A 113,662-nucleotide genomic window follows, 5' to 3' on the forward strand; every position below is an offset into this window, starting at 1 on the left:
CTCTCGCTCAACGCCGTCGCCACCAAGCTGGACATCAGCAAGAGCGGCGTCTTCGTGCGCGCCGGCTCGCTCGAAAACCTGCAGTTGCTGGTGCTCGAAAGCTACGAGAAGACCTTCGCCGACACAGTGTTCGGCCCGGCCATGAAGCACCCCAAGGGCCTGCCGCGGCTCAACGCGCTGGTGAGCGGGTGGATCCACGCCGGGGCCGAGATGAAGGCCCTGATCATTTCGCACTACTCGGCCACGGCGTATGAAGACATCAGCAGCATGCGCGACAGCGCGCTCAAGTCCGCGCTGCTCGACGGGCTGCAGCGCTGGCGCGACATCCTCGCCTACTGCGTGCAGCAGGCCGTGCACGAAGGCCACCTGCGCAGCGACACCGAGCCGCGCCAGCTGGTGTTCGAGCTGTTCGGCATGATGTCGGCCTACCTCTACGACACGCACCGCCGCCAGGTGCCCGAGACGCTGTCGCGCATCAACAAGGCGTACTCGCGATTGATGTCCACGTACGTGGCATTTCCGGACAAGATCAAGGTGTGAAACCACCCCCGTTCGCCCTGAGCAGGCGCTGAGCCTGTCGTCAGGTCGGGCGAACGGGTGTTCTTGTGAATGGCGGAAGCCTCAGGCCCCGTGCCACGGCGCCAGCAGCCTCACCTTCTTCATCGCCAGCGACGCCGCCGCGTTGCGCGTCTCGACGCCGAGCTTCTGGAAGACGTGTTCGAGGTGCTTCTTCACCGTGGCGGGGCTGCTGCCGAGGATGTCACCGATGTCGCGGTTGGTCTTGCCCTTGACCACCCAGTACAGGACCTCGGCCTCGCGCATCGTGAGCTTGAAGGTCTGCATCACGGCTTCGACCACGGCGGCATCAGACACCTCGCGCATCACGATCAGCCAGTCGTCGTCGCTGGTGCGCTCTTGCAGCGAAAAGACCAGTTGCCGCGCCTCGCGGGTGATGGTCAGCGAATGCGTTTCATCGCCGCCCGCGACCCGCGCCGACTGCTCGCGCAGCCACGCCATCAGTTCCTCGGGCACCTCGCCGGTGGGCCGGCCGAAGTAGCTGTTCATCAGCTGCCGCGCGAGCGGCGTGTGCCACACGGCCTTGCCGGGTGATTGGTCGGCCACGCCACCGGGCGGCACGTGCACGGCCATGGTCGCGTGGCCGAAGGCGTCGAGCGCGTTGCGCGCCTGGCGGGCCTGGCGGGCGCTCTGCATGTGCACCGCCATGCGGGCCAGCACCTCTTGCGGGCGGATGGGCTTGGTGACGTAGTCCACCCCACCCGCGTCGAAGGCCGCGACCACGTGCTCGGTCTCGGTGAGGCCGGTCATGAAGATGATGGGGATGTGCGCCGTCTCGACCTGGGCCTTCAGGCGGCGCGCGACCTCGAAGCCGTCCATGCCGGGCATCACGGCGTCGAGCAGCACGATGTCGGGCAGGGCCTGCACGGCGCGTTGCAGGGCGCTGTCGCCATCGGTGGCCACCAGCACCATGTAGCCGCCCTCGTCGAGCGCGTCGTGCAGCACCGAGAGGTTGTCGGGCACGTCATCGACGATCAGCACCACGTCGCAGTTCATGCGATCAGGCAGTTTGTCGGGGTTCATCGAGGGCTTTCTTGATCACGCGCGTCATCGCGTCGAGCTGGAATTGCCGGGCCAGCCCGCGCAGGTGTTGCACGAAGGGCGCGCAGGCGTTGTCTTCGGCCTCGATCTCGTCGAGCTTCTTCACGATGCCGCGAAAGTAGCCCAGGCTCACCAGCTCTTGCAAGGCCTTGAGCGCGGCCTCGGGCGGCAGCACCCAGGCGGTCGGGGCGGCGGGTTCGGTGGGCGCCGCGGGGGCGGCCTCGACCCAGTCGAGCTTCAGGCGCGAGCCCAGCCAGTCGAGCAGCTCGTTGACGCGCACCGGCTTGAGCACGAAGTCGTCGCTCTGGATGCCGACGTCGTTCTCCAGGTCCTTGTCGAAGGCGTTGCCCGAGACGATGGCGATCGGTGCCCGGCTCAAGCCCTGCGAACGAATCGCGCGGATGGTCGCCCAGCCGTCGATGCCGGGCATGGCCAGGTCCATCAGGATGGCGTCGGGCGCGAAGCCCGGCACCAGCGCCAGCGCCTCGTGGCCCGAGGCCGCCTGGCGCAGCTCGAAGCCCAGCGGCTGCAGCACGCTCACGAGCAGCGCGCGATCGACCTCTTCGTTGTCGACGATGAGGATGCGGCGGCGCTCGCCGCGGTAGCCGGTGCGGCTGATGCGCGGCACTTCGAGCGCGGCCTGCGCGGGCGCGACCTCGGGCAGAAAGAGGCGGATGCGGAACACCGTGCCCCCGCCCGCCTGGCCGGGCGACACCTGCGACGCGGGCTCGCTCTTGACCGTCATCTCGCCGCCCATCAGGTCGGTGAGCATCTTGCTGATCGTGAGGCCCAGGCCGGTGCCGGCGCTGGCGGCCGCGCTCGGCTCGCTGCCCCGCGCGAAGGGCTCGAAGATGTGCTCGATCTCGTCGCGCGCGATGCCGGGGCCGGTGTCTTCGATCTCGAACACGGCCATCTGCCGCGCATAGCTCACGCGGAAGGTCACCCGCCCGGTGTGCGTGAACTTCACCGCGTTGCCCAGCACGTTGATGAGGATCTGCCGCAGGCGCTTTTCGTCGGCGCGCACGGCCACGGGCAGCGTCTCGCCCATCTCGCGCTGAAACTCGATGCCCTTGCCGGCGGCCTGCAGCTCGAACATGCGCGCGATCTGCTGCACGCAATCGACAAAGCGCATGGGCTTGGATTCGAGCCGCAGCTTGCCGCCCTCGATGCGCGCGATGTCGAGCGTGCCTTCGATCAGCGACAGCAGGTGGTCGCCGCCACGGCGGATGACGCTGACCGCCTGCTTGCGGTGGTCGGGGATGGCCGGGTCTTCGTCCAGCAGCTGCGCATAGCCGAGGATGCTGTTGAGCGGCGTGCGCAGCTCGTGGCTCACGGTGGTGATGTAGCGGCTCTTGGCCTGGTTGGCGAGGTCGGCCTGCCGCTTGGCCTGCTGCAGTTGTTCGTCGGTGCGGCGGTGCGACTCGATTTCGCGGCGCAGCACCTGCGTCTGCTCATGCAGGGCCTGCGTCTGGCGGTTCGACTCTTCCTGCGCGACCTGCCGGCTCTTGTGCGTCAGCACCAGCCACCAGGCCACGATGCCGCTCACCAGCAGCAAGGCCGCGAAGCCCTTGAGGAAGGCCAGCTTCAAGGCCGGCGCGAGCGAGGGGGCGACGTCGCCGAGGTTGCGCAGCTCCTGGTGGTACAGCAGCCCGAACAGGCCCGCCAGCACTGGCACCACCACGGCCATCAGCAGCAGGTAATGGCCGAGACCGGTGTCGATGAAGGGCCACGCCCGGCGCGGCAGCACGGCACGCAGCACGCGGCCCCATTGCGCCGACAAACGCGCCTCGGGCTTGCACAGGTCGTGGCAGCGGGCGTCGAGCGAGCAGCACAGCGAACAGATGCTGCCCAGGTAGGCCGGGCAATGCGCGAGGTCGTCGCCTTCGTAGTCGCGGTCGCAGATGACGCAGCGCTTGTCGAGGCCGGTGAAGAGCCCGGTGCTGCCCGTCACGGCGCGGCGCGCCCAGGGCCGGTGGCCCGCGCCGGGCGGCGGGGCCTGCGGGTGATCGGCCCGCGCGATGTAGTACCGCCCCTTGGTCAACCACGCCATCAGCGGCGAGATGACGAAGGCCGTGACCAGCGCGATGACCGCCGAGAAGGCCTGCGCCAGCGGGCCCAGGAAGCCCAGGTGCGCGACCACCGAAAGCGCCGTGGCCACGACCATCGCGACCACGCCGACCGGGTTCACGTCGAACAGGTGCGCGCGCTTGAACTCGATGCCCGGCGGCGACAGGCCCAGCGGCTTGTTGACCACCAAGTCGGCGACGACGGCCATCATCCACGCGATGGCGATATTCGAGTACAGCCCCAGCACGCCGCCGAGCGCCTGGAAGACGTTCAGCTCCATCAGCATCAGCGCGATCAGCGTGTTGAACACCACCCACACCACGCGGCCCGGGTGGCTGTGCGTGAGGCGCGCGAAGAAGTTGCTCCAGGCCAGCGAGCCGGCGTAGGCGTTGGTGACGTTGATCTTCAGCTGCGAGATGACGACGAACAGCGCCGTCGCGGCGATCGCCCAGCCGATGTTCGGAAAGACGTACTCGTAGGCCGCGAGGTACATCTGGTTCGGGTCCACCGCGCGCTCGATGGGCACCGAGTGGCTGATGGCCAGGTAGGCGAGCAAGGCGCCGCCCAGCATCTTGATCACCCCCAGCAGCACCCAGCCCGGGCCACCGACCAGCACGCCGGCCCACCAGCGCGTGCGCGTGGTGGCCGACCGCTCGGGCATGAAACGCAGGTAGTCGGCCTGCTCGCCCATCTGCGTGATGAGCGCGATGCCCACCGTCAGCGCGGCGCCGAAGAGGTAGACGTTGAACTGCCCGCCCTGCCCTGCGCCGGCCCCGCCGTAGTTCACCAGTTCGCCCAGCACGCCCGGGTTGTGATGAAACACGTAGATGTAGGGCACGATCAGCAGCACCAGCCACAGCGGCTGCGTCCACACCTGCAGGCGGCTGATGGCCGTGACGCCGTGCGTGACGAGCGGAATGACCACCAGCGCGCAGACCAGGTAGCCCCACGCGGGCGGGATGTCGAACGCGAGTTCGAGCGCGTAGGCCATGATGGCCGCCTCGAGCGCGAAGAAGATGAAAGTGAAGCTCGCATAGATCAGCGAGGTGATGGTCGAGCCGATGTAGCCGAAGCCCGCGCCGCGCGTGAGCAGGTCCATGTCGAGGCCGTGTTTCGCGGCGTAGACGCTGATCGGCAGCCCGGCCAGGAAGATCACCAGCCCGGTGGCGACGATGGCCCAGAAGGCGTTGATGAAGCCGTAGTCCACCAGCAGCGTGGCGCCCACGGCTTCGAGCACCAGAAACGACGCGGCCCCGAAGGCGGTGTTGGCCACGCGCATTTCGGACCACTTGCGAAAGCTGCGCGGCGTGAAGCGCAGCGCGTAATCTTCCATCGTCTCGCTGGCGACCCAGCTGTTGTAGTCGCGGCGCACCTTGACGACGCGCTGCACCGCATCGTCGCCGCCCTCGGCCGCCGGGGGCGGGAGCACGGCCGGGCCGACGGGGACTTGGGTGGAACGGTTCATGCTCGGGATTATCACGAGGGGTGGTTCACGGGGGGCACGTTGCACGCTGCGTGCCGGTGTTGGTGATCTCCCGCATGCCGCGGTGCCTTGCGGCGCCGCACCCCGACCTTAAGATGCCCCCCTTCAGAGACTCGCCCCGCCACCATGGAACTGACCCCGCGCGAGAAGGACAAGCTGCTGATCTTCACCGCCTCGCTGCTGGCCGAACGCCGCAAGGCACGCGGCTTGAAGCTCAATTACCCCGAGGCCGTGGCGCTCATCAGCGCCGCCATCATGGAAGGCGCCCGCGACGGCAAGACCGTCGCGCAGCTGATGGGCGAGGGCAAGACCATCCTCAGCCGCGCCGATGTGATGGACGGCGTGGCCGAGTTGATTCCCGAGATCCAGATCGAAGCCACCTTCCCCGACGGCACCAAGCTGGTGACGGTTCACCAGCCGATCGTCTGATCGCCCCCTTCAGCCTTTCGGAGCCCTGCTCATGACGACCCGCTTGCTGCGCGCCTTCGCGCTCACCGCCTTGCCCGGCGCCGCCGCCGCCCACGAGGGGCACGGCCTCTTCGGCCCCCATTGGCACGCCACCGATGCGTGGGGCTTCGTGGCCGTGGCCCTGCTGGTCGCGGTGATCTGGTTCTCGCGCAGGAAGTGACCATGGTCCCCGGCGAACTCATCACCGACGGGCCCGACATCGAGATCAACGTCGGCTACCGCACGCTCACGCTCGTCATCGAAAACAGCGGCGACCGGCCCGTGCAGGTCGGCTCGCACTACCACTTCGCCGAGACCAACCCCGCGCTGCGGTTCGACCGCGCCGCCGCGCGCGGCATGCGGCTCAACATCGCCAGCGGCACCGCGGTGCGCTTCGAGCCAGGGCAGCAGCGCACGGTTGAGCTGGTCGATTTCACCGGCGACCGCAAGGTGTATGGGTTTCGGGGCGAGGTGCAGGGGGCTCTGTGACCTGCGACGTTTTCTTTACCGCCAAGACGCCAAGGTCGCAAAGGTCGCCAAGTGGATGAGGACGGGATCGCCAGGCACGTGGTCGATGCAGCGATTGCCATTCATCGTGCGCTCGGACCTGGACTGCTGGAGTCTGCGTATGTGTCAGCGCTCGAAATCGAACTGGCCGAACGCGACTTGGCATTCGTTCGTGAGCACCCGATCCCGGCGACTTATCACGGCCGCCCACTGGGGGTCGGATATCGCGCCGATCTTGTCATCGAGGGACTCGTGCTGATCGAGGCCAAGTCCGTCCAAAGCATTGAGCCCATACATGTGGCGCAGGTGCTGTCGTATCTCAAGCTCGGCGGCTGGCGGCTCGGATTGCTTCTGAACTTCAACCTGCCCGTGATGAAGAGCGGCATTCGTCGCATCGCGAATGAACTCTGAGCCCTTGGCGTTCTTTGCGCCCTTGGCGTCTTGGCGGTAAGTCCAGTTCGCGCATCACCGTCTCTCGAAAAAAGCGAAGGCACAAAACCATGGCAACCATCAACCGACGCGCCTATGCCGAGATGTTCGGCCCCACCACCGGCGACCGCGTGCGCCTGGCCGACACGGGCCTGATCGTCGAGGTCGAGAAGGACTTCACCCTGCGCGCCGGCACCTACGGCGAAGAGGTCAAGTTCGGCGGCGGCAAGACCATCCGCGACGGCATGGGCCAGAGCCAGCGGCTGGCGAAGGACGTGGCCGACACGGTCATCACCAACGCGCTGATCATCGACCACTGGGGCATCGTCAAGGCCGACGTGGGCCTGAAGAACGGCCGCATCGCGGGCATCGGCAAGGCCGGCAACCCCGACGTGCAGCCGGGGGTGGACATCGTCATCGGCCCGGGCACCGAGATCATCGCGGGCGAAGGCAGCATCCTCACGGCCGGCGGCATCGACACGCACATCCACTACATCTGCCCGCAGCAGATCGAAGAAGCGCTGATGAGCGGCGTGACCACCATGCTCGGCGGCGGCACCGGCCCGGCCACCGGCACCTTCGCCACCACCTGCACGCCGGGGCCCTGGCACATCCACCAGATGCTGAAGGCGGCCGATGCCTTCCCGATGAACCTGGGCTTCCAGGGCAAGGGCAACGCGAGCCTGCCGGGCCCGCTCGAAGAGCAGATCGAAGCCGGCGCCTACGGCCTGAAACTGCACGAAGACTGGGGCACGACGCCGGCGGCCATCGACAACTGCTTGACCGTCGCCGACAAGCACGACATCCAGGTCACGATCCACACCGACACGCTGAACGAATCGGGCTTCGTCGAGAGCACCATCGACGCGTTCAAGGGCCGCACCATCGCGACCTTCCACACCGAAGGCGCAGGCGGCGGGCACGCGCCCGACATCATCAAGGCGGCCGGCCTGCCCAATGTGCTGCCGTCATCGACCAACCCGACGATGCCGTTCACGGTGAACACCATCGACGAGCACCTCGACATGCTGATGGTGTGCCACCACCTTGATGCCAGCATCGCCGAAGACCTGGCCTTCGCCGAGAGCCGCATTCGGCGCGAAACGATTGCCGCCGAAGACATCTTTCACGACGTCGGCGTGTTCTCGATGATGTCGAGCGACAGCCAGGCCATGGGCCGCGTGGGCGAAGTCATCATCCGCACCTGGCAGACGGCCCACAAGATGAAGGCGCAGCGCGGCACGCTGCCCGAAGACAACGCGCGCCACGACAACTTCCGTGTCAAGCGCTACATCGCCAAGTACACGATCAACCCGGCCATCACGCAGGGCATCGCGCACGAGGTGGGCTCGGTCGAAGTCGGCAAGCTGGCCGACCTGGTGCTGTGGAAGCCGGCCTTCTTCGGCGTGAAGCCTTCGCTCATCCTGAAGGGCGGCTTCATCGCCGCGGCCGCGATGGGCGACCCGAACGCGTCGATCCCGACGCCGCAGCCGGTGCACTACCGGCCGATGTTCGGCTCGTTCGCGGGGGCGATGCATGCGACCTCGCTGACCTTCGTGTCGAAGGCCGCGCTCGACGCCGGCGTGCCCGAGAAGCTGGGCCTGCAAAAGCGCGCGGTGGCCGTCGCCAACACACGCAAGATCGGCAAGGCGGACATGGTTCACAACAGCGGCACGCCCCACATCGAGGTCGACCCGCAGACCTATGAGGTGCGCGCCGACGGGGTGCTGCTGACCTGCGAGCCGGCCACCGAATTGCCCATGGCGCAGCGCTATTTCCTGTTCTGACCGAGGGCGTCTCGCACCGTTCGCGTCTCGATCCGCCACTGGCGGGCGCAGGCCCGGCGCCCCGATCACGCACGGGTCGCCCCACAAAGACTGAGGGCCCACAGCCTTGCAGCTGTGGGCCCTCATGCGTTGGGCAGCTTCACCACCGCGATGCGGTGGCGAGGGTCACCTCAGACGATCAGCGGAAGCTCCAGACCGGGGGCGCGACGTACGGCGAGTACGTGCTGCGCGTCACCTGCCCCGGAGGCGTGTTGCCACCCATGATGCTGGAGCCGGCTGCGAACTGGTTGTTGTAGACCACGTTGTCGTCCATCCAGATGGCGGCGTTCATCACCGTGCCGTAGTAGGCCGAACCCGAGTAGTTGTTCAGGTGCGGGAAGGCGGCGACGTTGTTGCCTTCCACATCCGGCGCGCGGTAGTAGCGCCAGCCATGGATCACCAGGTAGCCCGACTGACGCAGCGGCCCTTCGACACCCGGGTACTGGCCCATTGCGCCACCACCTTCGGACTGCACACCGCGCACGATCATCCGGCCACCGGCAAGACCACCGTTCGAGTACGAGGCGTGCATGCGCCACGTGTGCTTGATCGGGCCGGTCTGACCCGCACCGAGTTCGGTGCGCAGACGCGTGTCGAGCACGGCGATCAAGTCGCCACCGTTGATGCGCACCGGGTTCTCGTGGCGCACCAGCTTCGGCACGACGATGTTCGAGTTCGCCAGGATCAGGTTCGTGCTGCCGGGCTCGACGAAGAAGCCGCTGTTGGCCGAACGGGTGTAGACGCGCTCAACGAGCAGGCGGTGCGCCGAGATGCTGACGCCGTCACCGTAGTAGGTGCTCGACAGGCCTTGCGTGTACAGGCCGACGAAGCTGCCGCCGTAGATGTGGACGTCTTGCACGAAGTTCTGCTCGGCGCCGTTGGCGCCGCGGCGGTAGCCACCCACCATGTACACGTTGTTGAACGTGCCACCGATGGTGCGGACGCGACGCGCGTCACCGACGATTTGCAGCGAATGCGAGTCGGAGCCCGGGTTGATCGTCGTGCCGGTGAACACCGCTTCGATGTCTTGGCCACTGATGCTGGCGATGCCGGTGTAAGGCGTCGCGCTCGGCGCCAGGACGATGCGGCGGCAGGAGCCGGCGGCCTGGGTGTTGAACTGCGCAATGCTCGTCACGGTGACGGTGTTGTTCAGGCAGCTGGCGGTCGGCGGCGTCGGCAGCGTCAGGCCGCTCGGCGCGTTCGGGTTGGTGCCGGCAACGAATTGCGAGCCATAGCCCGTGTGGGCGCGGATGGCGGCCACTTGAGCGGCCACGTTGTAGCTGGTGGCGGGCACCAGGCCCGTGGACGGAGCGGGAGCGGGAGCGGGAGCGGGAGCGGGAGCGGGAGCCGGTGCCGGTGCCGGTGCCGGTGCCGGTGCCGGTGCCGGTGCCGGTGCCGGTGCCGGTGCCGGTGCAGGTGCAGGGGCAGGGGCAGGGGCAGGGGCAGGGGCAGGGGCAGGGGCAGGGGCCGGAGCCGGAGCCGGAGCCGGAGCCGGAGCCGGGGCAGGGGCAGGGGCAGGGGCAGGGGCAGGGGCAGGGGCAGGGGCAGGGGCAGGGGCCGGAGCCGGAGCCGGAGCCGGAGCCGGAGCCGGGGCAGGGGCAGGCGCAGTCGCCAGGCCGCAGAACGCGCTGCCGGTCGCGCGCCAGACGCCATTCACGCATTGGTAGTTGGCGGCACCGACGGTGGAGCCGAAGCCGTCACGCACCGTGAGGTAAACGCCCGAGGCGGTGGGCTGGGTGCTGCCGGCGCAGGTGTAGCCGCTGGCGACCCAGCTCACGCCTTGCGCGGTGCACGAGGCGCCGGTCGTGGTGCCCTGGGTGGTGGCCACCGAGGCGTCGTTGCTCGCCTTGGCGAGCGCTTCCAACTGGGCCACCGTCGGGGTGGACTCGGTTTCGATCTGGTCGGAGGAATCACCGCCGCCGCAGGCAGCAAGAGTCAGGCAGGCAGCTTGGGCCACGGCCAACATCGCGAATTTCATGTCTAGTACTCCAGATACCGTCTCGTGCGAGACGAAGCGTTTCTTCAAGGTACGCAGGGCAAGCCGGCGAGGAACACAGCACGAAGAGGACTGAAGGCGCCGACGAAGTCAGCGGGGCGCGAGAGCGCGGGCCTGTCGTGTTGCGGGTCGGTTTGCCAGAGGGGTCTGGGCGTCTAGAACCGAAGGCATGTGAATGCAGCCCGAAGGCTAAGGGCCGGCGAAGGGGTGGCCGTAACCGAGCCGCAACGATGTAACAGCCGGACGGGCAATTGCCGCATGGCCTGCGATTCGTGAACCAAGTCACAAATCACAGGCCGATCGACCGATCAAACCGTGCATTTTTCCTAGGTGAAACCCTGAACGACCGCCTTGCTCAACGACCCTGCAGGAGCGCACTCGCAACCCCCTGAACGAGGGGTTAGGGGGTTGACAAACGGCAGTCAGCGCCGGGTAAGTTGAGCGAAATCACACGCGGCTTACAAAGCGAAACAGCCGCCGCGGCCGCAGAACGGGTGCATCGGTAGCCCCGCACCAACGATTGGGCAAAAGAAAAGGCCCCCGAAGGGGCCCGATCAGGCAAGTGAGATGGCCGCGTATCGCGCCCTGCACGGGCTCATCGGCTCACCCGTCGTCAACGGAAGTTCCAGGTCGGCGGGGTGACGTAGGGTGCGTACACGCTGCGCGTCACCGGCCCCGGCGGCACGTTGCCAAACAGGGTCATGAAATTGGTGCCGGCCGCGAGGTCGTTGTTGTAGACGATGTTGTCGTCCATCCAGACGCCAGCGTTCATCACGCCACCTAAGAAGGCCGAACCGGCGATGTCATTGCGGTAGGGGAAGGACGCGATGCTGTTGCCCTGCACTTCGGGGCCGCGGTAGTAGCGCCAGCCCTGCACCACGAGGTAGGTGGACTGGTAGTTGCCGCCCTCGACGCCAGGGTACTGGCCCATCGCGCCGCCGCCTTCGGACTGCACGCCGCGCACGATCATGCGTCCGCCCGGAATGCCCGAGCCCGAATACGACGCGTGGATGCGCCACGTGTGCTTGATGGAGCCGGTCTGGCCCGGGCCGAGTTCGGTGCGCAAGCGCGAATCGAGGATGGCCACCAGGTCGGCGCCGTTGATGCGCACCGGGTTCTCGTGGCGCGCCAGCTTGGGCACGACGATGTTCGAGTTGGCCAGGATGACGTTCGAGCTGCCGCCGATGACGAAGAACGCGCCGTTGGCCGTGCGCACCGCGGTGCGTTCGATCAGCAGGCGATGCCCGGCGATGCTGCCGCCGTCGCCGTAGTAGGTGGTCATCAAACCCTGGGTGTACAGGCCGGTGAAGCTCGCGCCGTAGACGTGCACGTCGTAGACGTAGTTCTGCACCGAGCCGCTCGGCGACCAGCGGTTGCCACCGATGAAGTACAGGTTGTTGAAAGTGCCGCCGATGGTCTTGACGCGGCGCGCGTCACCCACGATCCACAGCGAGGGCGAGTCGTCGCTGGGGGTGATCGTGGTGCCGGTGAACACGGCCTCGATGTCCTGCCCGACGATGTTGATGTAGCCGCGATAAGGCGTGGCGCTCGGCGCCAGGATGATGCGCTTGCACGACCCCGCCGCCTCGGTGTTGAACTGCGCAATGCTGGTGACCGTGACCTGGTTGGCCATGCAGCTCGCGTTCGGCGGCGTGGGCAGGGCCAGACCCGAGGGCGCATCGGGGTTGGTGCCCGCCACGAACTGCGAGCCATAGCTCGCATGCTGGCGAATCGCTGCGATCTGCGCCGAAACGCTGTAGCTTGTGGGCGGAGCGGGTGCAGGCGCCGGTGCAGGCGCAGGTGCAGGTGCAGGTGCAGGTGCAGGTGCAGGTGCAGGTGCAGGTGCAGGTGCAGGTGCGGGTGCGGGTGCGGGTGCGGGTGCGGGTGCGGGTGCGGGTGCGGGTGCGGGTGCCGGTGCCGGTGCCGGTGCCGGTGCCGGTGCCGGTGCCGGTGCCGGAGCAGGTGCCGGCGCGGGTGCGGGTGCGGGTGCGGGTGCGGGTGCGGGTGCGGGAGCCGGAGCCGGAGCCGGTGCAGGCGCCGGTGTCGACTTCGGCGCCTCTTGTCCGTCGCTCGGTTGAGCTTCTTCGCCTGCACCGCAAGCCGCGAGCAAGACCGTCGCGGCACTCAGGCCGATCCATGCAGAGAACGAGCGCGAGCGCGTGAGCGGCGCAGTCTTCGAAGCAACGCGGGTGGGCAGTTTCATGGTCTTGTTGTTCGTATCAGGGGGTCGGCGTCTGACAGCGGCTGGTTGGAAGCCAAGCTCACTCGGGTCCCGAGACCCTCCCTCACGCCACACCCTTTGTTGAGTTGCGGCGACTCTGCCATGCCACTTCGCGCTGGCAGCGGCAGGAGTGCAACCGAACGTTGCATGTGTCGCTGCACGTGCATCTCGCAGCAGCGACGCCTTGGCCACAGGCCATGGCAGCGGCCGTTCGGGCCTTCGCCGATTTCGACGCGCGGACGGCGTCCACACAGGGCGCCGAGCCCCGCGAATGTCCAAACCGTGAAAACCGCACACCGCCAGCCCGCCCCCAGGCGGCTGCGACTGCCTCGTGCCCTACCGCCGCCCGCCTTGCCTTCGGGCACCGGCCGTTGCGCCTGTTCACAGGCTCATGCACCGCCGGTGCGGACGAGGGGTGTTCCACAATGCGCGCCAGGGCGCGCCGCTTGCTTGTCACCCCGCGCGAAGGACATCCACATGCTGACCATCAACAAACTCATTCCCCAAGGCCGTGGCCTCGCGTCGGTGCTGGTTCGCCGGGCCGCCACCGTGACACTCGACTGGGACACGCGGCAGAAAAGCCGCTTCGATGCCACCGACTCGCAGGGACGCGCTCTGGGTGTTTTTTTGCCGCGAGGCACCGCGGTGCGCGGCGGTGACGTGCTCGTTGCTGAAGACGGTTCACTCATTGCCGTGCAGGCGGCGCCCCAGCCGGTGCTCGTCGTCACGCCCTGTGCACAGCACGGGTCGCCGTTCGACCTGGTGCGCGCGGCCTACCACCTGGGCAACCGCCACGTGCAGCTCGAACTGCAAGCCGACCGCCTGAAGCTCGAACCCGACCACGTGCTCGCCGACATGCTGCGCCAGATGCACCTGACGGTGACCGACGCCAGCGAGGCCTTCGAACCCGAAGGCGGCGCCTATGCGGCCGGGGGTGGGCATGGTCATGGCCATGACCATGGGCATGACAGCCATCCCCACGCCCATGCCCCGACCCAGCCGGTCAGCGGCAAGCCGATCGGCATTCCGGTCGCGGCGGCCCCGACTGCGCATGTGCATGGCCCAGGTTGCCAGCACGGCCACGACCACTCGCACGATCATGGCCATGGACAGAAGCACGGGCATGGCCATACCCATCAGCACGGTCCCGGCTGCGGACACGACCACTGATCGGCACGGAGCGAACGACCCCGTGCCGCTGCCCCCGCGACGTCCCCGCGCCCGGCGCCCAGCGCGCGGCGGCACCCGTGCTGCGCCGCCGCCCTTGTCGGCGCACGCCTGCCTTCAACTGATGTGGCTCGCGTCACCGGCGCTGCCGGTGGGCGGCTTCAGCTATTCAGAAGCCCTCGAAGCCGCGGTCGAGACCGGGCAGGTCCGCGATGCCGACACCGCGCGCCAATGGCTGCTCGACCAGTTGCAACTCAGCCTCGCGCGCAGCGAGTTGGCGGTCACCGCCAAGGCCTTCACGGCCTGGCATCGCCACGACCTCGTGCGCGTCGCCGAATTGAACGACTGGGTGCTGCACACGCGCGAAAGCCAGGAGCTTCGCCAGCAAACCGAGCAGATGGGCCGCTCGCTGGGCGAGTGGCTGAAGAACCGCACGCCCGACGACGCGCGCCTCGCGGCCTTGCGGGCCCTGCCCCCGGCACCGACCTGGCCGGTGGCCTTCGCACTGGCCGCGGTGCAAACCGGTGCCCCACTGCGCGAATCGTTGTGCAGCTTTGCCTTCGGCTGGGCCGAGAACATGGTGCAAGCCGCGCTGAAGGCCGTGCCCCTCGGGCAGAACGCCGGCCAGCGGGTGCTGGCCGCGCTGACAGACGCCATCCCGGCGGCTGTGGATCACGCGATGAGCTTGGCGGACGGCGAGCGTCAGGCCTTCACGCCCATGCTCGCCATCCTGTCGTCACAGCACGAGGTGCAGTACTCGCGGCTGTTTCGCTCGTGAGTTGAGCGCGCGGTCGCGGTGCGGGTGGCAGCGGCCAGCAGCGCGCCACCACCCACGACCGGTTCTTCAGGCGCGACGGCGACGGCGCGCGACGGCGCCGACCACGCCCAGCCCGGCGAGCATCAACGCATAGGTTTCCGGCTCGGGCACCGGGGCCGCGATCGCGGCGGTGTGCACCCGCACGCGCAAGTCCCCGGCCAGCAGGGCCGACTGATCGAGTGCCATCGAGTAGTTCACGCACCACGTGGGCTCGTAGCAGCGGGCAAAGAGAGTCGGATCGTCCTGGATCAGGAACGAGAAGCCGAGGTCGAGCCGAAAGTCGTCCGTCAGGTCCAGGCCACCCAGAGAAGCGTTGAAGGTTTCGGGGGCCAGCACGTCGGCGTCTTGCGCCGACGCCGTCGTGTTGCCGACCCGCAGGCTTGCGTTCAGCGCATTGCCGGCGTCGCCATCTCTGATGAGGGTTGTGCCTGCGGGCAGCGGCGACGAGGTGACGCGGCTCGCCACCGTGCCGGTGAAGCTGATGCCCGTGATGCTGTAGCCGTCTTGCACCTGGAACCCGAACGACTGGGTGAAGTTGTAGAAGGGGTAGTTCTGTGTGGCGTAGTAGGTCTGGCTCGCGAAAGACTGGCTGACCATGTCATAGCCGGTGAACGCGAACTCAGCAACGCCATTGACATCGGACACGAGCGACAACCCGGGCACATACGAGCCGGGGGTCACGCTGAAGCCTGTGGCCTGCACTTGAGCCGTGGCAGAAAACGCAGCACCGGCCAGGCAAATGCCGGCCACCAAGGAACGAATCATGTGAACTCCCTCTGTTGTTGATCCGCCATCAAAGGCGCGGCGGGAGGTGAATGACATCACCTTTTTGCGCCCCTGAGAATGGCCAAACCACCACACGACACCCCTGCTTTGAGGGGGCCGGGCAGTTCATCGCGCAGCGGTGTCACCGCACTGTCGCGCGCACCGAGCGTTCAGCCGCTCAACGTCGCCTTTCATAATCGCGCCTCATGAACACACCTCGCCGCACCAAGAAACTCCCTCCCCTGCGCGTTGGCGTCGGGGGCCCTGTCGGCTCGGGCAAGACGACGCTCGTCGAGATGCTGTGCAAGGCCATGCGCGAGACCTACGACCTCGTGGTGGTCACCAACGACATCTACACCAAGGAAGACCAGCGCCTGCTGACGGTGGCCGGTGCGCTCGAAGCCGAACGCATCATGGGTGTCGAGACCGGCGGCTGCCCGCACACGGCGATCCGTGAAGACGCGTCGATCAACCTCGAAGCGGTGGACCGCATGCTGGAGAAGTTTCCCGATGCCGACGTGGTGTTCATCGAGTCGGGCGGCGACAACCTCGCGGCCACCTTCAGCCCCGAGCTGAGCGACCTGACGATCTACGTGATCGACGTGGCGGCGGGCGAGAAGATCCCGCGCAAGGGTGGGCCCGGCATCACCAAGAGCGACCTCTTCGTCATCAACAAGACCGACCTCGCGCCCTACGTCGGCGCCGACCTCGCGGTGATGGAGGCGGACACGAAACGCATGCGCCCCAACCGGCCTTTCGTCATGACCAACCTGAAGACGAAGCAGGGGCTGGCCGAGGTGGTGGCCTTCATCGAGACCAAGGGCATGCTCAAGGCCGCAACGGCCTGAGCCCACGGCGCACAGCCCGGCACCGGTTCATGGGGCGGTGCGAGCCCGCCCCCCCTAACTCGCGCGGCGGGTCAACGCATGCCGCTGGCTGTCGTTGACACTTCGCAGGGCCGATCTCCGGCCACAACGAAGCGAGGCTGTATGCGGGTGCTGTATGGGTTGTTTCTGGCCGTGGCGGCCACGTCTTGCGGGGGCTCGCCCTCGCCCGTGGCCTCACCGCCGCCCCCCGCGCCCGCCCCGGCCCCTGTGCTGGGCCAGGGGCCCACGCTCGGGGCCGACCGCCTGGTGTTCGACTCCAACCGCGCGGGCGGCACGCACGAGATTTACGTGATGGGCACCGATGGCAGCAGCCCCACGCGGCTCACCACCGACGCGAGCTACCAGAACTGGTGGCCGCGTGTCTCGCCCGACCGACGCAAGATCCTGTTCTACCGGTCCCCGGCCGCCCACCCTGAGAGCTACGCCCACGCCAGCCTGTGGGCGATGAACACCGATGGCACGGCGCTGACCCGGCTGCGGGCGCAAGGCGAAGACGGCTGGACCATGCAAGGCCACGCCGAGTGGTCACCCGACGGCACGAAGATCGCCATGTTCGGCAGTGCGACGGTGGGCTCGGCGACATCGCTTGAAATCTTCGTCACCGACGCGGGCGGCAAGAACCCGGTGCAGTACACGAACCGGGGCGGCGTGAACACCGACGTGTCGTGGTCACCGAATGGCGCGCAGCTGCTCTTCAACGGCTGCGCCGTGGCCAGCGTGTGCCAGCCCGCGAACTACGAGATCTTCGTGATGAACGCGTCGCCGCTGGCTGCGGCCGCGCAGATCACCCACGACAACCTGGCCGACTACGACGCCTATTTCTCACCCGATGGCACGCGCATCGCGTGGCTGGTGAACGTGGACCCGGCAGCCAACGTGATCCCGAACACGACCACGGCGCTCGGCCGCTGGGCGATCCGCATCGCGACCATCGGCCAGCCGTCCAGCTACCTCATCGACGACGGCCACATCAACAGCAAGCCGGCGTGGAGCCTGGACAGCCAGACGATCTACTTCCACCGCATGGTGCCGAGCGAAGGCATCCGCTTCCGGGTGTTTCGCATCAGCCCGAACGGCACAGGCCTGACCGAGCTGACGCCGGGTGCGGCCTCGGGCAACAGCGAGCACCCGTCGAACTGAGTGGCGCGCGGGGCCGTCCGAAGCGCCCCGCCCTCACCAGATGTAGCGTCCGCCCGGCCCCACGATCGACAGGTCGACGAACTTCGAGCCATGGTGGTTGTTGGGGCCGTAGTTGAGCTTGTAGCCGCCGAGGTCGAGCGTGCCCAGGCGCTGCATGGTCGCCACCAGCGAGGCCGGCGTCACCGCAGGGCCGGCCCGGCGCAGCGCTTCGAGCAGCACGCGCAGGTTGAGGTAGCCGAAGAAGTGGTCGTAATCGACTTCGAGCTTCGCGCGGGCCATGGCCGCGTGGTAGTCGCGGGTAACGGCCGAACTGGCACGCAGCGCGTTGGGCAGGATGCGCGTGAACGCGATGCCCCGGGCGTCGTCACCCAGCGCGTCGATCGAGTTCTTGCTGTTGGCGATGGTCGGGCAGTAGAGCGGCACGCCGATGTACGCGCGCACCGCCTTGACCACCGGCACGAAGGTCGCGCCGAAGACCATCGAGATCACCGCGTCGGGCTTGGCCTCGCCCAAGGTGCGGCAGGCTGCGGTGGCGTTGCTGGCGTTCAGTTCGATGTTCTGCGTGCCGACGACGGTGGAGCCGTGTTCTTTGGCCAGCTCTTCGATCATCGCCGTCATCTCTTTGCCGAACGGGGTGTTGGGCACGACCACGCCGATCTGCTTGCGGCCCACCGACGACAGCGCCTGGAACATCTTGCCCACCTCGTCGCGGTAGCTCGCCATGGTGGTGAAGAAGTACGGGTGCGGCTTGGCACGCAGCGAGGGCGCGCCGGTGTACACGCCGATCAGCGGCACCTTCTTCTCGAGCAGGATGGGCAGCGCCGCCGCCACGTTGGGCGTGCTCGACAGGCCGTACAGCGCGACGATCTTTTCCTTGTCGATCAGGGTGTTGACGTTCTCGGCGCAGCGCTTGGCGTCGAAGGCATCGTCGAGTGTCACCAGGCGCACGTTGCGCCCTTTGACGCCGCCCTTGCGGTTGAACTCGTCGATGGCGATCTGCTGGCCCTTGAGCACGCGCACCAGCGAGGCGGCCACGGGCCCGGTGAGGTGAGCGCTCTGCCCGATGACGATGTCATCGGGTGCGGCGAAAGAACGGGGCAGAGCCAGCGCGGTGGCGCTGGCCGCCATCGCGCGAAGCGAATTGCGGCGGGTGGGGCTGTACGACATGGTTCGACCGTTCGGCCTTCGAGCGAGGCCGCCTCCGTGGGTTGAGCTTTGAGCACCCCTGGTGCTGACAGGGGAAAGCCAGTATGTAACCCACGGTTGCAATGCGCCCTGGGACTACTACTGAGCCCAAGGCCATCGCCGCTGCACGGCGGTGCGTTTGCGACGAAACAAAAGTGAAGCGCTTCGTCGTCATTCGATCTGACAGAACAAGCCGCCGCCCGACCGCGCAGCCGGCAGCCACTGCGCACAAATGCGGCTCAGCCGACGGTCTGCGCACGCGCGGCGGCAGTCTTCTTCGCGGGGCCGCTGGTCCAACGGTGCGCCAGGCGGATGCCGGGCTTCTCGACAAACATGAAGAGCAGGTGCGACAGGCCCAGCACCAGGGGCAGGCTCAGCGCGCTGGCCACCGCGAAACGCTGCCAGCCGCTCATGGCCACGAAACCAGGTTGTGCGATGAGCCAGCCCACCACGGGCAGCAGCACCAGGATGTGCGCGAGGTAGATGCTGAACGAGATCTCACCCAGCCAGCGCAGCGGGCGCCACGCCAGCACGCGCGCCGCCAGTCCCTCGTCATGCGCCATCAGGTACAGGATGCCGAACACCCCCAGCGCCGCCTGCACCCCGCTCACCACCAAGCACAGCACCAAACCCAAGAGCGCCGTGACCGACTCGGTGCGCGTGGCCTCGGTGCGCCGCCCGAAAAATTGAAAGGCGAGCGCGCCGATCAAGAAGAAGTTGAGCTTGTACGGCAGGAAGGCCGGCTGCCCGAAGCTGCCGAACCACCCCGGCGCGCCGTAGTAGCCGAAGAGCTTGGGGCTCACGAAAGCCAGCAGCGCCGACAGAAAACACAAGGCCAGCGGCGCCCGCCGCAGCAGCACGGCCAGCAGCGGAAAGAGCAGGTAAAACTGGAATTCAAGCGACAGGCTCCAGTCGGGCAGCGGGTTCGACGTGGCCTGCGAGGGCAGCAAGCCGAACAGCAGCGAGTAGTGCCACAGCGCCCCCTCGACCGAAGGCGGCGGGTAGCTGGGCAGCTTGTAGTGCGGCTCATCGGCCCAGGCGGGCGGGAAGGTCTGCGCCACCAGCTGCTTGATGTCTTCGAGCTGCGCCAAGGTCAGCAGGGTCACCGTGAGCACCACCGCATACAGCGGCCAGATGCGCATCACACGTCGGATCCAGAAGTAGCGCCGCGCCAACGCAGGCGGGTGGTCGGCATGCAAGCGCTCGAACGTGGCCGCGATGAAGTAGCCCGACAGCAGCATGAAGAGATCGACCGCCACGGCGGGGTTGTCGATCAGCGGCAGGCGCGCACCCACCAGCACCGCCAGGTGGCCGAACACCACCCACAGCGCCAGTACCGCACGCACGCCATCGAGCGATTCGATGCGCATCAGGCCCCCCGCGCCAAGTCGGGTTCGTCAGCCGCCGGCAGCGTGGACGGGCCCTCGTGCCCACCCTCGCCCTGCCCCTCGATGCGCGCCGCCTTCGCCCACACCGCCATGTAGCGATCGAACTGCCGCTCGATGTCGAACTCGCGGCTCTTCTCGACGCAGGCGCGTGCGAAGCGCTCGCTGTCCCAGTCGCCGGCGATGCGGGTCAGCAGCCCGGCCAGTTGCTCGGCCTGGCCCGCTTCGAACACGAAGCCGGTGCGGCCTTCGTCCACGATCTCGGGCATGCCGCCCATGCGTGACACGATGGCCGGCACGCCGTGCGTGTAGGCCTCGTAGATGACGCGGCCGAGGGGTTCTTCCCACAGCGAGGGCACGACCAGCAGGTCGATGCGCGCGAACAGCTCGGCCGGCTTCACGAAGCCGATGAACTCGATGTTGGGCGAGGCGTAGCGCGTGCGCAGCGCGGCCAGGTAGTCGGCCGCGCCGGTGCCGCCGACCAGCACCCGCACGCGGCCCGGGGGCAGGCGGTTGGCGGCGTCGAGCAGGGTCTCGATGCCCTTGGTCGCCTCGACGCGGCCCAGGTAGCCCAGCGTCAGGCGGCCCTCGGCGTGCGCCGGGCGCGCGGGCACGTCGTGCAGGTCGAGGTTGCAGGCCCCATGCACGATGGCCTTGTGCGGCACCTCCTCGAACAAGCCGCAGCCTTCGAGCTTGTCGAGCGTGCGCCGGCTCAGCGAGATGACGGCCGCCGGCGTGTTCGACAGCACCCGGCGCGGCGTGCCGATCACGCGGCACTTGCCACACTGCTGCGTGCAGTTGCGCCCGCCGCGAAACATGGCCGAGTTGACGCAGCCGAGGTAGTAGTCGTGCAGCATCTGCACCACCGGCAGCTGGCGGCGCCGTGCCGCGCGCCAGGCCGCGACCGAAAAGCCCATCAGGTTGCCGGTCTGCACGAGGTCGGGTCGCTCGCGGTCGAGGATGCGCCCCACCCGCCGGCCCATCACCGGGTTGTAGCTGTCGATTAGGTGCCACAGCATGCGGCGCCACGCGGCCGGTGGCGTCTTGTGGCCGAAGGCCCAGTGGATGTTGGCGAGCGGCACGTAGTGCGTCTTCACGCCGTTCAGCTCGCCCTCGCGCGCGACGCCGTCGGGCGCGAGGCTCAGCACCACCGCCTCGTGGCCGCGCTGGACCAGGGCTTCGGCCAGCGTGCGCACAGTGCGCTCGGCCCCGCCGACTTCGTTGGGCGCGTAGAGCGACGACAGAAAGGCAATCTTCATGCAGCAGCTTTCTTCGAGCGCCCAGGCAGCCCGGCCGCGAGGCCTTGCAACACGTCGGGCACCAGGAACCAGGCGAGCGCGCCGTACACCGCCACGCCCACGGGAATCAGCACCGCCAGTTGCGAGATCGCATCGAGCGGCCCGGCCAGCGACTGCCGCAAGGCCCACAGCACGGCGCCCATCGCCAGCGCCGCGAGCAGTTGCCGCCAGACCGCGCGCACGAGGTCAATGAAGCGCAGGTCGATCTGCTTGAGCGCGATCACGAACAGCGGCACGAAGAGCAGCGCGTTGCTGATCGAATAACACGCGGCCACGCCGACGTAGCCCCATTGCAATCCGATCACCATGCCAGCCACCGTGACCACCAGCGAGACGAGCCCGACGCGGAACATCACATCGGTGCGGCCGGTGGTCATGTAGATCACGCCCACCGTCGTCATCACCGACTGCATCACGCCGACCGGCGACAGCCACGCCAGCGCCTCGGCCACCGGCAGCCACTTGGCGCCGAGCGCCACCACCACGAAGGGCTCGCGCAGCGCCCACAGGCCGGCCATCAGCGGCGCGGTGACCAGCACGATGGCGGCGGTGGACCGCAGGTACAGCTCCGCCACCTGCGCCGGCTGCGATTGCTGGTTGCGCGACAGCACCGGGAAGGTCGCCCGTGCCACGACCGACGCCAGGTTGTAGATCGGGAACAGCATGATCTTGTAGGCCATGCTGTACCAGCCGAGTTCGAGCGCGCCGAGAAAGCGGCCGATCAGCATCGCGTCGGCATTGCGCGCGAAGTAGTTGAGCAGCTGCGAGCCGAAGAGGTTGCCGCTGAAGCCCCACAGGCTCTTGAACTCGCTGCGGCTGAAGCTCAAGCGTGGGCGAAACGGCGAGGCGATCCACAGCTGCAAGGTCGTCAGCAAGGCGGTGACCACCACATTGAGCACCAGCGCGTACACGCCCAGGCCCTTCCAGGCTGCCGCCACCGCGATCGCAAGCGCAACCAGTGCCGAGCCGATCTCGATGCGCGCGATGGTCTTGAAGGCCACGCGGCGTTCGAGCAAGGCCTGGTGCACGGTGCCGCTGCTGGCCACCGGAAAGCTCACCGCCAGCGCGAGCAGCACCTCGGCCAGGCGCGGCTCGCGGAAGGCCGCCGCCGCCGGCACGGCGAACGCGACGACGACCACCGCCAGCACACAGCCGATGCCGAAGTTGAACCAGAACACCGTGTTCAGCAGCGCGGGCGTCAACTCGGCGCGCTGGATGACCGCCGCCGCCGTGCCCATGTCGCGCAGCATGAAGGCGAAGGCCGTGACCACGGTGGCCATGGCCAGCAGGCCGAAGTCGGCCGGCGGCAGCAGGCGCGACAGGATGCCCAGCGCCAGCAGTTGCAGGCCGACCTTGCCGGCCTGCGACACGCCCGCCCACATCACCCCGCGAGCGGCCGAGGGGGCGGTGGGTGTCGGTGGGGCAATGGCGCTCACGCCGCGACCGCCAGTTCGTCGTACAGCGCTTCGAGGCGCTGCGTGCAGCGGCGAATGTCGAAGCGCTCGCGCGCGAAGCGCACGGCCTCGTGCGACATGCGGTCGGCCAGGCCTTCTTCGCTCAGCACGCGTTCGAGCGCATGCGTGAGCGCCGGCACGTCGCGCTCGGCGAAGGCGAAGCCGGTCACGCCATCGACGATGCCTTCGGTCGCGCCGCCTCGCGCCGAGGTCACGACCGGCACGCCGCAGGCCTGCGCTTCCATCACGACGATGGGCAGGCCTTCGGCGTCGCCGTTGCTCGCGGTCACGCTGGGCAGGCAGAACACGCGCGACTGGTCGAGCTCGCGGCGCACGGCATCGCTGCTCAGGCTGCCGCGAAACTGCACGGGCGCGCCCAGTTCGGCAGCGCGCTGCTTCATCGGCGCCAACAAGGGGCCGTCACCGACCATCACGAGCTCGGCGTCGGGCAGGCGCGCGCGCAAGGCGGCGTAGGCCTCGACCAGGTACTCGCAGCCCTTCTTCTCGACCATGCGGCCGACGTAGAGGATGCGTGGCGGCCGGCTCGACACCGCGTCGCCCACGGGCTTGAAGCGGTCGAGGTCGATGCCGATGTAGCGCACCGAGATGCGCTCGGCCGGCAGGCCGTAGTCGATGGCGCGCTGGCGCACCGCGTCGCTCACGGCGATGAAGTGCACCTTGGGGTCGCGCCCCAGGGCCACCAGGCGGTCGGGGTACTGGCGCGAGGCGGGGCCGGCGCCGGGCTGCTTCCACCACGCGGGGTGGATGTGGATGTCGCTGCCGTGCAGCGTCACCGCCACCGGCAGGCCCAGCTTGCGCAGCGCGGGCCACAGGCCCACCGCCTCGGTGCCGAAGTGCACGTGCACGAGCGAGGCGCGCTGCTCGCGCAGGCGCTGCACCACGCCCGGGGGCGACAGGTTCAGCTCGCGCAGCAACTTCCAGCCGGTGTCGCGCCAGCGCGCGGGGGCGCCCTCTTGCAGCAGCCGCACGTTCAGGCCGTCGAGCGAGAGGCCGTTGACGCGCCGCCGGCCCACCAGCACGGGTTGCCAGCGCGAGCAGGCCAGCACTTGCTCCTTGATGAAGGTCTCGGAGTACGGCAGCAGGTCGGACTTGTAGACGAGCACGTGTTTCGTCATGGCGGGATGCGGGTTGGGCGACATCAAGGGGCGAGAAGGGGAGAGCCGGCGCGCACCGGGGCCGCGGGGCCGCGCAACGCGGCCACGGCCGCGAGCAGCGCCTGGCCGCGGTCTTCCCAGCGGTAGCCGGCCAGGGCCGCGGCGAGCGCGTCGCGCTGCATTCCATCGAGGCGGGGCACGTCGCCGATGGCCGCGACGATGTCGTCCACCAGCGACTCGATGGTTTCGCTGCACAGCATGGCGTCGCGCACGCTGCGCGGCAGGCCGGCGGCGGCGTGCGCGAGCGTGGCCACCGGCACGCGGCCGAAGATGTAGTCGAGGAACTTCAGCTTGAAGCCGCCGCCGATCTCTTCAGGCACGGCCGCCAGGCGCGCGTTGGCGAAGTGCGGCGCAATGTCATCGACGAAGCCGTGCAGCACGGTCGCGCGGCTCGTGGCGCGCAACTCGTCGGCCAGTGCATTCGGCATCGAGCCGATCACATGCAGCGTGATGCCGGCCTGCGCGAACTTCGCGTCGGCCGCCGCGACGAAGCGGCGCAGGTTCTCTTGCTTGGCCACCCATTGGTACGAGCCGACCATGACCACGCGCCGCGGCACGGCCTCGGTGACCTGCATTCGCTCGCCGACCTGCCCGCCGTAGCCGGGCGTCAGCACGACGCGGCGCGTCGCGGGCGCATCGAGTGCGAAGCGCGCGCTGTCTTCGTCGGTGATGGCGGTGACGAGATCGACGCGGCGCGCGATGCCGCGTTCGAAGGCAGAGGTCTTGAGCCCGTTCTGCCACAGCGCCACGCGCTTGAGGAAGGGCCCGCGAAACTCGCGCACCAGCGAGGCATAGACCGAGGCTTCGTGGTCATGCGCGATGTGCACGAGCACGGGCCGCTCGGCGGCGGGCAGGCGCTCGAAGTACGGCAGGGCCCAGCCGATGCCGTACTGGTCGATGACGACGAAGTCCCAGCGTTGGCGCGACATTTCGCCGACAAGCTGCCGGTAGGCCGCCGTGGCATGCGTGGCGGCCACCTGCGGCATGGTGCTGCACAGCGCGCGCACGGCGCCATGGCGTGCACCACTCACCGTGACCCATTGGATCGGCCAGTCGGCCGGCGGAGTGGCGCCGGCAGGCGGCGCGAAGCCGGTGACGGTGAGCTCGGCGCCGGCGTCGGCCACCGACTTCAGCAGGCGCGCGCTGTAGATGCGGTCGCCGGTGTCCAGCGGAAAGGGCAGTTCGCGGGCGATCCACAGGCCACGCGGGCGGCGCGTCGATGCAGCAGGGTTCAAGGTCATGTTTGGCTCATGCGCAGGCCGACACGCGACCGGCGGGACAGAAAGGCTTCGAGGCGACCCTTGTTGGACAGGGCCGGTCGTTCGATGAAGCGCCAGCTCAGCGCGGCGGTGACGACCGTCAGCAGGAAGGTCAGCAGCGCACCGGGCACGCCGAGCATGCCGTTGACCAGCAAGGCGTTCAGCCACGGCATGTGGAAGAGGTAGAGGCCGTACGACAGGTCGTGGCCGCGCAGCGTGCGCTGCGCAAGGCCCGGGTACGAGTAGGCGAACGACAGGCAGGCAGCGCTGGTGGCCACCGCGTTGACGAGGCCGATGTCGTTGCCCGGCAGGTGCAGCAGCGGCGGCACGTCCACCGCCAGCGACAACAGGCCGACGCCGAGCGCCAGGCCGCCGAAGAGCGCGAAGCGGTGCTCGACCACCGGGCGCAGGCGCGTGAAGCCGAGCTGCGCGAGCGCGCCGAGCAGAAACATCCACAGCCACGACAGCATCGACAGCGGCGACACGCTGAAGACCTTGTGCAGCGTCGCGCTGCGGTCCATCTGGTGCACCACCGCGCAGAGCACGAACGACAGCGCGGCCACCGCCCACAGCAATCCACGAAGGCGGCGCAGCCGCAGGCCGATGACGAAGAGCAGCGGCGTGGCTACATAGAAGCCCAGCTCGACCGGGATGGTCCACAGCACCGGGTTGGCCACGCCGTAGCCATAGCCGCGCAAAAAGCCCGGGTTCCATGATTGCAGGAAGCTCGATTGCATCAGCAGCCAGGCGCCCAGCGTGCCCAGGTTGTCGAGCAGCGGCCCGCGGTAGAAGAGCAGCAGCATCACGAGGCTGAAGGCCACGGCCAGCCACAGGGCCGGAAAGATGCGCAACACGCGGCTCGCCACGAAGGCCGGCAGCGAGGGCTTGCGCTGCCACGAGCCGCTGATCAGAAAGCCGCTGATGAAAAAGAAGATTGGCACACCCGGGAACAGCGACAAGGCGGTGATCGCGGCCTCGCGCGCGGGCAGCCCCGGCATCACGGTGAAGAGATGCACGACGACGACCTGCAGGGCAGCGAAGAGCCGCACCAGGTCGAAGTTGTTCTGGTGCGCCACCGTCATGCCGCCACCTCTTGCGTCTCGGCGGCCACCCGAGGCACCCGCGCGTCGCGCAGGTGTGCGGCCAGGCGAATCGCCATCGCGACGAGGGTCAGCGTGGGGTTGGCGTGGCTGCAGGTCGGGAAGACCGACGCGCTCGCGACGAAGACGTTGGGCAACTCGTGCAGCGCGCAGTCGCGGTCCACCACGCCCTGGCGCGCATCGGCCGACATGCGCGTGGTGCCGATGTGGTGCCCGCCGACCGGGATGGACGCGGCCACCTGCTCACGCAGCCGCGCCTCATCGACCTCGACGCGGCCGGCGCCGCAGCCTTCGACCTCGGCCTTGAGCAGGCGGTAGGCGCGGCAGATGCTGTCCACGTCGCTGTCGGCGAAGCGCCAGTCGATGTGCACGCGCGGCACGCCGAACGCGTCGCGCGTGGGGCCGAGCGTGATGCGGCTGTCGGGCAGCGGCGTCTGTTCGGCGTTGAACTCGATCGGGTAGCTGCCGTCGGCATTGGCGACCAGCACATAGGGCAGCTTGCGTTCGGCCAGCACGCGGCGGCGCAGCCAGTCGATGCCGAAGCCGGCCAGCGCGGGCAGCCCGAGCGCAACGTTGCGCACGTGGCCGGCCATCACCGTGCGCGGGTTGACCTCGGCCCCGTGCTGCAGGATGCGCCGGTACTCGGGGATCAGCGCCTGCTTGGCGAGGTACACCGCCGACAGCACCGCGCTGCCGTGCGCGGGCTCGGCGACGTTGGGGTAGTGCAGGCGGAAGGCGATGTTGAGCAGCCGCTCGCGCCGCTGCACGGCCGGGTCGATGAGCAGCTTGCGGCGCGCGTACACGCCATCGCGCGTGCGCTCGAAGTCGAAGGCGGTACCGGGCTGCGTGGGGCGCAGCACGCCGATGACGTTTTCGACGTGGCAGGTGTACCAGCGGCCGACGTGGTCGCTGCGGTTGCCCAGGCCCGGGCCGCTCGGGTCAGACGCCAGCAGCAGGCGCGGGGTCTCGATGCCGCCCAAAGCCAGCACGAAGCGCTCGGCCTCGACGCGCAGCGTGGGGCCGTCGTCGCAGAGCCGCAGTTCGAGCGCGATGACGCGGTCGGCCTGCGGGTCTTTGATGAGCCGCAGCACCTGGGCCTCGCCCAGCACGCGCACGTTGCGCGAAGCGGCCAGCCGCGCGCGGTAGCGCTTGCCGAAATCGGTGGGCAGGCTGTAGCGCTCGATCGCGTCGGCGTGCAGCACCTGGCTGCGCAGGCCGGGCACGGTCTCGCCGGGGCGGGTGAAGGCCTTGGCGGCATCGAATGCCGGCTCGCCCGCGTCGCAGTAGCGCATGGCCGTGTCGTAGTGGCGCGCCACCTCGTCATAGGCGATGGGCCAGCCACTGTTCGCCACGTAGTGGCGCGCTTCGAAGTCGATCGGCTCGAACGGAATGCAGCGCCCCCCCCAGATGGCGGTCGAGCCGCCAAAGCCGCGCCGGCGAAAGTGGCCGGGCGTCGGGTGCACGCCGGCACTGCTGCCTTCGTAGGCGTCTTGCGAGGGCGCCGGGCGGCCGTTGACGGGGCCGGCATCGAGCAAGAGCACCGGCAATTCGCTGCCGTCGAGCTCGCACGCGAGCGTGATGCCGGCCGCACCGCCACCGACGATGCACACGGCCGCGCGCAAGGGCTGGCGTGCGTCGAGCGCGCGGCGGTCGATGAGGCTCATGCCAGCGCCTTTCGCCAGGCTGCGACGTTCTCGCGCAAGTGCTGCGGGTTGGTGGTGCCGAGGATCAGGCCCCCGAGCGCCGGCAAGCCGAGGCTGCGGCGCAGGCGCTGCGCCAGCACCTCTTCGTGCCGTGCCTGCGGGTCGGGGCCGGGCGCAAAGCCGCGCAGCACGGCTTGCTTGCCGCGAGCGGCCAGCAGGTCGAGCAGACGGCGGCTGTCGGGCTCGCCGTCGAAGGCGAATTGAACGATCTCGACCGACGGCACCTCGGCCGCCGCCCAGGCGACGTCGAGTTCGTCGCACGACACGCCCAGCGCGCGGAAGCGGCCCTTGTCGCGCAGGCGCGCCAGACGCTCGAACAGCGCCTCGTCGTGCAGCACGGCCACGTCGGGGCTGTGCAGGTAGAAGATGTCCACCTGATCGACCTGCAGGCGCTTGAGGCTGTCTTCGAGCGAGCGTTCGATGTAGTCGGGCTCGAAGCAGCGCGGCACGCCCTGGGCGCGCTGGCTGGCGACTTGCGCGCGCAGGGCGCCACGCCGCGCGGCGAGCAGGCGGATCGGCCCCTTGAAGTGCGACAGCAGCCGCTGCTTGCCGCTCAGGCGCTGGCCGGCCTTGGTCGAGATGCAGACTTCGCGGCGGCGGCCACCCAGCGCTTGGCCGAGAAAGCGTTCGCTGTCGCCCTGGCCGTAGATGCTGGCGGTGTCGAAATGGCGGATGCCCAGGTCGTAGGCCTCTTCGATGAGCGCCACGCATTCGCGGCGCGACAGCGGCGTGAGCGCCGAGCCGAGGCGCGCACAGCCGAGCGCGAGCGCCGAGGTGGTGATGCCCGTGGTGCCGAGGGTCAGGTGCATGCTGCGTTCGTTCATGAGCTGGCGGCCGCTTTCCAGGGGTTCTCGACATCGGGGGCGATGTCGGTTCGCACCACGCGTGCCGGGTTGCCGATGACCAGGCTGTGCGGCGGCACGTCGTCGGTGATGAAGGCGCCGGCCAGCACGCGGCTGCCGCGGCCGATGCGCACGCCACCGACGATGACGGCGTGCGGGCCGATCCACACCTCGTCTTCGATCACGGGGTAACCGGTGCTGCGCGACCCGTCGGCGGCGATGCGGTCGGCCTGGCCCAGCGTCACGCCATGGAAGAGCGTGACGTTCTGGCCGATGACGGCGCCCGAGTTCACGACCAGGCCCCAGCCGTGGTCGATGCGTGCGCCCTCGCCGATCTGCGTGCGCCAGGGCAGGTCCATGCCCGCCAGGTGGCGCGCCGCGCGGTGCGCCAGCACCCACAGCGGCAAGGACCAGCGCATGAGCGCGCTGCGCGCCGCCGCCTGGGCCAGGCGCAGTGTGAAGAGCGGCCGGTAGCAGCGCCGGCCCAGGGCCGACAACAGCACCAGCCACCCGGTGGAATGGCCTGCGATGCGTGTCATGTCTGATTCAAGTTCCCGCCAAAGGCGCGATGTCATCAACTCCCTCCGAACGCTTGCTTGTAGGCCGCAGCCGCGAGCGGCTTGCTGCCGTCGGACAGGCGCCCGTTGTAGTCAGAGGCCGGGTAGTCCCAGTACAGGTGGTAGAGCACCGGGTTGGCCTTGATCCAGTTCGCCATGTTGGTGATGAAGAGCGGGTCGTCGCCGCCCCCGAAGCCGTCGGGCCGGGTGCCCGTGGCCCATTCGGGGTAGGTCATCAGCTTGCCGCGGTCGGCCGCGAAGCGCGCATGCCAGCGCAGGCCGTAGGTGGCGGTGAGCAGCATGTTCCAGACCTGGGTGGGGGTGATGGTCTGGGGATACCAGTTGGCGTTGTAGACATCGGCGCCGATCAGGTCGACGTAGTCGTTGCCGGGGTAGGCCGGTTCGGGCGACTTGGCGCCGACGTAGACCGCCGGGCACCAGTCGAAGCTGAACTGCTGGCCGGGCGAGGCCCGCATCGCATCGACGATGCGCCTCCAGTAGGTGACCCAGGTCTGCGGCGCGTTGAGCGACGACCAGTGGAACCAGCTCGCGTTGAACTCGGGCGCAATGCGGATCGACGCGGTGGCGAAGCCGGTTTCGACCAGCCGGTCGGCAATGGTGCGGAAGTAGCCGTCATAGGCGCCGGTCGCACCGATCGCAAGGGTCGATTTGCCGTCGCGCGGCAGCATGGGCACGGTGAGCGTCAAGCGCACCGGCACGGGCTGCCAGCAGCCGGTGACCCAGCGCGCGGTGCTGACCATCGAGTCCCACGAGACGTGCGACAAGCCGTCGAGCACACGGTCCATGCGGCGGCCGAGCCAGGCTTCGTAGCCGGGAATGCGCCCGCGGCCATCGCACCCCGCGCCCTGGTAGACGCCGACTTGCGGTGGGGGGGCCGGCGGGGGCACCGCCCGAACCACGGTGGGTGTGGGGGTGGTCGAGGCGGTCTGCGACCAGACCGGGGTGGCCGCCAGCGCGGCCGCCGACCCGAGCAGGCATCGGCGCGTCAGCTTCGAATCTTCTGAAGTCGAGAGAGGGTTCATGGAAAGCTCCGGTGGTGTGGGCATCACGTCACCTGAACGAACCGTCTCGACGGGCCCGGGGCCGCCCCAACAGCACGGGCGCATGCCGGGTCAGCACCCAGGCCACCGGAAAGATGGCCGCCAGGCTCCACACCGTGAAGGGCAAGCACCATGCCCCGCCGTAGCCCGACGCCACGGCTTGCGGCCACACCGCCTTGAGCACGCCGCTGCCCACCATGAAGGCCAGCGCATGCAAGGGAAAGATCACCAGGCTGTTGTCGGACAACCAGCGCGCCAACGCGCTCGGCGGGCACAGCCTGGACACCCCCATCACCAGCATCACGCCCGCCGCCGCCGTGGGCAGGTAGAGCCAGCGCTGCTCGGCAAAGCGCAGCTCGGCAAGGTCGACACGCCACTGCGTCATGGCCAGCTGCCACCACACGACGGCCAGCAGCACGAGCCCCGCCAGCAGCGGCCACACCGCCGGCCCCCGCACCGCGTCGAAGGCCTGGGGCGCGTGGCGGCGCAGCGCGTGGCCGGCGGCATAGAACACGAGCATCAGGGCCGCGATGTCGAGGCCCCAGGGCAGGCGCAGCGTCCAGTCGAGGTGCAGCAGGGCCACCGACATCGGCAACGCCGCCAGCGTGACCGCCGTGGCCCCCAGGTTCTTGAGCAACAGCGCGTGCAGCATCGCGCAGCACAGCAAGGCCGGAAAGAACCACAGCGGCGGATTGACGAACAGGTCGGTCGAAAGGCCGGTGACCAGGCCGGTCAACGCGTCAAGCGTGCCGACATCGGCAAACTTGCCCGCCCGCGCGCCGAGCCCCCGCGTGGCCCACCAGAACGCGAGCGACACCGCGAAGAAAAACACATACGGCACCAGCAGGCTGCGTGCGTGGCGCTGCAGGCTGCGGCCGAGCGGCCACTGGGCGCGTTCGGACGTCAGCAGGCAACCCGAGAGAAAGAAGAACAACGGCATGTGAAAGCTGTAGATCAGCGTGCGCAGCCAGTACGGCGTGCCCGGCGCGTGCCCCAGCACCACCAGCACGATGCCGATGGCCTTGGCCGTGTCGATGGCGTGCAGCCGCTCACCGGCCTGCAGCGGGCGCTCGGTGGCCAGGGGCAGCACGGCACTCATCGGAAGCGCCCTTTCGGCGCGAGCGCTGCGTTCGACGCGTCAGGCGAGTTCCACACCAGCAGCGCGAGTGCGAGCCCGTGCGCGAAGGGAATGTGGATGCCGCTCAGCATGAAGATGAAGCCCACCGCGAGGCGGATGATTCCGGGCGCGGACGATTGCTTCACGCAATAGAAAAGAAAGCCGAAGTACGCGACCGCACCGACGATGCCGAACTCGAACACGATCTTGAACAGCGTGGTGCCGGCCGCCGCGTAGGTGGCGCGGTCGGCGAAGGCCTGGAAGGAGCCCGCCCCGAAGCCGAACAGCGCACGCAGCGGGTCGGGCCACAGGAACTGCTCGAACATGTAGAAGCCGCCCACATACCGCGCGAAGCCGCTCGAACCCTTCGAGGTGAACTCGCCCGAGCGCTTGAGAAAGATGTCGAGGAAGGCCAGGTCGCCGACGAGGCTGACGACCGTGAGCCCGACGCCCGCGAGCACGGCCGCACCGAGGATCAGCGTCCACTTGCCGCTGCGGACCAGCACGAAGGGCAGACACAGCGCCAGCACCATCAGGCCGGTGCCCGAGTACGACAGGACCAGCGACACGGTGAGCACCAGCAGGTGCACCGGCCGATTGAACTTGACCAGCTCGACGAGGATGCCCAGCGCCACGAGCTGACTGAAGAACGAGGGCTCGAGCATGAACACGCCGTTGGTGCGGTAGATCTCGGAGCCGTATTCGAGCCAGCCCTGCATGTTGAAGCGTGCGACCAACAACGCGGGCGGCATGAAGTTCTCGATCGGAAAGGCCAGCGCCGGCCCGATGAGGAACTGCAAGCCGTACTGCGCGATGCCCAGCCCGGCGATGACGGTGGCGATGTGCTGGAACTGCCGCAGCGCCGTGTCGTACTGCTGCCCGCCCTGCGGGATGTACAGCACGTAGGGCAGGTGCAGCACCGTCAACAGCAACAGCGAGGCCACCGAGAAAGGTTCGCCGCGCAGCAGTTGAATGCCCCACAGCACGGCCATCATCAGCACGAAGAACAGGAAGCGCCGCACCGCCACGTGCAGCCGGCCCGTGATGAGGCCGCCGAGGCTGACCGCGAAGATCAGCGGGATGGCCAGCGTGAGCCCCATCGCGCCGAAGGGCGGCACCGAGAGCTTCGAGAGGTAGGTGACGCTGATGGCCGGCACGCGGCCGATCCAGTCGGTGCGCGGGCGCTCGTCGACCGCGGCCTCGGCATGACCGTCCTCGGGCGTCTCGGTGGCGACCGGCCGCCCGGGCGCGTCGAACTCGTCGAAGGGCGCTGCGCCGCCGCGGTGCGGCAGCGAGCCGGTGGGGGCGAGTGAACTCACAGCGCGCTTCCTGCGGGCGCCTCCCACAGCGCCCGCGCGGCGTCGGGCTTCCAGCGGCGTTCGCGCACGAACAGGAGGCCACTGAAGAAGCCCAGCGCCCACGACAGATGCATCACCCCGGCGGCGGGCCCGGCCAGCAGCCCGCACAGCGAACCGTGCCTCGCCGCCAGCGCGGCCGACACCGCGGCCAGGGCGGCCATGTAGGCCGCCGGCCACAACAGCAGCCAGGGCGCGAACGGGGCCAGCACAAGAGCCGCGAGCGACAGCGTCAGGTGCAGCGGCACCGCGAGCTGGCGTGCGCGCAGCGAATGGGGGTGGCGCTTGACGGTGCGCGCACGGCCGCGGCCGTAGCTGAAGTACTGGCGCCACAGGCCGCGAAGCGTGCCCCGTGGCTGGTAGTCGAGGCGGATGTCGGCGTCGAGGTAGACCTTGGCGCCGAGCTGGCGCTGGCGGCAGTCGAACTCGGCGTCTTCGTTGTGGGTGAAGCTTTCGTCGTACCCGCCGGCGCGCCGGAAGCAGTCCATGCGAAACGCGGCGTGGTGGCCGTGATCGACGAATCCGCTGCGCCGGCCCCCGCGGTGCGCCGAGCCGCCCGAGCCGACCGGCGTGTCGGACACCCAGGCCACGGCGCGCTGCAGGCAGGTGGTGCCGGTCGAGTCCATCGGCACCACGACCGAATCAGCGCCGGTGCGGTCCATCGTTTCGACCAGGCGGCGTACGAAGCCGGGTGGGTAATGGGCATGGGCGTCGCAGCGCACCAGCACGTCGGCACTTTGGCCGAACACCCGCGCGGCCAGGTTGACCGCACGGCTCTGGATGCGCCGCGGGTTGTGCAGCAGGTGCACGTTGCTCTGCTGCGCGCCGACGAGGCGCACCACGTCAGGCGTGCCGTCGGTGCTGCCGCCGTCGGCCACGACGATGGTCATTTCAAGCGCCGTGGGCGGGTCGCTCGACAGCGCCGCGAGCACGCTCTCGATGGTCTTCGCTTCGTTGAGCGCGGGGATGACCACGAGCACGCTGCGGGCGCGCTGCGGGCTGCGAGGGGCCGCGAGCATGGCGGGCTCAATACTCATTGATCATCACGCCGGCCAGCGTGGCGGGGCTCTTGTTCACGGCGCTGACGAGTTGCTGCAAGGGCTTCATGCGCGTGCGCCCACGCCGCGCCACCACGAGGGCCGCACCGCATTTGGCGGCGAGCACGCGCGCGTCGGCACCGTAGTCGGCGGCAGGGGTGTCCACCACCACGTGGTCGAACTTGCCCAGCAGCTCTTTCATCAGCAGGCTGCATGCGGCGCGCTGCACGAGTTCGAGCGGGTTCGGCGGCACCGTGCCAACCGGCAGCACGTAGAGGCTGGGCAGGTCGGGGATGTGGTGGATGGCGTTGGCCTCGGACCGCCCGGAAAGGATGCTCGACAGGCCGCTGTGGTTGGGCACACCGAAGATCTCGTGCTGGCGCGGGGTGCGCATGTCGCCATCGACCAGCAGCGTTCGGCCGCCCAGCTGGCTGAAGGTGACGGCGATGTTGGCGGCGAAGAAGGTCTTGCCTTCGCCGCTGCTCGGGCTCATCACCGCCAATGCGCGGCGCGGTTCATCGGCACCCAGCACGCCCATCATCAACTGGCTGCGAATGTCTCGAAACGCCTCGGCCTGGTCGCTGAAGGGGTCGGTGGCGGCCACGAGTTCGGCGTTGAAGCGGTCGCCGTCGCTGGGTGCATAGGGGTAGTGGAATTGCTGCGACAAGGCCCACAGCACGTCTTGGCTGGACGCGAGCTTGAGCGCGACGGCCGACTCCCCGAAGCGCAGCCCGTGCTCGCGCTGGTGCTGCACGATCTGTTCGACCTGCGCGTCCGACAGCTTGCGCACCTGGCGCAGGAAGTCACCGATCGAGCGGTCGAGCAACGGGGCTTCGTCGTCGAACTCGCTCGGCGGCTCGGTGTAGGACGAGTGAGCGGCAGAAGGGGTCTTGAACATCAGGGTCATGGCGTGAGCGTCACTCCGTGCAGCGGTTCATCGAGGCCTGGGTGGGCAGCGGGGGGCGCGCGAGGGCACGCGCGTCACTTGGCCAGGCGCGGGAAGACGCCGAACGAGCGTCCGCCCAGGCCCGGCAGCAGGCGGCGCGAATTGACCGCACGGGCCCGTGCTGGCAGCACGCCCAGCAGCGGCTGCTTGAGCAACTGCAGCACGTCTTCTTCGGTGCGTAGGCGCTGGTCGAGCACTTCGCGCAACACCACGGTGCCGACGGCGAGCAGGCTGCCCAGCAGCAGCGCCACGGCCACGTTGAGCGCCACACGCGGCGACGAGGCGCGCGTGGGCGCAGCCGCCTTGCGCAGCACCGACACGTTGGTCTGCGTGGTCTGGCTCTCCATGCTGGTCTGGCTGACGCGCGCAGCCACGGCGTCGTAGGCGCGCTGCGCGTTCTCGACATCGCGCAGCAACACCTGCACCTCGTCGCGCTGGCCCTTCAAGCGCAGCAGCTTGCCGCGCTGCTCGTCCAACTCGGCACGCACCTGGGCCAGGCGCGCCTGGTTGACGGTGTTGTTGACCTGCATGCTGCCGGCCACGCGGCGCGTTTCGCTTTCGACGCGTGAACGCAGTTGCTGGATGCTCGCGCGCAGTTCGAGCACCTGCGGGTGTTCGGACCCGAAACGTGCGCTGAGTTCGTTGTCGCGCGCCTCGGCCTTGGCCAGCTCGGCCTTCAACGAGGCGATGAAGGGGTTGGTCAGCACCTCTTGCATCTGGTTGGGGTTGGCACCGGCCTGGCTGTGGCGGTTGGCCGATTCGTTGGCCAGCGCCTGCAGCGCGACGTACTGGCTCGACAGCTCGTTCAGGCGCGCGCTCTCGACGTCGAGCCGCTCGTCGGTGGCGATGATTCCCTTCTGCTGCTGGTAGGCCGAGAGCTTGGCCTGGGCCTGCTCCAGCGCGTCGCGCGCGGCCTTGCTGCGCTCGTCAAAGAAGTTGGTGTACTGCTTGGCCGGTTCGACGCGCAGGTCGAGCGTGGTGGCGATGTAGGCCGCGACGAAGGCGTTGGCCAGCGAGGCCGCGAGCTGCGGGTCGCGCGAGGTGTAGGTGACCGAGATGACGTTCGACTCGCGCGCGGGGCGCACGTCGAGGTCCTTCAACACCGAGTCGGCCAGCCAGGCCTGGAAGTCGCCCTCGCCGCCACCACTGGTCTGCCAGCGTTCGCGCAGTTCGGGGCTCTTGTCCATGCCGAGCGACTGCACGACGCGCAGCGCGACGCGTTCGCTCTGGAACACATCGGCCTGCGTGGCCATGTAGCTCGACACGCTCATGCCGGGCAACACCACACCGGCAATGGGGTCGGGCGACTTCACGTCGAGCACGACGGCCGCGCTGGCCGAGTACTTCTTGGGCAGCAACGCGCTCACCGCGCCCACCGCGACCACGACGCTGAGCAACACCAGCAAGGCGGAACGCCACCTGGCCCGAAGCAAAAGGAGGATGTGCGAGATCGACATGAAGGACTCCCTTTGCAGGATTCACGCCCAAGCATTCGAATCGCTTGATGGGTGGTCTTGGCATGCCCCTCGCCACACACCCGGAAGGGCCAAAAACCCAGGCGCCACGCGACTTCGCGAGCGATGAACCTCGCGTTAGTCCCAACACACGGATGTGTCTGAATGTGCTAACGGCAAAGCGGAAAAACTTACCGCTGCACCGCAAAAACTACCGCACGTTCCCGCCTTCGAGGGCCTTGAAGCGAGTCACCCACCGCGGGTCCATTGCACGGCTTTTTTGAAGCCGGACAAGGCGCTGCACCGCAACATGCGACGACAACGCACTGCTTGAATGCTGTCGTCGCGGGCTGGCTTGGAACTTGCCAACAAGGACTCCGGGTTACCACTCATTCGGAAGGACCAGGATGGCCATCACCGCTGCACGATCGACAACCTTTTCGGAGGTTCAGGCGCAATGGCAAGCCGAGGGTCGCAGCGCTTTCAGCGAGCACCTCTATCTGCGCTTCAACCAGTTCGCCGCCTTGCTGTTGCTGGTGATGTTGAGCCCCGTGATGATCGCCCTGGCCGTGCTCGTGTGGCGCCGCGACGGCGCGCCCATCTTCTTCGGGCACTACCGCGTCAGCTACCGGGGCAAGCTGTTTCGCTGCCTCAAATACCGCAGCATGTACCGCAACTCCGAGCAGATGCTGGCGGACCTGCTCGCCAGCGACCCGGTGGCACGTGCCGAGTGGGAACGCGATCAGAAGCTCACCCACGACCCCCGCATCACGCCGATCGGCCACTTCCTGCGCAAGACCAGCCTGGACGAACTGCCGCAGCTCTTCAATGTGCTGCGCGGCGAGATGAGCCTGGTGGGGCCGCGGCCCATCACGGTCGCCGAACTCACGCGCTATGGCCGCGTGCGCTGGCACTACCTGAGCGTGCGCCCCGGCATGACCGGGCTGTGGCAGGTCAGCGGCCGCAACAACACGACCTACGAAGAGCGTGTCGCGCTCGATGAGCGCTACATCGACGAACGCTCGTTCTGGATGGACCTGTCCATCCTGTTGAAGACGGTGAAGGTGGTGCTCACGCGCGATGGTGCGCGCTGACGGCAGCCGCAATGACGCCACACCCGCCGCTTCACGCCTCGCCCGATTCGCCCCCACTGCCCGATTCCGCCATGCCTGACGTCCACCCTGCAACCCAGGGCGAGCGGACCATCGTCCATCTCGCCAGCCGTGTCACCGACGCGGTGTTCGAGTTTCTCGGGCCGGCAACGCAAGTGCTCGCCGAGCAGGGGCACGCCCAGACGGTGATCCTGCTCGACGACCCGGTGCATCGCCACGTGCTGCCGCGGTTTCATGCGTCGGTGCGGCTCGCGCCCACGCCCTGCGAAGGCGGGGCCGTGCGCAACTTCCGCAACCTGCTGCATGCTTTGCAACGCGAATTGACGGTCACGCCACGGGCGGACGTTCATTTGCACGGCATCTTTCCGTCGATGCTCGGCGCGTATGCCACGCGCCTGCACCAACCGGCGCCGAAGATCTACTTTTCGCCGCACGGCTCGAACGCGTTCGGCCCGCTGAAGAGCGCCGCCGGCCTGGCGCTGCTCGCGCTGCGCCCCGGCGAGTCACGCCGCCAGCACGCGATCTCGCACGTCGGCCCCGAAGCGCGCGCGATGGCGGCAATCCGCCAGTCGGTCGACCTGATCGAAAGCCCGGTGGACGCAAGTTTCATCCGCACCCAGCACAGCGAGGCGCGGCGCCCGCTGCTGGTGGCCGGCAGCCACCGCTGCGACCCGGTGGGCGCAGCGCGCCTGGCCCAACTGGCGGTGCTGCTGGGTGAAGACGAAATGGGCATCAGCTTCAACTGGATCGGCGCACTCGACACCGAAGGCCGCGCCCGGCTGAAAGCGGCCGACGTGGCCGTCTACGACTTGCCCGCGCCCGAACGCGCCACGAAGCTGAGCCCGGGGTGGATCTACCTCGCGCCCGGTGAGGACTACGGCTTCCCGCACTACCTGGCCGAAGCGCTCGCGGTCGGCCTGCCCTGCGTGGCCTGGGACACGCCCTGCCACCGCCACGTCATCCACCACGGCGAGACGGGCTTTCTGTGCAAGTCGGAAGAAGAAATGCTGATGCGCATCGGCCAGCTGATCGAAGCGCCCGAGCTGCGTCGCAACATCGGCCAGGCCGCCAAGGACGACGCCAGCTGCCGCTTCGACCCCGCGCGCTTCGGCCAGCAGATCCTCAAGGCCTACCAGCTGCCCGCGGCTGCGGCGTGAGCCACCGCGGGTCGCATGCGCCCGCGGCTCAGCGCAAGGTGCCGCGCAGGCTGGCCGCGATGCTCGCGCCAGCCGCCGCGCCGAAGCGCTTGGCCAGGCGCTCGGCCACGTTCTCTTTGGGCGTGTAGTCGATCACCTCTTCGGCCTGCACCACCTCGCGCGCCACGTAGTCGAGGTTGCCGAGCTTGTCCACCAGGCCCATCTTCACGGCCTGCTCGCCGTTCCAGAACAGGCCCGAGAAGGTCTCGGGGGTTTCTTTCAGGCGCGCGCCCCGGCCCTCTTTCACCACGCGGATGAACTGCTGGTGGATCTGGTCGAGCATGCCCTGCACGAAGGCGCGGTGTTCGTCGGACAGCGGCGAGAACGGGTCGCCGATGCCCTTGTTGGCGCCGGCGGTCATCAGACGGCGCTCGATGCCGAGCTTTTCCATCGCGCCAGTGGCGCCGAAGCCGTCCATCAGCACGCCGATCGAGCCGACGATCGAGGCCTTGTCGGTGTAGATCTCGTCGGCCGCCACGGCGATGTAGTACGCGCCCGAGGCACACACCTCTTCGACCACCGCGTAGACCTTCTTGTTGTGCAGCTTCTTCAGGCGACGGATCTCGTCATAGACGATGCCCGATTGCACCGGGCTGCCGCCGGGCGAGTTGAAGCGCAGCACCACGGCCTTCGAGCCCTTGTCTTCGAAGGCCGACTTCAGCGCCGCCACCAGCACCTCGGCGCTCGCCTCCGAGTCGGGGCCGATCTCGCCACGCACCTCGACCAGCGCCGTGTGCGGGCCCGAAGGCGCGGTGCTCACGTGCTGCGCATTCAGGATGGCCGCCATGAACAGCAGGAACGCCAGCAGCCACACCACGCGAAAGAAGATCTTCCAGCGTCGCTCGGTGCGGCGGTCGCGCAGGTACTCGCGGGCGAAGCGCTCGATCACGGCTTCGGACACACCGCCCATCGGGGCCGTGGCCTGCACCGGCGGTGCATAGGCAGAAGCGGAAACGTTCTCGTCTTGCGGATTCATTCGGGGGACTTTCAAGGGCGCTCGCCCCGGGGGCGGGGGCCAGGCCAGGGCCTGTCAGACAGCCGGTGGCGGAAGGGTCGGCGGGGCCGGTTGGATGTCGCGGGAAGGATACCAATACACCCCATCGGCGCGCTCTTCGACGCGCAAAGCCGTGAGCCGGCCACGGCCACACGGCCCACCGGCACAGCGCCCGGTCTGCGGCTCGTACGAGGCCCCGTGCACCGCGCACAGGATGAACTCACGGTCGCCGTCGAGAAACTCGCCGGGCTGCCAGTCGAGTTCGGTCGGCACGTGGGCGCAGCGGTTCAGGTAGGCCACCACCTGGCCATCGAAGCGCAAGGCGAAGGCCCGCATCCGCTCGCGGAAGTAGTTCACGTCGAACAGCACCGCCTGGCCGCGTTCGACCAGCTCGTCGCCACCGCAGATGCGGCGCGGCGTTTCGTCCACCGGCTCAGGCATGGGTGTTGAGCCAGCGGTGCAACTCGGCGGTCGAATGCGCCACGAACTTCGTCGGGAAAGCCTCGAAGGCCGAGGGCTCGTGCGCCCCGTAGCTCACACCGATGCTGGCCGTGCCCGCGTTCACCGCGAGCTGCAGGTCGTGCGTGGTGTCGCCGATCATCAGCGTGCGCCCGGGTTCGACGCCGAACTCGCGCATCAGCTCGAGCAGCATCTGCGGGTGCGGCTTCGAGGCCGTTTCGTCGGCGGTGCGGGTGGCATCGAACATGCCGCGCAGTTCGACCGTCTCCAGCGCCTCGTCGAGCCCCTTGCGCGATTTGCCGGTGGCCACGCCCAGCCAGTGGTTGCGCGTCTTCAGCGCTTGCAGCATCTCGAGCGTGCCCTTGAACAGCACGATCTCGTGCTGCTTGGCGAAGTAGTGGTGGCGGTAGCGCAGGCCCAGCTCGGGGTAGCGCTCGCGCGCGAGGCCCGGCGCGGCGTGCTGCAGCGCTTCGGCCAGGCCCATGCCGATCACGTAGCTCGCGTCCTTGTCGCTGGGCACGGCCACGCCGAGGTCGGCGCAGGCGGCCTGGATGCAGCGCGTGATCAGCGCGGTCGAGTCGAACAGGGTGCCGTCCCAATCGAAGACGATCAGGTCGAATTGGCGGGGGCGCGTCATGGGGTCTGGGGGGCGTTGGAAGCAGACTTCGACGCCGCGAGGGCATCGACCAAGGCTTGGCATTCTGCCGGCAAGGGGGCAAAGAGTTCGATCTCTTCCTCGGTGGCAGGGTGCGCGAATTTCAGCCGCCGCGCGTGCAAGAACATGCGGTCGAAACGCTGGCCGCGCACGGCCTCGCCCTTGGCGACCGACTTGTTGAGCGCGAAGTCACCGTACTTCTCGTCGCCGACGATGGGGTGGCCCTCGTGCGCCAGGTGCACGCGGATCTGGTGGGTGCGGCCGGTCTTGATGGTCACATCGAGCAGGCTGAAGGCGCCGAAGGTCTGTTCGACCTTCACAAGCGTGATCGAGCGGCGGCCATCTTCGTCCTCTGCATCGACGGCGCGCACACGGCGTTCCCCTTCCCCGGTCAGAAACTTGTGCAGAGCCACGTCGATGACCTTCTTCTTGGCCGGCCACGCGCCGATCACCAGTGCCGCGTAGGTCTTGCCCGTCTCGCGCCCGCGGAACTGGTCTTGCAGCGCGACCAGCGCCGAGCGCTTCTTGGCGATCAGCAGCAGGCCCGAGGTCTCTTTGTCGAGCCGGTGCACGAGTTCGAGAAACTTCGCCGTCGGCCGCGCCTGGCGCAATTGCTCGATCACCCCCGAGCTGACGCCGCTGCCGCCGTGCACCGCCACGCCGGCCGGCTTGTTGATGGCGAGCAGGTGCTCGTCTTCGTAGACCACCGGAAACTCGCGCGCCGGTGCCGCCGGGGCCTCACTCTTGTCGGCCATGCGCACCGGTGGCACGCGCACCACGTCGCCCAGCGCGAGGCGCGTGTCGGCCGACGCCCGGCCCTTGTTCACCCGCACCTCGCCCGAGCGGATGACCCGGTACACGTGCGTCTTGGGCACGCCCTTGAGTTGCTTGAGCAGGAAGTTGTCGAGCCGCTGGCCTTCGGAGCCTTCGTCCACCACCACCTGCGTGACGGCCGGTGCGCTGGGCGCGGGGGCCGACGGTGGCACGCGCTGGGGCGCAGTTGCGGCGACCGGCCGGGCCGGCGACGCGTGAAGCGGCTTGGCGCTTCGTTTTGAGGGCGCTTTTCCGCTTGTAACTGGCCGATGTTTGGCCTCTATAATGCGCCGCACCACGTTTCCGTCGTAAGTGATTGATTTTTCTGAGTTTACGTCGCACCCGCGACGAGGCGTGGCGGTCAGGCCGAAGGGCTTGTCCACAGGTGATGCAACGCACCCGGTGTGAAGCGGGCGCCGTCCCCAAGTGACGGCGCGGCGAGCCTCCCGGTGCGGCAGAGAAACAAGAACGAACCCCAGACAAAGGTTTCCAAGCGGCAGACAGCTGGGAGCACATCGGCCCTGATGGCGATGGTTCCCGCTCCAGATGTCTTCCGCCCGCGTCCAGTGATCCCACAGCGGATGTTGACCCCGGCCCCCCTCCCCGTCCTCGCCTGTCGCGCGCCCTGGCCTTCTGCCGGGCCGCGCGCTCAGTCGCGTGCGGCCGAGGCCTTGCCCGGACGACGCGCCTCACGGCCCGCCAAAGCCACTGCCACGCATGCGCCAACGCTGCCACCGGCCGGCCGATCGATCGATTGATCGTCACCGCGTTCCTTCCGCAGTCCAGGGCGATTCCTTCCGGTTCATCCGCGTTTCTCGTGCATCGATGAGCCGCCCCTGAGACTTCAGTGGCGGCATGTTGACGCGGTTGCCACCCACACGGTGGTGCCGCAAGGAGCGCACATGAAACGCATGCTGATCAATGCGACGCAGCAAGAAGAGCGTCGCCTGGCCATCGTCGATGGTCAGAAGCTGATGGACTTCGAAACCGAAATCGAAGGCCGCGAACAACGCAAGGGCAACATCTACAAGGCCGTTGTCACGCGCGTCGAGCCCTCGCTCGAAGCCTGCTTCGTCGATTACGGCGAAGACCGCCACGGCTTCCTGCCGTTCAAAGAGGTCTCGCGCAACTACTTCCGCGAAGGCGTGGACGTGCGCAACGCCCGCATCCAGGACGCGCTCAAAGAAGGCGACGAACTGCTGGTGCAGGTCGAGAAAGAAGAACGCGGCAACAAGGGCGCGGCGCTGACGACCTTCGTCTCGCTGGCCGGCCGCTACCTGGTGCTGATGCCCAACAACCCGCGCGGCGGTGGCGTCTCGCGCCGCATCGAGGGCGAAGACCGCGAGGAGCTGAAGGAAGCCCTCGACCAGCTCGAATACGACCGCAAGGGCATGAGCCTGATCGCCCGCACCGCCGGCATCGGGCGCAGCGCCAAAGAACTGCAGTGGGACCTCGACTACATGCTCAAGCTCTGGACCGCCATCGACGGTGCAGCCCAGGGCGGCAAGGGCGCCTTCCTGATCTACCAGGAGTCGTCGCTCGTCATCCGCGCGATCCGCGACTACTTCACCCCGGACATCGGCGAGATCCTGATCGACACCGACGACATCTACGAACAGGCCCAGCAGTTCATGGACCACGTGATGCCCGAGGCCAAGGGCCGGGTCAAGCGTTACCGTGACGATGCGCCGCTGTTCAGCCGCTTCCAGATCGAGCACCAGATCGAGACCGCGTTCTCGCGCACGGTGAACCTGCCCTCGGGCGGCGCCATCGTGATCGACCACACCGAAGCGCTGGTGTCGGTGGACGTGAACTCGGCCCGCGCCACGCGCGGCAGCGACATCGAAGAGACCGCCACCCGCACCAACCTCGAAGCGGCCGACGAGATCGCCCGCCAGATGCGCCTGCGCGACCTGGGCGGCCTGATCGTCGTGGACTTCATCGACATGGAAGAGTCGAAGAACCGCCGCGAGGTCGAGACCCGCCTGCGCGATGCGCTGCGCCAAGACCGCGCCCGCGTGCAGTTCTCGTCGATCAGCAAGTTCGGCCTGCTCGAATTGAGCCGCCAGCGCCTGCGCCCGGCGCTGAGCGAAGGCAGCCACATCACCTGCCCGCGCTGCAACGGCACCGGCCACATCCGCGACACCGAATCGTCGGCGCTGCAGATCCTGCGCATGGTCCAAGAAGAAGCCATGAAGGACAACACCGTCGCCGTGCACGTGCAAGTGCCGGTGGAGGTGACCTCCTTCCTGCTGAACGAGAAGCGCACCGAGATCACCAAGATCGAACTGAAGCAGCGCGTGACCGTGCTGCTGGTGCCCAACCGCAACCTCGAAACGCCGAACTACAAGCTCGAACGCCTGCGCCACGACGACCCGCGCCTCGAAAACCTGCAAGCCAGCTACACGATGGTCGAGGAGCCGGAAGACGAAGTCGGCATCACCCGCCGCGAGAAGGCCAAGGCCAAGCAAGAGCCGGTGATCAAGGGCATCCTGCCCGAAACCCCGGCCCCGCAGCCCGAGCCCAAGCCCGAGCCCGTGGTGGCCGTGCCGGCCCCGGCGCCCGTGGCAGCCGCCCCGGCACCGGTCGTGGCAGGCGGTGGCTTCTTCGGCTGGATCAAGAAGCTCTTCGGCGGCGAACCCGAAGCCGCACCGGCCCAGCCGGCCCCTGCACCGGCCGCAGCCGAGCCGGGTGAACGCCGCGAAGGCCGTGGCGAACGCGGTGACCGAGGCCGCGGTGGGCGTGGCGGTCGCGGTGGACGCGAGGGCCGTGAAGGACGCGAAGGGCGTGAAGCCCGCGGCGAGCGCGGCGGTGAACGTGGCGAGCGTGGCAACCGCGAAGGCGGTGGCCGCGATGGCAACCGGGACGACAAGCGAGAAGGCGGTCGCAACGGCCGTCGCAACGAACGCGCCGAACGCCCCGAAGAATCGACCGACACAGCCACCGCACGCAGCGGTGACGAATCGCAGCGCCAGGCGCCCCGCGAAGCGCGCGGTGAAGGCCGCGGAGAGGGCCGCGGTGAAGCACGCGGTGAAGCACGCGGCGAGGGCCGTGAAGGCCGCGGCGAAGGCAATCGCCGGGGCCCGCGCCCTGAGCGCGAACCGCGCCGCAACCCCGCCGCTGAAGCCCCGACGGACGAGGCCGCCCCGATCAGCGCTTTCGCCGACACGCAGCCGTCGCCCGACGCCGCACCGGGCGACGAGGCCGGCGAGCGCCAGAACCGCCGCCGCCGCCGTGGCCGTGGCGGCCGTGACCGCGACGAAACCCGCCAGGACGGCGTGAACGGCGAAGCCAATGGCACTGCGCAAGACGAACTGGGCCTCGACGCGCCGGTCGCCGAACGTGAAGCCCACGAGGCCCCGGCCCACGCCGAAGGTGGTGAGCGCGAAGCCAGCACCGGTGAACGCGAGGCCGGTGAAGCAGGCGAACGCGAAGGCGGTCGCCGCCGTGGCGGCCGTGGCCGCAACCGCCAGCGCCGCGAAGAGGGTGCGAGCGGTGAGGCCCTGGCCGACGGCACGCAGGCCAGCGACGCCGATGCGCTGATCGACGCCCCGGCACACGCCACCGTCGAGCCGATGCCGGTGTTCGAGCCGCGAGATGTCGCCCCCGTGGCGCCGATCGCGCGTCCGGTCGCCGCGCCGGTGGTGGTCGCCGAAGCGCCGGTCGAGGCCCAGCCGGTGGTGGCTGCGCCGGTGGCCCCGGTGGTGGTCGCTGTCGCTTCGGCCCCCGCGCCGGCACCGGTCCAGCCCTATGTCCTGCCCGCGCAAGAGCTGTCGGCCGTGGCGGCGAGCCTGGGCCTGGAGTGGGTGCAGTCGGACACCGACAAGATCCGCGCCGCGCAAGAGGCGATCGCCAGCGAGCCCAAGCCCGTGCACGTGCCGCGTGAGCCGCAAGCGGTGGTGGCCATCGACGAAGGCCCGCTGGTGCTGGTCGAGACCCGCAAGGACCTCTCGCAGATCAAGCTGCCGTTCGAAGTGCCGGGCGCCGGCGGATCGCAGCAACAGCCGCAGGCCTGACCGGGCCCTCTCGGCCCCGAACGAAAACGGCGCACCGAGGTGCGCCGTTTTTCATGGCCGCAACGCCGTCGCGGCCGGATCTCGGCCCCGCCCGTTCAGGGCAGCATTTCGAGCGCGTGCTGGTAGGCCGGGTCGTGCATCAGCGCATCCCAGGTCAAGGGCGCGCTTTGAGGCAGCAGCTTGACGCGCCGCGCCTCGCTGTCGGCATCGAGCTGCCAGCCGCCTTGCGCCTGCGCCTGGGCCAGGCCGTCGAGCAGTTCATCGACAGCGGCGCCGCCATCGAGCGACTGGTTGCACAGCAGCACCAGGTCGCAGCCGGCGTTGAGCGCGGCCACGCCCGCATCCGCATACGAGACCACGGCGCCGTCAAGGCGGCGGGCGCCTTCCATGCTGAGGTCGTCGCTGAAGATCGCGCCGTTGAAACCGAGCTGGATGCGCAGGATGTCTTTGAGCCAGCGCGCCGAGAAGCCGGCCGGCCGCGCATCGACCTTCGGGTACATCACGTGCGCGGGCATCACGCTTTGCAGGCTGGTGCTGAGCCATTCGTAGGGCTTGGCGTCGTCGCTGAGGATGGCTTTCAGCGAGCGTTTGTCCACCGGCACGTCCACGTGGCTGTCCGCCTTGACGAAGCCGTGGCCGGGGAAGTGCTTGCCGCAGTTGGCCATGCCGGCCTGCAGCAGGCCGTGCATCAGGCTCTTGGCGAGCAGGGTGGCGACGCGGGCGTCGCGGTGGAAGGCGCGGTCGCCGATGACGGCCGAGCCGCCGTGGTCGAGGTCGAGCACGGGCGTGAAGCTCAGGTCGATGCCGCAGGCACGCAGCTCGGCCGCAAGCACGTAGCCGGCGGCGGTGGCAGCGTCGGTGGCGGCCATGGCGTCTTTCATCCACAGCTCGCCCAGCGCGCGCATCGGCGGCAGGTGGGTGAAGCCGTCGGTGCGGAAGCGCTGCACCCGGCCGCCTTCGTGGTCCACACACACCAGCACGTCGGGGCGGATGGCCTTGATCTCGGCGACCAGCTCGGTGACCTGCTGGCGGCTGACCCAGTTGCGGCCGAAGAAGATGAGCCCGCCGGTCAGCGGGTGTTGCAGGCGGCGGCGGTCGTCGGCGTCGAGCGTGGTGCCGGCGATGTCGAGCACGACCGGGGCGTGGTGGGTCATGGGGTCAGTCCTTGGTTTCGACGACGACGAAGCTGGATGCCATGTCCTCTTCGTCGGTGACAGAGACATGGGCGCGCAGTTGGCGGGCGTCGAACCACGCCGCCAGCGCGCCATGCAGGTGGATTTCGGGCTTGCCGTTGGCGGCATTGAGGATCTCGCAGGCGCGCCAGGTCATGGGCATGTGCAGGCCGAGGCCGATGGCTTTCGAGAACGCCTCTTTGGCCGAGAAGCGGGTGGCGAGGTAGCTCCAGCCGCGCGCCTCGACGCGTTCGCGCCGGGCGTGGAAGACCTTCAGCTCGTTCGGGCCCAGCACCTTTTCGGCGAAGCGGTCGCCGCGCCGCGCGAGCACCTCGCGGATGCGGCGGATGTCGCAGAGGTCGGTGCCCACGCCGTAGATCATGACGACCCCTCGGCTGCGGCGTACCGCTGCCGATGCCCCGAGGGGATGCGGGCCCGCTGGGATTGAACACCGTTGGATGTCATGCGCTCGCTTGATGAATGCAGCGCAGGTAGTCGCGCACGGTCTCGGTCATGCCGAGTTCGAGCGCATCGGCGATGAGCGCGTGGCCGATGGACACCTCTTGAACACCGGGCACGGCGCGCAGGAACGCGCCGAGGTTGTCGCGGTTGAGGTCGTGCCCGGCGTTCACGCCCAGGCCTTCGCGCAGCGCGGCTTCGGCGGTGGCGGTGTAGCCGGCCAGCACGCGTGCCTCGTCGGGCGTGCCGTGGGCACGGGCGTAGTGCTCGGTGTACAGCTCGACGCGGTCAGCGCCCAGCTCGCGCACGGCGCGCATCTGCGACGGGTCCGGGTCCATGAAGAGGCTGACGCGCACGCCCAGGACCTTGCACTCCGCGACCAGCGGGGCGAGCACGGCCGCGTCTTGCGGAAAGCGCCAGCCGTGGTCCGAGGTCGATTGCTCGACGCTGTCGGGCACGAAGGTGGCCTGGTGCGGGCGCACTTCGCGCACGATGGCCATCAGGTTGTGCAGCGGGTTGCCTTCGATGTTGTATTCGGCCTGCGGCCATTGCTGCATCAGCGTGGCCAGCTCGTGCACATCGCTCAGGCGGATGTGGCGCGCGTCGGGGCGGGGGTGCACGGTGATGCCGTGCGCCCCGGCTTCGAGGGCCAGCGTCGCGGCGCGCGTGACGCTCGGGATGCCGATCGGCCGCGTGTTGCGCAACAGGGCCACCTTGTTGACGTTGACCGACAAGGCGGTGTGGCCACGGTGGTTGTCGAGACCGCTGGAGAGCAGTGGATTCATGGCGGGGTGTTCAGAGCGACTGCAGGTCGAGCATCACCTGGCGCGTGCGCAGCACAGGGGTGCCGAGATGATAGTGAAGCAGGCCCCGCAGCACGCCGCGCAGATCAGGCAGGCCGCGCGCGCAGGCATGCTGAAGCGCGATGGCGCTGCCGTGCTGCAGGGCGGCCTGCAGGCCGATCAGCACGTCGCCACTCAGCGTGCCCTCGCCCACGCGGGGCTGCGTGACTCCGGCCTCGGCCAGCAGGTCGTAGCGGCCGGTCGGTTCGACCGCCTCTTGCGTCAGCGTGACGAGGCTCAGGTCGGGCAGCACACCCAGTTCGCTCAGCAGGCTCAGCTCGAAGGCGCGCAGCGCGGCCTGGCTGCCGATCTCGCCATCGGCGCCGAGCATGGGCAGGGTCTGCGCATAGATGTCGAAGAGCGAGGGGTGCGGGTCTTGCCGGGCCAGCAGCTTCAGCAGCAGCTCGTTGAGGTAGAAGCCGCTGAAGAGCGCCGCACCGGTCAGCATGGCCGCGCCGCCGGCCCATTCGGCTCCGCGCAGGTTCATCACCTCGCCGGGGCTGTCGCCCGTGCCCTTGTCGGTCTTGGGCGGTCGGCCCAGGGACACCTGGATGCGCTGGAAGGGCAACAGCACCGAGCGCAGCTGAGAGTAGGGCCGCTTGGCCCCCTTGGCGACCACGGCCACGCGGCCGAGGTCGCGGGTGAACAGGTCGAGGACCAGGCTGGTCTCGCTCCAGTCGTAGCGGTGCAGCACATAGGCCGCGAGCGTGGTGGGCAGGCGCGGCGCGCGGGTCGTCGCCATGGACCGGGGTCGATGCGCGGCTGCGGCTTATTCGTAGCCGTAGGTGCGCAGGTGCTCTTCGGTGTCGGCCCATCCCGAACGCACCTTGACCCACAGCTCGAGGAAGACTTTCGCGTCCATCAGGCGTTCGAGATCCTGGCGGGCTTCGGAGCCGATGCGCTTCAGGCGCTCGCCCTCGTGGCCGATGATCATGCCCTTGTGCGCGTCGCGGTCCACCACGATGCAGGCGGCGATGCGGCGCAGGTTGCCTTCTTCTTCGAACTTCTCGATCACGACGGTCGATGTGTAGGGCAACTCGTCGCCCGTCAGGCGAAAGAGCTTCTCGCGGATCAACTCGCTGGCGAGGAAGCGCTCGCTGCGGTCGGTCAGCGCGTCTTCTTCATAGAACCACGGCTGCTCGGGCAGGTAGGGTTTGACGATGCCCAGCAGGCGCTGCACATCGGCTTCTTTCTTCGCGCTCAGCGGCACGAACTCGGCAAAGGCATGGCGCTCTTGCATGCCCTTGAGCCAGGGCAGCATCTCGGCGCGGCGCTGCACGGCGTCGAGCTTGTTGGCGACCAGGATCACCGGCTTGTCGCTGGGCATGAGCGCCAGCACCTTGGCATCGTCCAAGCCGAAGCGGCCGGCCTCGACGACGAACAGCACCACGTCCACATCGCCCAGCACGCCCTGCACGGTGCGGTTGAGGGTGCGGTTGAGCGGGGCGCTGTGCTTGGTCTGAAAGCCGGGCGTATCGACGAAGACGAACTGTGAATCCTCGACCGTGCGAATGCCGGTGATGCGGTGGCGTGTGGTCTGCGCCTTGGCCGAGGTGATGCTGACCTTCTGTCCCACCAAGGCGTTGAGCAGCGTGGATTTACCCACGTTCGGCCGCCCGACGATGGCGATCAGCCCGCAGCGCGGGCCGATCCCCTCCCCGTCATGCGAGGAAAGGTCGGAGCCGATGGGCTCACCCGGCTCGGCGCCGTCGGTGGCAGAAACGTCAGTCATGAAAAGAGGTGTGAAGAGAAAGGGTCAAGACCGCAGCGCACTGCCCGGCTTGTCGCTGGCCTTCAGGCCGGCCAGCATGCGTCGCGCGGCTTCTTGCTCGGCGACGCGGCGCGAGCGACCTTCGCCGGTTTCGGCAAGGCCCAGGGCCGGCACCGCGCATTCGACCTCGAAGGTCTGCGCATGTGCCTGCCCGCGCGTGGCCAGGATGCGGTAGGCCGGCACCGGGAGGCGACGCGCTTGCAACCACTCCTGCAACTCGGTTTTGGCGTCCTTGGCCCAGCTGTCCATGTCGGTGGTGGCGATCACTTCACCGAACAGGCGCCGCACCAGCGCGCTGGCGGGCTCGAAACCACCATCCAAGAAGGTAGCACCGATCACCGCTTCGAGCGCGTCCGCCAGAATCGACGGGCGCTGCGCCCCGCCGCCGCGGGCCTCGCCTTCGCTCAGGCGTAGCACCTCGGGCAAACCGACCAGAACCGCCACGCGGTGCAGGCTGTCTTCACGCACGAGGTGGGCCCGCACGCGGGTCAGGTCGCCTTCGTCGGACCCGGCGAAGCGCTCGAACAGCAGTCCGCTGATGGCCAGGCTCAAGACCGCATCGCCGAGGAATTCAAGCCGCTCGTTGTGGTCAGCCCCGAAGCTGCGGTGCGTGACCGCACGACTCAGCAACTCGGGCTGGTTGAAGCGGTACCCCAGGCGCTGCTGGAGTGTTGCGAGTCGGGCGTCCAAGCGTGTTGCGGTTCGGCTACTTGTCCGAACTGCCCTCGTACTTGATCAGCAGGTAGACCGGTGCCATCAGTTCGATCTCTTTGTCGTAGGCGAAGCGGATCACGACCTTGTCGTTGACTTTGGTGATCTCGAGATCGTTGCCCTTCAAGCTGGTGATCGAGTATTCGATCGACTTGCGACGTTCGAACGATGCCCTAATCTCGGGCACGGTGGTGACGCCCTCTGCGGCAATGTCCTTCACGGCCTTTTTGATGGTCAAGTATTCATTGACCGTCGGAACGACGCGCAAGAACACGAGCGCCAGAAAACCGATGACGATGGCCCAGAACAGCAGGCCGAACAGCGTGATGCCGCGCTGGTTGCGCAGGCGTCGAAGCTCCACGGTCATGAGGTCATGCTCCTTGTCGTGCTACCTTAGTTGAACGCGCCGATGCGGCTCAGGTTCCCGAGGTTCATCCACACGAAGAACGCCTTGCCGACGATGTTTTCATCGGGCACGAAGCCCCAGTAACGCGAATCTTGTGAGTGGTCCCGGTTGTCGCCCAGCATGAAGTAATGGCCGGGCGGCACCTTGCAGGTGACGCCTTCCGCACTGTAGCGGCAGTTTTCCTGGAAAGGAAACTGATGCAGCGGCCGCACCTCGGTCGCCTGCTGCCGGTTGACCAGAATGTGGTGGTCCACGCTGCCGAGCTTCTCGGTGAAGTGATCGAAGTAGCGTGCGCTCTCGTCGTCATAGAACTGGGCTTGCGGCTGGGTGGCCGTCGGCTCCCCATTCACATAGAGCTGCTGGTTGCGGTACGAGATCTCGTCACCAGGCACACCGACCACACGCTTGATGTAATCGATGCTCGGGTTGGCGGGGTAGCGAAACACCATCACGTCACCACGCTGCGGGTCGTTGACCTCGATGATCTTCTTGTTGATCACCGGCAGGCGCACGCCGTAGTGGTACTTGTTCACGAGAATCAAGTCGTTGACCAGCAGCGTCGGCACCATCGAGCCCGACGGGATCTTGAAGGGCTCGAACAGAAACGAGCGCAGCAAAAAGACCACCAAGATCACCGGAAAAAGCCCCGCCGTCCAGTCCAGCCACCACGGCTGCATCAGCAGGCGGCCACGCGCTTCGGCGATGTCGCCATCGACCTTGACGATGCCCTGCTTGGCCAGTTGCTCGCGGCGCTCGGAGTCTTGTCGCTCCAGCTCCGCGACGGACGATTGCCGTTTCGGCGCGAAGTAGAAGCGCTCGGCCAACCAGTAAGCGAAGGTGACGACGCTCAGGATGAATAGCAGCAGCGAGAAATTGCCTGTCCACTTGCCGAGGTACCAACCCCCAAGATACACCGCGAGGCACGCGTAGAGCAAACCGGTCAGAGAACCCATCAGTCGTCCACTTGCAGGATGGCCAGGAACGCTTCCTGCGGCACCTCGACGGAGCCGATCTGTTTCATGCGTTTCTTGCCGGCCTTTTGTTTTTCGAGGAGCTTGCGCTTGCGGGTGATGTCACCGCCATAGCACTTCGCGATCACGTTCTTGCGAAGGGCTTTGATTGTCTCACGCGCGATGATGTTGGCCCCGATGGCCGCCTGCACCGCCACGTCGTACTGCTGGCGCGAAATCAGCTCGCGCATCTTGGCCACGACGGCACGGCTGCGGTACTGGCTCTGGGCCCGGTGGACGATGATCGACAGCGCGTCGACCTTGTCGCCGTTGAGCAGGATGTCGACCTTCACGACGTCGGAGCCGCGGTATTCCTTGAACTCGTAGTCCATCGAGGCATAGCCCCGCGACACGCTCTTCAGCTTGTCGAAGAAGTCGAGCACGATCTCGGCCAGCGGCATCTCGTAGGTGAGCATCACCTGGCGACCGTGGTAGGCCATGTTGATCTGGGTGCCGCGCTTCAGGTTGGCCAGCGTCATCACCGGGCCGACATAGTCCTGCGGCATGTAGAGGTGCACCGTGACGATGGGCTCACGGATCTCGCGGATGCGGCCCAGGTCGGGCATCTTCGACGGGTTCTCGACCTGCAGCACCTCGCCGTTGTTAAGTTCGACTTCGTAGACCACGCTCGGCGCGGTGGTGATGAGGTCCTGGTCGAACTCGCGTTCGAGCCGCTCCTGCACGATCTCCATGTGCAAGAGGCCCAAGAAGCCACAACGGAAACCAAAACCCAACGCCTGGCTCACCTCGGGCTCGTAACGCAGCGACGAGTCGTTGAGCTTCAGCTTTTCGAGCGCGTCGCGCAGTTGGTCGTACTCGCTGGCTTCGGTCGGGTACAGACCCGCGAACACCTGGGGCTGGATTTCCTTGAAACCCGGCAGCGCCTCGTCGGCGGGGCCGAGGTTGTTCGGCAGCTTCTTCTCCAACGTGATGGTGTCGCCCACCTTCGCCGCCTGCAGTTCCTTGATGCCGGCGATGACGAAACCCACCTCACCCGCGCGCAGAGCGTCGCGTGACAGCGACTTGGGCGTGAACACACCCAGTTGCTCGGCCCCGTAGACCGCGCCGGTGGCCATCATCTTGATGCGCTCACCCTTCTTGAGTTCGCCATCGACCACACGCACCAGCATCACCACGCCGACGTAGTTGTCGAACCACGAGTCGATGATCATCGCGCGCAGCGGCGCGTCGGGCTTGCCCTGCGGCGGAGGCATGCGGGCGATCACCGCTTCGAGGATGTCGTCGATGCCTTCGCCGGTCTTCGCGCTGCACGGAATGGCGTCCGCCGCGTCGATGCCGATCACGTCTTCGATCTCTTCTTTCGCGCGCGCCGGGTCTGCCTGCGGCAGATCCATCTTGTTGAGCACAGGGATCACGTGCACACCGAGGTCGAGCGCGGTGTAGCAGTTCGCCACCGTCTGCGCCTCTACGCCCTGGCTTGCGTCCACAACCAGCAGCGCGCCTTCGCAGGCCGACAGCGAGCGGCTGACTTCATAAGAGAAGTCCACGTGCCCCGGCGTGTCGATCAGGTTGAGCTGGTAGACCTGCCCGTTGCGGGCGGTGTAGGTCAGCGCAGCGGTCTGCGCCTTGATGGTGATGCCGCGCTCACGCTCGATGTCCATCGAGTCGAGCACCTGGGCCTCCATCTCGCGGTCGCTCAGGCCGCCGCAACGTTGAATCAGTCGATCGGCGAGCGTCGATTTGCCGTGGTCGATGTGGGCAATGATGGAGAAGTTGCGGATGTGATCCATGGGGTCTTGCATCTGAGCGCTTCGATATGAGCCGCATCGAAGACGATGCATCGAAGGTCACTTCGCTTGCGCGGGTGAGACGGACTCAAGCCGTGCGATGAACAAAAAAAAGGCACGTCGAAAGATTGACGCGCCTTCCAACAAAAACGTATGGCAACTGCTTGTTGGGCCTTCATTGTAGCCAAAAGCACCCTGCTGAAAACCGCGCCGTTGCTTGATTTCTTGCCGTTGCGACTCGCCAACAGCAAAAACCATCCACAAGTTATCAACAAAGCACTGTGGGCAGCCTGGGGATACTTTGGCCGCTTGGCGACTGCCTTTGCAGACCGCCGGAAAGCTGCGTCAAAGAGCGCCGATTCTATGCGAGCGGCTGACGGAATCTCGGTAACACGGCAAAAATGTGTGCGCTCGCAAACTTAACTCGGACCGGTGCACCTCCCTGTGTCAGGGCTGAAGATTTCACATTGCAGAAAGTCCGACCGCCCCACTCAGCCGTCACGGCGGGACGGCCACCACCCGCGCATCACTTCACTTGATGACAGGGATGCGGACAAACTGCGCCCAATTGCCACGCAGGACGGTCACCGACAACGGCTTCGTGCGATCGGCCTTCGCCAAGATGGCTTCGAACTGCTTCACATCGGGCACCTCGGTCGTGCCCACCGCGAGGATCACATCACCGACGCGCATGCCGACTGCCTCGGCCCCGGCTGCGACCGCCGTCACCCGTACGCCGCCCAGACCGCGCAAGGCCTGGCGGTCGCTGTCGCGCAGGTTCGCCACAGTCAGACCCCAGGTCTTGGCCACGTTCGATCCGCGCGGCTCACCGTTCTCGGGCGTCGCGCCGCGTTCGTTCGCAGCGGTGTTCACCGGCAGTTCGCCAAGCGTGGCCTTGAACTCCATCATCTTGCCGCGCCGGTTGACCTGAAGCGCCACCGGCGAACCGGGCTTGATCGCCCCGAGCGTGCGGCGCAGTTCTGCCGCGCTGTCGATGCCGCGGCCGTTCACCGAGATGATCACGTCACCGGGGCGGATGCCCGCCTTGTCGCCCGGAGCGTCGGGGACCACCTCGCGCACGAACGCGCCCTTGAACTTGCTCTTGTTGAGGCCGTACTCCTCGGCCAGTTCGCGCGGCGGCACATCGACCGGCAGGATGCCGAGGTATCCGCGCACCACGCGCCCACCCGACTTCAGCTGATCGGCGATGCGCATCGCTTCGTCGATGGGGATGGCGAACGACACGCCGATGAAGCTGCCGACCGGGCTGAGGATCTGCGAGTTGATGCCGACCGCTTCGCCGCGGATGTTGATCAGCGGACCGCCGGAGTTGCCCGGGTTCACCGCCACGTCGGTCTGGATGAACGGCACGTCGGAGCCCGTCTCACGCGCCTTGCCGCTGACGATGCCAGCAGTGACGCTGTTCTCCAGTCCGAACGGCGAGCCGATCGCCACCACCCACTCGCCGACGCGCAGCTTGCTGGCGTCTCCGATTTTCAGCACCGGCAGGCTGCTGGCTTCGATCTTCACCAGGGCCACATCGGTGCGCTCGTCGGCACCAAGAATCTTGGCCTTGAATTCGCGTTTGTCGGTGAGCGTGACGTAGACCTCGCTCGCGCCCTCGATCACGTGCGCATTCGTCAGCACATGACCGTCGGCACTGATGATGAAACCCGAGCCCTCGCCCCGGCGCACTTCTTCACCGGGCTGCGCCGGGTTTTGCCGGCGGAACAAAGGATTGCGCGGCTGTTCCAGCACGCGCTCGGTGGTGCGGATGTTGACCACCGCCGGCCCCACGCGCTCGACCAGGTCGGCGAAGTCGGGCAGTTCGCGCAGCTGGGCGCGGGCAGTTTGCGGCAGCGCGACCAGCAGCAAGGACAGCACCGCAGCCCCAATCGCAACGGCGGCACGGCGACCGATGACACCCCACGGCAACATGGCGCGCGAAGCAGGCAAGCTGGACAACATAGAAACCTCGGTTGGGAATCAATCAGAAAACCGCGATCTTGCCGCGCCAGGGCTTTGGGCCCTTTGGCCGCACGGCAGCGAGACGCTACTTCTTGCGCTCAAGCCCTTGAGAGAACTGCCGCAAGGTCGGCGCCGGCACGTCACCCATCACGGTGATCCACCAGTCGCCGTGCCGACGCATGAGGGTCTGCGTGGCGCCGATGGCAGCCGCCATGGGGCGCGAATGCCGTTCGGCGTTGTAGGGCTCGATGAAGATCGACACATAAGTCAGCCCGTCGGAATAGACGGTCTGCAGCATCTGCGCTTCGGGGGATGCGGCCGACGCTTGCTGCGACAACGGCCCGTCGAACGGCCGCTTGGTGCAGCTCACGAGCTTGAAGCCAGGCACGCCGACTTTCAAGCTCCAACCCTCGGCTTCGAGCCGGGTCGGCACCAGAGCGGGCTTGAGCACACGGTAACCATCGAGCTTCTTCAGCGGCTGCACCACCAGATCGAACTGCGGCTTGACGCCGATGCTCACCTCCGAGAACGCCGACGATTCCAGCACCTCATGCCGCTCGTTGAGCACCTCGGTGCGCAGCAACAAGCCGCTGGCCTGATCGACCCACAGCCGATGGCCGTAGCGATGCGCATCCTTGGGCTTGAGCACGAGCACCTGGGACTCGCGCCCCGCCACCCGCTCGACGCCGTTGAGCAGCTTCATGTCGTAGAAGTCAGGGATGCGATCCGCCCCGCGCTGCAGCACGCCCGGGAACGAACTCACGCCCTCGCGCTGCTCGACCATTGCCACCTTGTTCTGCGGCCACACGGTGTGCACCACGTCGTTCTGGCGAAACACGTGGCGCATCTGGCCTTCGAGCGAGTCGATGCGCTCGTACTGGTCGTTGCCGTCACAGAAATGGGCGATGCGCGAGCTGGCCACCGTGCCGCCCGCGCTGACGACCACCGTGCCCTGGTAGTTGCGCTTGTTGGCGGCGTCGTGGATGCGGGTCAGCCACGCGCGCGCTTCGCGGGCCTCGACGAACGGGTCGCCATTGGCCGCCGATGCCCCCTGGGCACCCGCGGGAAGCGGCGCGAACGCGATCACCGCGCAAGCCAGTGCGACGAACGGAAAACGGATTCGCATGGGCGCGGGGCCGCGAAACTCAGCGGCCCGTGCCATCGGCGGCGGCACTGCGCAGGAAGCCCGACGGCACGCCCGGCGCCGAACTGCCGCCGAACTTCTTGTGGGCGGCCAGGTACTGGTCCAGCCGCGCGTCTCGAATGAGCCGCCCGTTCAGCACCACAGCCTGCGGTTCTTCGCCCGAAGCCGACGCCGCCGCCGTAGCACTCACAACCTGCAGACCCGGCGCCACGGCCGGTTGACCCTGGGCCAGCGTCGGATCGCCCGCGAGCGGCGGGCCAAACTGGGTGACGGCCACGACACCGACCACCGCCACGAAGCCGGCAGCCACAGCCATCGACCCAGCCCAGAGGCGGCGACGCGCCGGCGCAGCAGCGTCCAGCGGCGCGTCGGATTGCTCGGGCGCGAGCACCACCGGCTCTTGCGCCAGGCGGTCACGCAACGCCGCAAGGAACTGGGCGTCGCGACCCGGTCGGCTCGCCAGTTCATCGGAGCGCAGCACATCACCGATCAACTGGTACGCATGCCAGGTCGATCGGGACGAGGCCTCGTCACGCCACTGCGCGCACGCGCGCTGCACTTCGGACGCTTCGAGTTCGCCATCGACCAGCGCCGAAAGGCGCTCACCGGCGGGCAGGCTGCTGTCAGTCCACTGCGACATGACCATCTCCAAGACACAAACACTGAATGCGAGAACAGCGCATCACCAACGCTCCCCTTCGCGGGTATCCAGCAAGGGTCGCAAACGCTGGGCAATCGCCTCGCGTGCACGAAAGATTCTGGAGCGAACCGTGCCGATCGGGCAGTTCATGACCTCCGCGATCTCGTCGTAGCTCAAGCCTTCGATCTCGCGCAGGGTGATCGCCTGCCGCAAGTCCTCGGACAAATCCTCGATCGCGGAGTTCACGGCGGCGGCGATTTCCTTGCTCGCCAGCACAGCGTCGGGCGTTTCGCCGTCTGTTAGTTCGTTCTCTACCCGGGAAGTTTCGTCGTCGTCATCGCGGCTGGCGCGTGCGGATTCCGTCACGATCGGATCGCGTTTCAAGTCGACCAGTGCCTTCTTGGCCGTGTTGACGGCGATGCGGTAGAGCCAGGTGTAGAAGGCGCTGTCCCCACGGAACTGGGGGATGGCCCGGTAAGCGCGGATGAAAGTTTCCTGGGCGATGTCTTGCACCAGGTCCACGTCGCGCACCATGCGGCCGATCAAGCGCTCGATGCGCCGCTGGTACTTGACCACCAGCATCTCGAACGCCTTGACGTCCCCCCGCTTGACGCGTTCGATCAGCGGGGCATCGGCGTCGGTCGAGGTCATTCAGGCGTGGAGGTCTCTGCTCGGCGGCAAGGTGGAAGGGGGCGAAGGCCGCGGAAATATACCGTACAGCGCAACGCATGCCAGTGTGTCTCATGCCCTGAACGCTGGATGGGCAACCAGCGGCTGCGCCAGTGTTTCGAGACCGGCCCGGCCTCGGCGTCGATCAGTTGCAGCAGCAACCAGGCCCCGATGTCCCAGGCGACCACGACCCGACCCGGGTGCGGCTCGAAGCCCCGCGAACTCGCCGGGCCCCAATGCCAGCACTGGCTGTCCCAGCGCAGGCTGGTGGGGCGCATCGCCCGTCGCATCCACAACAGCAGGACGACCACCAACACCCCGGCGGACAACGCCGCCGCCGTGGCCCAGGCCGGACGCCAAACCACGGCCGCCGGCAACCACAGCGCGACGCCCGCGAGCGTCACCGCCACCAGCAACGCGCCAGCGGCGCGCCACTGGCCAAACGACTCGACGGTGATCTGGAACGGCGGGGCCGCGCGCATGCCGGCCCTCGCCGGGGCCGATCAGGCCCGCTTGAAGACCAAGGTGCCGTTGGTACCGCCGAAGCCGAAGTTGTTCTTCACGGCGTATTCGATCTTCATCTCGCGCGCCTGGTTGGCGCAGTAGTCCAGGTCGCACTCCGGATCCTGGTTGAAGATGTTGATCGTCGGTGGCGAAATCTGGTGGTGCACCGCCAGCGTGGTGAACACCGACTCGATGCCGCCCGCGCCACCCAGCAGGTGGCCGGTCATCGACTTGGTCGAGTTCACGACCAGCTTCTTGGCGTGGTCGCCAAAGGCCAGCTTGATCGCGTTGGATTCGTTGACGTCGCCCAGCGGCGTCGAGGTGCCGTGCGCGTTGAGGTACTGCACCTGATCGGCGTTGATGCCGGCATTGCGCAGCGCCGCCTTCATCGACCGCTTCGGGCCATCGACGTTGGGGGCGGTCATGTGGAAAGCGTCGGCGCCCATGCCGAAGCCCGACAGTTCGGCGTAGATCTTGGCGCCGCGGCGCTTGGCGTGTTCGTACTCTTCAAGCACCAGCACGCCAGCGCCTTCGCCCAGCACGAAGCCGTCGCGGTCCTTGTCCCAGGGACGCGAGGCCGTGGCGGGGTCGTCGTTGCGCGTCGAGAGCGCCCGTGCGGCCGCGAAGCCGCCGATGCCCAGCGGTGACACCGTGGACTCGGCACCGCCGGCGATCATCACGTCGGCGTCGCCGTACTCGATGAGACGCCCGGCTTCGCCGATGCAATGCAGCCCGGTCGTGCACGCGGTGACGATCGAGAGGTTCGGGCCTTGGAAGCCGTACTTGATCGACACGTGGCCCGAGATCATGTTGATGATCGAGGCCGGCACGAAGAAGGGCGACACGCGGCGTGGGCCGCGCGCCATCAGTTCGGCGTGTGTTTCTTCGATCAGCGGCAAACCGCCGATGCCCGACCCCACCAGGCAGCCGATGCGCTCGGCCTGTTCTTCGCTGAGCGCATCGCCGGTGGGCAGACCCGAGTCTTTCACCGCCTGCATGGACGCCGCCAATCCGTAATGGATGAAGGTGTCCATGTGGCGGGCTTCTTTGGCGGGGATGTAATCCTCGATGTTGAAGCCCTTCACCTCGCCAGCGAACTGGCAAGCGAGGTTCGACGCATCGAACTTCGTGACGGTGGCAATGCCGGAGCGACCGGCCAGAAGGTTGGTCCAGCCTTCGCCCACCGTGTTACCGACGGGGCTGATCAGGCCGAGCCCGGTGACGACAACGCGGCGACGGGTCATGCGCAAACGGGAAAAGAAGTGAGGGGGCGAGGCAAGAAGGCGCTCAGGCCTTCTGGTGCTTCACGGCGTAGTCGATCGCCAGTTGCACGGTCGTGATCTTCTCGGCTTCTTCGTCGGGGATCTCGATGCCGAACTCGTCTTCGAGGGCCATCACCAGTTCGACGGTGTCGAGCGAATCAGCGCCCAGATCAGCCACGAAAGCCTTTTCATTGGTCACGTCGGCTTCGGGAACGCCGAGTTGTTCTGCAATGATCTTCTTGACGCGTGCTTCGATGTCGCTCATGAACTCCTCCTGGAGAGTTTGCTGAAAAGTAAGCCCGGGATTCTACGGCCTGCGAGGTGTCGTCTCGACGACCCCAAAGGCCACCCCATCGGGCAGGGAACCGGCGATGTGCCGGAAGAAAAACTCAGGGAAAACGCTGAATGCCAACCCTCAGCACATGAACATGCCGCCGTTGACGTGCAGTTCGGTGCCGGTGATGTAGCCCGCGTGGGGTGAAGCAAGAAACGCGACCGCGTGGGCGATGTCGGCCGCCTGGCCCAGCCGGCCGAGCGGGATCTGCTGCATCAGCGAGGCCGTTTGCTGCTCAGACAGCGCCTTGGTCATGTCGGTCTCGATGAAGCCCGGCGCGACGCAATTCACCGTGATGCCGCGGCTGCCCAGTTCGCGGGCCAGCGCACGCGTCATGCCCGCCACGCCGGCCTTGGCCGCCGCGTAGTTGGCCTGGCCGGGGTTGCCGCTCGCGCCGACCACCGAGGTGATGTTGACGATGCGGCCGTAACGCTGCTTCATCATCGGGCGCATCACGGCGCGGCTGGTGCGGAAGACGGCCTTGAGGTTGGTGTCGATCACCGCGTCCCATTCGTCGTCTTTCATCCGCATCGACAGGTTGTCGCGCGTGATGCCGGCGTTGTTGACCAGCACCTGCAAACCGCCGTGGGCCTTGAGGATGGCGTCGATGGCGGCGTCCACGCCGGCGGCGTCGTTGACATCGAGCGCGATGCCGCGGCCGCCGTAGGCGCCGAGCGCGTCACCGATCGAGGCCGCCCCCGACTCGGTGGTGGCGGTGCCGATGACCGTCATGCCCTGCTGCGCCAGCGTCAGCGCGATGGCGCGGCCGATGCCGCGCGAGGCGCCGGTCACGAGGGCGACCTGGCCTTTGGTTTGGATCTCGCTCATGCCAACAGTCCTTTCGTTTCGGCCAGCGACGCCGGATCGAACACGTTCAGCGCGACGGCTTCGGCGTCGATGCGCTTGACCATGCCGGCCAGCACCTTGCCCGGGCCGCATTCGACGATGTGGGTGATGCCCCGTGCGCGAATCGCCTGCACCGTCTCGACCCAGCGGACCGGTCCGAAAGCTTGGCGGTACAGGGCGTCGCGAATGGCCGCCGGGTCAGTTTGCGTGGCCACATCGATGTTGTTGATGACAGGAATGACCGGCGTTTGAATCGCCACACCGGCAAGACGCTCTTTCAGCCGCTCGGCGGCCGGCTTCATGAGGCTCGAATGGAAGGGCGCCGACACCGGCAGCGGCAGCGCACGCTTGGCGCCGTTGGCCTTCAGCAGTTCGCAGGCGCGCTCGACGCCGAGCTTGGTGCCGGCGATCACGGTCTGCTTGGCATCGTTGAAGTTCACGGCTTCGACCGGCTCGCCGCAGGCGACCGCGGCTTCGGCACACCCAGCCTTCACCGCGTCAGCGTCGAGCCCGAGGATGGCCGCCATCGCGCCCACGCCCACCGGCACAGCCTCTTGCATGGCCTGCGCGCGAAAGCGCACCAAGGGCAGCGCCTCGGCCAGCGTCAGCGAGCCCGCCGCGACCAGGGCGGTGTACTCGCCGAGCGAATGACCCGCCACGACCGCCGGCTGGGCGCCGGTTTCGGCCAGCCAGGCGCGCAGGCAGGCGACCGCTGCCGTCAGCATCACGGGCTGGGTGTTGGTGGTGAGGTCCAGCGCTTCCTTGGGGCCGGTGGCGATGAGCTGGGCCACGTCTTCACCCAATGCCTGCGAGGCTTCGACCAGCGTGTCGCGCACAGCGGCATGGTCGCCCCAGGCGTTGAGCATGCCCACGGCCTGCGAGCCCTGGCCCGGAAAGACAAATGCGAACGGGGTCATGGTTTGTCTCGGTCTTTGTTCGGATGTTTTTTCGAAGGGGCCGCGTCGCCTCGGTCACGGGCCTCGGCGCTGCACCCCGCGACTGCGCGGCGTCAGAAGTCCAGCAGCACCGCGCCCCAGGTGAAACCACCGCCCACGCCTTCGAGCATGACGGTGTCGCCGCGCCGGACTTTCCCGCTGCGCACCGACGCGTCAAGCGCCAGCGGAATGGACGCGGCCGAGGTGTTGCCGTGTTCGTCCACGGTGACGATGAGCTTGTCGAGCGGCAGCTTCAACTTCTTGGCCGTGCTGTGCATGATGCGAATGTTGGCCTGGTGCGGAATGAGCCAGTCGATGTCGGCCTCGCTGCGGCCGGCTTTTTCAAGCACCGAGCGCGCCACGCCTTCGAGCACCCCGACCGCCAGCTTGAACACGGCTTGGCCGTCCATGCGCAGGAACGGGTCGCCGAGGATGCTGCCATTGGCAATGCTGCCGGCTGTGCACAAGATGTCGGCATGCCGACCATCGGCGTGCAACTCGGTGGCCAGGATGCCGGGCTTGTCGCTCGCTTCGAGCACCACGGCGCCGGCGCCGTCTCCGAACAGCACGCAGGTCGTGCGGTCCTGGAAGTCGAGCAAGCGCGAGAACACCTCGGCGCCGATGACCAGCGCCTTGCGGGCCGAGCCCGAGCGGATCATCGAATCGGCCACCGTCAGCGCGTAGACGAAACCCGAGCACACGGCCTGCACGTCCATCGCAGCGCTGCCATACACGCCCAGCTTGCGCTGCACGATGCAGGCGGTCGACGGGAACACCATGTCGGGCGTCGAGGTCGCGACGATGATGAGGTCGATCTGATCGGCGCCGACCTGCGCAGCGGTCAGGGCTTCACGCGCGGCCTCGACGGCGAGGTCACTGCACGCCACGCCCGCATCAGCGAAGCGCCGCGCACGGATGCCGGTGCGCTCGACGATCCACTCATCAGACGTTTCGACACCTTGCGCGGCCAGTTGCGCGGCAAGGTCGGCATTGCTCAGGCGCTTCGGCGGCAGGTAGCTGCCCGTGCCGGTGATGCGCGAATAGCGGGGGTTGGGTGTGGAAGTCATGCAGCGAGGGCGTCGCCAGGCGGCGCGGTTTCAGACCCCTCGGGGTCGTCGTCGTTGCCGGGCAGTGCCTGCAACGAGTCGCGGATTCGGTCGTGGATGCGATCGAGCAAACGATTGCGGGCGGCATCATAAGCGCGATTGAGCGCGTGCTCGAACGCGAAGGCATCGGCCGAGCCATGCGCCTTGAACACCAGGCCACGCAGGCCCAGCAACGCCGCACCGCTGTAGCGGCGGTGGTCCACCCGCTTGGCGAAGTGCTTCAGCACGGGCATCGCGATCAATGCCGACAGCTTCGAGTACGCGTTGCGCTTGAACTCTTGCTTGATGAAGGTGATGAGCATGGTGGCCAGACCTTCCGAGGTCTTGAGCGCCACGTTGCCGACGAAGCCATCGCACACGACGATGTCGGTCGTGCCCTTGAAGATGTCGTTGCCTTCGACGTTGCCGTAGAAGTTCAGGTGGCCGGCGGCGCCCGCTGCGCGCAACAGTTCACCGGCTTGCTTGATGGTCTCGTTGCCCTTGATGACCTCTTCGCCGATGTTCAAGAGGCCGACCGTGGGCTCTTCAACGCCCTTCACGGCCGAAACGAAGGCGCTGCCGAGCACCGCGAACTGCAGCAGGTGTTCGGGCGAACAGCCGACGTTCGCACCCAGGTCGAGCACGGTGGTGAAACCGCCCTTCTGGTGCGGCATGTCGGCGGCCAAGGCGGGGCGCTCGATACCGGCGATGGTCTTGAGCACGTAGCGCGCCACGGCCATCAAGGCGCCGGTATTGCCGGCCGACACGCAGACGTGGGCCGCGTGGTCGGCGCCCTTCAACTGGTTCAGCGCAACCCGCATCGACGAGTCTTTTTTTCGGCGCATCGCCACTTCGACGGTGTCGTCCATCTCGACCACCTCGGTGGCCTCGACGACGCGGCAACGGGCGATGCCCCGCGCGGGAATCAGCGCATCGGCACGGCCGACCAGCACGACTTCGGCCTGAGGATGCGATTCGAGGAAGGCGCGCACCGCCGGCACGATGACCGCGGGACCGTGGTCGCCACCCATGGCATCGACGGCGACACGGATCACGCCCGAGGCAGGCTCAAGAACGCTCATGAAAACCGAGTGGAGATCAAACGAGGCTGCGCAAGCTGTGAACCACGGGGCACACCAGAAAAACGAACACCCGGCACTGGGAGCAACCCAAGCCGGGTGATGTCAGGATTTCAAGTGCCATGCCGTGGACGCGAAGCATCGCGCACAAGGCCCGGTTCGGCCGGAAGGCCGATCAGGCGTCGGCCTTGGTCTTGAGAACCTTGCGCCCACGGTAGAAACCGTTCGGGCTGATGTGGTGACGCAGATGCGTTTCGCCGGTGGTGGGTTCGATCGCGGTGCCCGGGGTGTTCAGGGCGTTGTGCGAGCGATGCATGCCACGCTTGGAGGGCGACTTCTTGTTTTGCTGGACGGCCATGAGGAATCTCCTAAGGTCCTGAACCTCTGAAACAACGTGCTCAGGAGCCAGGGGCGTGCCCGCAGGACGCAGGGGCACTCGGACGGAAAGCCGGCGATTCTAGCACGGCGACAGGCCCCGTCGGCACACAGCCGATGCCAATTGGGGATTTCAGTTCGGCAGATTCCCGCGCTTGAGCGCTGCCAGCGCCGCGAACGGATGCGGAGCCGCCTCTTCGACGGGCAGATCCTCTGGCACCGGCAAGGGCTCGGGGCAGACCTCATGGCGGGGCACCAGGGGCAGTTCGAGCAGCAATTCGTCTTCGATCAGTTCGGGCACGTCGAGTGCGCGGGTCAGCGCGAGCACGTCGTCTTCGCTTTCGGCGTCGAGCGCCTCGGCGGCGTCTTCGCCCGCCACAAAGAGGAAGGACCGCTCAACCTCGATCGGCGCCTCCACCGGTTTCAAGCAACGCTGGCACTGCAGGCGCACGGTAGTTTGGGCGCGCAGGTGCAGCCAGGTCTGCGTTTCGCCGCCACGCAGCGCGCGCAGTTCACCCGCGATGCGCCACTGGACGAGGTCGGCCTCGCCGGCGGGGGATTCGGACGCAAACGACTCGGCCAGCCGCTCCAGGCGGGCCATGGGCCAGGTGCCTTCCAACGGTTCCCCGGCCTTGGCGAAGGCCGCCACGTCGAGGTGATGGGGGTCAAAGCTTTTCATGCGCGCAAGTTTACGAGCCGGCCTCGCGGGGCCCGATGGGACAATTCCCGCATGCCCTCTCAACCGCCCCTCATCCTCGGTTCCACTTCGCGCTACCGCCGCGAATTGCTGGAGCGTCTGCGACTGCCCTTCACCGTGCAGTCGCCCCATGTGGACGAAACCCCGCACCCCGGCGAACGCCCCGCCGACCTGGCCTTACGCCTCGCGCTTGCCAAAGCCCAGGCCGTCGCCGCGCAACACCCGAACGCCGTCGTGATCGGCTCGGACCAGGTCGCTGACCTCGACGGCACACCCATCGGCAAACCAGGCACGCACGAGAACGCGGTGCGCCAGTTGCAGTCGATGCGCGGCCGGGCGGTGGTTTTTCAGACGGCCGTCGCCGTGGTGCGCCAGGACACCGGCTTCGCCCAGGTACAACTCGCGCCCGTGACGGTGCGCTTTCGCCAGCTCGGCGACGCCGAGATCGAGCACTACCTGCGCACCGAACAGCCCTACGACTGCGCCGGCAGCGCGAAGTCAGAAACCCTGGGCATCGCGCTCTTGAGCGCCATCGAGTCGGACGACCCCACGGCGCTCGTCGGCCTGCCGCTCATCCGCACCTGCGAGATGCTGCGAGAAGCCGGCCTGGACCCGCTCGCGTCATGACCACGCCCGGGCGCTTGTGGCTGGTGCCGAACACGCTGGACTTCGGCACCGCATCCACCGACGGGGATGTGCAGGCGGTGCTGCCGATGGGCGCCATCCGCACGGCCGCGCGCCTGACGCACTGGGTGGTCGAAAACGCGAAGACGACGCGCGCTTTTCTGAAACGCGTGGACGCGGTGGTGCCGCTGGCCCAACCTCTGCAAAGCCTGTCCATCGTCGAACTGCCCCGTGCACCCAAGGGCGCCAAAACGGCGCCGGTCGCCGACCTGAAGCCGCTGCTGCAAGCCGCACTCGATGGGCACGACATCGGGCTGCTGTCCGAAGCCGGGCTGCCGGCCGTGGCCGACCCGGGCGCCGCACTGGTGCAGGCCGCGCATGCGCTCGGTGTGGAGGTGATGCCGCTGTCCGGCCCCAGCTCGCTGGTGCTGGCGCTGGCTGCCAGCGGGCTCAACGGCCAGAGTTTTGCCTTCGTGGGCTACCTGCCCGTCGAGGCCCACGAGCGCAGCAAGCGCCTGAAAGAACTCGAGGCGCATTCACAGCGGTTCGGTCAGACGCAGTTGATGATCGAAACGCCCTACCGCAACGAGGCGCTGTGGGGCGCCCTGCTCGGGCAGTTGCGGCCCGACACCTGGCTGTCGGTCAGCTGCGGGCTGACGCTGCCGGACGGCTGGACCCGCACGCGCCGGGTGTCGGCGTGGCGCAGCACGCCGCTCGCTCTTCCGAAGGACGTGCCGGCGGTGTTCGCCTTCCTCGCGGGCTGAGCAGGGCCGGCCGCGGGGCCGCGCCCTCGCCTTACTCGGCGCTCGGCGGCTTGGCGCCAAACAGCGCCGCCACCCGCTTCTTCGGCTTGATGTTCGGCGACATGCTGCGCGCCGGGGTGGCGGTAGACGACGCCGGGGCCTTGTGCTCCCACGACGGGTCGGCGTCATGCGCCGCTTCGTAGGGCTTGTCGAAGAAGGGGTCGCGCGGCGCGGCCGGCGGGGCATACGGGCGCGTGCGCGTCGCGCTGGCGGCCTCGTCGCGGGGCGCACGCACCGGGCGCTCGCGGCGCGCCTCGACGCGGTCGTCACGGCGCGGCGGGCGGGTGTCGTCCAGCTCCAGCGCTTCGAGGTCGATCTTCTTCTTGATGAGCTTTTCGATGTCGGCCACCAGGCGCGCGTCGTCGCGCGTCACCAGGGTCACGGCCAGACCCGAAGCCCCCGCCCGGCCGGTGCGGCCGATGCGGTGCACATAGTCTTCGGCATTGAAGGGCACATCGAAGTTGAAGACCGCCGGCAGGTCGGCGATGTCGAGCCCGCGCGCGGCCACGTCGGTGCAAACCAGCACATCGACCTCGCCCTTCTTGAACGCATCCAAGGCCTTCAGGCGCTCGTCTTGCGACTTGTCGCCGTGCAAGGCGTTGGTGCGCAAGCCGTCACGCTCGAACGAGCGGGCCAGGCGGGCACAGCCCAGCTTTGAATTGACGAAGACGATGGCCTGCTTGATGTCGCGGTCTTTCAGCAGGCGCACCACGGCGCCACGCTTGTCGTCAGAGGTGACACTGTAGAAGCGCTGCTCGACCGTCGAGGCCGTGGCGTTGGGCCGCGCCACCTCGACCAGCACCGGGTCTTGCAGGTAGCTTTCGGCGAGTCGCTTGATTTCGGGCGAGAACGTGGCCGAGAACAACAGCGTCTGCCGCTGCTTGGGCAGGTAGTTCAGGATGCGCTGCAGGTCGGGCAGAAAGCCGATGTCCAGCATGCGGTCGGCCTCGTCGAGCACCACGTACTCGACCTGGTTGAGCACCGCGTTCTTCGCCTCGATGTGGTCCAGCAGGCGGCCCGGCGTGGCGATCAGCACCTCGACGCCGGCCTTCAGCTCAAGCGTCTGCGGCTTCATGTCGATGCCACCGAACACGCAGGCCACACGCAGCTTGCTGTGCTTGGCGTAGGCCTTCACGTTGTTCGACACCTGGTCGGCCAGCTCACGCGTCGGCGCCAGCACCAGGGCGCGCACCGGGTGGCGAGCCGGCGAGGCGCTGCTGTTTTCGTGCTTGAGCATCTTTTGCAAGAGCGGCAACGAGAACGCCGCCGTCTTGCCGGTACCCGTCTGCGCGGCGCCCATCACGTCGCGCCCCGCCAACACGATCGGGATGGCTTTCGCCTGGATCGGGGTCATCGTCGTGTAGCCCGAATCGGCGATCGCACGTTCGAGCACGGGCGCGAGATTCAGGGCAGAAAACTCCATCACCGCGGGGGCGGCGACGGTCTCGGACACCGGCGCGGCGGGCGCGTGGGTGTCGGGCATCAGCGGGTCATTCATCCTCGAATTATCTTCCTTGTGCCTGTGGGGCTGGAAACCGCCCACCACGACACTAGAATCATTCGGCTTTTGGGGGCCCGCCCGGGCCCTCGCGAACGCAGCCCCTTCCCTACCGCAGCTTGTCCATGATTCTTGTCACTGGCGGCGCCGGCTTCATCGGCGCGAATTTCGTGTTGGACTGGATTGCGGTCACCGGCGAGCCGGTCGTCAACCTCGACGCCCTCACCTACGCCGGCAACCTGGAAAGCCTGAAATCGCTGGCCGGCGACGCGCGCCACACCTTCGTCAAGGGCGACATCTGCGACCGAGCCCTGGTGGACTCGCTGCTCGCCACGCACCAGCCCCGCGCCATCGTCCACTTTGCCGCCGAGAGCCACGTGGACCGCAGCATCCACGGCCCGGGCACCTTCGTGCAGACCAACGTCAACGGCACCTTCACCCTGCTCGAAGCGGCGCGCGCCTACTGGTCGCAGCTCGAAGGCGACCGCAAGGCGGGCTTCCGCTTCCACCACGTCTCGACCGACGAGGTCTACGGCTCGCTCGGCCCCACCGACCCGGCGTTCACCGAAACCCACCCCTACGAGCCCAACAGCCCGTACTCGGCGAGCAAGGCTGCGAGCGACCACCTCGTGCGCGCCTGGCACCACACCTACGGGCTGCCGGTGGTCACCACCAACTGCAGCAACAACTACGGGCCGTACCACTTCCCCGAGAAGCTGATCCCGCTGATGATCGTCAACGCCCTGGCTGGCAAGCCGCTGCCGGTGTACGGCGACGGCCAGCAGGTGCGCGACTGGCTCTACGTGAAAGACCATGCCAGCGCGATCCGCGAAGTGCTGGCGCGCGGCCGGCTCGGCGAGACCTACAACGTCGGCGGCTGGAACGAGAAGCCCAACATCGAGATCGTCAAGACCGTCTGCGCGCTGCTCGACGAGATGAAGCCTGACCCGGCCGGCAGCTACGCCCGCCTCATCACCTACGTGACCGACCGCCCCGGCCACGACCGCCGCTACGCCATCGACGCCCGCAAGCTCGAACGCGAACTCGGTTGGAAGCCAGCCGAGACCTTCGAGACCGGCATCCGCAAGACCGTGCGCTGGTACCTCGACAACACCGAGTGGGTGCAAGGCGTGCAGAGTGGCTCGTACCGCGAGTGGGTCAACCGCAACTACGCCGACCGCTCGGGCGCATGACGATGAAGATCCTGCTACTCGGCAAGAACGGCCAGGTCGGCTGGGAACTGCAACGCGCGCTGGCCCCGCTGGGCGAGCTGATCGCACTCGACTTCGACAGCCCCGGTCCGCTGAGCGCAGACTTCTCGAAGCCCGACGCCGTGGCCGCCACCGTGCGCGCCATCGCCCCGCAGATCATCGTCAATGCCGCGGCGCACACGGCCGTGGACAAGGCCGAGAGCGAAACCGAGTTCGCCCGCACCCTCAATGCCACCACCCCCGGCGTCGTCGCCCGCGAGGCCGCGAACCTGGGCGCCTGGCTCGTGCACTACAGCACCGACTACGTCTTCGACGGCAGCGGCCACACCCCCTGGCTCGAAGAGTCGCCGACCGGCCCGCTGAGCGTGTACGGCCGCACCAAGCTCGAAGGCGAGAACGCGATTCGCGCCAGCGGCTGCCAGCACCTGATCTTCCGCACCAGCTGGGTCTACGCAGCACGCGGCGGCAACTTCGCCAAGACCATGCTGCGGTTGGCCAAAGAGCGCGACAAGCTCACCGTCATCGACGACCAGATCGGCGCGCCCACCGGCGCCGACCTGCTGGCCGACATCACGGCGCATGCGCTGCGCAGCGTTCAGCAACAACCGGCGCTCGGCGGCACCTACCACGCGGTGGCCGCCGGCGAGACCAGCTGGCACGGGTACGCGCGGCACGTCATCGAATTCGCGCGCACAGCGGGCCAGCCCATCCAGGTGGCTGCCGATGCCGTCGAGCCGGTGCCCACCAGCGCCTTCCCGACGCCGGCCAAGCGCCCGGGCAATTCGCGCATGAACACCGACAAGCTGCGCCGCGCTTTCGGCCTCAACCTGCCGACCTGGCAGACAGGGGTCGAGCGCATGCTCACCGAAGTGATCGGTTGAACGACACCGACGCGGCACGAGAACGAGGGAGACCCCATGAGCACATCCACCCGCAAAGGCATCATCCTCGCTGGCGGCTCAGGCACTCGCCTGCACCCGGCCACGCTCGCCATCAGCAAGCAGTTGCTGCCGGTGTACGACAAGCCAATGGTGTACTACCCGCTGAGCACGCTGATGCTCGCGGGCATCCGCGACATCCTGCTGATCAGCACCCCGCAAGACACCCCGCGCTTCGAAGCGCTGCTGGGTGACGGCGCCAAGTGGGGCATCAACATCAACTATTGCGTGCAGCCAAGCCCGGACGGCCTGGCGCAGGCCTTCATCCTGGGCAAGAAGTTTGTCGATGGGAAACCGAGCGCGCTGGTGCTTGGCGACAACATCTTCTACGGCCACGACCTGCAAGGCCTGCTGCATTCGGCCGCCGACCGCAGCAGCGGGGCCTCCGTCTTCGCGTACCACGTGCACGACCCTGAGCGCTACGGCGTCGTCGCGTTCGACGACCACAAGCGCGCACTGAGCATCGAAGAAAAGCCCAAGGTACCGAAGAGCAACTACGCGGTGACAGGCCTGTACTTCTATGACGAGCAGGTGTGCGACATCGCCGCCAGCATCAAGCCCTCGCCGCGTGGCGAGTTGGAGATCACCGATGTGAACGCGCGGTACCTCGCGCAGCAGCAACTCAGCGTCGAGATCATGGGGCGCGGTTATGCGTGGCTCGACACGGGCACACATGACAGCTTGCTAGAGGCTGGGCACTTCATCTCTGTGCTGGAAAAGCGTCAAGGCCTGAAGGTGGCCTGCCCCGAGGAGATCGCCTTCCGGTCGGGGTGGATTACAGCCGAACAAGTCGAGGCAATGGCGCAGCCCATGCTGAAAAACGGATACGGGCAGTATCTGCTGCAGGTCGTGAAAAGCCAGGTGTTTTGAGCATGAACGTCATCGCGACTGCCGTTGAAGGCGTGCTCATCCTCGAACCCAAAGTGTTCGGCGATGCGCGAGGCTTTTTCATGGAGAGCTTCAGCCAGAAGGTCTTCGATGAAGCGGTAGGGCGTCACGTGAAATTCGTGCAGGACAACCATTCGCGGTCGAGCAAAGGCGTGCTGCGCGGCCTTCATTTTCAGAGGACGCCACATGCGCAAGGCAAGCTGGTGCGCGCGGTGAAGGGTAGCGTGTTTGACGTTGCGGTCGACATCCGCCCCGGCAGTCCAACCTTCGGGCAATGGGTCGGCGCGGAACTGTCCGAAACCAACCACCGACAGATGTGGGTCCCGGCCGGCTTGGCACACGGCTTTCTTGTCACCAGCGACAGTGCAGACTTTCTTTACAAGACCACCGATTACTACGCCCCCGAAGCCGAAGGCTCGCTGCTTTGGAACGACCCGGACATCGCGATCGCATGGCCAGTGTCGAGCGACAACCAGCCCCTGCTTTCAAACAAGGATGCGGCGGCCCCTCTGCTTCGCGATTTGAAGTAGTTTTGAATTCTTGTTAGCTAGGGACTTCTCCTAGCTCGCCGTTGCGTTAGAGTCATGTGTTCATCGATTGAACACATGACATCACGGAAGGCTACCCACGACGAGATTCAGCCACCAGACGCCGAGGAACTGCGGCTGATGCGGTTGTTGACCGAGCAGCCCTCGTCATCACAGCGCGAGATATCTGAGCGCTTGGGGCTGAGCTTGGGCAAAGCCAACCACCTCGTGCGTGCACTGCTCGTGAAAGGTTGGGTCAAGGCGCAAAACTTTCGCCGCAGTGACAACAAGGTGGCTTACACCTACCTCCTGACACCCGCAGGGATGACCGAGAAGCTTCGTTTGACCCGTGCCTTTCTTGAACGCAAACAACGGGAGTTCGATGCCCTGCGCACGGAGATTGAAAGCCTGCGGAAAGAGGCCGATTCACGCGAGCATCATTCATCCCACGACCCGCTGAATCGTCCATGACCTCATCTATCAACAAGCAATCACGGCTATTCATCACGGGGCACCGGGGCATGGTCGGCTCGGCGCTTGTGCGCCGCCTTCAGTCCGCGGGCTACACCAACCTGATCGTGCGCACACGCGAGCAACTCGACTTGCTCAGTCAGCGTGACGTCCACGCCTTTCTCGCCGAGCTGCAACCCGACTACATCTTCATCGCAGCGGCCAAGGTGGGCGGCATTCACGCCAACAACATCTACCGCGGGCAGTTCCTCTACGAAAACCTGCAGATCGAGTGCAACTTGATCCACGGCGCGCACATGGCAGGCGTTCAGCGGTTGATGTTCTTGGGCTCCAGTTGCATTTACCCTCGCGACTGTCCTCAGCCTATTCAGGAGGAATACCTTCTGACCGGCCCCTTGGAGACGACAAACGAGCCCTACGCCATTGCCAAGATCGCAGGAATCAAGCTGTGCGAGAGCTACAACCAGCAATATGGTCGGCAATACATCAGCGTGATGCCCACCAACCTCTATGGCCCCAACGACAACTACGACCTGGCCAACAGCCACGTGCTGCCGGCGTTGATCCGAAAGGCGCATGAGGCGCGCGACCGCGGCGACGCGGAGTACGTCGTGTGGGGCAGCGGCAATCCGCGTCGCGAGTTCCTGTATGTGGACGACCTGGCAGATGCCTGCGTCCACCTCATGGAAGCGGGCTACCAAGGGCCACTCGTCAACGTCGGCACCGGCGCAGACATCACCATCCGCGAGCTCGCGGAGACGGTCATGGACGTCGTGGGCTTCAAGGGCCGCATCGTCTATGACGCAAGCAAACCCGACGGCACGCCGCGCAAGCTGCTTGACGTGAGCCGACTGAGCCAACTCGGCTGGAAAGCCGTTACTGGGCTGAGGGAGGGAATTCGCTTGGCCTATGACCACGCACCGTTTCGTGCCCCCTAATCCGGATCGAATACCCATGTCCAAGAACAAAGTTGCCCTCATCACCGGCGTCACCGGTCAAGATGGCGCGTACCTTGCCGAACTGCTGCTGTCGAAGGGCTATGAGGTGCACGGCATCAAGCGCCGTGCCTCTCTGTTCAACACAGACCGGATCGACCACCTTTACCAAGATCCTCATGTTGATAACCAGCGCTTTGTGCTGCACTACGGCGACCTGACCGACAGCACCAATCTCATTCGCATCATTCAGCAGGTGCAACCTGATGAGATCTACAACCTCGCTGCAATGAGCCATGTGGCTGTCTCGTTTGAGACGCCCGAGTACACGGCCAATGCTGACGGCATTGGCACGCTGCGCATCCTTGAAGCCATTCGCATTCTGGGGCTCGAAAAGAAGACGCGCTTCTACCAAGCCAGCACCAGCGAGCTGTATGGCTTGGTGCAAGAGATTCCTCAAAAAGAGACAACGCCGTTCTACCCGCGCAGCCCGTATGCCGTCGCGAAGCTGTACGCCTACTGGATTACGGTGAACTACCGTGAGGCGTACGGCATGTACGCCTGCAACGGCATCCTCTTTAACCACGAAAGTCCGCTGCGCGGAGAGACTTTCGTGACCCGCAAAATCACGCGCGCGATCGCGCGCATTGCACTCGGCTTGCAAGACTGCCTTTATCTGGGAAATTTGAGCGCTCTGCGCGATTGGGGCCACGCAAAGGACTACGTGGAAATGCAGTGGCTGATGCTGCAGCAGGGCAGCCCCGAAGATTTCGTCATCGCCACCGGCGTGCAATACAGCGTCCGAACATTTGTCGAGCAGGCGGCGCGCCATCTCGGCATCACTCTGCGCTTTGAAGGCGCTGGCGCTTCCGAGATAGGCGTGGTAGCCCACGTTGAAGGCAATCGCAGCTTGTGCAAAGCCGGTGACGTGGTGGTGAGGATCGATCCACGCTACTTCCGTCCCACAGAAGTAGAAACGCTGCTTGGCGATCCGAGCAAGGCAAAAGCCAAGCTCGGATGGCAGCCTAAGACCACCTTTGACGAACTGGTGAGCGAGATGGTGGAGGCGGACTACCAATCAGCCAAGCGTGATCACATGGTTAAGCAAGCTGGGTTCCGAGCATACGACTACCACGAATGACCGACGAGTTTCCTCTGCGACCTCTAAGCCCCCCACAAGCAATGATCAACTTCGCTATCGTTGGATGCGGCCGCATTGCCAAGCGCCATGCTGAACTTCTGGGTACCGGGCAAATTGCCGGCGCGCGTCTGGTCGCCGTGTGCGACACCGACGCCGCACGAGTGGACGCGTTCGCCACGAGCTATGGCGTGCGAGGCTACGCAACGCTCAGCGACATGCTCAAGCAGCCCGACATCGATGTCGTGTCGGTACTAACACCCAGCGGGATGCATGCCGCGCATGCGGTGGAGGTGTCGAAGTCCGGTCGACATGTCGTTGTCGAGAAGCCGATGGCGCTGACCGTCGAGGATGCAGACGAGATGATTGGCGCCGCAGAGCGCGCTGGCAAGCGTCTTTTTGTTGTCAAACAAAATCGCTTCAACGTTCCGGTGGTCAAAGCCCGCGAGGCGCTCGATGCCGGCAGATTCGGCCAACTCGTACTTGGAACGGTGCGCGTGCGTTGGTGTCGCGATCAGGCTTACTACAACCAGGACGCGTGGCGCGGCACCTATGCGCAGGATGGTGGCGTAATCGCGAATCAGGCCAGCCACCACGTCGACATGCTTGCGTGGTTCATGGGGCCGGTGGAAAGCGTACACGCCCGAGGCATTACCGCACTCGTGAACATCGAGGCCGAAGACACCGCAGTAGCGACCGTAAAGTTCCGCAACGGTGCATTAGGTGTCATAGAAGCCACTGGTGCAACTCGTCCCAACGACCTCGAAGGCTCGCTATCCATCCTCGGCTCCGGTGGGTCGGTCGAAATCGGCGGCTTTGCTGTCAACAAGATCCGCCACTGGAAGTTCGTGCACCCGAGCGACGACGATGCTCAGGTCATGGATCGATACTCAGTGAATCCGCCCAATGTCTACGGATTCGGACATCAGGCTTACTACGAGCACGTCGTCGAGTGCCTCAACAACACCACGTCGGCACTGGTTGACGGGAATGTAGGACGCGACAGCCTTGAGCTTGTCGCTGCCCTGTATGAGTCTATGGCGAGTGGGCGTGAAGTGATCCTTCCCCTGCGGACCGAACGGAGTCGGCTCGGCCGCCCCTGACCATGGCCGATCCCGCACGTATCGATGTGGCGGTGCGCGACGTCTCGTGTGGTGCGCGAGTGCGTATCGCGGAGCAATCGAATTTGTACGAATGCTCGCTTGCAGATGACGTGTTCGTCGGGCCGTTCGTCGAAGTCCAAAGAGGGGTGCGCATCGGTGCCCGCACGAGGATCCAATCTCACTCGTTCGTGTGCGAGCTCGTGAGCATCGGCGACGATTGTTTCGTCGGCCATGGCGTCATGTTCGTAAATGACACTTTCGCAATCGGCGGCCCGGCTCGTGGCCGACGTGAACTCTGGAAGGCCACCCGCATAGGGAACCGGGTGTCAATTGGCTCCAATGCGACGATCCTGCCGGTCTCAATATGCGACGACGTGGTCATTGGTGCCGGAGCAGTGGTCACCAAGGATATCCATATGCCGGGCACCTATGTAGGCAACCCGGCGCGCCTGCTGCGCCCCAACCCTTAACAGTCTGCCGAGTCTTGAACTAATGAATGTCCCATTTGCTGACCTGTACGCGCAATACCTAACACTCAAGCCTGAGATTGACTCGGCAATTGGCGAAGTCATCCGCAACTCGGCCTTTATCCGTGGACCCCATGTTCAGCAGTTCGAGGAGGCCTTCGCAAAGGTGGTCGGAACTACCCACTGCGTTTCATGCGCCAATGGCACCGACTCGCTTTACATCGCCATGCGGGCACTCGGAGTGCAGCCGGGTGATGAGGTGCTCGCACCGGCGCACTCGTGGATTTCAACGACCGAAACAATCACACAAGCCGGCGGCAAAGTGGTGTTCTGCGATACGGATCGCTTGACCTACACGATCGACCCAGCACAGATCGAAGCGACGATTACCCCCCGCACTGTCGGCATCATCCCCGTACACCTCAACGGTCAGCCTGCAGATATGGGCGCCATCATGGAGATCGCGCATCGACACAAGTTGTGGGTGCTCGAAGACTGCGCCCAAGCGCACCTTGCCCGATACAACGGTCGCATGGTGGGCACGTTTGGCAACGCCGCATCATTCTCTTTCTATCCCGGCAAGAACCTTGGCGCGATGGGGGACGCAGGCGCGCTGGTGACCAATGATGGCGCTCTTGCCGAGCGCATGGCGATGCTCGCACGGCATGGTGGCCTTACCAAGGGCGATCACCAAATTGAAGGAATCAACAGCCGCCTTGACGGGCTCCAGGCAGCCATCCTCTCGGTCAAACTGCCGCATCTGGCTACGTGGACACAGCGCCGCCAGGAAGTCGCCCGCACCTACGATCACCTGCTGCGCCAAGTTGTCGGCGTCCAGACGCCGCACACTGCGGATAACCGCGAGCACGTCTTTCACCTCTACGTGATCGAGCACGAAGCGCGTGACCAACTCGCGCGGCACCTGGCCAACCAGGGCATTCAGACCGTGGTCAATTACCCCGTGGCGCTGCCGTTCCTGCCCGCATACCAAAGGCTAGGGCACCGCCCGGGCGACTTTCCCAATGCCCACCGCCATCAGTCGCGCATTCTCTCGCTGCCCATCTTCCCCGAAATGACCGCTGAGCAGATTGACCACGTCGTGCGCTCCATCACCGACTTCTGCACGCGCTGACCGCCCCTACCGTCCACACAACGAAATCCATGCAAACCAAGCTCCATCTCGGCTGCGGCAAACGACACATCCCCGGGTTCATCCACATCGATGCGGTCGAGTATCCGCACGTGGATCACGTCGCAACGATTGATAACCTTGGCTTCATCGGTTCTGACACGGTAGATCTAATCTACACCTGCCATGTACTGGAGCACTTCCGACGCAAGGACGTAGGTCGCGTACTGAGGGAGTGGTTCCGCGTCCTCAAGCCAGGCGGTGTGCTAAGGGTCTCCGTACCAGACTTCGCCAGGCTTTCCGACGTGTATCAGAAGTACCGGGACATCAACCTCGTGATTGGCCCGATCTTCGGCCGGCAGGACTACCTCTACAACATTCACTACAACGTCTTTGACGAAGCCAGCCTAAGTGCACTCCTGATCGAATGCGGTTACGAGAGTCCGAGACGCTACGACTGGCGGAACACCGAGCACGCGAACGTCGACGACTACTCGCAGGCCTACATCCCGCATATGGACAAGGACAACGGCGTGCTGATCAGTCTCAATCTAGAGGCACGCAAGCCGCAGCGCGATGCCTGAGGTCGTCACATTGCAGGCAGGTGGTTCCGGCCCGCTCGGGTACGCGGAAGTTGGCACCTATGGCCTGGCCCACAGCCTGCTGGCGTGGGCCCGATGCCGCCTCTGGTGCGATCGCGTCAGCATTCCCATGCTCGCCCCCAGTTGGCTCCATGTTCAACATCGTATCGGCCCGTTGCTGCGTCGCGAGCATGACAACCGGCAATATCACCGACTGTTCAGCTTCGGCGGGCAACACGTGACCGGCCTGCGGCGGTTGATGGCTCTAGCATCTCGGCAACGGGTTGCGGCTGAAGCGATCGATCTCGCCAAATTAGAGAGCATTCCGCGACGCTCGCTCGTTGTTTTCAGCAATCGCATGAAACTGAACGAGGAGACGCACTTCCACGAAATCGTCGGCCACGGCCGACTGGTACATGCATCGCTGCTCGCGATGACGAAGCCGGAATACCGACCGCTGCCCGACCCCGAACCGCACGTCGCTGTGCATGTGCGCATGGGCGACTTCGGCGCACCGGTGTCGCTAGAAGCGCTCCGACAGGGCGCAAAGAACAGCCGCATACCCATCGAGTGGTATACCAGCATGGTCGGCGCCTTGCGTGAGGCACTCGGCCCAATTGAAGTACGCGTCTATTCCGACGGCACCGACGAAGCGCTCGCGCCACTGCTCGCCATTCCCGGAACGCGGCGCTCACCCCATCAGCCCTCGGTGACCGACTTGCTTTCTATTGCTCAGGCGCAGGTGGTCGTGTCGTCGGGCTCAGGCTTCAGCATGTGGGGCGCCTATCTTGCCGACGCACCTCGCGTGTGCTTCCCTGGCCAACGCTTTTGCCGCGTGCTACCGGATGCAGTTGGGCTCGAATTGGAACCTGAATGTGAGCATCCGCGCGATCTCGATCCGCAGTTCATCGCACAGGTGCGCAGCCGATTTCGCGGATGACCACCTCTTTCTTCGCCAACGTCCTCAAACTGCTCCGAGGCTCGCTCGCTGGCCAACTGCTTGCGTTCGCCGCACTGCCCGTGCTGTCGCGTCTTTACAGCCCCGAGGACTTCGGCATCGCGCAGGCGATGATCGCCATCCTCACCCTGGTGCTCATCGCCTCGTCGCTGCGATTAGAGGTGGCGCTGCTCTCCGCCCCGGAGGCCGCGTTCGAAGATTTGCTCCGTACCGCGTGGTGGCTGTGCGTCACCATGACGCTCGCTGTGCTTGTCGTGGTGGCATGCTTCTCGTTCACTCGCGACGACTGGTCTGCGTCCCATCGCACGATGGTGTGGATCCTGCCCTTGATCAGCCTGTTCGCCGGGTGGAACCAGCTTCTAAACTATGTCTCGCTGCGGCGAGAGCGCTTCGATACGGCATCGAACGCCAAAATCGTTCAGGTCGGCGGTTATACGTCGAGCGCTATCTGGCTCGGCGCCATCTCGCCGAATTCGATTACGCTGCTCTCAGCCGAAGCAATGGGCCGTGCCATCGCCAGCGGGTACATGGTGCGGTCTCTGCAACTCGGTAAGCAGCATTTGAAGTGGCCAGGTGTTCACAGGCTGCGCCGTGTTCTCGCCTCAAATCGCGAGCTCGTCACTGTCGGGCTCTCTGCAGCCCTAATAAATGCAGTGGGCTCCACATTCATATCGGCCGTGATCTTCTGGGTATTCAGTGCAGCGGACGCCGGTCAATATGCAATGGTTGAGCGCACGGTCGGCATGCCCGTCGCACTGCTGGTTGGAACGCTATCCCAAGTCTTCATGGCACGGCTCGGGGCCGAACTAGCTGCCCCCGAAGCAACGAGCCCTCGTCAAGCATTTCACCGCTTGGTTTCGATCCAGGTTGCAACGGGGGTTCCGCTCTTCGCCTCGGTTTACTTGCTTGGCCCGAAAGTACTCGTGTTTGTGCTTGGGAACAGTTGGGCAGAGATCGCCAGCTTCGTACGGCCAATGGCGCTGCTCTATCTGTTTTCCTACGTAGCCGGCCCTGTGAACATGACGCTCACTGTGCTGGGCCAACACAAATTCCAGCTGGCCTGGGACGTGCTGCGCCTTGCAGCCGTGAGCTTCGCCTGGCTGAGCATTTGGCACTTGGGCATACCGGTAGAACAAGCGCTCTGGATCCACTGCGCGGTCAGTGCAGCATGCTATCTGGCACACCTAATCCTGGTGGAATCCAAGTTGCGCGAGCAGATTTCGTCTACTCGAACTCGAGGTCTCAAAACATGATCACGATCGTCGACTATGGGGTCGGCAACATCGGGGCCCTGGTCAACATGTTCGACTATCTGGGCCTGGAAGCCGAGCCGGCGAGTCATCCCGACAAGATCGCAAAAGCTAAGCGACTGGTGCTGCCAGGTGTGGGGGCCTTTGACAAGGCAATGACTGCCCTTCGCGCCCCTGACGGGTTGTTGGACGCCCTGACCGCTGCCGCTCTCGACAACCGCGCTCCTGTGCTAGGTGTTTGCCTAGGCATGCAACTGTTGGCCCGCCGCAGCAGCGAGGGTCAGGAGCACGGCCTAGGGTGGATCGCCGGAGAAGTTCAACGCATCCCAATTCCCCCTGGCTCGGCACTGAAAGTGCCGCACATCGGTTGGAGCGAGGTTCAGCCGCTGCGCCCTTCGCCCTTGATCCCCGACGGCGAGGCGTCGCGCTTCTATTTCGTCCATGGGTACCACCTCGTCTGCGACGATCCGGCGGATGTGCTCGCTACCGTCGACTACGGTAGCCCACTCTGCTGCGCAGTGCACAAAGACAACATTTGGGGCGTCCAGTTCCATCCGGAAAAGAGCCACATGCATGGCATGAAGCTGCTGTCGGCGTTTGCCGCCTTGGAGCGTCCGTGAATACTTGCTGCTTTGCGTCGCGCTGGATAGGTTGGCTCTCGCTCATGCTTGCGCTGGTCAGCTGCGGCGGAGGTACGTCGAATGAGAGCAGCTTCCCACCTGCGCCCGAGGGATGGTCTCAAGTCACGGACATGGCCCCCTGGGGTACGCGCGATGCCGGCGCGATCGCCGCACACGACGGTGCATTGTGGCTGCTCGGCGGTTGGAATTACATCGACGGCAGGACAGAGGTCTACACCGACGCGTGGAGCACCAGCGATGGAACGCGTTGGTGGCGCACAAGCCCACCGTGGAGCTTTGGCATGTACACCCTGGCTGCGTCCTTCCAGGGGCGGCTGCTGTTGATGGCTGGGCTGAAGAACAGCCGCCTGCCCATCGAAGAACTGTCAAACGAGATCTGGGGCACTGAAGACGGTACAAGCTGGAGCCTACTGCGGGCCCACGCCGAATGGGAGCCGCGCATTGGATCGGCGCTCATTGAGCATGCAGGTGCGCTTTGGCTGCTCGGCGGCAAGGTGCGCAACAGCGGTGACCCGGCCGTCTTCCGCGCCGATGTTTGGCGCTCAGGCAACGGCACGACGTGGACACCTGTGACCACGAGCGCCGGTTGGCAGCCCCGCGCCTTCCACTGCGCGCTCAGTCACAACGGTCGCATGTGGGTAATTGGCGGGGGAGACTGGGACTCTCGCGTCGGCCGCGCGGACGTGTGGAGCTCGGTCGATGGTGCCGTCTGGCAGCCGCACCCAACACCGTCCTGGGAGGGCCGCATCTGGCACGGTTGCGTGTCCTACGCAGGGCTAATGTGGGTCATCGGCGGGCGTCTGTTCGATCCAATTAGGACGGTAGACGAGATCTGGACGAGCCCTGACGGCCAGCGTTGGACACAACTGTCGCCTACTGTCCGACCGGAGGCCCGTCACGCAGCATATGTAACCGTCCACGCTGACCGAATCTGGGTCATGGGTGGCAGCGCAGACGGTTACCTGCACGACGATGTCTGGCAGTACTCCGCCCGCTAGTTTCGGCCCGATCACCACGCCGACCCAAACGCGACCATGCACGCCACCTCGCCACTCGCGCTGCCAAAACGCAGCCGGCTCATCCCGGTCCTCCTGCTTGACCGGCACAGACGGTTGGTCAAGACCGTTCAGTTCGGAAAGCGCACATACATCGGCGATCCGTTCAACGTCGTACGACTCTTCAACGAGAAGGAAGTCGACGAGCTGTGCGTGCTCGACATAGACGCCACGCGTGACGGGCGTTCACCCGATTTCGACTTCATCAAGGCACTCGCTAGCGAGTGCTTCATGCCGCTGTCGTACGGCGGTGGCATTGCCGACCTACACCACTGCGAGCGGCTCAACCGTGACGGTGTAGAAAAGTTCGTCCTTGGCCACGGCGCCTTGCGCGACGACCTGGTGCGCCAGTTGTGTGCCGCTGTGGGCTCGCAGGCCGTCGTCGGCTGCGTCGACGTGCAAACCCACGAGGGGCAGGCTCGCTGCGTGACCAGGCGCGGGCCAGTTCCCATGGGACCACGCGAACTGTGCCTCTCGCTCCAGGAGGCCGGTGCCGGCGAAATCATCCTGCAGTCGGTCGACCGCGATGGTCAACGAAGTGGCTACGACCTCGACCTGGTTGGGCGAATCGCGCAAGAACTTTGCGTACCACTCATCGCGCTGGGCGGTGCTGGCGACACCCACCACCTTGCTGCCGTCTTGGCGGCCGGCGCCTCAGCGGCGGCGTCTGGCAGCGCCTTCGCTTTCATTGGCCGACTGCGCGCGGTGCTCATCACCTATCCCGATCGCTCTGAAATGGACCTCATCACCCGGGAGGCCCACGCATGAGCAGCGCCGCTGTGAACACCGGACAGGTCTGCTCGGTGTGCGTGATGGATTCGAGCAACCCCGCCATCAACTTCGACGCGCAGGGGCAATGCAACTGCTGTCGCGACGCACAGAAGCGCCTGGCCCATGAGTGGTGGCCCGGCAAAGAAGGCTCCCGCCGAATGCAGTCAATGGTCGCGGAATTGCGCCGCCACGGCGAAGGCAAGTCGTACGACGTGATGGTGGGGCTGAGCGGCGGCATCGACAGCGCATACCTTGCCCACTTGGCGGTGCGCGAGCTCGGCTTGCGTGTGCTCGCAGTTCACGTCGACGGCGGCTGGAACAGCGAGCCAGCCGTACGCAACATCGAGACTCTCGTGCGCAAACTCGACCTCGACCTGCACACCTATGTGGTCGAGTGGCAGGAGATGCGTGACGTACAGCTCGCCTTTTTGCGCTCGTCAGTGCTCAACCAGGACATTCCGCAAGACCACGCCTTCTTTGCGACGCTGTATCGCACCGCGGCCAAGTTTGGCCTGCGACATTTCTTGAGCGGTGTGAACTACGCCTCTGAGAACATCGTGCCGCCGCAATGGGGCCACCCCTCGATGGACGGCAAGCACCTGCGAGCCATCCACAAGCGCTTCGGTAGCATTCCGCTCCAGACTTTCCCGGTCATGGGCCTTCCAGAATTTATCTGGATGACAAGGTTGCGCAAGCAGCTAATGGTGCATCGCCCGCTCAACTACCTTCGCTATGACAAGGAGCAAGCCCGCGACGAATTGACCCGCCTGTATGGCTGGCGCGACTACGGCGGCAAGCACTGCGAATCGCGTTTCACCAAGTTCTATCAGGAGATCTACCTCCCTCGAAAGTTTCATTTCGACAAGCGCAGATTGCACCTTTCCAGCCTGATCGTATCGGGCCAGATTACGCGCGCCGAAGCGCTTGCCGAACTCGAAATGCCGATTGCTACACCGAAGCAGCAGCAACGCGACATTCGCTTCGTTGCCAAGAAGATCGGGCTCAGTCCCGAAGTGCTTGAGCAGTTGATCGACAGTGCACCGGTCAGCCACCTAGCCTATCCAAATCAGATGGCCCTGCACAAGCACCTGACAACTTTGAAGAACGCGCTGCGACGGACTGCCGTCAGTGTCGGGAGATAGATGCAAACGCAGAAGACTCGTTGGCGTAGGGCCAAGGCTTCTGCCCTGGCGGAATGGTTGTTGACGCTCAGCATCGTCGGATATCCAGTCGCTGGATTGCTTGCGACCCTGATGGACTTGGAGACAACGACGACCTCCGTCCCGCTTCGCGCCGGCGTATTGTTCATGACCCTCATGCTCTTTGCCAGGATGCCCCTGCGGGGCCTGTCCTTCTGGCGTCACTACGGCTGGCTTGCGGGCTTTTGGGCCATGTATGTCTCGCGTCTCGTTTGGGACGTGGTGGGCGTTGGCGTACCAGGGGCAGGGGAAGCATTATTCTTCTTCTTAGCAATTGTCTTGCTCCCAAGCTTGGCGCTTGCACAGGCGTGGAACAGCGGAATTTCAGAACAAGCCCTTGCTTGGCGGACTGCTCTCGTCGGAGGAACTGCCTGCCTCCTGACGACAGGGATGCAGTTCTTCGAACTCGGCAGGAGCAAGATGCTTGATCTCGAGGCAACCGGGGGGCGCCTGTACTTCGAAGCCGTCAATCCGATCACGCTGGGGCATACCGCCGTAACCACGCTCATCGCTTTGCTTTGCCTGACGAGGTACCGGATGGGAATGAAGCACAGGATGGCCTTGACGATCATGGGCTCGGCGTCCTTGGCAACACTGTCTCTGTCCGCCTCACGCGGCCCGTTCCTCGCCCTCGTGGTGACACTTCTGGTGTTTGGCACGATCACAAGGCGTTGGCGCTGGATGGCGCTCATGGCCACGGTGCTGGTGCCCTTGCTGCTGAGCAGTGACAGCACGATTTTTGAGCGCTTCGCTGGCGGGGTAGAGGACGAATCCTCGGTGGAACGACTGCTGATCCAGGGTGGCGCGATCAATCAGTTCTTCGAAAGTCCCTTGTGGGGCAGCGCTTTTGTCGAACTCCAATCACTGGCGTATCCGCACAACCTGTTCATCGAGACAGCTATGGCGCTTGGCATCGCTGGACTTGCCGCGCTGTTCATGGTGCTGGCCTGGTCATTTGTACGCGCATGGCGATTGGGCCGCCGCGGTCAGGTGCTCTGCGGCCTGTTGCTGCTCCAGTACCTGCTGGCGGCGCAGGTTTCAGGCTCGCTGTGGGGGGCATCTTCACTATGGGTTCTGATTGCCGTATGCAACGCTCCGACTCAACCGTTTGCACGTCTAAAGCATAGAACACAAACAATGAAACTTTCAACGAACCCGAAATGAGGCTGTTCCAGAACTCAGGTCTTTATCCAGCCTATCTGTCCCGTCTGCGCCGCTTGACGGGGGAAGGCGCGACATTTGCACAGCAGATGAACACGTTCCTCGAGGATTGCTATGGTGGCCTCCATCTCCTGGAACCCGTACTCAAACGTGACCCTGAGGCGTTCCTCACCAATGGCGACAACGTCGTTGCGCAGCAGGCGTGGGCCCAAGAGAACGGCATGCCGGCCAACGCGACGCCCTCGGACATCCTGCTTGCGCAGATCGAAAGCCACCGCACGGAGGTCTTTTACAACCTGGACCCCTTACGCTTCGGAAGCACGTTCCTCAAGCGCCTACCGGGGTGCGTCAAGCACTCGATCGCCTGGCGTGCAGCGCCTTCGCCCGGGGCCGACTTCACTGGCTATGACGCGATGGTCTGCAATTTTCCGAGCATCCTCGAGGGTTACCGCCGCCAAGGCCTCGGCACGGCGTACTTCGCCCCCGCGTTTGATCCCGAGATGACCCCATACGCAAGAAACGAAAACCGACCCATCGACATCGTGTTCGTGGGGGGCTACACCCGACATCACACGCGACGAGCTAGCATTTTGGAAGCGGTCGCACGTCTTCATGACAAGTATCAGATCGCATTCCATCTCGAGCCCTCACGCCTAGTTAGTTGGGCGGAGAGCCCACTGGGGCGTTTACTGCCCCTGGCTAAGCATCGCCGTCCCCACAACGTGCGTCAGGTGGCTCAACCATCGGTCTTCGGGCGCGACCTCTACGAAACGCTTTCGCGCGCCAAGCTGGTTCTCAATGCCGCGATTGACATGGCCGGTGACGACCGCGGCAACATGAGGTGCTTTGAGGCGATGGGCGCAGGCTCGCTACTGTTAACCGATGACGGCCATTACCCAGAGGGAATGCGCAACGGTGAAACCATGCTTACCTACGGTGGGACAGAAGAAATCGCCTCGCGGATTCGTGCTGCATTGGAAGACATCAGTCACGCGCGAACCGTCGCAAAGCGGGGTCACGACATGATCGCAGCGGTCTACTCCAAGAGTAGACAATGGTTGGCTTTCGAGACAATCGTCGCCACTCTTTGATTCACACGCGCCTCTCACCCTATGAAGAACGTCATCCGGAACGCAGCGGCCAAACTCGGTTACGACATCACCGCCCGGAGCCACCCTCGCTACTGTGACCCACAGACGTTCGAGTCATCGGTGGCCGAGGTATCACACGCCACCATGCTGCCGCGCAGTCGCTTGGTGAGCTTGTACGACCAAGTCGCGTATTGCGAGTCCACTGGCTTGCCAGGAAGTCTCGTGGAGTGCGGTGTGTGGAAGGGAGGTGCAGTCGGCCTCATGGCAATCGCGCTCAAGCGAACCGGAAGCCCCCATCGGCATCTGCATTTGTTTGACAGTTTCCAGGACATCTGCGAGCCCGACCCTGCGCTCGATGGCAACAAAGCTATTGAGGAAGTCGGCTACAGGCCCGACCTTGGAACGGGCGTGATCAAACCCGTAAAGGGCTTCTACGACGCAGTGGGGGGCCATGGCACGCTTGCCGATTGCAAGACGCTGATCGAACAGCAAATAGCCTATCCATCGGCACTAGTCCACTACCACGTAGGCTGGTTCCAGGACACGGTGCCGCAAGCACACGACATTGGTCCGATCGCACTCTTGCGCCTCGATGGCGACTGGTATGCCTCAACGAAGGTATGCCTAGACCATCTCTACGACCGGGTCGTTCCGGGCGGATTTGTCATCCTCGACGACTACGGCACGTATGACGGATGTCGCAAGGCCACGGACGAGTTCTTTGCCACGCGCGGCTCCGCCCCCTATCTGCATCGCGTTGACAGCGGCTGCTTTTACCTGGTCAAGCCTGGCACATGAAGTTTCTTCATCTCGCTGCCGCTGACCATGGGGGTGCGGGCATCGCCGCCTGGCGGCTCCACGATGCACTCCGCGCGCATGGCCATGAGTCGCGCATGCTGGTGCTCGACAGCCGCGGCGCCGACAAGGACGTCGCGGTTGTGCCAGGTTCGCTCTCGCCGTTTCGTGCCGTCCGCGTGATGAAAAAGGCCCTCCTCAAGGGCCTCTCATATTCTGACTACTATTTTCAGGATCAAGCACTCACACCGAATTGGACTGCTCGCAAGTTGCTTGATGCGGCTCGCTCGTCGCCAGAGATCATCATCGTTCACTTCATTTCGCACTTTCTTTCGGTAAGCGACGTTCGCGCCTTGCATGAAGCCACGGGCGCATTGGTAGTCTGGAACTTACTCGACATGGCCCTGATGACGGGAGGCTGCCACTACGCCTGGGACTGCCGCGGCTATGAATCACAGTGCGGCAACTGTCCCGCCTTGCGAGTGCGCCATGCCCAAGACACCTCGGCGCGGGTATGGAAGCTCAAGGACCGTGCGATCGCCAACACGCCGGGCATCGTGGTGGCCGGCTCCAGCTTGCTCGCGCGACAGGCTCGCGCATCTTCACTATTCAGGAACTCACCCATTGAGACGGTCCTGCTCGGCGTCTCGCCCGATCAACTGCAGCCGCTCGACCGTCAGGCCGAGCGCGAGTCGTTCGGCATCAGCGGGGCAGGCAAACTGATCTTCTTCGGCGCGCAGCGTTTTAACCAAAGGCGTAAGGGAATGGACAAGTTGCTGGAAGCGCTGCAGCACTTGCGCGCTCGGTGGCCGGCGTCACGGCCACTGCCGAGCATCCTGTCGGCGGGTGATGCCACCGATTTTGAGCCGATCGCCGGGCTCGGCTTCGAGCACCGCAACCTGGGCTTCGTGAACGCCGAAACACTGGCACGCGCTTATGCCGCCGCTGACGTGTTCGCCTGCCCCTCGGTTGAGGACTCGGGGCCGATGATGATCAACGAAGCCCTGATGTGTGGCACGCCCATCGTGGCATTCGACATGGGCGTGGCGCGCGACTTGATTCTTGCAGGCGAGACTGGTCACATCGCGCCACTGGTTGACACGACGGCTTTTGCCGCCGGTCTGCTGCAGGTCCTCAGCAAAGACGACGCAGCGGCAGATGCAATGAGCCTTCGATGTCGGGAGGTGGCGCTTGCACGTTGCACCCCCGAACGACAGACCTCACGCTTTGTCGAAATCTGTGAACGCTTCAGCCAGGAATGTCGAACTTGACATGACCACGACCGAATACCGACTCCTGGCTTGGGACACGGAGTTCTTTGGCTTCCCGGTCGCATCGATCAGTGGGGCAGTGGGTGGCCGGGACGAGTTGGCGGCGACCCTGGTGGATTTGCGCCGTCATGGGGTTCGGCTCGTTTACTGGAACTGCGCCGCCGACGATCGCAACGCCAATGCGGCCGCCGCGTCGCTTGGTGGGTGGTTGGCCGATCTCAAGCTGACTTACGCGCTGCAGATCAATCGCAATGACGTTTGTGTCTGGCCCGAAGAGGTCCAACTGCTGTTGGACGGCACGACAGACGGCCCGGCCTTGATATCACTCGCACTTCAGAGCGCTGGCTACTCGCGCTTCAAACGTGATCCGACGATGCCACCCAATGCGTGGCGCCAACTTTTTGAGACTTGGATGGCGAAGAGCATCTCGGGAGAGATGGCGGACGGAGTGGCCGTTGAGCGTTGCGAGGGCCGCCTGGCGGGAATGGCGACTTTCAGCCTGGGCACCGAAGCCAAGATTGGCTTGCTGGCCGTCGATGAGCAGTACCGGCGCAAGAACGTGGGAGCGCGCCTGTTGCAGGCCGTTATGTGCCAAGCGGCTGCCGCCGGTTGCCAGAGCCTTGCCGTCGTCACCCAGGGAGACAACGTCGCGGCGTGTCGCTCGTATGAACGCGCTGGATTCCACCGGCGTAGCCTGGTGCACACTTATCACTTCTGGTTGTGACTCACATGATTCCGTTTAACAAACCGTACATGACCGGCAAGGAACTGGAGTACATCGCCGCCGCTGTAGCAAGCGGGAAGATCTCTGGCGACGGGGTGTTCACGAAAAAGTGCCACATCTTGCTGGAGCAGCTTCTTGGTCAGGGCCGCTCGTTTCTCACGTCTTCGTGCACAGACGCCTTGGAGGCAGCCGCCTTGTTGTGCGAGCTCACGCCAGGCGACGAGGTGATCCTGCCCAGTTACACCTTCGTGTCGACGGCGAATGCGTTCGCTCTGCGTGGTGCGAGGTTACGCTTCATCGACAGCTTGCCCGGCCACCCCAACATGGACGCTGGCGAGTTGGAAGCATTGGTCACACCCAAGACCCGAGTGATCGTGCCGGTGCACTACGCCGGCATGGCATGCGACATGGATACGATCCTCGGCGTTGCCGAACGCTATCGGTTAAGGGTGGTTGAAGACGCGGCTCAGGCCATTGACTCCTACTTCCGAGGGCGTGCGCTCGGCACCTTTGGCGACGCTGCCGCGTTCTCGTTCCATGAGACAAAGAACATCATTAGCGGCGAAGGGGGGGCTCTGCACGTGAATGACCCGGCCCTGGTTGCCCGTGCCGAAATCGTGCGCGAAAAAGGCACGAACCGATCATCGTTTTTCCGCGGCGAGATCGACAAGTACGGTTGGGTGGACATTGGCTCCTCCTTCCTTGCCTCCGACATCACAGCGGCTTTCCTTTATGCGCAGCTGGAAAGCTTGGTCGACATCCAGGCCCGCCGGCGCAGACTGTGGGACCTCTACGCCGCGAGGCTGCAGCCACTCGAGACCTTGGGAATAGCCGCGCTGCCGCGAGTTCCGCAGCACGCCACAAACAACGCACACATGTTCTACCTCGTGTGCGATTCACTAGAAACACGCAGCGCGCTCATCACTGCACTGAAGCAGGCCGGCGTGATGGCCGTGTTTCATTACCAGTCGCTGCACAAGAGCAGGTACTTTGAGTCTCTGCATGACGGCAGAGCCCTGCCTCATGCAGATCGCTACACCGACTGCCTGGTTCGGCTACCGCTATACAACGAACTTTCATTGGACGACGTCCATCGAATCAGTGACGCCATCTTAGACTTCTTCGGGGTATCAGCCTAAGAACTCGCCACATGAGGGGAAACTAAAGGTCTTCTCGCGACTGCATCGTAAGCGGCTCAGCCGTCCGGCTTTCACGTTGCCACCGCCACCCCTAAGCCGGGCAGCGCCCTCGACGAGGTGGCGAGCGCTCAAGCTCGCCACGCAGTGTGGTCACCTGCGATCTAACCCCTGGATAGGCGAGGGCCGAACTTGCACGTCGCAGGCGCCGACAAGAGTCTCCGCCGATCAAAGACGTAGCTTCGTAGGCTCCAAGAGCCATTGACGCTGATTGAGACTGACGGTACAGGCCAGCCGGTCCGCAAGTAGGCCACTACACTCGCCCCCTGAACAACGCTCTCTGACACTCGTGAAGATCAGCATCATCACTGTCTCTTTCAACAGCTCGGCAACGATTGTCGACACGTTGCAGTCGGTGTCAGGTCAGACGCACGACACCATCGAGCACATCGTGATCGATGGTGCCTCACAAGACAGCACTGTCCAACTGGTTCAAGCGCATGGCAAGCGAGTTGCCACCCTGGTGTGTGAACGTGACCGCGGGATATACGATGCGATGAACAAGGGACTCGCACTGGCTACCGGGGACGTTGTCGGGTTCCTAAACTCTGATGACATGTTCGCAAACGCGAATAGCGTTGCGCACCTAGCGCGGGCTTTCGAGAGTGGGCCAGTCGAAGCCGTCTATGGTGATCTTGTCTTTGTCCACCCGAAAGACACGCAGCGCGTGATGCGCTTCTGGCAGCCGGGACCATACCAGACCGGTGCTTGCGCGCGAGGCTGGATGCCGCCCCATCCGACGCTCTATGTCCGCATGGAAACGCTGCGTCAGAGCGGCGGATTCAACCTCGCTTACCGCCTGCAGGCAGACTTCGACCTGATCCTTCGCCTCTTTGAATTACAGAAGATTCGTGCGCACTACCTGCCCGAAGTGCTGATCCGTATGCGGATGGGGGGCGCTACCACCGGAAGTCTGCGCAACATCATCCGCGGCAACCTCGAAGCCTCACGCGCCTGCAAGAGTCATGGCTTCCCCGGGGGTGCCCGCTTCATCACCCGAAAGATGGTGAGCCGCCTGAGCCAGTTCATGGCACGCCCCTCAGCAATGACGTATCTAAACCAGCATGAATGATCGTCGCAGGCTTGTTCTTTTAGAGCTTAACGAGGTCAACTTCGACGTCGCCGCCGAGTACGTGGATCGCTTAGGCCTACGCAACTTCGCGCGTCTCTTGAAGAGCGGGATGCGCCGCACCACCTCTGAGGCCAACTACGAACAGCTCGAACCCTGGATTCAATGGGTCTCAGCGCACTCTGGCATGACCGCAGCCGAGCACGGTGTGTTCCGCCTTGGGGACATAGTGGGGCACCCGCAGATCCCACAAGTGTTCGAGCAACTCGAAGCCAAGGGCTTGCGTGTGGGCGCAGTTTCGCCAATGAATGCCGAGAACCGCTTGGCCCGGCCGGCTTACTTCATTCCAGACCCCTGGACCCAAACCGAAAGCGACCCGTCGTGGTGGAGCCGCCGGCTCGCCCAGGCCGTGTCTCAGTCTGTTAACGACAACGCCTCGAGCAAGATCACCCCGCGCAACGCACTTGTGCTTCTGGCCGGTGTGATGCGGTTTGCTCGACCCCGGAACTACCGCGTATACCTGCAGCTGTTGCTGCGTTACCGCGGTGCGCCATGGCGCAAGGCACTCTTTCTCGACCTCTTTCTTAACGACCTGCATAGCCGGCTGCTCACGACGCACAAGCCCAACTTCTCCACCCTCTTCCTCAACGCCGGGGCACACATCCAACACCACTACTTCCTCAACAGCCAGACGGTAGAGGCCAGCCGGCGACGCAACCCTGAGTGGTACGTCTCTTCTGCGGAAGACCCAATGGCCGAGATGCTGCAGGTCTATGACAAGATCCTTGGCGATTATTTAGATGATCCGACACTCAGCCTGATCGTTGCCACGGGCCTCACACAACAGCCATACCCTCACGTAACTTTTTACTACCGCCTGAAGGACCACGCAGCGTTTCTACGTGAGGTCGGCATCGAGGCAGCGTCGGTCACACCACGTATGACACGTGATTTCCTCGTCGAATTCAACAATGCAGAACACGCCCAGGCCGCGGCGCTCGTGCTTGCAAGACTCACCGCTTCAGCGGACGGCGTGCATCTCTTCGAGATCGATAACCGCGGACGCAGTCTTTTTGTAACCCTTACCTACCCGAACGAGGTGGGTAAGGACTTAGTCGTGAATGGTGGGCCGATGCCGATTCGCCTTCACGACAAGGTGGTGTTCGTGGCGGTGAAGAATGGCATGCATGCCGCACATGGCTACATCTGCTGCCAAGGCGAGGTCGCCCGTTTTGCTCCGGCGGACGCTTCTCATGTAAAAAGCATCCACACCACCATCACCCAGTTCTTCGCTTAACAGATGTGCGGCAGTCTGAGTGTTGACCGATTCACTGATTGATCGATCGTTAGCTTCACGCTTCGTTAGACCCTGAAATACCAGTGAACTTCTTCATAGGCTGCTTCGTAGTGGCGCTCGTCATCACACTCTTCATTGTGCGTACTTCAATGAAGCATGGTCGGCTATCGGCCGACCATGACCTCGGCGGCCCACAAAAGTTTCACGGACGCCCGGTGCCGCGGATTGGCGGCCTAAGCATCGCGCTGGCAATGACCGTTGGCGCCGCAATGCTGGCGCTCTCGTCGCACACGGCCGCAGTGTCGATGTGGGTGCTGCTGGCTTGCGGGGCGCCCGCATTCCTTACCGGCCTCGTCGAGGACCTAACGAAGACGGTCCGCCCGCGTGATCGCTTGTTCGCGACGGCGGTGTCTGCGGTCCTGGCTATCTGGCTCTTGGATGGGCTGATTGAACGCACCGATGTGCCGGGGTTGGAGTACCTCGTGCAGTGGTACCCGTTCGCTGTGGCATTCACCGTCCTGGTGGTCGCCGCCGTGGCCAATGCCGTCAACCTCATTGATGGCTTCAACGGCTTGGCCTCGATGTGCGTCACGCTGATGGTGCTCGCATTGGCGTACGTGGCCTTCCAGGTCGGCGACACATTTGTCTTCACCGCCGCGTTGATCACGGCAGGCGCCATCCTCGGCTTCTTCGTGTGGAACTTCCCTGCCGGCTTGATCTTCCTCGGCGATGGGGGGGCGTATCTGCTCGGCTTTTTGCTCGCTGAGCTTGGCATCTTGCTCGTGCATCGCAATGCCGAGGTGTCGGCGCTCTTTCCGGTGCTGCTGTGCGCTTATCCGATCTTCGAAACGATCTTCACGGTCTATCGGCGCAAGTTCGTTCGTGGGGTGGCCACTGCGGCGCCCGACGGCATTCACTTGCACTCGCTCATCTACCGACGGTTGATTCGATGGACGCTGCAGAGCAACGTCGAGCGTCGCCGCTTGCGCAGGCGAAATTCGATGACCTCCCCTTACCTGTGGTTCCTGTGCCTCACTTCGGTGATCCCCAGCCTGCTGTGGTGGAACAACACGGTGATGCTGGCGATCTTCATCCTGGCGTTCGTCGTGGTCTACGTCTGGATCTATTCGCGCATCGTGCGCTTCAGAACACCGCGCTGGATGGTGTTCAGAAAGACGCAGTAGGTCGGCGCTCAGCGGCGTACTCGGCGACGAAGCTGCGCAGCGATTCGCGGCAGTCCTCGGGCCTGGCACCCACTTCGACGGTCGGCAGCCAGGCCAACAACCTCACCAACCATTGATCGCTGCTGTCTGCGGACTGAAGCTTGGCAATGCGCAGCCGCGCATGCGCCGATGGCAGCGTGTCGTCGGCGGAAGCCAGCAGTTCTTCGTACAGCTTCTCACCCGCCCGCAAGCCGCTGAACACGACACCGATCTCGCCTTCTTTGTGGCCTGACAAGCGCACCAGGTCGCGGGCTAGGTCGACGATGCGGACCGGCTCGCCCATGTCGAGCACATACACCTCGCCTGTCTTGGCCAGCGCCGCCGCTTGCAGCACCAAGCCTGCGGCTTCGGGGATGGTCATGAAGTACCGCGTGATGTCCGGATGCGTGATGGTGATGGGGCCACCCTTGGCGATCTGCTCTTTGAACTTCGGAATCACGCTGCCGCTCGACCCCAGCACATTGCCAAAGCGCACCGCAGAGAACACCGTGGCGTGACCTTGTGCGGCAAGATGCGAAAGCACCATCTCGGCCGCGCGCTTGCTGGCCCCCATCACGTTGGTCGGATTCACGGCCTTGTCGGTCGAGATCAGCACGAAACGTTCGGCGCCTGATCTGGCGGCGGCCATGGCGGCGTGGTACGTGCCCAGCGTGTTGTTCTGCAAGGCCATCCACGCGTTTTCTTCTTCCATCAGCGGCACGTGCTTGTACGCCGCCGCATGGAAAACGACCTGCGGTTTGTACGTGGCGCACACGTGGTGGATGTGGGCTTCGTCTTTCACGTCGCCTATCAGGCGCACGAGCGGCAGGTGGGGAAAACGCTCGCTCAGTTCCTGCTCGATGGTGTACAGGTTGAACTCGCTCAGTTCGAACAGCACCAGTTGTTTGGGGCCGTACAGCGCCACCTGGCGGCACAGCTCGCTGCCGATGCTGCCGCCGCCGCCGGTGATGAGCACCACCTTGCCGTTGAGGCATTCGCTGATGCCGGCTTCGTCGAGCTTCACGGGCTCGCGGCCCAGCAGGTCCTCGGGGCGAATGTCGCGCACGCGTTCGCGCACGCCCTGCTCCAGCTCTTGCGCGGTTGGTACGGTGAGCAACGGCAGGCTGGCTTCCGCGGCGAGGTCGATCACGCGGCGGCGTTGCTCCGGCTTGAGACTAGGGATGGCGAGCACGAGGTGCGTGACGCTTTGGCGTTTGGCGATCACGGCCACTTTGTCGATGGGGCCGAGTACGGGCACACCGGCCACGCGGGCGCCACGCTTGGCGGGATCGTCGTCGAGCAGGCCGGCGATCACCCAGCCCGATTCGTGCTGCACGCCGGCGATAAGCCATCGCGCAGCTTGGCCGGCGCCCAGCACCAGCGTGCGGCGCACATCACCCGCAGCGCCCACGATGCGCCCGCGCATGTGTTCGTAGAGCATGCGGTAGCCGATGCGCACGAGGGTCAAGCCCATCAGCACGACCACGGGGTGCAGCGCGAGCACGGCGCGGGGGGTCTTCACGAGTTGCGCCATCTGCACCCAAACGGCACAGATGAGTCCGGCGAGCAGGCACGCCCAAGCCAGGCGCTTGATCTCGCCGAAGCCTGCAAAGCGCCACATCGCCTTGGGTACTTTGAGGGCGACGAAGCAGCCGAGGTAGACGGCGATCACGCCCAGCAGCACCCAGCCGTCGTACCAAGCCCGCGCGCTCCACCACCGTTCGAAGCCGAGGCGGAACAGGTAAGTGAACTGCCATGCGAGCGCGATGACGCCGGCGTCGATCAGCAGAGACAGCGGCTCGCGCCGGGGACGAATGCGGCTGAGAAATCGTTCAAGCGTGGGCCAGAACATGGTGGGTTCTCGGTGAGCAAAGGCCTGCAGCGCGGGTCGGATGGATCAACCGCGCGCCAGCACCTTCAGGGTTCGCAGGATGAGACGGAAGTCAGCGCGCAGGCCGGCTTCATCGACGTAGCGCATCGCGAGCTTCAGCTTCTGCGGCATCACGACTTCGACGTAGGTGCGTTCGGGGTCGGTCGATGCAGCCAGCAACTCGGCCTCGCGCCGGTACTCGATCGACGCCGGGTCAGTGATGCCCGGGCGCACGCTCAGCACCTTGCGGCGCACGTCATCGGGGTATTGCGCCACGTAGCGCGGCACTTCGGGGCGCGGGCCGACGAGGCTCATGCGGCCCGTCAGCACGTCGATCAGTTGCGGCAACTCGTCGAGCTTGTGGCGGCGCAAGAAGCGGCCGCTGCGCGTGATGCGGGGGTCGTCGCCCACGGTGAGCTGCAGACCACCTGCCACCGCCCGCATGGTGCGGAACTTGTGAATGTGGAAGTGGCGCCCGTTGCGGCCCACGCGTTCTTGTCGAAAGAACACCGGGCCCGGTGAATCGAATTTGATCCACACGGCGATGCTGAGCAGCAGCGGCGCCAACATCACCAGCCCGAAGGCCGAGAACACAAGGTCGAACAGCCGTTTGCCCATGTGCGCAGATCAAGTCAGCGCGGTGCGCACCGCATCGGTCACGCGGTGCACCTCGGCATCGCCCATGCGCGTGTAGATGGGCAGGCTGAGCATGCGCTCGTAGGCCTTCTGCGAATGCGGGAAGGCTTCGGGCTTGAGCCCGTAGCGGTCGCGCCAATACGGCTGCAGGTGCAGCGGGATGTAGTGCACGCTACATCCGATGCCGGCTGCAAACAACTGCTCGATGACGTCGTCGCGCGAGCGCGGGCAGCCGTCGTTCAGGCGCAGCACGTACAGGTGCCAGGGGTGCACATCGCCCTGTGGCGCATGGGCCGGGGTGACAACGGGCAGATGTTGGAAGGCCGCGTCGAAGCTGCGCGCGACGTGCAGGCGCTGCTCGACGAACCCATGCGCCCGCTTCAATTGATGCAGGCCCATCGCCGCCGCCACGTCCGTCAGGTTGTACTTGAACCCCGGCGCCACGACCTCGTAGTACCAGCTCGGCACCTTGGCGGTGAACCGGTCGAACGCGTCGCGGTTGATCCCGTGCAGGCGCATGACCTTGATGCGGTCGGCCACCGCCGGGTCGCGCACGACGACCATGCCACCTTCGCCGGTGGTGATGGTCTTGTTGGCGTAGAAGCTGAAGACCGTCGCGTCGCTGTCGAGCGTGCCGATGAGCTTGCCGCCATACGTCGTGGGCAGGGCATGCGCCGCGTCTTCGACGACTTTCAGGCCGTGCTGTTTGGCGATGGCGAGGATGCGGCCCATGTCGCAGGCCAGGCCGCCGAAGTGCACAGGGATGATGGCCTTGGTCTTGGGGCCGATGGCGGCTTCGATGCCATCGGGGTCGATGCACATCGTGTGCGGGTCGATGTCCACCAGTTTCACGTCGGCGCCGAGGTAGCGCACGACTTCGGCGGTCGCCGTGAAGGTGTGCGTGGTCGTGATGACTTCGTCGCCGGGGCCGATGCCCAGGGCTTCGAGCGCGAGGTGCAAGCCAGCGGTGGCGGAATTGACGGCCAACGAATGCAGGCTCGGGTCGCCGAGGAATTCGGTGAAGGCCTCTTCGAAGCGCTTGGTTTTCGGGCCGGTGGTGATCCAGCCGCTGCGCAGCGTGTCCACGACTTCGGCGATTTCTTCTTCGCCGATGTCGGGCAGTGCAAAGGGCAAAAACGGTTGAGCGGGGGAGGACATGGTCAGGGTTTGGCGATCCAGCACAGCAGGTGCGTGCGCAGCATTGGCATCGCGTTGAAGAAAGTGTAGAGCGACGGGTGCAGGCGGACCACGGCGCGGGCGATGGGCGGTGCGAGGGTCAGTTTGCGCGCCAGCGTGATGCGCCCGGCGGGGAAGAGTTCGCGCACGCGGGCGAGCGGCACGCCGCGCACGTCGGGGTTTCGGGGGTTGTTGACGGTGAAGTCGTACCAGAGCACGCCGCCGCCGGGTTTGACGGCGCGCCACATCGCGTCGGCCATGGCCTGCTGAAAGCGGTCGTCGAGCAGCGATGAGAACACGGTGGCCTGGTACACGATGTCGGCCGGCGCTTCGTCGGCGAGCAGGGCCACGGCGTCGCCCTGGCGCAGGCGTGCGGCGCGGGGCATCAGGGCTTGCGCCGTCTCGTGGCGCTCGGGCAGCAGTTCGAGGCCGCACAGGTGCTCGGGGGCGAAGCCCATGCGCAGCAGTTCGAGCAGGTTGCCGGCCCCGCCGCTGCCGATTTCGATCAGCGTCTTGTCGGCCAGGCCCTGCCAGCCGAGCGTGTGGCCGAACAGGCGCAGCAGCGCGCACTGGCGTTCTTGCATCGGGGCCAGCGCGGCGGGGTTGAGCAGCGAGTAGCGCCAGTCGTCGGCGCTGCGGCGCGCATAGCGCTGGCGCACGGCCTCGGGCTCGTCGCGGGGCGGGTCGATGGGGGGGCGCTCGGTGCTCATCGGGTCAGCAGCGCAAAGCTGGGTCGGCTCTCGCCGCGCACGAAGGCGTCCCACGCGCCGAGCAGCGAGCCGCAGCCGTAGCTGAGGTGGTAAGTGGCGATGGCCAGCGGCACGCGCAGGGCAGCGGCGCTGCCGAAGCCGGGACGGCCGCGCGCCTCTTTGACGACGGCACCGGTCATCGCGCCGACCGCGGCCGTGTAGGCCAGCAGCAGGGTCGCCAGCGGCCACACCGCGAGGCCGATCAGGGCCGCCAGCGCAGTCACACCCAAGGCCAGCACGAAGGCGCCGGGCACGGCCTGCCGTGCCGAGGCCGCTTGGCCGTGCTTCTTCATCACGAAGGGCTTCCAGTAGCCGTATTGCAGGTACTGGCGAGCGACCTGGCCGAGCCGGGCGCGGGGGCGGTACACGCTGCGGATGCGCGCGGACTGCCAGACCTTGCCGCCGCCTTTCGTGAGGCGCAGGTTGTGTTCGTCGTCCTGGTTGCGCACGAGCTGCTCGTCGAAGCCGCCGAAGCGCTCGAAGGTCGGGCGCGGCCAGCAACCGAGGTAGACGGTGTCCACCCAGCCGCTGTGGTCGAGTGCGCGCGAGGCCGCACCGCCCGCGACCCAGCGCGATTGGAAGGCCGCCGCCACGGCCACCTGCGTGGGGCCGGCGTCAGCATCGGGCACGGCGTGCCAGGGGCCACCGACGTTGTCGGCGCCGGTTTCTTGCAGAGCCGCGAGGCATTGCGCGATGTAGTCGGGGGCGTACTCGGTGTGCACGTCCATGCGCACGATGACCTCGCCGCTGGACCGTGCCAGCGCGCGGTTGAGGCCGGTCGAGACGATGCGCCCGGGGTTGTCGAGCCACACGAGGCGGGGTTCGTGCTCGGCCAGGCGCATCAGCGTTTCGCGCGTGCCGTCGTCGCTGATGCCGTCGGCGATCAGCAGCTCCATGTCCCAACCCGCAGGCAGCGCTTGGCGCAGCACGCTCGCGCAGAAGGCCGCGATGTGCTGGCGCTCGTTGCGGCAGGGCACGATGACCGAGACGCGCTTCATGCGGTCGCCCCCTCGGGTGCGTAGGCGCTCTTCACGGCCACCTCGCGGATCAGCGTCGCCCAGGCCTGCAGGTGGCGCTGCGGGCTGAAGACGGCTTCGCTGCGCGCGATGGCAGCCTGCGCCATCCGCCCACGCAGGTCGGCGGATTGCAGCAGCTCGGTCAAGGCGCGTGCGAGCGCGGGCACGTCGCCCAGCGGCACCAGGCGGCCGGTCTCAGGCGTGAGGATCTCGCTCGGGCCGGTGGGGCAGTCGAAGGCCACCGCCGGCACACCCAGCGCCTGCGCTTCGAGCAACGCCAGCGGCATGCCTTCGTAGCGCGAGGGCAGCACGAAGACGGCGGCCTCTTGGTAGAGGCGCTCGATGTCGCGGATCGGGTCCAGCCAGGCCACGTCGAGGCCCAGCGCACGGGCTTGCGCTTCATGCGTGGCGCGCAACGGGCCATCGCCGACCACACGCAGGCGGGCCTCGGGCATCGCACGGGCGACTTCGGCCCACGCGCTCAGCAGCAGGTCGAAGCCCTTTTGCGCGACGTGGCGCCCGACCGCCAGCACGATCGGCTGCGACGGCAACACCGGGGCTGCGGCACGCAAGAAAGCGGCGTTGTAGATGACCTGGGTGCGGGCGTTCAGCGCACGAAAGCGCGGCGCATCGGCCTCGGTCAGGCTGACCAGCGCGGCGACCTGCGGGTACAGGCGCTGCCGCAGGCCTTGCCACAGGGCCGAGCGCGCAGTGAAGTGGTTGTGGTCGCAGCAGACCGTGCGGCCGGCGAAACGACGGCTCAGCAGCAGCACCGAGCAGGCCGTGGTGAGGCCGTTGAGCACCACCACGTCGGGCCGCTCTTGGCGGATCAGCCGGTTCAGCGCGCGGCCAATGCGCCACTGCGTTTGCAGCATCTGCCAGGCACGCGCGATGCGGCCGCCGGGTGCGCGGGGCTGCTCCACGGACGAGGACATGCCCGCGACCACCCGCACCGCCGGGACCACGGCATAGCGCAGTTGCTCGCGCCGCGTCGCCACGCTGCCCACCGCCACGTCCACGCCCTCGGCGGCGAGGTGGTTGGCCAGCGTGCAGACGAAGCGCTCGACCCCGCCCGACAGGTCGAGGCGGTCGCACAGCAGCAGCACGCGCAGGGGGCGGTTCATCGGCTCAGGCGCGGCGCGTGGTGAGGGCGTGCACGTCCACACGCTGGTAGTCGGGCGCGGGCAGGCCGAGGCCGCTGTGGCGCACGGCGCGGATGCGTTCGCGCAGGGCGCGCAGCGCGTCGAGCGCGCCCACGTCGGCGAGGCGGCGCACCAGCGCCTGGCGCGTGCTGGCGCGGGTCGTGGCACTGCCGGCGGCCGGGCCGGTCACCCACTCGGCCTGCGCGTAGTCGGACTGCTGCGGCGCCGGCAACACGCCCGGCTCGCGCAGCTTGCGCGCCAGCACCAGCATGTAGACCTCGTGGCTGTTGCGCAGGTTGACGCGGCGCTTCACGTCCATCGGGTTGGCCACGCGCCACCAGTGGCGGTTCTCGCCCATCACGGCGAACCACAGGCCGCGCAGCTCGAAGCCGTGTTGCGCCTGGTACAGGTTGAAGAACAGCTCGGGCGAGAACTGGTAGAAGCCGTGCCCCGACAGGTTGTTGGCCGGCAGTGCGTGCAGCACGTGGCCGCCGACGCGGCACAGGTCCACGCAGTTGCGCCACGCGACGGGAAAGTTGAAGACGTGTTCGAGGCAGCCGAAGTCGAGCACCGCGTCGTAGTGGCCGCGCTGCGGCGCGCCGGCCGGCCACGGCAGGTTCATGTCGTGGATGTGCGTGGCGTGCTCGTAGGACGAAGCGTCCACCGACTCGGCGTCTTCACAGCCCAGCCACTGCTGCATCAGCGGCTCGAAGTAGCGCGCCGCACCGGCCGCACGCGCGGGCTCGCGCAAGGGGGCGAGTTGCCGGCGGCGCCGAAACGCGTCGAGTTCGTAGGCTTCGATGAACAGCGCCTGGCGGCCGATGGCCAGCGTGCGGTCGAAGCGCACGCCGAGGTCTTGCGCGTGCGCGAGGAAGTTCAGGTTGTGGATGTCGATGCCCAAGCGCAGCCTTCTTTCGTCAGGGGACCGGTGCGATGCGCGGCGTGCGCGTGAGCAGCATGCCCGCCACCGCCACGGCGATCACCAGCAGCTCGACGCCGACCGCCACCCAGGCCAGGCCCGCCGCGCCGGCCGCACCGCCGAAGGTGGCGGCGCCCAGCACGCCGGCGATGCCACCGGCCACCACGCAGGCGCGGTAGGCCACGTCGTAGTGGCGGCTGCCGAGCATCCAGTAGCCGATGAACTTCCAGCCCAGCAGCAGCGGCAGCAAGAGCGCGAGCACGGCCATCGTGCCGCGCAGGGCCGGCAGGTCGAACTGCGACACGTCGCGCAGCACCCAGGGTTCGAGCCACGGCCACGCGACGGCACCGGCCGCCGCCAGCAGCAGCCCCACAGCCGCGCCACCCACGGCCCAGGCCGCGGCGTAACGCAAGGCTGCCCGCGCCCCGGCCGCGAAGCGCGACACGATGCGCGGGTAGACCACGGCGAACACCGGCTCGGCGGCGTTGAGCACGGCGCGCACGAGGCGGTCGGCCATGAAATAGGTGCCCAGCTCGGGCTTGCTCATCTGCACCGAGGCCGCGGCCGGCAGCGCGAACGAATAGGCCGCGCCGGCCAGCGAGACGGGCATCATCGTCCAGCCCAGGCGCAGGCCCGGGCCGAGCTGGGCGGGCGACCACAAGGGGCCATCGCGCACCGCGTGCAGGTCGCGCCGCAGCCACAGCCAGCCCAACGCGGCGAGCACGCCCGAGGCCAGCAGCTGCAGCAGCACATAGGCCACCAGCCCGTGCGCGAAGGCCCAGCAGGCGGCGATCAGCAGGCCGTAGACCAGCAGCTCCACCCGCGCCCAGGCGGCGAGCTGCTGCGTGGCCTGCAGGTACCAGGTGGCCGGCCAGCCGAGCGCGCAGGCCAGCGCCGCGATGGCGGCGGCATCGGCCAGCCGGTGGCCCGTGCCCTCGCCGGCCCAGGCCGCCGCCACGCCCGACAAGACCACCGCCGGCACGCACAGCACGCAGCGCGCGCTGAACACCTGGCGGGCGATGCGCCAGCGCGCTGCGGCGTCGGCGCTCACGGCCAGGCGCGTGGCCGCGGCCAGGAAGCCGCCTTCGACCAGCATCGACAAGAGGCTCGCCCACACGAGCACGAAGCTCAGGCGGCCGAACTCGTCGGCCCCCAGGCGCGAGGCCATCAGCGGCAGCACCAGCAACGGCAGCAGCAGGCGCACCGCACCGGCGGCATACACCGCCGGCAAGGTGTGCAGCAGCCGCGGGCCGGGGCTCGTCATGCGTCGGTGTGCTTGACGACGAGCCGCGCGGTGTAGTCCACCCGGTGCATGAACACGGGCTCGGCGCTGGCGGCGAAGTACTCGTCCACCGCACGGCGCGCGCCTTGCCAGTGGCCGTAGTCGTCGATGATCAAGAGGCCATGCCGCACGAGCCGCGGGTACAGGTGCTTCAGCTCGTGCTGGGTCGATTCGTACCAGTCCGTGTCCAGCCGCAGCAGGGCGATGGGGCCGGCGGGCAAGGTGGCCGGGATGGTGTCTTCGACCTTGCCCTTGACGTAGTGGATGCGCTCGGCCGGGTAACCCGTCGAGGCGAGGTTGGCGCGCACGTCGTCGAGGCTTGCGACGGCCCACAGCGGGTGTTCGCGGTCGGTGCGGTCGAGCTGGGCCTGGGCCGATTCGCCGCTCAACGCGCGGTCGTGCTCGGTGGGCTCGCTCATGCCCTCGAAGGTGTCGTACAGGTACAGGTGGCGCGAGGTGTCACCACGGGCGATGAGCGCCAGCGCCACGGCCATCATGCTGCCGCCGCGCCACACGCCGCACTCGACGATGTCGCCCGCGAGGCGGTGCTTGACGAGGTGATCGACGGCGCCCAGCAGGCTGGCGCGGCGCTCCAGGCTCGTCATGGTGAAGGGCTCGACGCGGGCGACGATGGCGCGGTCGGCGTCCGACAGATCGGCCAGGGCCTGCGATTGGCGATCGGCGGTGCGGGCCAGTTCCCAACCCGCGCCGGCCAGCGCGGCTTTGACGATTTTTTTCATGCGCGGTGCAAAGAGCTTCGAGGTGTGCAGCCCCCGAAAGGCTGCGGATTGTCTCACCCACGCGGGGCCGCGTACGCCTCGGGCGCATCGGCGAGCAACTGCTGCCAGCCCAGGCTTTGCTGCGCGCGCCGGAAGGCGGCGATGAGCTCGTCGCGTTGGGCGTCGAGGTGGTTCAAGCAATCGATCAACGCCTCGGCGCTGCGCGACTTCAGCAGCAAGCCCTGCAGGCCGAAGCGGCGCATGAAGGCGCCAAGGTCGCCCACGTCGGTGCAGATGAAGATGCGGCCGTGGTTCAGCAGCGTGTAGAGCGCGCCCGACTGCGAGGCGTGCTGGTAGGGAAGCACGAAGACCGCGTCCTCGCGCAACAGGGCCAGCAGCTCGGGGGTGTCGAGGTAGCGGTCGTGCACGGCCACGCCACGCTCACGCAGGGTCTGCTGCAAGGGCAGCAGCTCGGGCGACCAGATGCCGTGCACGGCCAGCGACAGCCCGCGCTCACGCAGTGCGGGCGAGGCGGCCAGGTCGGCGAACAGCTCCACGCCCTTGTAGGGCTGCACGCGGCTCCAGAACACGAGCGCGCGCTCGGGGCCTTTCGCGGCGTAGGGCGTGGCAGCCAGCTCGGGCGAGGCCGGCACCAGCCCGTGCGGCAGCAGCACCGACTTGGCCCGGAAGCCCTCGCCATAGCGGGCCATGAAGTCTTCGCGCGTGGCTTCGCTCAGAAACACGAGCCGCATCGCCAGCCGGGCCAGCCGGCGCGTGGGCGCGTGCTGCGTGCCGGTGAAGCGGTGCGGCACGGCGTTGTGCACCGTGTAGACCAGCCGCCGGCGCAGCAGCGCGCAGACCGCCCATTCGGCCCAGCGAAAGCTGCCGAACTGCAGGTTGACCAGGTCGAAACGGCGCCGCAGCACCGCCTCGGCCCACAGGCGGGCCAGCAGTGCCACGAAGGCCAGCGCCGCGCGCCAGCGCGTGGCAACCGAGCTGGAGATGCCCCGCGCCACCACCCGCACGCCAGGCAGCGCACGCATGGCATCGAGCAGCTCGCCGTTGTAGCGCGTGGTCGAGCCGTAGAAGGTGACCGCGTCGCCGCGTGCGGCCAGCGCCTGCACGAGCTGGAAGTCGTAGGGCAGCACGAAGGAGCCCGGGTCGAGGATGGCGATGCGGGTGCCCACGTGGCGATTCAATGCAAGCCCGTCAATGCGCGAACCAGAACCGGCGCTTCAGCTGGTAGCTCGGCTCGGTCTGGCGCTCGCCGATCTCGCGCGCCGGGTTGCCACCGACGATGCGCATCGCCGGCACGTCTTTCGTGACCACCGCGCCCGCCATCACCACCGCGCCACGGCCCAGGTGCACGCCGGGCATCAGCATCGCGCCGGCGAAGACCACCGCGTGGTCGTCGATGCGCACGGGGCTCGCCTTGGTGGCGAAGCCCGGGTCGTTGACGTCGTGGCCCATCGTGTAGATGCGGCTGTCATGGGCGATCGACACGTTCTGGCCGATCGTGATGCCGCCCCGGTTGTCGAGGTAGACGCCCCGGTTGACCACCGTGCCCTCGCCCACCGCGAGCCGGCCCACATGGAAGAAGCGCACCCCGCCCTGCAGCGTGGCGCTGCGGTGGATGCGAAAGCCGCACAGCCGGTAGAGCAGCGGCCGCAGCACGAAGGGCAGCCAGCCGTGCACGGTGTTGATCAACGCCAGCGCGATGAAATAAAGCTGATCGATCACGCGGGTCGGGCCTCGGACGGTGCAACGAAGGCCCGGATTCTAGGAGCCCCCACCTACAATTCGCGGTTCGCCTCGCTCCTTGTTCACCCCCGTTCAACACCCCTGCCCTCTGCCCGCCATGGACCAAGACACCAACCAGCTCATCGCCGAACGCCGCGAAAAACTCGCCGCCATCCGCAAGCAGGGCGTGGCCTTTCCGAACGACTTCAAGCCCAAGCACCACACACGCGACATCGCGCAGAAGTACGGCCAACTGCCGAACGAAGAGCTGGAGCCGATGAACGTCACCGTCAGCATCGCCGGCCGGCTGATGCTCAAGCGCGTGATGGGCAAGGCGAGCTTCGGCACGCTGCAAGACGCGACCGACCGCATCCAGCTCTTCGCCGCGAAGGACGTGCTGGGCGAAGAGGTCTACGCCGCCTTCAAGCACTGGGACCTGGGCGACATCCTCGGGGCCGAGGGCACGCTGTTCAAGACCAAGACCGGCGAACTCTCGGTGCGCGTCACGACGCTGCGCCTTTTGACCAAGAGCCTGCGCCCGCTGCCGGACAAGTTCCACGGCATGACCGACCAGGAACAGAAGTACCGCCAGCGCTACGTGGACCTCATCACCGACGAAGACGCCCGCGTGCGCTTCGCGGCGCGCAGCAAGGCCATCAGCTCGATCCGCCAGTTCATGACCGAGCACCACTTCATGGAAGTGGAAACGCCGATGCTGCACCCCATCCCGGGTGGCGCGAACGCCAAGCCCTTCGTCACGCACCACAACGCGCTCGACCAGCAGATGTTTCTGCGCATCGCGCCCGAGCTGTATCTCAAGCGCCTGATCGTCGGCGGCTTCGAGCGCGTGTTCGAGATCAACCGCAGCTTCCGCAACGAAGGCATCTCGGTTCGGCACAACCCCGAATTCACGATGATGGAGTTCTACGCGGCCTACTGGAACCACCACGACCTGATGGACTTCACCGAGCAGGTGCTGCGCCACGCGGCGCGCCAGGCCACGGGCTCGGCGGTGCTGACCTACAACGAGAAGACGGTCGATCTCGACAAGCCCTTCAAGCGCCTCACGGTGCGCGACTCGCTGGTGGCCTACGCCGGTCTGACCGAAGCCCAGGCGAGCGACCCCGAGGTGCTGCGCGCCGAGATCGTCAAGCGCGGCGAAAAGGCCCCCGCCCACTGGAAGCTGCCCGAGCTGCAGTTCGGCCTGTTCGAGGCTGCCGTCGAAGAGCAGCTGTGGGACCCGACCTTCATCATCGACTACCCGGTCGAGGTGTCGCCGCTGGCCCGCGCGTCTGACACCGACCCGTCGATCACCGAACGCTTCGAGCTGTTCATCACCGGCCGCGAGTACGCCAACGGCTTCTCGGAGCTGAACGACGCCGAAGACCAGGCCGCGCGCTTTCTGGCGCAGGCCGCCAACAAGGAAGCCGGCGACGAAGAGGCGATGTACTACGACGCCGACTTCATCCGCGCTCTCGAATACGGAATGCCCCCGACCGGCGGCTGCGGCATCGGCTTGGACCGGCTGATGATGCTGATCACCGACAGCCCGAGCATCCGCGACGTGATCCTTTTTCCGTCGCTGCGCAAGGAGGCGTGAAAACCCCAAGTCACAAATTCGTGCATTCCGCCGCAATTTGGACATGGTTGTCAGCGAGCGCAACAGCGATTGCTCGTTTTTCCCATGGCGCACTAAGCTCGGTCGGCCGTCTCATAGCGGTGTTCACTTTGCAGGGAATGCCATGCCAACGCTGTACCGAAAGACCGAAAAAGGCGCGGCCGAAATCGCCACACGGGTCAACCGGCTCGTGCCACGGCTGCGCGCTGCGCTCATCCTGGTGGATGGGCGCCGAAGCGACGACGAGCTGTGCAAGCTGATCCCCGGCCAGGGCGAAGAAGCCCTGCTGACGCTGCTCGAAGCCGGGTACATCGAGCTCACCGCCGCCCCACCGTCGCGCTACACCGCCCTGCCCACGCTGGCCGACGCGGCTTGATCGGCTCGCGCCCCGCCTGCTGCGCGGCGCTCATTCGGCCGCGAGCTGCGGCTTGCGCGCGATCATCAGGTCGATGAAGGTCTCCGCGTCCTGGTGGATGCGGATGCGAGCGGGCAGGTAACGCAGGCCCGGCGCAAACCACATCTGCGGCACCAGATCGCCCCCAGGCCTTGCCTGGCGGCGCGTCTTCACCGGCACGGCCTGCACCGCGCCGAAGGGCGTGTGCAGGGTCTCTTCTTCGCCCACCTCGTAGGTCCACAGGTCCACCCCGCGCGGCAGCGCCAGCGGCACCTCGACCTGCTGGCCCGGCCGCAGCCGCTCGGGCTGCAGGCCGAACCACCACACCATCTGCACGAACTGGCTGGCCGTGTCTTGCACGCCCGGCCACGCGGGGCGCCACTGGCCGTTGGCGATCTTCACCCGGCCGGGCTCGAAGGGCATGCTCAGCGCACGCGCCTCGCTGAAGGCCTGCTTGGTGAACTGGTCGTAGCGCGCCGGCACCAGGCCGCGCGCGCCGATGGTGCCCTCGCTGCTCATGCGGCGCACCATCAGCGGCGCGAAGCTCAGGCCGACGGTGACGTCCACATGCACCTGGTAGCGGTCGCCGATGCGGATCCACTCGACCTGGCCGCTGCCGTGGATCTCGCCCTGGTAGTGGCCGGTGAGCACGTAGCTGAGCTTGGTGGACACGGGCCAGTCGAAGGGCACCGGGCCGGCGGCGGATGCGCTGGCGTTGGCAGCAGCCGCGCTGGCAGTGGCGACGGGTGGCGCGGGCTCTGGTGCCGCCGGGGCTTCGGGCGCTGAGGCCGTGGGCTGCGGCTCGACCGCCGCCACCTCGGGCGCGTCGGCCGCAGGTTCGGCGGGCACCGAAGCGGCCGTCGCCGGCGCAGACCTCGGCTCGGCGCGCCGAACGCTCGTGGCTGCACCAGGTGGCGCTGCGGGCCTCCCGCGCGCTGGCGGCGCTTCGAGCGACAGCTCGCGCACATAGGTCACCGCCATGCGGGGCGGCGCCTGGGCCTGCTGGCGCAGGTCGAACGCGTGCCGGCCCACCGCCTCGCCGACACCCCCATGCAGCGCGGCCACCGCCCCCGCCAGCAGACCCAGGGCGATGGCGCGCCGCCGGTCGATCACCCCGCCTTCAGCCATGCGCGCCGCAGGGACTGCGCATCGCTCGGCGCCGCCGCGTCCGCCCCGAGCGCCACGGCGCCCGCATCAGTCGCCGCGCCGATGCGCACCGGCAGCGAGGCGATGCGCCCGTCGCGCGCCACCAGCAGGGTCGCGCGGCCGCTGGCCGGCAGCAGGCGCACCGCGTCGTCGAGCCGGCGCACGCGCCAGTCGTTCACGGCCAGCACCTCGTCGCCGGCCGACAGGCCCGCCGCCTCGGCCGCACCGCCGCGCAGCACGGCGGTGAGCTTGATGCCGGTGAGCGCGCTTTCGGCCGCCCGCACGCCCAGGCGCTGCGCCATCGTGGGCGCCTGCGCGAGCCACTTCACGCCCACGCGGCCGAGCAGCTCGCGCACCGGCAGCTCGCCCGTGCCATGCACCCAGGCGGTCAGCTCTTTCTTGTACGAACGGCCGCCCACCTCGCGCAGCACGGCGGCGATGTCGGCCTCGCCGATCGGCCCGCCCTTGCTGCGGGCCCACAGGCCGCGCATCACGTCGTCGAGCGTGCCCTGCCCTTCGGCGCGCAGCGTCAGGTCGAGGCACAGCGCCACCAGCGAGCCCTTGGTGTAGTAGCTGATCGTGCTGTTGGGCGTGTTCTCGTCGGTGCGGTAGTACTTGACCCAGGCGTCGAAGCTCGCCTGCGCGACGCTTTGCACCCGGCGGCCCGGCATCGCGAGCACGTTGGTCACGGTCTTGCCGACGAGCTTGAGGTAACGCGCCTCGTCGATGCGCCCGGCGCGCAGCAGCAGCAGGTCGTCGTAGTAAGACGTGAAGCCCTCGAAGAACCACAGCAGCTCGGTGTAGTTCTCCTGCGTGTAGTCGTAGGTGGCGAACTCGGCCGGACGCAGGCGCTTGACGTTCCAGGTGTGGAAGTACTCGTGGCTGATCAGGCCCATCAGCGTCACGTAGCCGTCGGTGAGGTCGGCCTTGCCCTGCTGCGGCAGGTCGCGTCGGCCGCAGATGAGGGCGGTGCTGGCGCGGTGTTCGAGCCCGCCGTAACCGTCGTCCACCGCGTTGAGCAGGAAGACGTAGCGGTCGAAGTGCGGTTTCTTCTTGCCCACCCAGAAGCGAATGTTGGCTTCGCAGATGCGCGTGGCATCGGCCAGCAGGCGTTCGCCGTCGAAATCGGGCAGTGCACCGGCGACGACGAACTCGTGCGGCACGCCGCAGGCCGTGAAGCTGCCGCGCCAGACGCGGCCCAGCTCGACCGGGTGATCGACCAGTTCGTCGTAGCCGCCCGCCTGGTAGCGCCCGAGGCCGGCCTTGTTGACCTGCACCGCCGGCAGCGCGGTGGCCACCTGCCAGCCCTTGGGCACGGTCTTCAACTCGACGCTGTGCGGCTCGGCTTCGCGGCCATGCACGCGCAGGAAGACGCCGGTGCCGTTGAAGAAGCCCCGGTTCGCGTCGAGAAAGGCCGCGCGCACCGAGGTGTCGAAGGCATAGACGAGGTAGCTGACCACGAGCGCGGTGTCGCCGGTGCAGGTGGCCTCCCAGCTGGCCTTGTCGAGCTGGCGCAGCGGCACCGCGCGCGTGCCCTGCTTCGCCTGCAGCTGCGACAGGTGGCGCGCGAACTCGCGCACCAGGTAGCTGCCGGGGATCCACGCCGGCAGGCTCAGGCGCTGCTGCGCCTCGGGCCGTGCCACGGTGAGGGTGACGCGAAACAGGTGCGCGTGCGCGTCGGCGATGTCGATTCGGTAGGCAATCATGCGGTGCGGGTGAAGTCGTTCAGCGGGGTGTGTGGGCGGGTGCTGGGTTCAGCTGCCGGCTGCGCCGAGAAAGCAGCACAGGCTGGCCACGACGCTCAGGCGAAAGCGCAGCGTGAGCCAGGCGCCGGCACCTTGCGCGGGGTAGATGCGGCGGTCCACGAGATACGCCACGGCCAGCATCAGGCCGTGCAGCACCAGGCCCGCGTGGGGCGGCATCACGACGGCGATCCACGCAAAGAGCGGCGGGGCCACGCCCCAGGCGAAAAGACTCGGCGAGGGCACGCGCTGGCGAAAGCCCAGGCCCCAGTGGATGCCACCCAGCAGCGAGATGGTGACGGCCGCGTAGGCCGACAGCGCGGCCGACACATAGCCCACCACGTCGGGCCGCACGATCCACACGAGCGCAGCCCCCAGCACGAAGGGCAGCAGGCCCGCATACCCGAGCCGGTGGGCGACGGGATTCGGAGCGAGGACAGGAAGGGACTCGGCGCTCAAGCAGATGCTCCAGGAGGCGGTGACACGAAGCCGCGATTGTCGCCCTCACCCGAAGGCGACGGGGGTGCAGGGGGCCGGGTCAAACGGCGGTGCGCCATGAAAAAAGCCGGGCGCAGGGCCCGGCTCTCATCCACAGGGCGCGCCACCGCGCCATGCGTCACTTCTTGTCGGGCTTGGCGCTTGCGCTGGCGACCAGCTGCTTTTCGATCTGCTCGCTGCCCAGCGCACCCGGCACGCGCGTACCGTCCACGAACACCAGCGCCGGCGTGCCTTGCACGCGGTACTTCTGGCCCATGGCCACGTTGCGCTCCAGCGGGTTGGCACATTCGCCCATGGCCTTGGGCGGCGCCTTGTTGGCGAGCATCCAGTCGAGCCAGGCCTTGGTCTGGTCTTTCGCGCACCAAATGTTCTTGGCCTTGACGGTCGAGTCGGCCCCGAGGATGGGGTACAGGAAGGTGTAGACCGTGACGTTCTTGAGCTTCTGGATGTCGGTTTCGAGCTTCTTGCAATAGCCGCAGTTCGGGTCCGAGAACACGACCAGCTTGCGCTCGCCGGTGCCGAGCTTCAGCACGATGGCGTCTTTCAGCGGCAGGCTGGCGAAGTCGATGGCCGTCAGCTTGTTGATGCGGGCTTCGGTCAGGCTGGCGCGGGTCTTGGTGTCGATCAGGTTGCCCTGGAAGACGTAGTGGCCCTTGTCGTCGCTGTAGACGATTTCGGTGCCCAGGCGCACCTCGAACAGGCCCGGGATCGGCGTCGGGTTGATCTCGTCGATGGCGGGCAGGTTGGGCAGGCGTTCGGCCAGGTTCTTGCGGATCGCCGCGTCGTCGGCCGAGGCCGATTGCAGCATCAGCAGGCCCGCCGCGAGGGCGAGCAGGGGTCGGGTGATGGGGGTGGGCATGGTGGGCCTCAGGGTGGGGAAAGGGGGGCTCTCAAGCACCCAGGGCGCGCGACGTGAGCCAGCGCTTCAGAGGCGAGAGGTGATTGACAAGACCCATGCCCCGGTTGCGGAGTTCCCGCAGCGCGGCGTGGTCGTGGGCAAAGAGTTGCAACAAGCCGTCGGTGAGCTGCGCCATCGCGCGCACGGCACCGAGCCGTTCGCGTTCGTAGCGGCGCAGCAGGCGTTCGTCACCGGCCGACCGCCAGCTTTCGCGCGCGGCGATCACGCGCGACAGGGCCTGCACGTCGGCCAGGCCGAGGTTCAGGCCCTGGCCGGCGAGCGGGTGCACCACGTGAGCGGCGTCGCCCAGCAGCACCCAGCCCGGGCCCGACCAGCGTTCGGCGCGCGCCAGCATCAGCGGCCAGCTCGCACGCTCGCTGCCGAGCGTCAGCGTGCCGGCCTGCTGTTGCGTGGCTTCGTTCAGCGCGGCCTCGAAGGCCGGCCCGTCGAGCGCGAGCAGTTCTTGCGCACGGTCTTCAGGCAGCGACCACACCAGGCCGTACGAACGGCCGGGCTCAGGGCTGTCGAAGGGCAGCAGCGCCAGCACGTCGGGGTGGCGAAACCACTGGCGCGCGGTGTGGCGGTGCGGCTCGCTCGCCACCAGGCGCGCGGCGATGGCGCGGTGGCCGTAGGGCTGGCGCTCGAAGGCCACGCCCAGCGCGTCGCGCCCGGCCGATTCTTTGCCTTCGCACAGCGCCTGCAGATCGGCTTCGACCGGCTCGGCGACCTCGGTCACGTGCGGCGCGAAGCGCACCGCGGCGGCCAGGGCTTCGTCGAGCACACCTGCATCGACGATCCAGGCCAGCTCGCTCACCTGCTGCTGCCAGGACGAAAACTCGAGCACGCCCTGCGCGTCGCCTTCGATGTGCATGTCGTGCACGGCGGTGGCGGCATGGGGCGGCATCGCGTCCCAGACCTTCAGCTCGCGCAGCAGCTTCACCGAGCCGGCGTTGAGGGCATAGGCACGCAGGTCGGGCCCGTGGGCCTGCGCGGCGTCGCGCACCAAGGCCACCTGCAGGCCCTGCCGCGCCAGCGACAAAGCCAGGCTTCGGCCCACGGCCCCCGCGCCACGCACGCACACATCGAATCGCTTCATCCGGCGGATTGTAGGTATCGCCCCCGGTGCCGACCGGCATGCAGAATCCAAGGTTTTCCCCAAGGCACCGGGCTTGGACAACGGAGTCGCCATCGCATGAAAACACCCTGGGTTCGTTACGCGCTGTGGACCGCAGGCGGCCTGTTCGCGCTGCTCGCGGCCGCCCTCGTGTGGCTGGTCGCCACCTTCGACGCCAACGCCTACAAGGGTGTGGCCATCGACTGGATGAAAGCGAAACGCGACCGCACGCTGGTCATCGATGGCCCCATCAAGCTCTCGGTCTTTCCGCGCCTCGAAGTCGAGCTCAGCGACGTGAGCCTCAGCGAGAAGGGCCGCCCCGAGACCTTTCTGTCGCTCAAGCAGGCCGCACTGGCGGTGGACGTGTGGCCGCTCTTGCGCCGCCAACTGGTGGTCGACCGCATCAGCGCGCGCGGCGTGACCGTCGTTTATTCACGCGACAAAGACGGCAAGGGCAACATCGACGACCTCGCCGCCGCCGACCCCAACGAACCCGCCGACACCACCGCCAGCAAGCCGCTGCGCTTCGACGTGAGCGCGATCCGCCTCGACGACGTGTCGCTGCGTGTGCAAGACGACTTCGGCAAGTTCGCGGGCGACGTCACCCTGCGCTCGCTCAGCACCGGGCGCCTGGCCGATGGGGTCGAGTCGCCGGTGAAGCTCGATGCACAGCTCGCGCTGAAGTCGCCCGCCGTGCAGGGCACGTTGACGGGCGCGACGCAGCTCACGCTCAACCTCGCCGACAAGTCGGTGCGCCTGCGCGACATGAACCTCCGCTGGCAGGGCGACGCGCTCGGCGTGCAGGCCATCGACGCCACGCTGAAGGGCACGCTCGCCAGCGGCGGCGGCCTCTTGCAAATGGATGAACTCGACCTCGGCTTCGGTGCCACGCTCGGCGGCCTGAAGTTCGCCGACTCGCGTGTGGCGGTGAAGGTGTTTTTGTTCGACCCGGCCAAGAAGAACCTCGCGCTGACGCAGCTGCAGGTGAAGCTCGCCGGCACGCAGGACACGCACCCGCTGTCGCTCGCGCTCGACTGGCCCGAGCTGACCGTCAACCCGGCGTCGTTGAACGGCAGCGCGCTCACCGGGCGCGTCACGCTGGGCGGGCCGACCTCGCTCGACGCGAGCTTCAAGTCGGGGGCGCCGCAGGGCAGCTTCGACCTCGTGACGGTGCCGCAGTTCGAGACCACGCTGAAAGGCCGCCAGGGCTCGCGCCAGATCGCTGGCAGCCTGCGCGCCGACCTGCGCCTGCGTCCGGCCGACAAGAGCCTGGCGCTCGAAGGCCTGGGCGGTCAGGTCAAGCTGCAAGAGCCCTCGCTGCAGCCGATGGACATCGCCCTGCAAGGCAGCGCGCGCGCCTCGGCCGAAGCTGCGCAGTGGGCGCTGAAGGGGCAGATCAACGCCAACCCGTTCAACATCGACGGCACGGCCGCGCTCGCCAAGAAGCCGATGCACCTGAAGCTCGACGCCCGCTTCGCCGCGCTCGACCTCAACCGGCTCTTGCTGCCGCCCGAGGCCACCGCGCCGGCGCCCGCGGGCGGCGACAAGCCCGCCGCGCCCGAGGCGCCGATCGACCTGTCGGCCCTGCGCGCCTTCGACGGCCAGTTCGCGCTGCGCGTGGGCCGCTTCGCCTACCGCGACTACCGCATCGACGAGCTGCAGTTCGACGCCACGCTCGACGAAGGGCTGATGCGCATCGGCAAGCTCGCCGGCAAGGCCTGGGGCGGCACGCTCGACGCCACCGGCTCGGTGAACGCGCGCGACAACCGCGTGGCGCTGAAGGCGGTGGCCGCGGGGGTGAACGTCAACGC

109 protein-coding genes (2 of these 109 running past the window's edge) are annotated in these 113,662 nt (G+C 66.6%); 45 read left to right on the forward strand and 64 right to left on the reverse strand.

Annotated elements, in window-relative coordinates; genetic code table 11:
• Positions 1–540 carry the 3' portion of a TetR/AcrR family transcriptional regulator gene (locus AC1KAT_RS11175; RefSeq protein WP_480325798.1) on the forward strand. 90 nt of this gene lie to the left of the window's left edge, so the window shows 540 of its 630 coding nt (coding positions 91–630); its start codon lies beyond the left edge, outside the window; the stop codon is at positions 538–540.
• Positions 541–621: 81 nt separating this feature from the next.
• Here AC1KAT_RS11175 and AC1KAT_RS11180 read toward each other — a convergent pair whose 3' ends face one another.
• The gene (locus tag AC1KAT_RS11180; RefSeq protein WP_480325800.1) at positions 622–1,599 is read right to left on the reverse strand and encodes a response regulator; all 978 of its coding nucleotides are present in this window, start codon (positions 1,597–1,599) and stop codon (positions 622–624) included.
• The gene (locus tag AC1KAT_RS11185; protein WP_480325802.1) at positions 1,577–5,149 is read right to left on the reverse strand and encodes a hybrid sensor histidine kinase/response regulator; all 3,573 of its coding nucleotides are present in this window, start codon (positions 5,147–5,149) and stop codon (positions 1,577–1,579) included. Before AC1KAT_RS11185 ends, AC1KAT_RS11180 begins: the two co-directional genes overlap by 23 nt.
• A 144-nt stretch (positions 5,150–5,293) precedes the next feature.
• Between AC1KAT_RS11185 and ureA the strand changes: the two genes are divergently transcribed.
• The 5 genes from ureA (at position 5,294) to ureC (ending at position 8,337) form a co-directional block, all read left to right on the forward strand.
• Positions 5,294–5,596, forward strand: a complete 303-nt coding sequence (ureA, locus tag AC1KAT_RS11190; RefSeq protein WP_480325804.1) for an urease subunit gamma — start codon at positions 5,294–5,296, stop codon at positions 5,594–5,596.
• A 31-nt stretch (positions 5,597–5,627) separates the two neighbouring features.
• The gene (locus AC1KAT_RS11195; protein WP_480325806.1) at positions 5,628–5,795 is read left to right on the forward strand and encodes a hypothetical protein; all 168 of its coding nucleotides are present in this window, start codon (positions 5,628–5,630) and stop codon (positions 5,793–5,795) included.
• A 2-nt stretch (positions 5,796–5,797) separates the two neighbouring features.
• Positions 5,798–6,103, forward strand: a complete 306-nt coding sequence (locus tag AC1KAT_RS11200) for an urease subunit beta (RefSeq protein WP_480325808.1) — start codon at positions 5,798–5,800, stop codon at positions 6,101–6,103.
• A 51-nt stretch (positions 6,104–6,154) separates the two neighbouring features.
• Complete coding sequence (locus AC1KAT_RS11205; protein WP_480325810.1) at positions 6,155–6,532, forward strand: GxxExxY protein; 378 nt, start codon at positions 6,155–6,157, stop codon at positions 6,530–6,532.
• 89 nt (positions 6,533–6,621) lie between these two features.
• Entirely contained in the window at positions 6,622–8,337 is a 1,716-nt protein-coding gene (gene ureC / locus AC1KAT_RS11210; RefSeq protein ID WP_480325812.1) for an urease subunit alpha, read from the forward strand.
• Between the two features lie 178 nt (positions 8,338–8,515).
• Here ureC and AC1KAT_RS11215 read toward each other — a convergent pair whose 3' ends face one another.
• Both AC1KAT_RS11215 and AC1KAT_RS11220 read right to left on the reverse strand, forming a co-directional pair.
• Positions 8,516–10,354 (reverse strand): hypothetical protein, encoded by a 1,839-nt coding sequence (locus AC1KAT_RS11215; protein ID WP_480325814.1) that lies wholly within the window; start codon positions 10,352–10,354, stop codon positions 8,516–8,518.
• A gap of 631 nt (positions 10,355–10,985) precedes the next feature.
• The gene (locus tag AC1KAT_RS11220; protein WP_480325816.1) at positions 10,986–12,071 is read right to left on the reverse strand and encodes a hypothetical protein; all 1,086 of its coding nucleotides are present in this window, start codon (positions 12,069–12,071) and stop codon (positions 10,986–10,988) included.
• A gap of 62 nt (positions 12,072–12,133) precedes the next feature.
• Between AC1KAT_RS11220 and AC1KAT_RS11225 the strand changes: the two genes are divergently transcribed.
• From AC1KAT_RS11225 to AC1KAT_RS11235, 3 genes are all read left to right on the forward strand, one after another.
• Positions 12,134–12,535 (forward strand): hypothetical protein, encoded by a 402-nt coding sequence (locus AC1KAT_RS11225; RefSeq protein WP_480325818.1) that lies wholly within the window; start codon positions 12,134–12,136, stop codon positions 12,533–12,535.
• Positions 12,536–13,070: 535 nt separating this feature from the next.
• Positions 13,071–13,763, forward strand: coding sequence for an urease accessory protein UreE (gene ureE / locus AC1KAT_RS11230; protein WP_480325820.1), 693 nt, complete (start codon positions 13,071–13,073; stop codon positions 13,761–13,763).
• A gap of 121 nt (positions 13,764–13,884) precedes the next feature.
• A complete protein-coding gene (locus AC1KAT_RS11235) occupies positions 13,885–14,538 on the forward strand; it encodes an urease accessory protein UreF (RefSeq protein WP_480325822.1) in 654 nt (217 codons plus the stop codon).
• A gap of 66 nt (positions 14,539–14,604) precedes the next feature.
• On the opposite strand, the gene AC1KAT_RS11240 is transcribed toward AC1KAT_RS11235, so the two are convergent.
• Positions 14,605–15,342 (reverse strand): PEPxxWA-CTERM sorting domain-containing protein, encoded by a 738-nt coding sequence (locus AC1KAT_RS11240; protein WP_480325824.1) that lies wholly within the window; start codon positions 15,340–15,342, stop codon positions 14,605–14,607.
• A 206-nt stretch (positions 15,343–15,548) separates the two neighbouring features.
• Here AC1KAT_RS11240 and ureG point away from each other — a divergent pair, with 206 nt between their 5' ends.
• Together ureG and AC1KAT_RS11250 are read left to right on the forward strand one after the other, a co-directional pair.
• Complete coding sequence (gene ureG / locus AC1KAT_RS11245) at positions 15,549–16,190, forward strand: urease accessory protein UreG (RefSeq protein ID WP_480325826.1); 642 nt, start codon at positions 15,549–15,551, stop codon at positions 16,188–16,190.
• Positions 16,191–16,331: 141 nt separating this feature from the next.
• Positions 16,332–17,369, forward strand: a complete 1,038-nt coding sequence (locus AC1KAT_RS11250; protein ID WP_480325829.1) for a TolB family protein — start codon at positions 16,332–16,334, stop codon at positions 17,367–17,369.
• A gap of 33 nt (positions 17,370–17,402) precedes the next feature.
• Here AC1KAT_RS11250 and AC1KAT_RS11255 read toward each other — a convergent pair whose 3' ends face one another.
• The 16 genes from AC1KAT_RS11255 to epsF all read right to left on the reverse strand — a co-directional run bounded on the left by AC1KAT_RS11255 (position 17,403) and on the right by epsF (position 36,243).
• The gene (locus AC1KAT_RS11255) at positions 17,403–18,536 is read right to left on the reverse strand and encodes an ABC transporter substrate-binding protein (protein WP_480325831.1); all 1,134 of its coding nucleotides are present in this window, start codon (positions 18,534–18,536) and stop codon (positions 17,403–17,405) included.
• A gap of 257 nt (positions 18,537–18,793) precedes the next feature.
• The gene (locus AC1KAT_RS11260) at positions 18,794–19,924 is read right to left on the reverse strand and encodes an acyltransferase family protein (RefSeq protein WP_480325833.1); all 1,131 of its coding nucleotides are present in this window, start codon (positions 19,922–19,924) and stop codon (positions 18,794–18,796) included.
• Positions 19,924–21,198, reverse strand: coding sequence for a glycosyltransferase family 4 protein (locus AC1KAT_RS11265; RefSeq protein WP_480325835.1), 1,275 nt, complete (start codon positions 21,196–21,198; stop codon positions 19,924–19,926). Before AC1KAT_RS11265 ends, AC1KAT_RS11260 begins: the two co-directional genes overlap by 1 nt.
• Positions 21,195–22,673 carry a lipopolysaccharide biosynthesis protein gene (locus AC1KAT_RS11270; RefSeq protein WP_480325837.1) on the reverse strand — a complete coding sequence of 493 codons (1,479 nt, stop codon included), beginning with the start codon at positions 22,671–22,673 and terminating at the stop codon, positions 21,195–21,197. The genes AC1KAT_RS11265 and AC1KAT_RS11270 overlap by 4 nt, the downstream gene beginning before the upstream one ends.
• Entirely contained in the window at positions 22,670–23,827 is a 1,158-nt protein-coding gene (locus tag AC1KAT_RS11275; protein WP_480325839.1) for a glycosyltransferase, read from the reverse strand. Before AC1KAT_RS11275 ends, AC1KAT_RS11270 begins: the two co-directional genes overlap by 4 nt.
• Positions 23,828–23,850: 23 nt before the next feature.
• Positions 23,851–25,107: a glycosyltransferase family 4 protein gene (locus tag AC1KAT_RS11280; RefSeq protein WP_480325841.1), complete on the reverse strand. Its 1,257-nt coding sequence runs from the start codon at positions 25,105–25,107 to the stop codon at positions 23,851–23,853.
• A complete protein-coding gene (locus AC1KAT_RS11285; RefSeq protein WP_480325843.1) occupies positions 25,104–26,207 on the reverse strand; it encodes an acyltransferase family protein in 1,104 nt (367 codons plus the stop codon). Before AC1KAT_RS11285 ends, AC1KAT_RS11280 begins: the two co-directional genes overlap by 4 nt.
• On the reverse strand, positions 26,204–27,889 hold the full coding sequence (locus AC1KAT_RS11290) for a GMC oxidoreductase (protein WP_480325845.1): 1,686 nt from the start codon (positions 27,887–27,889) through the stop codon (positions 26,204–26,206). Before AC1KAT_RS11290 ends, AC1KAT_RS11285 begins: the two co-directional genes overlap by 4 nt.
• Positions 27,886–28,737, reverse strand: coding sequence for an aldo/keto reductase (locus AC1KAT_RS11295; protein WP_480325846.1), 852 nt, complete (start codon positions 28,735–28,737; stop codon positions 27,886–27,888). The genes AC1KAT_RS11290 and AC1KAT_RS11295 overlap by 4 nt, the downstream gene beginning before the upstream one ends.
• An 11-nt stretch (positions 28,738–28,748) precedes the next feature.
• A complete protein-coding gene (locus tag AC1KAT_RS11300; RefSeq protein ID WP_480325848.1) occupies positions 28,749–29,309 on the reverse strand; it encodes a serine O-acetyltransferase in 561 nt (186 codons plus the stop codon).
• Positions 29,310–29,344: 35 nt separating this feature from the next.
• Positions 29,345–30,370, reverse strand: a complete 1,026-nt coding sequence (locus AC1KAT_RS11305) for a glycoside hydrolase family 26 protein (RefSeq protein ID WP_480325850.1) — start codon at positions 30,368–30,370, stop codon at positions 29,345–29,347.
• A 28-nt stretch (positions 30,371–30,398) separates the two neighbouring features.
• Complete coding sequence (locus AC1KAT_RS11310; RefSeq protein ID WP_480325852.1) at positions 30,399–31,487, reverse strand: acyltransferase family protein; 1,089 nt, start codon at positions 31,485–31,487, stop codon at positions 30,399–30,401.
• On the reverse strand, positions 31,484–32,824 hold the full coding sequence (locus AC1KAT_RS11315; RefSeq protein WP_480325854.1) for a hypothetical protein: 1,341 nt from the start codon (positions 32,822–32,824) through the stop codon (positions 31,484–31,486). The genes AC1KAT_RS11310 and AC1KAT_RS11315 overlap by 4 nt, the downstream gene beginning before the upstream one ends.
• A complete protein-coding gene (locus tag AC1KAT_RS11320; protein WP_480325856.1) occupies positions 32,821–33,879 on the reverse strand; it encodes a glycosyltransferase family 2 protein in 1,059 nt (352 codons plus the stop codon). Before AC1KAT_RS11320 ends, AC1KAT_RS11315 begins: the two co-directional genes overlap by 4 nt.
• Before the next feature lie 7 nt (positions 33,880–33,886).
• On the reverse strand, positions 33,887–34,804 hold the full coding sequence (locus AC1KAT_RS11325) for a polysaccharide biosynthesis tyrosine autokinase (RefSeq protein ID WP_480325858.1): 918 nt from the start codon (positions 34,802–34,804) through the stop codon (positions 33,887–33,889).
• 74 nt (positions 34,805–34,878) lie between these two features.
• Positions 34,879–36,243, reverse strand: a complete 1,365-nt coding sequence (gene epsF, locus AC1KAT_RS11330) for a chain length determinant protein EpsF (RefSeq protein ID WP_480326551.1) — start codon at positions 36,241–36,243, stop codon at positions 34,879–34,881.
• Positions 36,244–36,704: 461 nt separating this feature from the next.
• Here epsF and AC1KAT_RS11335 point away from each other — a divergent pair, with 461 nt between their 5' ends.
• A complete protein-coding gene (locus AC1KAT_RS11335) occupies positions 36,705–37,391 on the forward strand; it encodes a sugar transferase (RefSeq protein ID WP_480325860.1) in 687 nt (228 codons plus the stop codon).
• 71 nt (positions 37,392–37,462) lie between these two features.
• Positions 37,463–38,566: a glycosyltransferase gene (locus AC1KAT_RS11340; protein ID WP_480325862.1), complete on the forward strand. Its 1,104-nt coding sequence runs from the start codon at positions 37,463–37,465 to the stop codon at positions 38,564–38,566.
• A 28-nt stretch (positions 38,567–38,594) separates the two neighbouring features.
• Here the strand turns inward: AC1KAT_RS11340 and sppA are convergent, their stop codons facing one another.
• The 4 genes from sppA to AC1KAT_RS11360 are packed head-to-tail and all read right to left on the reverse strand — an operon-like array spanning position 38,595 to position 41,699.
• The gene (gene sppA, locus AC1KAT_RS11345; RefSeq protein ID WP_480325864.1) at positions 38,595–39,581 is read right to left on the reverse strand and encodes a signal peptide peptidase SppA; all 987 of its coding nucleotides are present in this window, start codon (positions 39,579–39,581) and stop codon (positions 38,595–38,597) included.
• Positions 39,582–39,635: 54 nt separating this feature from the next.
• Complete coding sequence (locus AC1KAT_RS11350; protein ID WP_480325866.1) at positions 39,636–40,040, reverse strand: Rieske (2Fe-2S) protein; 405 nt, start codon at positions 40,038–40,040, stop codon at positions 39,636–39,638.
• Positions 40,033–40,695 (reverse strand): HAD-IA family hydrolase, encoded by a 663-nt coding sequence (locus AC1KAT_RS11355; RefSeq protein WP_480325868.1) that lies wholly within the window; start codon positions 40,693–40,695, stop codon positions 40,033–40,035. Before AC1KAT_RS11355 ends, AC1KAT_RS11350 begins: the two co-directional genes overlap by 8 nt.
• Positions 40,692–41,699, reverse strand: coding sequence for an RluA family pseudouridine synthase (locus AC1KAT_RS11360; protein WP_480325870.1), 1,008 nt, complete (start codon positions 41,697–41,699; stop codon positions 40,692–40,694). The genes AC1KAT_RS11355 and AC1KAT_RS11360 overlap by 4 nt, the downstream gene beginning before the upstream one ends.
• A gap of 729 nt (positions 41,700–42,428) precedes the next feature.
• Between AC1KAT_RS11360 and AC1KAT_RS11365 the strand changes: the two genes are divergently transcribed.
• Positions 42,429–45,542, forward strand: coding sequence for an Rne/Rng family ribonuclease (locus AC1KAT_RS11365; RefSeq protein WP_480325872.1), 3,114 nt, complete (start codon positions 42,429–42,431; stop codon positions 45,540–45,542).
• A gap of 95 nt (positions 45,543–45,637) precedes the next feature.
• Here AC1KAT_RS11365 and nagZ read toward each other — a convergent pair whose 3' ends face one another.
• The 22 genes from nagZ to AC1KAT_RS11475 form a co-directional block, all read right to left on the reverse strand.
• Positions 45,638–46,696: a beta-N-acetylhexosaminidase gene (gene nagZ / locus AC1KAT_RS11370; protein WP_480325874.1), complete on the reverse strand. Its 1,059-nt coding sequence runs from the start codon at positions 46,694–46,696 to the stop codon at positions 45,638–45,640.
• A 4-nt stretch (positions 46,697–46,700) separates the two neighbouring features.
• On the reverse strand, positions 46,701–47,096 hold the full coding sequence (gene acpS / locus AC1KAT_RS11375; RefSeq protein ID WP_480325876.1) for a holo-ACP synthase: 396 nt from the start codon (positions 47,094–47,096) through the stop codon (positions 46,701–46,703).
• Between the two features lie 79 nt (positions 47,097–47,175).
• Complete coding sequence (locus tag AC1KAT_RS11380) at positions 47,176–47,958, reverse strand: pyridoxine 5'-phosphate synthase (RefSeq protein WP_480325878.1); 783 nt, start codon at positions 47,956–47,958, stop codon at positions 47,176–47,178.
• A gap of 10 nt (positions 47,959–47,968) precedes the next feature.
• Positions 47,969–48,757, reverse strand: a complete 789-nt coding sequence (gene recO, locus AC1KAT_RS11385; RefSeq protein ID WP_480325881.1) for a DNA repair protein RecO — start codon at positions 48,755–48,757, stop codon at positions 47,969–47,971.
• 27 nt (positions 48,758–48,784) lie between these two features.
• Entirely contained in the window at positions 48,785–49,747 is a 963-nt protein-coding gene (gene era / locus AC1KAT_RS11390) for a GTPase Era (protein ID WP_480325883.1), read from the reverse strand.
• Positions 49,748–49,771: 24 nt separating this feature from the next.
• On the reverse strand, positions 49,772–50,476 hold the full coding sequence (gene rnc / locus AC1KAT_RS11395; RefSeq protein WP_480325885.1) for a ribonuclease III: 705 nt from the start codon (positions 50,474–50,476) through the stop codon (positions 49,772–49,774).
• A 16-nt stretch (positions 50,477–50,492) separates the two neighbouring features.
• A complete protein-coding gene (locus tag AC1KAT_RS11400; RefSeq protein ID WP_480325887.1) occupies positions 50,493–50,864 on the reverse strand; it encodes a DUF4845 domain-containing protein in 372 nt (123 codons plus the stop codon).
• 26 nt (positions 50,865–50,890) lie between these two features.
• Positions 50,891–51,856 (reverse strand): signal peptidase I, encoded by a 966-nt coding sequence (gene lepB, locus AC1KAT_RS11405; RefSeq protein ID WP_480325889.1) that lies wholly within the window; start codon positions 51,854–51,856, stop codon positions 50,891–50,893.
• A complete protein-coding gene (lepA, locus tag AC1KAT_RS11410; protein WP_480325891.1) occupies positions 51,856–53,664 on the reverse strand; it encodes a translation elongation factor 4 in 1,809 nt (602 codons plus the stop codon). Before lepA ends, lepB begins: the two co-directional genes overlap by 1 nt.
• A gap of 528 nt (positions 53,665–54,192) precedes the next feature.
• The gene (locus tag AC1KAT_RS11415) at positions 54,193–55,545 is read right to left on the reverse strand and encodes a Do family serine endopeptidase (protein ID WP_480325893.1); all 1,353 of its coding nucleotides are present in this window, start codon (positions 55,543–55,545) and stop codon (positions 54,193–54,195) included.
• A gap of 169 nt (positions 55,546–55,714) precedes the next feature.
• Complete coding sequence (locus tag AC1KAT_RS11420; protein ID WP_480325895.1) at positions 55,715–56,755, reverse strand: MucB/RseB C-terminal domain-containing protein; 1,041 nt, start codon at positions 56,753–56,755, stop codon at positions 55,715–55,717.
• Positions 56,756–56,774: 19 nt separating this feature from the next.
• On the reverse strand, positions 56,775–57,413 hold the full coding sequence (locus tag AC1KAT_RS11425) for a sigma-E factor negative regulatory protein (RefSeq protein WP_480325897.1): 639 nt from the start codon (positions 57,411–57,413) through the stop codon (positions 56,775–56,777).
• Positions 57,414–57,455: 42 nt separating this feature from the next.
• The gene (rpoE, locus tag AC1KAT_RS11430; RefSeq protein ID WP_480325899.1) at positions 57,456–58,064 is read right to left on the reverse strand and encodes an RNA polymerase sigma factor RpoE; all 609 of its coding nucleotides are present in this window, start codon (positions 58,062–58,064) and stop codon (positions 57,456–57,458) included.
• Positions 58,061–58,564, reverse strand: coding sequence for a hypothetical protein (locus tag AC1KAT_RS11435; protein WP_480325901.1), 504 nt, complete (start codon positions 58,562–58,564; stop codon positions 58,061–58,063). Before AC1KAT_RS11435 ends, rpoE begins: the two co-directional genes overlap by 4 nt.
• Positions 58,565–58,585: 21 nt before the next feature.
• Positions 58,586–59,830 carry a beta-ketoacyl-ACP synthase II gene (gene fabF, locus AC1KAT_RS11440; protein ID WP_480325903.1) on the reverse strand — a complete coding sequence of 415 codons (1,245 nt, stop codon included), beginning with the start codon at positions 59,828–59,830 and terminating at the stop codon, positions 58,586–58,588.
• Between the two features lie 43 nt (positions 59,831–59,873).
• Positions 59,874–60,113 carry an acyl carrier protein gene (acpP, locus tag AC1KAT_RS11445; RefSeq protein WP_058936430.1) on the reverse strand — a complete coding sequence of 80 codons (240 nt, stop codon included), beginning with the start codon at positions 60,111–60,113 and terminating at the stop codon, positions 59,874–59,876.
• A gap of 150 nt (positions 60,114–60,263) precedes the next feature.
• Complete coding sequence (fabG, locus tag AC1KAT_RS11450) at positions 60,264–61,010, reverse strand: 3-oxoacyl-ACP reductase FabG (RefSeq protein WP_480325906.1); 747 nt, start codon at positions 61,008–61,010, stop codon at positions 60,264–60,266.
• Positions 61,007–61,945, reverse strand: coding sequence for an ACP S-malonyltransferase (fabD, locus tag AC1KAT_RS11455; protein ID WP_480325908.1), 939 nt, complete (start codon positions 61,943–61,945; stop codon positions 61,007–61,009). Before fabD ends, fabG begins: the two co-directional genes overlap by 4 nt.
• Positions 61,946–62,037: 92 nt before the next feature.
• Complete coding sequence (locus AC1KAT_RS11460) at positions 62,038–63,030, reverse strand: beta-ketoacyl-ACP synthase III (RefSeq protein WP_480325910.1); 993 nt, start codon at positions 63,028–63,030, stop codon at positions 62,038–62,040.
• Positions 63,027–64,130, reverse strand: a complete 1,104-nt coding sequence (plsX, locus tag AC1KAT_RS11465) for a phosphate acyltransferase PlsX (RefSeq protein WP_480325912.1) — start codon at positions 64,128–64,130, stop codon at positions 63,027–63,029. The genes AC1KAT_RS11460 and plsX overlap by 4 nt, the downstream gene beginning before the upstream one ends.
• Before the next feature lie 172 nt (positions 64,131–64,302).
• Positions 64,303–64,485: a 50S ribosomal protein L32 gene (gene rpmF / locus AC1KAT_RS11470; RefSeq protein ID WP_480325914.1), complete on the reverse strand. Its 183-nt coding sequence runs from the start codon at positions 64,483–64,485 to the stop codon at positions 64,303–64,305.
• 150 nt (positions 64,486–64,635) lie between these two features.
• Positions 64,636–65,151, reverse strand: a complete 516-nt coding sequence (locus tag AC1KAT_RS11475) for a YceD family protein (RefSeq protein WP_480325916.1) — start codon at positions 65,149–65,151, stop codon at positions 64,636–64,638.
• A gap of 81 nt (positions 65,152–65,232) precedes the next feature.
• Between AC1KAT_RS11475 and AC1KAT_RS11480 the strand changes: the two genes are divergently transcribed.
• Both AC1KAT_RS11480 and AC1KAT_RS11485 read left to right on the forward strand, forming a co-directional pair.
• Positions 65,233–65,826 carry a Maf family nucleotide pyrophosphatase gene (locus AC1KAT_RS11480; protein ID WP_480325918.1) on the forward strand — a complete coding sequence of 198 codons (594 nt, stop codon included), beginning with the start codon at positions 65,233–65,235 and terminating at the stop codon, positions 65,824–65,826.
• On the forward strand, positions 65,823–66,587 hold the full coding sequence (locus AC1KAT_RS11485; protein ID WP_480325920.1) for an SAM-dependent methyltransferase: 765 nt from the start codon (positions 65,823–65,825) through the stop codon (positions 66,585–66,587). The genes AC1KAT_RS11480 and AC1KAT_RS11485 overlap by 4 nt, the downstream gene beginning before the upstream one ends.
• A gap of 31 nt (positions 66,588–66,618) precedes the next feature.
• On the opposite strand, the gene AC1KAT_RS11490 is transcribed toward AC1KAT_RS11485, so the two are convergent.
• Positions 66,619–68,049 (reverse strand): DEAD/DEAH box helicase, encoded by a 1,431-nt coding sequence (locus AC1KAT_RS11490; protein ID WP_480326553.1) that lies wholly within the window; start codon positions 68,047–68,049, stop codon positions 66,619–66,621.
• 200 nt (positions 68,050–68,249) lie between these two features.
• Between AC1KAT_RS11490 and rfbB the strand changes: the two genes are divergently transcribed.
• From rfbB to AC1KAT_RS11620, 26 genes are all read left to right on the forward strand, one after another.
• A complete protein-coding gene (gene rfbB / locus AC1KAT_RS11495; protein ID WP_480325922.1) occupies positions 68,250–69,317 on the forward strand; it encodes a dTDP-glucose 4,6-dehydratase in 1,068 nt (355 codons plus the stop codon).
• A gap of 2 nt (positions 69,318–69,319) precedes the next feature.
• Positions 69,320–70,216, forward strand: coding sequence for a dTDP-4-dehydrorhamnose reductase (rfbD, locus tag AC1KAT_RS11500; protein ID WP_480325924.1), 897 nt, complete (start codon positions 69,320–69,322; stop codon positions 70,214–70,216).
• Positions 70,217–70,252: 36 nt separating this feature from the next.
• A complete protein-coding gene (rfbA, locus tag AC1KAT_RS11505; protein WP_480325926.1) occupies positions 70,253–71,143 on the forward strand; it encodes a glucose-1-phosphate thymidylyltransferase RfbA in 891 nt (296 codons plus the stop codon).
• 2 nt (positions 71,144–71,145) lie between these two features.
• Positions 71,146–71,691, forward strand: coding sequence for a dTDP-4-dehydrorhamnose 3,5-epimerase (rfbC, locus tag AC1KAT_RS11510; RefSeq protein WP_480325928.1), 546 nt, complete (start codon positions 71,146–71,148; stop codon positions 71,689–71,691).
• Positions 71,692–71,766: 75 nt separating this feature from the next.
• Positions 71,767–72,159 carry a MarR family EPS-associated transcriptional regulator gene (locus tag AC1KAT_RS11515; RefSeq protein ID WP_480325930.1) on the forward strand — a complete coding sequence of 131 codons (393 nt, stop codon included), beginning with the start codon at positions 71,767–71,769 and terminating at the stop codon, positions 72,157–72,159.
• Entirely contained in the window at positions 72,156–73,097 is a 942-nt protein-coding gene (locus tag AC1KAT_RS11520; RefSeq protein ID WP_480325932.1) for a GDP-L-fucose synthase family protein, read from the forward strand. Before AC1KAT_RS11515 ends, AC1KAT_RS11520 begins: the two co-directional genes overlap by 4 nt.
• Positions 73,098–73,113: 16 nt before the next feature.
• Positions 73,114–74,235 carry a GDP-mannose 4,6-dehydratase gene (gene gmd, locus AC1KAT_RS11525; protein WP_480325934.1) on the forward strand — a complete coding sequence of 374 codons (1,122 nt, stop codon included), beginning with the start codon at positions 73,114–73,116 and terminating at the stop codon, positions 74,233–74,235.
• A gap of 41 nt (positions 74,236–74,276) precedes the next feature.
• Positions 74,277–75,335: a Gfo/Idh/MocA family protein gene (locus tag AC1KAT_RS11530; RefSeq protein ID WP_480325936.1), complete on the forward strand. Its 1,059-nt coding sequence runs from the start codon at positions 74,277–74,279 to the stop codon at positions 75,333–75,335.
• Between the two features lie 2 nt (positions 75,336–75,337).
• Positions 75,338–75,805, forward strand: a complete 468-nt coding sequence (locus AC1KAT_RS11535) for an acyltransferase (RefSeq protein ID WP_480325938.1) — start codon at positions 75,338–75,340, stop codon at positions 75,803–75,805.
• Positions 75,806–75,827: 22 nt separating this feature from the next.
• Positions 75,828–76,934: a DegT/DnrJ/EryC1/StrS family aminotransferase gene (locus tag AC1KAT_RS11540; RefSeq protein WP_480325940.1), complete on the forward strand. Its 1,107-nt coding sequence runs from the start codon at positions 75,828–75,830 to the stop codon at positions 76,932–76,934.
• Positions 76,935–76,963: 29 nt separating this feature from the next.
• A complete protein-coding gene (locus AC1KAT_RS11545; protein ID WP_480325942.1) occupies positions 76,964–77,515 on the forward strand; it encodes a class I SAM-dependent methyltransferase in 552 nt (183 codons plus the stop codon).
• Positions 77,508–78,452 (forward strand): hypothetical protein, encoded by a 945-nt coding sequence (locus AC1KAT_RS11550; RefSeq protein ID WP_480325944.1) that lies wholly within the window; start codon positions 77,508–77,510, stop codon positions 78,450–78,452. The genes AC1KAT_RS11545 and AC1KAT_RS11550 overlap by 8 nt, the downstream gene beginning before the upstream one ends.
• The gene (locus AC1KAT_RS11555; RefSeq protein WP_480325946.1) at positions 78,449–79,723 is read left to right on the forward strand and encodes a lipopolysaccharide biosynthesis protein; all 1,275 of its coding nucleotides are present in this window, start codon (positions 78,449–78,451) and stop codon (positions 79,721–79,723) included. Before AC1KAT_RS11550 ends, AC1KAT_RS11555 begins: the two co-directional genes overlap by 4 nt.
• On the forward strand, positions 79,720–80,340 hold the full coding sequence (gene hisH, locus AC1KAT_RS11560) for an imidazole glycerol phosphate synthase subunit HisH (RefSeq protein WP_480325948.1): 621 nt from the start codon (positions 79,720–79,722) through the stop codon (positions 80,338–80,340). The genes AC1KAT_RS11555 and hisH overlap by 4 nt, the downstream gene beginning before the upstream one ends.
• Before the next feature lie 131 nt (positions 80,341–80,471).
• A complete protein-coding gene (locus tag AC1KAT_RS11565; RefSeq protein ID WP_480325950.1) occupies positions 80,472–81,359 on the forward strand; it encodes a Kelch repeat-containing protein in 888 nt (295 codons plus the stop codon).
• Between the two features lie 36 nt (positions 81,360–81,395).
• Positions 81,396–82,184, forward strand: a complete 789-nt coding sequence (locus AC1KAT_RS11570) for a HisA/HisF-related TIM barrel protein (protein ID WP_480325952.1) — start codon at positions 81,396–81,398, stop codon at positions 82,182–82,184.
• A complete protein-coding gene (locus tag AC1KAT_RS11575; RefSeq protein ID WP_480325954.1) occupies positions 82,181–83,329 on the forward strand; it encodes an N-acetyl sugar amidotransferase in 1,149 nt (382 codons plus the stop codon). Before AC1KAT_RS11570 ends, AC1KAT_RS11575 begins: the two co-directional genes overlap by 4 nt.
• A gap of 60 nt (positions 83,330–83,389) precedes the next feature.
• Positions 83,390–84,550 carry an O-antigen ligase family protein gene (locus AC1KAT_RS11580; protein WP_480325956.1) on the forward strand — a complete coding sequence of 387 codons (1,161 nt, stop codon included), beginning with the start codon at positions 83,390–83,392 and terminating at the stop codon, positions 84,548–84,550.
• Positions 84,547–85,638, forward strand: a complete 1,092-nt coding sequence (locus tag AC1KAT_RS11585) for a glycosyltransferase family protein (protein ID WP_480325958.1) — start codon at positions 84,547–84,549, stop codon at positions 85,636–85,638. Before AC1KAT_RS11580 ends, AC1KAT_RS11585 begins: the two co-directional genes overlap by 4 nt.
• A 21-nt stretch (positions 85,639–85,659) precedes the next feature.
• Complete coding sequence (locus AC1KAT_RS11590) at positions 85,660–86,436, forward strand: TylF/MycF/NovP-related O-methyltransferase (RefSeq protein ID WP_480325960.1); 777 nt, start codon at positions 85,660–85,662, stop codon at positions 86,434–86,436.
• Between the two features lie 95 nt (positions 86,437–86,531).
• On the forward strand, positions 86,532–87,704 hold the full coding sequence (locus AC1KAT_RS11595; RefSeq protein WP_480325962.1) for a glycosyltransferase: 1,173 nt from the start codon (positions 86,532–86,534) through the stop codon (positions 87,702–87,704).
• Between the two features lies 1 nt (position 87,705).
• Positions 87,706–88,428 (forward strand): GNAT family N-acetyltransferase, encoded by a 723-nt coding sequence (locus AC1KAT_RS11600; RefSeq protein WP_480325964.1) that lies wholly within the window; start codon positions 87,706–87,708, stop codon positions 88,426–88,428.
• Positions 88,429–88,433: 5 nt separating this feature from the next.
• Positions 88,434–89,567 (forward strand): dTDP-4-amino-4,6-dideoxygalactose transaminase, encoded by a 1,134-nt coding sequence (gene rffA / locus AC1KAT_RS11605; RefSeq protein WP_480325966.1) that lies wholly within the window; start codon positions 88,434–88,436, stop codon positions 89,565–89,567.
• A gap of 346 nt (positions 89,568–89,913) precedes the next feature.
• Positions 89,914–90,696 (forward strand): glycosyltransferase family 2 protein, encoded by a 783-nt coding sequence (locus AC1KAT_RS11610; RefSeq protein ID WP_480325968.1) that lies wholly within the window; start codon positions 89,914–89,916, stop codon positions 90,694–90,696.
• Entirely contained in the window at positions 90,689–91,990 is a 1,302-nt protein-coding gene (locus AC1KAT_RS11615) for a hypothetical protein (protein ID WP_480325970.1), read from the forward strand. The genes AC1KAT_RS11610 and AC1KAT_RS11615 overlap by 8 nt, the downstream gene beginning before the upstream one ends.
• 149 nt (positions 91,991–92,139) lie before the next feature.
• Positions 92,140–93,174, forward strand: a complete 1,035-nt coding sequence (locus tag AC1KAT_RS11620; protein ID WP_480326555.1) for an MraY family glycosyltransferase — start codon at positions 92,140–92,142, stop codon at positions 93,172–93,174.
• On the opposite strand, the gene AC1KAT_RS11625 is transcribed toward AC1KAT_RS11620, so the two are convergent.
• Genes AC1KAT_RS11625 through AC1KAT_RS11675 form a run of 11 tightly spaced genes read right to left on the reverse strand, consistent with a single transcriptional unit; the run spans position 93,158 to position 104,441 of the window.
• Positions 93,158–95,044 (reverse strand): polysaccharide biosynthesis protein, encoded by a 1,887-nt coding sequence (locus AC1KAT_RS11625; RefSeq protein ID WP_480325972.1) that lies wholly within the window; start codon positions 95,042–95,044, stop codon positions 93,158–93,160. The two genes, AC1KAT_RS11620 and AC1KAT_RS11625, sit on opposite strands and share 17 nt — an antisense overlap.
• A gap of 45 nt (positions 95,045–95,089) precedes the next feature.
• Complete coding sequence (locus AC1KAT_RS11630; protein WP_480325974.1) at positions 95,090–95,680, reverse strand: sugar transferase; 591 nt, start codon at positions 95,678–95,680, stop codon at positions 95,090–95,092.
• Between the two features lie 9 nt (positions 95,681–95,689).
• Positions 95,690–96,856: a DegT/DnrJ/EryC1/StrS family aminotransferase gene (locus tag AC1KAT_RS11635; protein ID WP_480325976.1), complete on the reverse strand. Its 1,167-nt coding sequence runs from the start codon at positions 96,854–96,856 to the stop codon at positions 95,690–95,692.
• Positions 96,857–96,858: 2 nt separating this feature from the next.
• The gene (locus AC1KAT_RS11640; protein ID WP_480325978.1) at positions 96,859–97,584 is read right to left on the reverse strand and encodes a class I SAM-dependent methyltransferase; all 726 of its coding nucleotides are present in this window, start codon (positions 97,582–97,584) and stop codon (positions 96,859–96,861) included.
• Positions 97,581–98,621 (reverse strand): glycosyltransferase family 2 protein, encoded by a 1,041-nt coding sequence (locus tag AC1KAT_RS11645; RefSeq protein ID WP_480325980.1) that lies wholly within the window; start codon positions 98,619–98,621, stop codon positions 97,581–97,583. The genes AC1KAT_RS11640 and AC1KAT_RS11645 overlap by 4 nt, the downstream gene beginning before the upstream one ends.
• On the reverse strand, positions 98,618–99,763 hold the full coding sequence (locus tag AC1KAT_RS11650; RefSeq protein ID WP_480325982.1) for a glycosyltransferase: 1,146 nt from the start codon (positions 99,761–99,763) through the stop codon (positions 98,618–98,620). Before AC1KAT_RS11650 ends, AC1KAT_RS11645 begins: the two co-directional genes overlap by 4 nt.
• 4 nt (positions 99,764–99,767) lie before the next feature.
• Positions 99,768–100,682 carry a hypothetical protein gene (locus tag AC1KAT_RS11655; protein ID WP_480325984.1) on the reverse strand — a complete coding sequence of 305 codons (915 nt, stop codon included), beginning with the start codon at positions 100,680–100,682 and terminating at the stop codon, positions 99,768–99,770.
• Positions 100,683–100,698: 16 nt separating this feature from the next.
• Positions 100,699–101,964: an oligosaccharide flippase family protein gene (locus tag AC1KAT_RS11660; protein ID WP_480325986.1), complete on the reverse strand. Its 1,266-nt coding sequence runs from the start codon at positions 101,962–101,964 to the stop codon at positions 100,699–100,701.
• Positions 101,961–102,722 carry a TylF/MycF/NovP-related O-methyltransferase gene (locus AC1KAT_RS11665; protein WP_480325988.1) on the reverse strand — a complete coding sequence of 254 codons (762 nt, stop codon included), beginning with the start codon at positions 102,720–102,722 and terminating at the stop codon, positions 101,961–101,963. The genes AC1KAT_RS11660 and AC1KAT_RS11665 overlap by 4 nt, the downstream gene beginning before the upstream one ends.
• Positions 102,723–102,775: 53 nt before the next feature.
• The gene (locus AC1KAT_RS11670; RefSeq protein ID WP_480325990.1) at positions 102,776–103,888 is read right to left on the reverse strand and encodes a glycosyltransferase family 4 protein; all 1,113 of its coding nucleotides are present in this window, start codon (positions 103,886–103,888) and stop codon (positions 102,776–102,778) included.
• A gap of 22 nt (positions 103,889–103,910) precedes the next feature.
• Complete coding sequence (locus AC1KAT_RS11675) at positions 103,911–104,441, reverse strand: acyltransferase (RefSeq protein WP_480325992.1); 531 nt, start codon at positions 104,439–104,441, stop codon at positions 103,911–103,913.
• A 118-nt stretch (positions 104,442–104,559) separates the two neighbouring features.
• Here AC1KAT_RS11675 and lysS point away from each other — a divergent pair, with 118 nt between their 5' ends.
• Both lysS and AC1KAT_RS11685 read left to right on the forward strand, forming a co-directional pair.
• Positions 104,560–106,041, forward strand: coding sequence for a lysine--tRNA ligase (lysS, locus tag AC1KAT_RS11680; protein ID WP_480325995.1), 1,482 nt, complete (start codon positions 104,560–104,562; stop codon positions 106,039–106,041).
• 142 nt (positions 106,042–106,183) lie between these two features.
• Positions 106,184–106,435: a hypothetical protein gene (locus AC1KAT_RS11685; RefSeq protein WP_480325997.1), complete on the forward strand. Its 252-nt coding sequence runs from the start codon at positions 106,184–106,186 to the stop codon at positions 106,433–106,435.
• A gap of 30 nt (positions 106,436–106,465) precedes the next feature.
• On the opposite strand, the gene AC1KAT_RS11690 is transcribed toward AC1KAT_RS11685, so the two are convergent.
• From AC1KAT_RS11690 to AC1KAT_RS11710, 5 genes are all read right to left on the reverse strand, one after another.
• Positions 106,466–107,581 carry a DUF3108 domain-containing protein gene (locus AC1KAT_RS11690; protein ID WP_480325999.1) on the reverse strand — a complete coding sequence of 372 codons (1,116 nt, stop codon included), beginning with the start codon at positions 107,579–107,581 and terminating at the stop codon, positions 106,466–106,468.
• Positions 107,563–109,305, reverse strand: coding sequence for a M61 family metallopeptidase (locus AC1KAT_RS11695; RefSeq protein ID WP_480326001.1), 1,743 nt, complete (start codon positions 109,303–109,305; stop codon positions 107,563–107,565). Before AC1KAT_RS11695 ends, AC1KAT_RS11690 begins: the two co-directional genes overlap by 19 nt.
• A gap of 48 nt (positions 109,306–109,353) precedes the next feature.
• Positions 109,354–109,800, reverse strand: a complete 447-nt coding sequence (locus AC1KAT_RS11700; protein WP_480326003.1) for a DUF3429 domain-containing protein — start codon at positions 109,798–109,800, stop codon at positions 109,354–109,356.
• Between the two features lie 157 nt (positions 109,801–109,957).
• Positions 109,958–110,698, reverse strand: a complete 741-nt coding sequence (locus AC1KAT_RS11705) for a DsbC family protein (protein WP_480326005.1) — start codon at positions 110,696–110,698, stop codon at positions 109,958–109,960.
• Positions 110,699–110,729: 31 nt separating this feature from the next.
• Positions 110,730–111,833: an FAD-dependent monooxygenase gene (locus AC1KAT_RS11710; protein ID WP_480326007.1), complete on the reverse strand. Its 1,104-nt coding sequence runs from the start codon at positions 111,831–111,833 to the stop codon at positions 110,730–110,732.
• A gap of 96 nt (positions 111,834–111,929) precedes the next feature.
• Here AC1KAT_RS11710 and AC1KAT_RS11715 point away from each other — a divergent pair, with 96 nt between their 5' ends.
• On the forward strand, positions 111,930–113,662 hold the 5' portion of the coding sequence (locus AC1KAT_RS11715; RefSeq protein ID WP_480326009.1) for an AsmA family protein. 703 nt of this gene lie beyond the right edge of the window; the window shows 1,733 of its 2,436 coding nt (coding positions 1–1,733); the start codon lies at positions 111,930–111,932; its stop codon lies beyond the right edge, outside the window.

Source organism: Piscinibacter sp. PDB5-1 (assembly GCF_056676035.1).

Coding starts and splice junctions, on each gene's coding strand:
- rfbD (WP_480325924.1), top strand. CDS start 69,320: ATGAAGATCCTGCTACTCGGCAAGAACGGCCAGGTCGGCTGGGAACTG.
- AC1KAT_RS11660 (WP_480325986.1), bottom strand. CDS start 101,964: ATGACGAGCCCCGGCCCGCGGCTGCTGCACACCTTGCCGGCGGTGTAT.
- ureE (WP_480325820.1), top strand. CDS start 13,071: ATGCTGACCATCAACAAACTCATTCCCCAAGGCCGTGGCCTCGCGTCG.
- AC1KAT_RS11290 (WP_480325845.1), bottom strand. CDS start 27,889: ATGAGCCTCATCGACCGCCGCGCGCTCGACGCACGCCAGCCCTTGCGC.
- AC1KAT_RS11600 (WP_480325964.1), top strand. CDS start 87,706: ATGACCACGACCGAATACCGACTCCTGGCTTGGGACACGGAGTTCTTT.
- lysS (WP_480325995.1), top strand. CDS start 104,560: ATGGACCAAGACACCAACCAGCTCATCGCCGAACGCCGCGAAAAACTC.
- fabG (WP_480325906.1), bottom strand. CDS start 61,010: ATGAGCGAGATCCAAACCAAAGGCCAGGTCGCCCTCGTGACCGGCGCC.
- hisH (WP_480325948.1), top strand. CDS start 79,720: ATGATCACGATCGTCGACTATGGGGTCGGCAACATCGGGGCCCTGGTC.
- plsX (WP_480325912.1), bottom strand. CDS start 64,130: ATGAGCGTTCTTGAGCCTGCCTCGGGCGTGATCCGTGTCGCCGTCGAT.
- AC1KAT_RS11215 (WP_480325814.1), bottom strand. CDS start 10,354: ATGAAATTCGCGATGTTGGCCGTGGCCCAAGCTGCCTGCCTGACTCTT.
- AC1KAT_RS11275 (WP_480325839.1), bottom strand. CDS start 23,827: ATGACGAAACACGTGCTCGTCTACAAGTCCGACCTGCTGCCGTACTCC.
- acpS (WP_480325876.1), bottom strand. CDS start 47,096: ATGATCTACGGCGTGGGCACCGACCTCTGCGACATCCGCCGCATCCGC.
- AC1KAT_RS11195 (WP_480325806.1), top strand. CDS start 5,628: ATGACGACCCGCTTGCTGCGCGCCTTCGCGCTCACCGCCTTGCCCGGC.
- AC1KAT_RS11530 (WP_480325936.1), top strand. CDS start 74,277: ATGATCAACTTCGCTATCGTTGGATGCGGCCGCATTGCCAAGCGCCAT.
- AC1KAT_RS11540 (WP_480325940.1), top strand. CDS start 75,828: ATGAATGTCCCATTTGCTGACCTGTACGCGCAATACCTAACACTCAAG.
- AC1KAT_RS11365 (WP_480325872.1), top strand. CDS start 42,429: ATGAAACGCATGCTGATCAATGCGACGCAGCAAGAAGAGCGTCGCCTG.
- AC1KAT_RS11420 (WP_480325895.1), bottom strand. CDS start 56,755: ATGCGAATCCGTTTTCCGTTCGTCGCACTGGCTTGCGCGGTGATCGCG.
- AC1KAT_RS11665 (WP_480325988.1), bottom strand. CDS start 102,722: ATGAAAAAAATCGTCAAAGCCGCGCTGGCCGGCGCGGGTTGGGAACTG.
- AC1KAT_RS11635 (WP_480325976.1), bottom strand. CDS start 96,856: ATGTCCTCCCCCGCTCAACCGTTTTTGCCCTTTGCACTGCCCGACATC.
- era (WP_480325883.1), bottom strand. CDS start 49,747: ATGACTGACGTTTCTGCCACCGACGGCGCCGAGCCGGGTGAGCCCATC.
- AC1KAT_RS11565 (WP_480325950.1), top strand. CDS start 80,472: ATGGCCCCCTGGGGTACGCGCGATGCCGGCGCGATCGCCGCACACGAC.
- AC1KAT_RS11310 (WP_480325852.1), bottom strand. CDS start 31,487: ATGAGTGCCGTGCTGCCCCTGGCCACCGAGCGCCCGCTGCAGGCCGGT.
- AC1KAT_RS11710 (WP_480326007.1), bottom strand. CDS start 111,833: ATGAAGCGATTCGATGTGTGCGTGCGTGGCGCGGGGGCCGTGGGCCGA.
- AC1KAT_RS11340 (WP_480325862.1), top strand. CDS start 37,463: ATGCCTGACGTCCACCCTGCAACCCAGGGCGAGCGGACCATCGTCCAT.
- AC1KAT_RS11380 (WP_480325878.1), bottom strand. CDS start 47,958: ATGAATCCACTGCTCTCCAGCGGTCTCGACAACCACCGTGGCCACACC.
- AC1KAT_RS11335 (WP_480325860.1), top strand. CDS start 36,705: ATGGCCATCACCGCTGCACGATCGACAACCTTTTCGGAGGTTCAGGCG.
- AC1KAT_RS11490 (WP_480326553.1), bottom strand. CDS start 68,049: ATGGAGTTTTCTGCCCTGAATCTCGCGCCCGTGCTCGAACGTGCGATC.
- rfbC (WP_480325928.1), top strand. CDS start 71,146: ATGAACGTCATCGCGACTGCCGTTGAAGGCGTGCTCATCCTCGAACCC.
- gmd (WP_480325934.1), top strand. CDS start 73,114: ATGTCCAAGAACAAAGTTGCCCTCATCACCGGCGTCACCGGTCAAGAT.
- rpoE (WP_480325899.1), bottom strand. CDS start 58,064: ATGACCTCGACCGACGCCGATGCCCCGCTGATCGAACGCGTCAAGCGG.
- AC1KAT_RS11425 (WP_480325897.1), bottom strand. CDS start 57,413: ATGTCGCAGTGGACTGACAGCAGCCTGCCCGCCGGTGAGCGCCTTTCG.
- AC1KAT_RS11280 (WP_480325841.1), bottom strand. CDS start 25,107: ATGACCTTGAACCCTGCTGCATCGACGCGCCGCCCGCGTGGCCTGTGG.
- AC1KAT_RS11265 (WP_480325835.1), bottom strand. CDS start 21,198: ATGAAGATTGCCTTTCTGTCGTCGCTCTACGCGCCCAACGAAGTCGGC.
- AC1KAT_RS11645 (WP_480325980.1), bottom strand. CDS start 98,621: ATGAAGCGCGTCTCGGTCATCGTGCCCTGCCGCAACGAGCGCCAGCAC.
- sppA (WP_480325864.1), bottom strand. CDS start 39,581: ATGAATCCGCAAGACGAGAACGTTTCCGCTTCTGCCTATGCACCGCCG.
- AC1KAT_RS11355 (WP_480325868.1), bottom strand. CDS start 40,695: ATGACGCGCCCCCGCCAATTCGACCTGATCGTCTTCGATTGGGACGGC.
- AC1KAT_RS11250 (WP_480325829.1), top strand. CDS start 16,332: ATGCGGGTGCTGTATGGGTTGTTTCTGGCCGTGGCGGCCACGTCTTGC.
- AC1KAT_RS11570 (WP_480325952.1), top strand. CDS start 81,396: ATGCACGCCACCTCGCCACTCGCGCTGCCAAAACGCAGCCGGCTCATC.
- AC1KAT_RS11630 (WP_480325974.1), bottom strand. CDS start 95,680: ATGGGCAAACGGCTGTTCGACCTTGTGTTCTCGGCCTTCGGGCTGGTG.
- AC1KAT_RS11460 (WP_480325910.1), bottom strand. CDS start 63,030: ATGACTTCCACACCCAACCCCCGCTATTCGCGCATCACCGGCACGGGC.
- rpmF (WP_480325914.1), bottom strand. CDS start 64,485: ATGGCCGTCCAGCAAAACAAGAAGTCGCCCTCCAAGCGTGGCATGCAT.
- AC1KAT_RS11180 (WP_480325800.1), bottom strand. CDS start 1,599: ATGAACCCCGACAAACTGCCTGATCGCATGAACTGCGACGTGGTGCTG.
- AC1KAT_RS11480 (WP_480325918.1), top strand. CDS start 65,233: ATGCCCTCTCAACCGCCCCTCATCCTCGGTTCCACTTCGCGCTACCGC.
- AC1KAT_RS11705 (WP_480326005.1), bottom strand. CDS start 110,698: ATGCCCACCCCCATCACCCGACCCCTGCTCGCCCTCGCGGCGGGCCTG.
- recO (WP_480325881.1), bottom strand. CDS start 48,757: ATGGCGACGACCCGCGCGCCGCGCCTGCCCACCACGCTCGCGGCCTAT.
- AC1KAT_RS11200 (WP_480325808.1), top strand. CDS start 5,798: ATGGTCCCCGGCGAACTCATCACCGACGGGCCCGACATCGAGATCAAC.
- AC1KAT_RS11305 (WP_480325850.1), bottom strand. CDS start 30,370: ATGAACCCTCTCTCGACTTCAGAAGATTCGAAGCTGACGCGCCGATGC.
- AC1KAT_RS11295 (WP_480325846.1), bottom strand. CDS start 28,737: ATGCACCTGACCCTCGGCACCACGGGCATCACCACCTCGGCGCTCGCG.
- AC1KAT_RS11515 (WP_480325930.1), top strand. CDS start 71,767: ATGACATCACGGAAGGCTACCCACGACGAGATTCAGCCACCAGACGCC.
- AC1KAT_RS11300 (WP_480325848.1), bottom strand. CDS start 29,309: ATGACACGCATCGCAGGCCATTCCACCGGGTGGCTGGTGCTGTTGTCG.
- ureC (WP_480325812.1), top strand. CDS start 6,622: ATGGCAACCATCAACCGACGCGCCTATGCCGAGATGTTCGGCCCCACC.
- ureG (WP_480325826.1), top strand. CDS start 15,549: ATGAACACACCTCGCCGCACCAAGAAACTCCCTCCCCTGCGCGTTGGC.
- AC1KAT_RS11615 (WP_480325970.1), top strand. CDS start 90,689: ATGAATGATCGTCGCAGGCTTGTTCTTTTAGAGCTTAACGAGGTCAAC.
- AC1KAT_RS11625 (WP_480325972.1), bottom strand. CDS start 95,044: ATGTTCTGGCCCACGCTTGAACGATTTCTCAGCCGCATTCGTCCCCGG.
- acpP (WP_058936430.1), bottom strand. CDS start 60,113: ATGAGCGACATCGAAGCACGCGTCAAGAAGATCATTGCAGAACAACTC.
- fabF (WP_480325903.1), bottom strand. CDS start 59,830: ATGACCCGTCGCCGCGTTGTCGTCACCGGGCTCGGCCTGATCAGCCCC.
- AC1KAT_RS11550 (WP_480325944.1), top strand. CDS start 77,508: ATGCCTGAGGTCGTCACATTGCAGGCAGGTGGTTCCGGCCCGCTCGGG.
- ureA (WP_480325804.1), top strand. CDS start 5,294: ATGGAACTGACCCCGCGCGAGAAGGACAAGCTGCTGATCTTCACCGCC.
- AC1KAT_RS11545 (WP_480325942.1), top strand. CDS start 76,964: ATGCAAACCAAGCTCCATCTCGGCTGCGGCAAACGACACATCCCCGGG.
- AC1KAT_RS11520 (WP_480325932.1), top strand. CDS start 72,156: ATGACCTCATCTATCAACAAGCAATCACGGCTATTCATCACGGGGCAC.
- AC1KAT_RS11695 (WP_480326001.1), bottom strand. CDS start 109,305: ATGATTGCCTACCGAATCGACATCGCCGACGCGCACGCGCACCTGTTT.
- AC1KAT_RS11690 (WP_480325999.1), bottom strand. CDS start 107,581: ATGGCTGAAGGCGGGGTGATCGACCGGCGGCGCGCCATCGCCCTGGGT.
- AC1KAT_RS11555 (WP_480325946.1), top strand. CDS start 78,449: ATGACCACCTCTTTCTTCGCCAACGTCCTCAAACTGCTCCGAGGCTCG.
- AC1KAT_RS11400 (WP_480325887.1), bottom strand. CDS start 50,864: ATGACCGTGGAGCTTCGACGCCTGCGCAACCAGCGCGGCATCACGCTG.
- AC1KAT_RS11185 (WP_480325802.1), bottom strand. CDS start 5,149: ATGAACCGTTCCACCCAAGTCCCCGTCGGCCCGGCCGTGCTCCCGCCC.
- fabD (WP_480325908.1), bottom strand. CDS start 61,945: ATGACCCCGTTCGCATTTGTCTTTCCGGGCCAGGGCTCGCAGGCCGTG.
- rffA (WP_480325966.1), top strand. CDS start 88,434: ATGATTCCGTTTAACAAACCGTACATGACCGGCAAGGAACTGGAGTAC.
- rfbB (WP_480325922.1), top strand. CDS start 68,250: ATGATTCTTGTCACTGGCGGCGCCGGCTTCATCGGCGCGAATTTCGTG.
- AC1KAT_RS11235 (WP_480325822.1), top strand. CDS start 13,885: ATGTGGCTCGCGTCACCGGCGCTGCCGGTGGGCGGCTTCAGCTATTCA.
- AC1KAT_RS11285 (WP_480325843.1), bottom strand. CDS start 26,207: ATGACGGTGGCGCACCAGAACAACTTCGACCTGGTGCGGCTCTTCGCT.
- nagZ (WP_480325874.1), bottom strand. CDS start 46,696: ATGACCCACCACGCCCCGGTCGTGCTCGACATCGCCGGCACCACGCTC.
- rfbA (WP_480325926.1), top strand. CDS start 70,253: ATGAGCACATCCACCCGCAAAGGCATCATCCTCGCTGGCGGCTCAGGC.
- lepA (WP_480325891.1), bottom strand. CDS start 53,664: ATGGATCACATCCGCAACTTCTCCATCATTGCCCACATCGACCACGGC.
- AC1KAT_RS11575 (WP_480325954.1), top strand. CDS start 82,181: ATGAGCAGCGCCGCTGTGAACACCGGACAGGTCTGCTCGGTGTGCGTG.
- AC1KAT_RS11485 (WP_480325920.1), top strand. CDS start 65,823: ATGACCACGCCCGGGCGCTTGTGGCTGGTGCCGAACACGCTGGACTTC.
- lepB (WP_480325889.1), bottom strand. CDS start 51,856: ATGGGTTCTCTGACCGGTTTGCTCTACGCGTGCCTCGCGGTGTATCTT.
- AC1KAT_RS11590 (WP_480325960.1), top strand. CDS start 85,660: ATGAAGAACGTCATCCGGAACGCAGCGGCCAAACTCGGTTACGACATC.
- AC1KAT_RS11585 (WP_480325958.1), top strand. CDS start 84,547: ATGAGGCTGTTCCAGAACTCAGGTCTTTATCCAGCCTATCTGTCCCGT.
- AC1KAT_RS11650 (WP_480325982.1), bottom strand. CDS start 99,763: ATGAACCGCCCCCTGCGCGTGCTGCTGCTGTGCGACCGCCTCGACCTG.
- AC1KAT_RS11685 (WP_480325997.1), top strand. CDS start 106,184: ATGCCAACGCTGTACCGAAAGACCGAAAAAGGCGCGGCCGAAATCGCC.
- AC1KAT_RS11325 (WP_480325858.1), bottom strand. CDS start 34,804: ATGACCCTGATGTTCAAGACCCCTTCTGCCGCTCACTCGTCCTACACC.
- AC1KAT_RS11240 (WP_480325824.1), bottom strand. CDS start 15,342: ATGATTCGTTCCTTGGTGGCCGGCATTTGCCTGGCCGGTGCTGCGTTT.
- AC1KAT_RS11255 (WP_480325831.1), bottom strand. CDS start 18,536: ATGTCGTACAGCCCCACCCGCCGCAATTCGCTTCGCGCGATGGCGGCC.
- AC1KAT_RS11535 (WP_480325938.1), top strand. CDS start 75,338: ATGGCCGATCCCGCACGTATCGATGTGGCGGTGCGCGACGTCTCGTGT.
- AC1KAT_RS11640 (WP_480325978.1), bottom strand. CDS start 97,584: ATGAGCACCGAGCGCCCCCCCATCGACCCGCCCCGCGACGAGCCCGAG.
- AC1KAT_RS11260 (WP_480325833.1), bottom strand. CDS start 19,924: ATGCGCATCGAATCGCTCGATGGCGTGCGTGCGGTACTGGCGCTGTGG.
- AC1KAT_RS11435 (WP_480325901.1), bottom strand. CDS start 58,564: ATGCGCGCGGCCCCGCCGTTCCAGATCACCGTCGAGTCGTTTGGCCAG.
- AC1KAT_RS11595 (WP_480325962.1), top strand. CDS start 86,532: ATGCTGGTGCTCGACAGCCGCGGCGCCGACAAGGACGTCGCGGTTGTG.
- AC1KAT_RS11350 (WP_480325866.1), bottom strand. CDS start 40,040: ATGCCTGAGCCGGTGGACGAAACGCCGCGCCGCATCTGCGGTGGCGAC.
- AC1KAT_RS11620 (WP_480326555.1), top strand. CDS start 92,140: ATGAAGCATGGTCGGCTATCGGCCGACCATGACCTCGGCGGCCCACAA.
- AC1KAT_RS11320 (WP_480325856.1), bottom strand. CDS start 33,879: ATGCTCGCGGCCCCTCGCAGCCCGCAGCGCGCCCGCAGCGTGCTCGTG.